108 protein-coding genes, 1 tRNA gene, 4 pseudogenes, 2 riboswitches and 2 other annotated features (2 of these 117 running past the window's edge) are annotated in these 115,343 nt (G+C 34.1%); of the genes and pseudogenes, 20 read left to right on the forward strand and 93 right to left on the reverse strand.

Annotated features, from left to right (window positions below; genetic code table 11):
• Positions 1 to 269: pseudogene (locus MN187_RS08335) on the reverse strand (family 1 glycosylhydrolase); its annotated part reaches 10 nt to the left of the window's first position; the annotation flags it as partial.
• A 142-nt stretch (positions 270 to 411) separates the two neighbouring features.
• Between MN187_RS08335 and MN187_RS08340 the strand changes: the two are divergent.
• A pseudogene (locus tag MN187_RS08340) lies at positions 412 to 1,369 on the forward strand (IS30 family transposase).
• 56 nt (positions 1,370 to 1,425) lie between these two features.
• On the opposite strand, the gene adhE reads toward MN187_RS08340, so the two are convergent.
• Positions 1,426 to 4,011: a bifunctional acetaldehyde-CoA/alcohol dehydrogenase gene (gene adhE / locus MN187_RS08345; protein WP_242093809.1), complete on the reverse strand. Its 2,586-nt coding sequence runs from the start codon at positions 4,009 to 4,011 to the stop codon at positions 1,426 to 1,428.
• 217 nt (positions 4,012 to 4,228) lie between these two features.
• Between adhE and MN187_RS08350 the strand changes: the two genes are divergently transcribed.
• Positions 4,229 to 4,999, forward strand: a complete 771-nt coding sequence (locus MN187_RS08350; RefSeq protein ID WP_242093811.1) for an AraC family transcriptional regulator — start codon at positions 4,229 to 4,231, stop codon at positions 4,997 to 4,999.
• A gap of 34 nt (positions 5,000 to 5,033) precedes the next feature.
• On the opposite strand, the gene MN187_RS08355 is transcribed toward MN187_RS08350, so the two are convergent.
• From MN187_RS08355 to MN187_RS08460, 22 genes and pseudogenes are all read right to left on the reverse strand, one after another.
• Positions 5,034 to 5,696, reverse strand: a complete 663-nt coding sequence (locus tag MN187_RS08355; RefSeq protein WP_242093813.1) for an HAD family hydrolase — start codon at positions 5,694 to 5,696, stop codon at positions 5,034 to 5,036.
• Between the two features lie 17 nt (positions 5,697 to 5,713).
• Complete coding sequence (locus tag MN187_RS08360) at positions 5,714 to 6,385, reverse strand: fructose-6-phosphate aldolase (protein WP_242093815.1); 672 nt, start codon at positions 6,383 to 6,385, stop codon at positions 5,714 to 5,716.
• Positions 6,386 to 6,401: 16 nt separating this feature from the next.
• Complete coding sequence (locus MN187_RS08365) at positions 6,402 to 6,761, reverse strand: PTS glucitol/sorbitol transporter subunit IIA (protein ID WP_242093817.1); 360 nt, start codon at positions 6,759 to 6,761, stop codon at positions 6,402 to 6,404.
• Positions 6,762 to 6,791: 30 nt separating this feature from the next.
• A complete protein-coding gene (gene srlE, locus MN187_RS08370) occupies positions 6,792 to 7,790 on the reverse strand; it encodes a PTS glucitol/sorbitol transporter subunit IIB (protein ID WP_242093819.1) in 999 nt (332 codons plus the stop codon).
• 17 nt (positions 7,791 to 7,807) lie between these two features.
• Positions 7,808 to 8,362: a PTS glucitol/sorbitol transporter subunit IIC gene (srlA, locus tag MN187_RS08375; protein WP_125957396.1), complete on the reverse strand. Its 555-nt coding sequence runs from the start codon at positions 8,360 to 8,362 to the stop codon at positions 7,808 to 7,810.
• A gap of 2 nt (positions 8,363 to 8,364) precedes the next feature.
• The gene (locus MN187_RS08380; RefSeq protein WP_242093821.1) at positions 8,365 to 8,847 is read right to left on the reverse strand and encodes a transcriptional regulator GutM; all 483 of its coding nucleotides are present in this window, start codon (positions 8,845 to 8,847) and stop codon (positions 8,365 to 8,367) included.
• Positions 8,848 to 10,698 carry a BglG family transcription antiterminator gene (locus tag MN187_RS08385; RefSeq protein WP_242093824.1) on the reverse strand — a complete coding sequence of 617 codons (1,851 nt, stop codon included), beginning with the start codon at positions 10,696 to 10,698 and terminating at the stop codon, positions 8,848 to 8,850.
• Positions 10,699 to 10,715: 17 nt separating this feature from the next.
• Positions 10,716 to 11,516 (reverse strand): SDR family oxidoreductase, encoded by an 801-nt coding sequence (locus MN187_RS08390; RefSeq protein ID WP_242093825.1) that lies wholly within the window; start codon positions 11,514 to 11,516, stop codon positions 10,716 to 10,718.
• A gap of 540 nt (positions 11,517 to 12,056) precedes the next feature.
• The gene (locus MN187_RS08395) at positions 12,057 to 12,203 is read right to left on the reverse strand and encodes a hypothetical protein (protein ID WP_158559448.1); all 147 of its coding nucleotides are present in this window, start codon (positions 12,201 to 12,203) and stop codon (positions 12,057 to 12,059) included.
• 56 nt (positions 12,204 to 12,259) lie between these two features.
• Positions 12,260 to 12,654 (reverse strand): annotated as a pseudogene (locus tag MN187_RS08400) (beta/alpha barrel domain-containing protein); the annotation flags it as partial.
• Between the two features lie 18 nt (positions 12,655 to 12,672).
• A pseudogene (locus tag MN187_RS08405) lies at positions 12,673 to 13,641 on the reverse strand (acetylxylan esterase).
• Positions 13,642 to 14,257: 616 nt separating this feature from the next.
• Positions 14,258 to 16,402: a ferrous iron transport protein B gene (feoB, locus tag MN187_RS08410; protein WP_241699482.1), complete on the reverse strand. Its 2,145-nt coding sequence runs from the start codon at positions 16,400 to 16,402 to the stop codon at positions 14,258 to 14,260.
• Between the two features lie 2 nt (positions 16,403 to 16,404).
• The gene (locus MN187_RS08415) at positions 16,405 to 16,875 is read right to left on the reverse strand and encodes a FeoA family protein (protein WP_256463827.1); all 471 of its coding nucleotides are present in this window, start codon (positions 16,873 to 16,875) and stop codon (positions 16,405 to 16,407) included.
• A gap of 198 nt (positions 16,876 to 17,073) precedes the next feature.
• On the reverse strand, positions 17,074 to 18,516 hold the full coding sequence (locus MN187_RS08420) for a glycoside hydrolase family 1 protein (RefSeq protein WP_241699484.1): 1,443 nt from the start codon (positions 18,514 to 18,516) through the stop codon (positions 17,074 to 17,076).
• A gap of 12 nt (positions 18,517 to 18,528) precedes the next feature.
• Positions 18,529 to 20,409, reverse strand: a complete 1,881-nt coding sequence (locus tag MN187_RS08425; RefSeq protein ID WP_241699485.1) for a beta-glucoside-specific PTS transporter subunit IIABC — start codon at positions 20,407 to 20,409, stop codon at positions 18,529 to 18,531.
• A 4-nt stretch (positions 20,410 to 20,413) separates the two neighbouring features.
• The gene (gene licT / locus MN187_RS08430) at positions 20,414 to 21,274 is read right to left on the reverse strand and encodes a BglG family transcription antiterminator LicT (RefSeq protein ID WP_241699486.1); all 861 of its coding nucleotides are present in this window, start codon (positions 21,272 to 21,274) and stop codon (positions 20,414 to 20,416) included.
• A 229-nt stretch (positions 21,275 to 21,503) separates the two neighbouring features.
• A tRNA-Arg gene (locus tag MN187_RS08435) sits at positions 21,504 to 21,577 on the reverse strand.
• A gap of 59 nt (positions 21,578 to 21,636) precedes the next feature.
• Positions 21,637 to 21,963 carry a PTS sugar transporter subunit IIB gene (locus MN187_RS08440; protein WP_241699487.1) on the reverse strand — a complete coding sequence of 109 codons (327 nt, stop codon included), beginning with the start codon at positions 21,961 to 21,963 and terminating at the stop codon, positions 21,637 to 21,639.
• Positions 21,964 to 21,984: 21 nt separating this feature from the next.
• Positions 21,985 to 23,280, reverse strand: a complete 1,296-nt coding sequence (locus tag MN187_RS08445) for a DEAD/DEAH box helicase (RefSeq protein WP_117973371.1) — start codon at positions 23,278 to 23,280, stop codon at positions 21,985 to 21,987.
• A 4-nt stretch (positions 23,281 to 23,284) separates the two neighbouring features.
• Positions 23,285 to 24,313, reverse strand: coding sequence for a Gfo/Idh/MocA family protein (locus tag MN187_RS08450; RefSeq protein ID WP_241699488.1), 1,029 nt, complete (start codon positions 24,311 to 24,313; stop codon positions 23,285 to 23,287).
• A gap of 197 nt (positions 24,314 to 24,510) precedes the next feature.
• On the reverse strand, positions 24,511 to 26,274 hold the full coding sequence (locus MN187_RS08455) for an ABC transporter ATP-binding protein (protein ID WP_241699489.1): 1,764 nt from the start codon (positions 26,272 to 26,274) through the stop codon (positions 24,511 to 24,513).
• Complete coding sequence (locus MN187_RS08460) at positions 26,271 to 28,001, reverse strand: ABC transporter ATP-binding protein (RefSeq protein ID WP_242093827.1); 1,731 nt, start codon at positions 27,999 to 28,001, stop codon at positions 26,271 to 26,273. The genes MN187_RS08455 and MN187_RS08460 overlap by 4 nt, the downstream gene beginning before the upstream one ends.
• Positions 28,002 to 28,385: 384 nt before the next feature.
• On the opposite strand from MN187_RS08460, the gene MN187_RS08465 reads away from it, so the two are divergent.
• On the forward strand, positions 28,386 to 28,601 hold the full coding sequence (locus MN187_RS08465; RefSeq protein WP_117973375.1) for a DNA-directed RNA polymerase subunit epsilon: 216 nt from the start codon (positions 28,386 to 28,388) through the stop codon (positions 28,599 to 28,601).
• 2 nt (positions 28,602 to 28,603) lie between these two features.
• Entirely contained in the window at positions 28,604 to 30,283 is a 1,680-nt protein-coding gene (rnjA, locus tag MN187_RS08470; protein WP_117973376.1) for a ribonuclease J1, read from the forward strand.
• A 52-nt stretch (positions 30,284 to 30,335) separates the two neighbouring features.
• Here rnjA and MN187_RS08475 read toward each other — a convergent pair whose 3' ends face one another.
• The 15 genes from MN187_RS08475 to MN187_RS08545 all read right to left on the reverse strand — a co-directional run bounded on the left by MN187_RS08475 (position 30,336) and on the right by MN187_RS08545 (position 41,986).
• The gene (locus MN187_RS08475) at positions 30,336 to 30,770 is read right to left on the reverse strand and encodes a GNAT family N-acetyltransferase (RefSeq protein ID WP_199500918.1); all 435 of its coding nucleotides are present in this window, start codon (positions 30,768 to 30,770) and stop codon (positions 30,336 to 30,338) included.
• Positions 30,770 to 31,309, reverse strand: coding sequence for a DUF2179 domain-containing protein (locus MN187_RS08480; RefSeq protein ID WP_117973378.1), 540 nt, complete (start codon positions 31,307 to 31,309; stop codon positions 30,770 to 30,772). The genes MN187_RS08475 and MN187_RS08480 overlap by 1 nt, the downstream gene beginning before the upstream one ends.
• Before the next feature lie 131 nt (positions 31,310 to 31,440).
• Positions 31,441 to 31,641, reverse strand: a complete 201-nt coding sequence (locus MN187_RS08485; RefSeq protein ID WP_071457588.1) for a cold-shock protein — start codon at positions 31,639 to 31,641, stop codon at positions 31,441 to 31,443.
• 155 nt (positions 31,642 to 31,796) lie between these two features.
• Positions 31,797 to 32,489 carry a RadC family protein gene (radC, locus tag MN187_RS08490; RefSeq protein ID WP_241699493.1) on the reverse strand — a complete coding sequence of 231 codons (693 nt, stop codon included), beginning with the start codon at positions 32,487 to 32,489 and terminating at the stop codon, positions 31,797 to 31,799.
• 55 nt (positions 32,490 to 32,544) lie between these two features.
• Entirely contained in the window at positions 32,545 to 33,210 is a 666-nt protein-coding gene (locus tag MN187_RS08495; protein WP_117973379.1) for an HAD family hydrolase, read from the reverse strand.
• A gap of 3 nt (positions 33,211 to 33,213) precedes the next feature.
• Positions 33,214 to 34,500 (reverse strand): bifunctional folylpolyglutamate synthase/dihydrofolate synthase, encoded by a 1,287-nt coding sequence (locus MN187_RS08500; protein WP_117973380.1) that lies wholly within the window; start codon positions 34,498 to 34,500, stop codon positions 33,214 to 33,216.
• Between the two features lie 19 nt (positions 34,501 to 34,519).
• Positions 34,520 to 37,162, reverse strand: a complete 2,643-nt coding sequence (locus MN187_RS08505; RefSeq protein ID WP_117973381.1) for a valine--tRNA ligase — start codon at positions 37,160 to 37,162, stop codon at positions 34,520 to 34,522.
• Positions 37,163 to 37,219: 57 nt separating this feature from the next.
• Positions 37,220 to 37,415: a binding site (T-box leader), on the reverse strand.
• A 42-nt stretch (positions 37,416 to 37,457) separates the two neighbouring features.
• Positions 37,458 to 37,949 carry a thiol peroxidase gene (gene tpx, locus MN187_RS08510; protein WP_117973382.1) on the reverse strand — a complete coding sequence of 164 codons (492 nt, stop codon included), beginning with the start codon at positions 37,947 to 37,949 and terminating at the stop codon, positions 37,458 to 37,460.
• A gap of 77 nt (positions 37,950 to 38,026) precedes the next feature.
• Entirely contained in the window at positions 38,027 to 38,671 is a 645-nt protein-coding gene (locus MN187_RS08515) for a redox-sensing transcriptional repressor Rex (RefSeq protein WP_117973439.1), read from the reverse strand.
• A 103-nt stretch (positions 38,672 to 38,774) separates the two neighbouring features.
• Positions 38,775 to 38,942: a hypothetical protein gene (locus MN187_RS08520; RefSeq protein ID WP_158559450.1), complete on the reverse strand. Its 168-nt coding sequence runs from the start codon at positions 38,940 to 38,942 to the stop codon at positions 38,775 to 38,777.
• Between the two features lie 390 nt (positions 38,943 to 39,332).
• On the reverse strand, positions 39,333 to 39,584 hold the full coding sequence (locus tag MN187_RS08525) for a hypothetical protein (protein ID WP_117973383.1): 252 nt from the start codon (positions 39,582 to 39,584) through the stop codon (positions 39,333 to 39,335).
• A gap of 341 nt (positions 39,585 to 39,925) precedes the next feature.
• Positions 39,926 to 40,396: a low molecular weight protein-tyrosine-phosphatase gene (locus MN187_RS08530; protein WP_242093829.1), complete on the reverse strand. Its 471-nt coding sequence runs from the start codon at positions 40,394 to 40,396 to the stop codon at positions 39,926 to 39,928.
• A gap of 59 nt (positions 40,397 to 40,455) precedes the next feature.
• The gene (locus MN187_RS08535; RefSeq protein WP_117973385.1) at positions 40,456 to 40,713 is read right to left on the reverse strand and encodes a Veg family protein; all 258 of its coding nucleotides are present in this window, start codon (positions 40,711 to 40,713) and stop codon (positions 40,456 to 40,458) included.
• Between the two features lie 145 nt (positions 40,714 to 40,858).
• Positions 40,859 to 41,401, reverse strand: a complete 543-nt coding sequence (locus tag MN187_RS08540; protein ID WP_117973386.1) for a sigma-70 family RNA polymerase sigma factor — start codon at positions 41,399 to 41,401, stop codon at positions 40,859 to 40,861.
• Positions 41,402 to 41,548: 147 nt separating this feature from the next.
• A complete protein-coding gene (locus MN187_RS08545; RefSeq protein ID WP_117973387.1) occupies positions 41,549 to 41,986 on the reverse strand; it encodes a MerR family transcriptional regulator in 438 nt (145 codons plus the stop codon).
• A 142-nt stretch (positions 41,987 to 42,128) separates the two neighbouring features.
• On the opposite strand from MN187_RS08545, the gene MN187_RS08550 reads away from it, so the two are divergent.
• The 3 genes from MN187_RS08550 (at position 42,129) to MN187_RS08560 (ending at position 44,693) form a co-directional block, all read left to right on the forward strand.
• Positions 42,129 to 43,604: an MDR family MFS transporter gene (locus tag MN187_RS08550; RefSeq protein WP_242093831.1), complete on the forward strand. Its 1,476-nt coding sequence runs from the start codon at positions 42,129 to 42,131 to the stop codon at positions 43,602 to 43,604.
• Positions 43,601 to 44,317, forward strand: a complete 717-nt coding sequence (locus MN187_RS08555) for a DUF4811 domain-containing protein (RefSeq protein WP_242093834.1) — start codon at positions 43,601 to 43,603, stop codon at positions 44,315 to 44,317. Before MN187_RS08550 ends, MN187_RS08555 begins: the two co-directional genes overlap by 4 nt.
• A 130-nt stretch (positions 44,318 to 44,447) precedes the next feature.
• Positions 44,448 to 44,693 carry a hypothetical protein gene (locus tag MN187_RS08560; protein WP_117973390.1) on the forward strand — a complete coding sequence of 82 codons (246 nt, stop codon included), beginning with the start codon at positions 44,448 to 44,450 and terminating at the stop codon, positions 44,691 to 44,693.
• A 42-nt stretch (positions 44,694 to 44,735) separates the two neighbouring features.
• Here the strand turns inward: MN187_RS08560 and MN187_RS08565 are convergent, their stop codons facing one another.
• From MN187_RS08565 to MN187_RS08605, 9 genes are all read right to left on the reverse strand, one after another.
• On the reverse strand, positions 44,736 to 45,272 hold the full coding sequence (locus MN187_RS08565; RefSeq protein ID WP_117973391.1) for an NYN domain-containing protein: 537 nt from the start codon (positions 45,270 to 45,272) through the stop codon (positions 44,736 to 44,738).
• 17 nt (positions 45,273 to 45,289) lie between these two features.
• Positions 45,290 to 46,105 carry a 23S rRNA (guanosine(2251)-2'-O)-methyltransferase RlmB gene (gene rlmB / locus MN187_RS08570; protein ID WP_241699500.1) on the reverse strand — a complete coding sequence of 272 codons (816 nt, stop codon included), beginning with the start codon at positions 46,103 to 46,105 and terminating at the stop codon, positions 45,290 to 45,292.
• The gene (locus tag MN187_RS08575; RefSeq protein ID WP_117973393.1) at positions 46,086 to 46,505 is read right to left on the reverse strand and encodes a Mini-ribonuclease 3; all 420 of its coding nucleotides are present in this window, start codon (positions 46,503 to 46,505) and stop codon (positions 46,086 to 46,088) included. Before MN187_RS08575 ends, rlmB begins: the two co-directional genes overlap by 20 nt.
• Entirely contained in the window at positions 46,502 to 47,920 is a 1,419-nt protein-coding gene (gene cysS, locus MN187_RS08580; RefSeq protein ID WP_117973394.1) for a cysteine--tRNA ligase, read from the reverse strand. Before cysS ends, MN187_RS08575 begins: the two co-directional genes overlap by 4 nt.
• A 51-nt stretch (positions 47,921 to 47,971) precedes the next feature.
• Positions 47,972 to 48,182 (reverse strand) — a binding site (T-box leader).
• Positions 48,167 to 49,642, reverse strand: coding sequence for a glutamate--tRNA ligase (gene gltX, locus MN187_RS08585; RefSeq protein ID WP_117973395.1), 1,476 nt, complete (start codon positions 49,640 to 49,642; stop codon positions 48,167 to 48,169). Its footprint overlaps the feature before it by 16 nt.
• A gap of 100 nt (positions 49,643 to 49,742) precedes the next feature.
• Positions 49,743 to 50,828 carry a PIN/TRAM domain-containing protein gene (locus MN187_RS08590; RefSeq protein WP_117973396.1) on the reverse strand — a complete coding sequence of 362 codons (1,086 nt, stop codon included), beginning with the start codon at positions 50,826 to 50,828 and terminating at the stop codon, positions 49,743 to 49,745.
• 20 nt (positions 50,829 to 50,848) lie between these two features.
• Positions 50,849 to 52,219, reverse strand: coding sequence for a DNA repair protein RadA (gene radA / locus MN187_RS08595; RefSeq protein WP_117973397.1), 1,371 nt, complete (start codon positions 52,217 to 52,219; stop codon positions 50,849 to 50,851).
• Positions 52,220 to 52,328: 109 nt separating this feature from the next.
• The gene (locus MN187_RS08600; protein ID WP_117973398.1) at positions 52,329 to 52,856 is read right to left on the reverse strand and encodes a dCTP deaminase/dUTPase family protein; all 528 of its coding nucleotides are present in this window, start codon (positions 52,854 to 52,856) and stop codon (positions 52,329 to 52,331) included.
• An 88-nt stretch (positions 52,857 to 52,944) separates the two neighbouring features.
• Entirely contained in the window at positions 52,945 to 54,927 is a 1,983-nt protein-coding gene (locus MN187_RS08605; protein WP_241699521.1) for a KUP/HAK/KT family potassium transporter, read from the reverse strand.
• A gap of 245 nt (positions 54,928 to 55,172) precedes the next feature.
• On the opposite strand from MN187_RS08605, the gene proB reads away from it, so the two are divergent.
• From proB to MN187_RS08620, 3 genes are read left to right on the forward strand one after another with little or no spacing between them, the layout of a single operon-like run.
• Positions 55,173 to 55,976 carry a glutamate 5-kinase gene (gene proB / locus MN187_RS08610; protein ID WP_241699501.1) on the forward strand — a complete coding sequence of 268 codons (804 nt, stop codon included), beginning with the start codon at positions 55,173 to 55,175 and terminating at the stop codon, positions 55,974 to 55,976.
• Positions 55,977 to 56,003: 27 nt separating this feature from the next.
• Positions 56,004 to 57,251, forward strand: coding sequence for a glutamate-5-semialdehyde dehydrogenase (locus MN187_RS08615; protein WP_117973400.1), 1,248 nt, complete (start codon positions 56,004 to 56,006; stop codon positions 57,249 to 57,251).
• 29 nt (positions 57,252 to 57,280) lie between these two features.
• Positions 57,281 to 59,902 carry a YfhO family protein gene (locus tag MN187_RS08620; RefSeq protein WP_241699502.1) on the forward strand — a complete coding sequence of 874 codons (2,622 nt, stop codon included), beginning with the start codon at positions 57,281 to 57,283 and terminating at the stop codon, positions 59,900 to 59,902.
• A 21-nt stretch (positions 59,903 to 59,923) separates the two neighbouring features.
• Here the strand turns inward: MN187_RS08620 and MN187_RS08625 are convergent, their stop codons facing one another.
• Positions 59,924 to 60,667: a hypothetical protein gene (locus MN187_RS08625; protein WP_117973402.1), complete on the reverse strand. Its 744-nt coding sequence runs from the start codon at positions 60,665 to 60,667 to the stop codon at positions 59,924 to 59,926.
• Positions 60,668 to 60,772: 105 nt separating this feature from the next.
• Here MN187_RS08625 and MN187_RS08630 point away from each other — a divergent pair, with 105 nt between their 5' ends.
• A complete protein-coding gene (locus MN187_RS08630) occupies positions 60,773 to 61,339 on the forward strand; it encodes a prepilin peptidase (protein WP_117973403.1) in 567 nt (188 codons plus the stop codon).
• Here the strand turns inward: MN187_RS08630 and MN187_RS08635 are convergent.
• From MN187_RS08635 to lysA, 6 genes are all read right to left on the reverse strand, one after another.
• Entirely contained in the window at positions 61,336 to 62,088 is a 753-nt protein-coding gene (locus MN187_RS08635) for an ABC transporter permease (protein ID WP_241699503.1), read from the reverse strand. The two genes, MN187_RS08630 and MN187_RS08635, sit on opposite strands and share 4 nt — an antisense overlap.
• On the reverse strand, positions 62,085 to 62,825 hold the full coding sequence (locus tag MN187_RS08640; protein WP_241699504.1) for an ABC transporter ATP-binding protein: 741 nt from the start codon (positions 62,823 to 62,825) through the stop codon (positions 62,085 to 62,087). Before MN187_RS08640 ends, MN187_RS08635 begins: the two co-directional genes overlap by 4 nt.
• 17 nt (positions 62,826 to 62,842) lie before the next feature.
• Positions 62,843 to 63,811 carry an ABC transporter substrate-binding protein gene (locus MN187_RS08645; RefSeq protein WP_117973406.1) on the reverse strand — a complete coding sequence of 323 codons (969 nt, stop codon included), beginning with the start codon at positions 63,809 to 63,811 and terminating at the stop codon, positions 62,843 to 62,845.
• A gap of 74 nt (positions 63,812 to 63,885) precedes the next feature.
• Complete coding sequence (locus MN187_RS08650) at positions 63,886 to 64,512, reverse strand: sugar O-acetyltransferase (protein WP_242093836.1); 627 nt, start codon at positions 64,510 to 64,512, stop codon at positions 63,886 to 63,888.
• Between the two features lie 259 nt (positions 64,513 to 64,771).
• Positions 64,772 to 65,947: an aminotransferase class I/II-fold pyridoxal phosphate-dependent enzyme gene (locus MN187_RS08655; protein WP_242093838.1), complete on the reverse strand. Its 1,176-nt coding sequence runs from the start codon at positions 65,945 to 65,947 to the stop codon at positions 64,772 to 64,774.
• Positions 65,948 to 65,965: 18 nt separating this feature from the next.
• The gene (gene lysA, locus MN187_RS08660; protein WP_241699507.1) at positions 65,966 to 66,859 is read right to left on the reverse strand and encodes a diaminopimelate decarboxylase; all 894 of its coding nucleotides are present in this window, start codon (positions 66,857 to 66,859) and stop codon (positions 65,966 to 65,968) included.
• A gap of 180 nt (positions 66,860 to 67,039) precedes the next feature.
• Here lysA and MN187_RS10545 point away from each other — a divergent pair, with 180 nt between their 5' ends.
• Complete coding sequence (locus MN187_RS10545) at positions 67,040 to 67,174, forward strand: hypothetical protein (protein ID WP_255424313.1); 135 nt, start codon at positions 67,040 to 67,042, stop codon at positions 67,172 to 67,174.
• Positions 67,175 to 67,235: 61 nt separating this feature from the next.
• Positions 67,236 to 67,427, forward strand: coding sequence for a hypothetical protein (locus MN187_RS08665; protein ID WP_242093841.1), 192 nt, complete (start codon positions 67,236 to 67,238; stop codon positions 67,425 to 67,427).
• Positions 67,428 to 67,467: 40 nt separating this feature from the next.
• Here MN187_RS08665 and MN187_RS08670 read toward each other — a convergent pair whose 3' ends face one another.
• From MN187_RS08670 to MN187_RS08730, 13 genes are all read right to left on the reverse strand, one after another.
• Positions 67,468 to 68,217, reverse strand: a complete 750-nt coding sequence (locus tag MN187_RS08670) for an LPXTG cell wall anchor domain-containing protein (RefSeq protein WP_242093843.1) — start codon at positions 68,215 to 68,217, stop codon at positions 67,468 to 67,470.
• 108 nt (positions 68,218 to 68,325) lie between these two features.
• Complete coding sequence (thiD, locus tag MN187_RS08675; protein WP_242093845.1) at positions 68,326 to 69,147, reverse strand: bifunctional hydroxymethylpyrimidine kinase/phosphomethylpyrimidine kinase; 822 nt, start codon at positions 69,145 to 69,147, stop codon at positions 68,326 to 68,328.
• Positions 69,137 to 69,787, reverse strand: coding sequence for a thiamine phosphate synthase (gene thiE, locus MN187_RS08680; protein WP_242093847.1), 651 nt, complete (start codon positions 69,785 to 69,787; stop codon positions 69,137 to 69,139). The genes thiD and thiE overlap by 11 nt, the downstream gene beginning before the upstream one ends.
• A complete protein-coding gene (gene thiM, locus MN187_RS08685) occupies positions 69,784 to 70,611 on the reverse strand; it encodes a hydroxyethylthiazole kinase (protein ID WP_242093848.1) in 828 nt (275 codons plus the stop codon). Before thiM ends, thiE begins: the two co-directional genes overlap by 4 nt.
• Positions 70,595 to 71,143, reverse strand: coding sequence for an energy coupling factor transporter S component ThiW (gene thiW / locus MN187_RS08690; protein WP_242093850.1), 549 nt, complete (start codon positions 71,141 to 71,143; stop codon positions 70,595 to 70,597). The genes thiM and thiW overlap by 17 nt, the downstream gene beginning before the upstream one ends.
• Positions 71,124 to 71,810: a thiaminase II gene (gene tenA / locus MN187_RS08695; RefSeq protein WP_117973415.1), complete on the reverse strand. Its 687-nt coding sequence runs from the start codon at positions 71,808 to 71,810 to the stop codon at positions 71,124 to 71,126. Before tenA ends, thiW begins: the two co-directional genes overlap by 20 nt.
• Before the next feature lie 11 nt (positions 71,811 to 71,821).
• On the reverse strand, positions 71,822 to 72,475 hold the full coding sequence (locus MN187_RS08700; protein ID WP_117973416.1) for a CbiQ family ECF transporter T component: 654 nt from the start codon (positions 72,473 to 72,475) through the stop codon (positions 71,822 to 71,824).
• Entirely contained in the window at positions 72,414 to 73,844 is a 1,431-nt protein-coding gene (locus MN187_RS08705) for an ABC transporter ATP-binding protein (RefSeq protein ID WP_117973417.1), read from the reverse strand. The genes MN187_RS08700 and MN187_RS08705 overlap by 62 nt, the downstream gene beginning before the upstream one ends.
• A complete protein-coding gene (locus tag MN187_RS08710) occupies positions 73,841 to 74,407 on the reverse strand; it encodes an ECF transporter S component (RefSeq protein WP_117973418.1) in 567 nt (188 codons plus the stop codon). The genes MN187_RS08705 and MN187_RS08710 overlap by 4 nt, the downstream gene beginning before the upstream one ends.
• 199 nt (positions 74,408 to 74,606) lie before the next feature.
• A riboswitch (TPP riboswitch) is annotated at positions 74,607 to 74,695 on the reverse strand.
• 112 nt (positions 74,696 to 74,807) lie between these two features.
• Positions 74,808 to 75,215, reverse strand: a complete 408-nt coding sequence (locus tag MN187_RS08715) for a DUF4809 family protein (RefSeq protein ID WP_117973419.1) — start codon at positions 75,213 to 75,215, stop codon at positions 74,808 to 74,810.
• 65 nt (positions 75,216 to 75,280) lie between these two features.
• The gene (locus MN187_RS08720) at positions 75,281 to 75,805 is read right to left on the reverse strand and encodes an HdeD family acid-resistance protein (protein ID WP_117973420.1); all 525 of its coding nucleotides are present in this window, start codon (positions 75,803 to 75,805) and stop codon (positions 75,281 to 75,283) included.
• 114 nt (positions 75,806 to 75,919) lie between these two features.
• The gene (locus MN187_RS08725; RefSeq protein ID WP_117973421.1) at positions 75,920 to 76,627 is read right to left on the reverse strand and encodes an MgtC/SapB family protein; all 708 of its coding nucleotides are present in this window, start codon (positions 76,625 to 76,627) and stop codon (positions 75,920 to 75,922) included.
• A gap of 106 nt (positions 76,628 to 76,733) precedes the next feature.
• Positions 76,734 to 77,465, reverse strand: a complete 732-nt coding sequence (locus tag MN187_RS08730; protein ID WP_117973422.1) for a DUF4396 domain-containing protein — start codon at positions 77,463 to 77,465, stop codon at positions 76,734 to 76,736.
• 164 nt (positions 77,466 to 77,629) lie between these two features.
• Between MN187_RS08730 and MN187_RS08735 the strand changes: the two genes are divergently transcribed.
• Positions 77,630 to 78,691 (forward strand): endonuclease/exonuclease/phosphatase family protein, encoded by a 1,062-nt coding sequence (locus MN187_RS08735; RefSeq protein WP_242093852.1) that lies wholly within the window; start codon positions 77,630 to 77,632, stop codon positions 78,689 to 78,691.
• Between the two features lie 28 nt (positions 78,692 to 78,719).
• Here MN187_RS08735 and MN187_RS08740 read toward each other — a convergent pair whose 3' ends face one another.
• The 8 genes from MN187_RS08740 to MN187_RS08775 form a co-directional block, all read right to left on the reverse strand.
• On the reverse strand, positions 78,720 to 79,028 hold the full coding sequence (locus MN187_RS08740) for a PTS sugar transporter subunit IIB (protein ID WP_117973424.1): 309 nt from the start codon (positions 79,026 to 79,028) through the stop codon (positions 78,720 to 78,722).
• A 12-nt stretch (positions 79,029 to 79,040) separates the two neighbouring features.
• On the reverse strand, positions 79,041 to 80,045 hold the full coding sequence (iolG, locus tag MN187_RS08745) for an inositol 2-dehydrogenase (protein ID WP_117973425.1): 1,005 nt from the start codon (positions 80,043 to 80,045) through the stop codon (positions 79,041 to 79,043).
• 21 nt (positions 80,046 to 80,066) lie between these two features.
• A complete protein-coding gene (locus MN187_RS08750; protein WP_117973426.1) occupies positions 80,067 to 81,662 on the reverse strand; it encodes a solute:sodium symporter family transporter in 1,596 nt (531 codons plus the stop codon).
• Between the two features lie 15 nt (positions 81,663 to 81,677).
• Entirely contained in the window at positions 81,678 to 82,565 is an 888-nt protein-coding gene (iolE, locus tag MN187_RS08755) for a myo-inosose-2 dehydratase (RefSeq protein WP_242093855.1), read from the reverse strand.
• A 91-nt stretch (positions 82,566 to 82,656) separates the two neighbouring features.
• The gene (gene iolD / locus MN187_RS08760) at positions 82,657 to 84,570 is read right to left on the reverse strand and encodes a 3D-(3,5/4)-trihydroxycyclohexane-1,2-dione acylhydrolase (decyclizing) (protein WP_241699557.1); all 1,914 of its coding nucleotides are present in this window, start codon (positions 84,568 to 84,570) and stop codon (positions 82,657 to 82,659) included.
• 14 nt (positions 84,571 to 84,584) lie between these two features.
• Positions 84,585 to 85,547, reverse strand: coding sequence for a 5-dehydro-2-deoxygluconokinase (gene iolC, locus MN187_RS08765; protein WP_199500926.1), 963 nt, complete (start codon positions 85,545 to 85,547; stop codon positions 84,585 to 84,587).
• Between the two features lie 14 nt (positions 85,548 to 85,561).
• Positions 85,562 to 86,380 (reverse strand): 5-deoxy-glucuronate isomerase, encoded by an 819-nt coding sequence (iolB, locus tag MN187_RS08770; RefSeq protein ID WP_117973539.1) that lies wholly within the window; start codon positions 86,378 to 86,380, stop codon positions 85,562 to 85,564.
• Positions 86,381 to 86,394: 14 nt separating this feature from the next.
• Entirely contained in the window at positions 86,395 to 87,852 is a 1,458-nt protein-coding gene (locus tag MN187_RS08775) for a CoA-acylating methylmalonate-semialdehyde dehydrogenase (RefSeq protein WP_117973541.1), read from the reverse strand.
• A gap of 223 nt (positions 87,853 to 88,075) precedes the next feature.
• Between MN187_RS08775 and MN187_RS08780 the strand changes: the two genes are divergently transcribed.
• Positions 88,076 to 88,834 (forward strand): DeoR/GlpR family DNA-binding transcription regulator, encoded by a 759-nt coding sequence (locus MN187_RS08780; protein WP_117973543.1) that lies wholly within the window; start codon positions 88,076 to 88,078, stop codon positions 88,832 to 88,834.
• 41 nt (positions 88,835 to 88,875) lie between these two features.
• Here the strand turns inward: MN187_RS08780 and ftsY are convergent, their stop codons facing one another.
• The 11 genes from ftsY to aspS form a co-directional block, all read right to left on the reverse strand.
• Complete coding sequence (gene ftsY, locus MN187_RS08785) at positions 88,876 to 90,075, reverse strand: signal recognition particle-docking protein FtsY (protein ID WP_242093858.1); 1,200 nt, start codon at positions 90,073 to 90,075, stop codon at positions 88,876 to 88,878.
• A gap of 11 nt (positions 90,076 to 90,086) precedes the next feature.
• A complete protein-coding gene (locus MN187_RS08790) occupies positions 90,087 to 90,905 on the reverse strand; it encodes a Cof-type HAD-IIB family hydrolase (protein ID WP_241699554.1) in 819 nt (272 codons plus the stop codon).
• 14 nt (positions 90,906 to 90,919) lie between these two features.
• Entirely contained in the window at positions 90,920 to 94,492 is a 3,573-nt protein-coding gene (smc, locus tag MN187_RS08795; RefSeq protein WP_241699553.1) for a chromosome segregation protein SMC, read from the reverse strand.
• Between the two features lie 18 nt (positions 94,493 to 94,510).
• A complete protein-coding gene (gene rnc / locus MN187_RS08800; protein WP_117973550.1) occupies positions 94,511 to 95,212 on the reverse strand; it encodes a ribonuclease III in 702 nt (233 codons plus the stop codon).
• A 113-nt stretch (positions 95,213 to 95,325) separates the two neighbouring features.
• On the reverse strand, positions 95,326 to 97,113 hold the full coding sequence (locus tag MN187_RS08805; RefSeq protein WP_117973552.1) for an oligopeptide ABC transporter substrate-binding protein: 1,788 nt from the start codon (positions 97,111 to 97,113) through the stop codon (positions 95,326 to 95,328).
• Positions 97,114 to 97,136: 23 nt separating this feature from the next.
• Positions 97,137 to 98,039, reverse strand: a complete 903-nt coding sequence (locus MN187_RS08810) for an ABC transporter permease (protein ID WP_117973554.1) — start codon at positions 98,037 to 98,039, stop codon at positions 97,137 to 97,139.
• Between the two features lie 30 nt (positions 98,040 to 98,069).
• Entirely contained in the window at positions 98,070 to 99,032 is a 963-nt protein-coding gene (gene opp4B / locus MN187_RS08815) for an oligopeptide ABC transporter permease (RefSeq protein ID WP_071456144.1), read from the reverse strand.
• A gap of 1 nt (position 99,033) precedes the next feature.
• Positions 99,034 to 99,984 (reverse strand): ATP-binding cassette domain-containing protein, encoded by a 951-nt coding sequence (locus tag MN187_RS08820; protein ID WP_117973556.1) that lies wholly within the window; start codon positions 99,982 to 99,984, stop codon positions 99,034 to 99,036.
• Positions 99,981 to 100,985 (reverse strand): ABC transporter ATP-binding protein, encoded by a 1,005-nt coding sequence (locus tag MN187_RS08825; RefSeq protein ID WP_241699552.1) that lies wholly within the window; start codon positions 100,983 to 100,985, stop codon positions 99,981 to 99,983. The genes MN187_RS08820 and MN187_RS08825 overlap by 4 nt, the downstream gene beginning before the upstream one ends.
• Positions 100,986 to 101,389: 404 nt before the next feature.
• Positions 101,390 to 102,244, reverse strand: a complete 855-nt coding sequence (locus MN187_RS08830) for a YitT family protein (protein ID WP_241699559.1) — start codon at positions 102,242 to 102,244, stop codon at positions 101,390 to 101,392.
• Positions 102,245 to 102,320: 76 nt separating this feature from the next.
• Positions 102,321 to 104,087 carry an aspartate--tRNA ligase gene (gene aspS, locus MN187_RS08835; RefSeq protein WP_242093860.1) on the reverse strand — a complete coding sequence of 589 codons (1,767 nt, stop codon included), beginning with the start codon at positions 104,085 to 104,087 and terminating at the stop codon, positions 102,321 to 102,323.
• 370 nt (positions 104,088 to 104,457) lie between these two features.
• On the opposite strand from aspS, the gene MN187_RS08840 reads away from it, so the two are divergent.
• Entirely contained in the window at positions 104,458 to 105,774 is a 1,317-nt protein-coding gene (locus tag MN187_RS08840) for an N-acetylmuramoyl-L-alanine amidase (RefSeq protein WP_117973562.1), read from the forward strand.
• Between the two features lie 41 nt (positions 105,775 to 105,815).
• On the opposite strand, the gene MN187_RS08845 is transcribed toward MN187_RS08840, so the two are convergent.
• Positions 105,816 to 106,904 (reverse strand): 3D domain-containing protein, encoded by a 1,089-nt coding sequence (locus MN187_RS08845; protein WP_242093862.1) that lies wholly within the window; start codon positions 106,902 to 106,904, stop codon positions 105,816 to 105,818.
• Positions 106,905 to 107,053: 149 nt separating this feature from the next.
• Here MN187_RS08845 and MN187_RS08850 point away from each other — a divergent pair, with 149 nt between their 5' ends.
• The 3 genes from MN187_RS08850 (at position 107,054) to MN187_RS08860 (ending at position 111,058) form a co-directional block, all read left to right on the forward strand.
• Positions 107,054 to 107,530 carry a nucleoside 2-deoxyribosyltransferase gene (locus MN187_RS08850; RefSeq protein WP_117973566.1) on the forward strand — a complete coding sequence of 159 codons (477 nt, stop codon included), beginning with the start codon at positions 107,054 to 107,056 and terminating at the stop codon, positions 107,528 to 107,530.
• 84 nt (positions 107,531 to 107,614) lie between these two features.
• Positions 107,615 to 109,324 (forward strand): ABC transporter ATP-binding protein, encoded by a 1,710-nt coding sequence (locus MN187_RS08855; protein ID WP_233519202.1) that lies wholly within the window; start codon positions 107,615 to 107,617, stop codon positions 109,322 to 109,324.
• Positions 109,325 to 111,058 carry an ABC transporter ATP-binding protein gene (locus MN187_RS08860; protein WP_242093865.1) on the forward strand — a complete coding sequence of 578 codons (1,734 nt, stop codon included), beginning with the start codon at positions 109,325 to 109,327 and terminating at the stop codon, positions 111,056 to 111,058. It abuts the gene before it with no gap.
• Between the two features lie 64 nt (positions 111,059 to 111,122).
• Here MN187_RS08860 and MN187_RS08865 read toward each other — a convergent pair whose 3' ends face one another.
• From MN187_RS08865 to MN187_RS08880, 4 genes are all read right to left on the reverse strand, one after another.
• On the reverse strand, positions 111,123 to 111,614 hold the full coding sequence (locus MN187_RS08865; RefSeq protein ID WP_117973570.1) for an LURP-one-related family protein: 492 nt from the start codon (positions 111,612 to 111,614) through the stop codon (positions 111,123 to 111,125).
• A gap of 74 nt (positions 111,615 to 111,688) precedes the next feature.
• The gene (locus MN187_RS08870) at positions 111,689 to 112,369 is read right to left on the reverse strand and encodes a YjjG family noncanonical pyrimidine nucleotidase (protein ID WP_117973572.1); all 681 of its coding nucleotides are present in this window, start codon (positions 112,367 to 112,369) and stop codon (positions 111,689 to 111,691) included.
• An 88-nt stretch (positions 112,370 to 112,457) separates the two neighbouring features.
• Positions 112,458 to 112,982: a folate family ECF transporter S component gene (locus MN187_RS08875; RefSeq protein ID WP_117973573.1), complete on the reverse strand. Its 525-nt coding sequence runs from the start codon at positions 112,980 to 112,982 to the stop codon at positions 112,458 to 112,460.
• A gap of 39 nt (positions 112,983 to 113,021) precedes the next feature.
• Positions 113,022 to 113,126: riboswitch (THF riboswitch) on the reverse strand.
• 60 nt (positions 113,127 to 113,186) lie between these two features.
• The gene (locus MN187_RS08880) at positions 113,187 to 113,564 is read right to left on the reverse strand and encodes a methylglyoxal synthase (RefSeq protein ID WP_242093867.1); all 378 of its coding nucleotides are present in this window, start codon (positions 113,562 to 113,564) and stop codon (positions 113,187 to 113,189) included.
• A 116-nt stretch (positions 113,565 to 113,680) separates the two neighbouring features.
• Here MN187_RS08880 and MN187_RS08885 point away from each other — a divergent pair, with 116 nt between their 5' ends.
• Entirely contained in the window at positions 113,681 to 114,787 is a 1,107-nt protein-coding gene (locus MN187_RS08885; RefSeq protein ID WP_117973577.1) for an ABC transporter ATP-binding protein, read from the forward strand.
• A 49-nt stretch (positions 114,788 to 114,836) separates the two neighbouring features.
• Here MN187_RS08885 and MN187_RS08890 read toward each other — a convergent pair whose 3' ends face one another.
• Positions 114,837 to 115,343, reverse strand: partial view of a hypothetical protein gene (locus MN187_RS08890; RefSeq protein WP_241699545.1) — the 3' portion only. It continues 60 nt past the right edge of the window; 507 of the gene's 567 nt are visible here — the last part of the coding sequence; its start codon lies beyond the right edge, outside the window; it ends in the stop codon at positions 114,837 to 114,839.

Raw genomic sequence — 115,343 nt, forward strand, 5'->3', positions numbered from 1 at the left:
TTCTCACCATTTGTCATAATAACTTGTTTGTACCAATCAAATGATTTTTTCTTAGAACGATTTAGTGTCCCATTGCCTTCATCATCTAAGTCAACATAGATAAATCCATAACGTTTACTCATCTCACCTGTTGATACTGATACTAAATCAATACAGCCCCACGGAGTATATCCCATTACATCCACACCATCTTTAAGTGCTCGACCAATTGCTTCAATATGATCTCTTAAGTAAGAGATATGGTAATCATCTGCTACATAGCCATTTTCTGTATTTTTTTGAAAACGATACCAACGCTTATTCTTCGTTTTAAATACGCCAATTGTAAAATTAAGCTAGACAACTAAAAAATCCTTTGTGATACACTCGAGTTGTATTTCTGACCAAAGAAAACAAGGAAAGTGATTACAAATGACCTATACACATATTACTACAGACGAACTCGTTTTAATAGAATCATATTACTATCAAAATAAGAAAGTAATATTCGTTGCTAAACAATTGAAACAATCTAGACAGACTATTTATAATGTCTATAACGCATTAAACGATGGGTTATCTATTCTTGATTATTATCAACGATACAAAACAAATAAAAAAATTGCGATAGACGGTCTACCTATTTACCTGATAACGAAAAAGAATATATCCAAAAGAAAGTGGTTCAAAGTTGGACCCCAGATGTGGTTGTTGGTCGTACTGAGTTTCCTATTTCTTGTTCTGTTCGTACTCTTTATCATTTATTTAAAAGAGGCGATTTTGATGTCTCTTCTTTACCAATGAGAGGTAAAAGAAAAATCAATGGACATAAAGAAAAAAAGGGAAACAAGCCTTTAGAAGAACCATTCATCATCGAAATAAGAAATATGATGACTTTAAAAATGAATTTGGTCACCTTGAAGGTGACACGATTGTTGGAAAAAATTATAAAAGTGCTATTATCACACTAGTTGAGAGACTATCAAAAGTTATTATTACTTTGAAACCAGCAGGTAGACAAGCCATAGATATTGAAAATTGCTTAAATGAATGGTTTCAAAAAATTCCTAAGCACTTGTTTAAATCTATTACATTTGATTGTGGTAAAGAATTTTCTAATTGGAAATCAATTAGTAATTCGAATGATATTGATATCTATTTTGCTGATCCTGACCCTCCTCCCAAAGAGGTTTAAACGAACATTCTAATGGGTTACTACATCAAGATGGATTACCTAAGAAAATGGATTTCAATGAAGTTGATGTTACACTCATTCATTCTATTGCTTCAAGAAGAAATAATATTCCTAGAAAATCATTACACTATAAAATACCGTTAGAAGTCTTTTTGAGTTATATGAATATATGATATTTTGTCTAGCTTAATTTGACAAATGAAAATATAAAAAAATCCTCTGACTTTTTGCCAGAGGATTCAATCATTCATTTAAACACCTTCGTAAGCATCTATAATAATTTGTTTTAATTCACTTACTAGTGGTTCTTTTGGATTCGCTGTAGTACATTGATCTTCAAAGGCTAATTCTGCCATATGATCAACTGTTGAATCTAATACTTCTTGCGTTACACCTTGTGATTTCAGACTCATATCAATACCCACACTCTTACCTAAGTCAATAATCGCTTGAACTAAGCTATCAACTAATTCTTGTGTTGTGTTTCCTTTGAGTCCTAAAATGCGTGCAATGTCTGCATAATCTTCATCTGCTTTAAAGTACTCATATTTAGGGAACGTTGCATGTTTTACGGGTTTTGTCGCATTGTATGTCACAATATGTGGTAATAAAATCGCATTCGTACGTCCATGGGGAATATTGTACTCTCCACCAATTTTGTGAGCAATAGAGTGACAAATTCCTAAGAAAGCATTGGCAAACGCCATTCCCGCTAAAGCCGAAGCATTATGCATTTTTTCTCTTGCATCAAAATCTTGTGTTTTCACAGATGTTTCTAAGTTTTCAAAGACTAATTTAATAGCTTCGATACTTAAGCCACGAGAATAATCTGATGCCATAACTGATACATATGATTCTAACGCATGAGTTAACACGTCCATTCCAGTATCTGCTGCGATTGCTTTTGGAACGGATATTACAAATTGTGGATCAATAATCGCAACGTCTGGTGTTAAGGCATAATCTGCTAATGGATATTTCACATGCGTGTCACTATCTGTAATAACCGCAAACGGTGTTACTTCCGCACCAGTACCTGATGTTGTTGGAATACAGACTAATTGTGATTTAACAGCTTTAGGGAATTTGTAGATACGTTTACGAATATCTAAGAATTTTTGTTTTGCGCCAAAGAATTCTGCATCTGGATGTTCATAGAATAACCACATACCTTTAGCCGCATCAATCGCTGATCCTCCACCAAGTGCGATGATTGTATCTGGTTGGAAATCAACAATTTGTTCTGTACCTTTATAAACAGTATTGGTTGAAGGATTTGGCTCAACTTCAGAGAAGATTCTCACGGATACATCATTGTCACGACTATTCAGCATACGTGTTACTAAGTCTGCATAACCTAATTTAACCATACCAGGGTCACATACTAAGAATACACGTTCAACGTTGTCCATAGAGCGTAGATATTGTAATGAATTTTTCTCAAAGAATATTCTTGAAGGTAATCTGAACCATTGCATATTTTTTCTCCTTCTTGCTAGTGTTTTGACGTTAATTAAATTGACAGCAGAAACGTTTCTAGATGTTGAGTTTTTACCTTGAGATCCACAACCTAATGTTAATGAAGGAATCATTTCGTTATAGATATCTCCAATACCACCTAAAGCTGCTGGTGTATTAACTAAGATACGGTTAGCTCTCATACGCATACCAAATGCTAATTCAACTTCTAAGTCAGTCGTATGAATACTTGCTGTATGTCCTAAACCAAACTCTAACATATTCTCACATAGTACAAAGGCATCTTCTTGCGATTTTGCTTTCACTATTGCTAAAACAGGTGATAATTTTTCAAGAGATAATGGATATTTAGCTCCTGTCCCTTCTAATTCAGCAATTAATACTTGTGTTTTTTCAGGAACTTTAATACCTGCTAATTTGGCAATTTCAGTTGCTGGTTTACCCACAATTGCTGCATTAACAGCCGTTTTTGTTTCATTCATTACCACATCTTCTAATTGTGATAATTCACTTGATTTAACAAAATAAACATGATGACGTTTGAATTCTTCTTTTACTTCATCATAAATTTCTTTATCAACAATCACACCTTGTTCAGTCGCACAAATCATTCCATTATCAAATGATTTTGATAATACTAAGTCTTGTACTGAACGGCGGATGTTGGCTGTTTTTTCTAAGTATGCTGGTGTGTTACCTGGTCCAACTCCTAATGCTGGTTTTCCAGTTGAATAAGCAACCTTCACCATACCACTACCACCTGTTGCTAAAACAATAGCCACATCTGGATGATTCATTAGCGCATTTGTTCCTTCTAAGGAAGGTGTATCAATCCATTGAATACAATTTTCAGGAGCCCCTGCTGCTATTGCCGCATCTCTTACAACTTTTGCCGCTGCTGCAGATGATTTTTGTGCACTTGGATGGAAAGCAAAGACGATTGGATTTCGTGTTTTAATAGCAATTAATGATTTAAAGATAGTTGTAGAAGTTGGATTCGTTGTTGGTGTCACACCACAAATAATACCCACTGGTTCGGCAATTTCAATTAATTCAGATTGTAAATCTTCAGAAATCACACCAACTGTTTTGTCATCTTTGATGTCATTCCAAATACTTTCTGAAGCAAACATATTTTTGATTGCTTTATCTTCAAAAACACCTCTGCCTGTTTCTTCCACAGCTAATTTAGCAAGTGGCATATGTTGATCCATCGCTGCAATTGCCATTTTTTGAACGATAGTATCGACTTTTTCTTGGTCAAAAGCCATCATCTCTTTCAAAGCAACTTTAGCATTCACTACTAACTTATCTACTTGAGTAATAATTGTGTTCTCTGTCTTTTTTTCAGAAACCATGAATCTTCCTCCTATCATTTGTTTGCGTTTTCATTTACATTTATAGTTTATTAAATTTCACAAAGATGTAGGTAGGACTTTTTTAAGATGTTTTTGGATTTTTTAAATCAACACAATAAATATTACATTTTCGTGTGGTATAATAAAGATAATTACAACATTTTATATTGTGTCACTCTGAAAGTTTGTGAAACCATTTATTAAAGGAGTGTTATTTATGTGCTATATGATGATTGTTACGAATGACAAGAAAGTTAACGCTAAAATAAAAGATTTAGTGAATACCTATTTTATTAATGTTTTTTTACTACCTGATTCAACTTCTTATGACGATGCCATCCGTGTGACTAATAACTACTTTCCCGAAATTATTCTCTTAGATATTACTCTAAAAGATGCTAATCCATTCGATTTACAAAAAAAATTACAAACTATCCGTCCAAATTGTCGTTTTATCACTATCGACCATGAAGAAAATTTTTCTCATATCAAACAGTCCGTGCAATTAGGTTCTCTTGACTATTTAACCTTTCCATTTAACGAACAAGAAACCCTAGAATCTATCCATCGGGCAATTATCTCCTTAAACCAGATTTCTTTATTGGGCAAATCAACTAAAGACCGAGTATCGACAAATAATGATATGACCTATTCCATGATTGATTATATCCATACAAATTACCAAAATCAACTGACACTAGATAAATTAGCTGACTATCTTCATTTGAACAAGTACTATGTCTCTAATCTTTTCAAAAAAGAAACTGGAATGACATTCAATAATTACTTAACAGACTATCGTATTGAACAAGCCAAAGTATTATTAAAAGAATCCACTGATTTACTAGCTGACATTAGCCATCAAGTCGGGTATAGTGATCCTGCGTACTTTAGTCGTATTTTTAAAAAGAAAACAAACATGTCACCTATTAGCTATCGGCAATTATATTACGGGGATACTAGACCTATTGTCTCTATGATGAATTAAAAAAAGATGGTTCCCAAAAGCGGGATCCATCTTTTTATACTAAAACCATTTCAACAAATTTAGGTGTCAACACTCTAAAATCATCAATTATTTTGTCAGCTTTTGATTGATCAATTGGATCATATTCAGGATTTGAAAAAGCCAGACAATACATCTCCGCATGTTTAGCTGCTAAAATCCCATTAGTTGAATCTTCTACAACAATGCATTTATCTGGAGTCACTCCAAATTCCTTAGCTGTTTCTAAAAATATTTTAGGATTAGGCTTTGAAGCACCCACTTCTTCGGCTGATTTTATTAAAGAAAAATAGTCTTTTATTCCTAGTTGAGTCAAATGTTCTAAAATCAGGTTTTTACCAGTTGATGAGGCAACTGCCATAGGGACATTCCCCTCTTTTAATCCTTTTAATATCTCTAAAACACCAGATATCAACTCTACTGGTTCTGTTTCAAATAGATATTCTAAAGACTCTTTACCTTGGACTTTTAACTCATCGACACTTTTGGATAAATCAAAATCAGATTTTATCCCACTCCAAATGTTTGTCTGAGTCATCCCACAATATTTTCTAAAATCTCTGATACTGGCTTTTTTCCCAAAAGATTCGACCACACGTTGTTCACTCTTCATGTAAAACTTCTCTGAATCAATCAATACACCATCCATATCAAAAATAACTAATCGATTATCCGTCATCGTCTTCCTCCTAGTGATTACTCAATAGAATACTTATCATACAAACTAAACCAATCATCTCTAAAATCTTCGACTGCTTGATCAACAGATGCCAGGTTCAATCCATTATCTAATACATCTGTTCCAATTGTGACAGCATGAGCGCCTGAATAAATAGCCGAATTCACCTGTAACACATTTTTAAAACTAGCAGCTAAAATTTTTGTTGATGATTGACTTGTTTTAATAACCTCACTTAATTCTAACAAGACTTCACTAGATTGAACACCTAAATTTTCCATGCGATTATAGTAAGGAGCGATATAATCCACCCCCACATTAATCGCCATAATTCCTTGAAAGGTTGAATAAATAGCTGTAGCAGTCACACCTATTTCCATTTTTTTCAACTCTTTCATCACTTTTAATCCATCCAAGGTTGTTGGAACTTTTATATAAATATCTGAATCAATCTCCCTAATCAATGCCTTAGCATCTGTCATCATCTCTTCATATGTTTTTCCTATCACTTGAACATGCAACGTTTTATCAAAACCTATTACTTGTCGAATGGCTTTCATATGTTGATAGAAGTCTACTCGACCTTCCTTTTTAACAATAGATGGATTGGATGTTACCCCATCAATTTCTAAACAATCATTATACAAACGAATGGTTTCAAGATTAATTGTATCTAATAAAAATTCCATTTAATAACCACCTTTTTTATTGAATTGAAATAATTGTGCCAATACTAATCATTGGTAATTCTTTTTCTTCAACATAAAGTGTTCCCGGTAATTCCGCTTCTGTTGATCCATCAAATTTGATGGTGATATGACCTAAATCTGAGAGATTTTTTTTCACAACATCTCCTACAGCTGTAATGGCATAAGTATTGTCATCAAAACTCACTGTCATACCTTTTTCAATATCTTTTTCGATGTTTTTTACTTCAATGTTAAAGCAATAATCTGATAATGTACTTGGGGCATTTTCACCAAATAAGATAATCATGTTTTCTGATTTAAACATTTCTGCTTCGCTACCAATGTTAATTACGTTTGTTTCAAATACTTTTTCCATTTAAAAAATCTCCCTAATCATTTAAAAATTTTATTGATATAATCCAAAACTTGCTAACCATGCTACTACAACACGAGGAACACCATTTAAGAATCGTGAATACAATACTGATGGCACACCAACTTCTACTGTTTCAGCTTCTGCTTCTTCTAATCCTAATCCTACTGGAATAAAGTCACATGCATTTTGTGTGTTAATGGCAAATAATGCAGGTAATGCTAATTGTGGTGGAATATTTCCACGACCAATTTCAACACCAATTAATGTTCCGATAACTTGACTGATAACAGCACCAGGTCCAAGTAATGGAGATAAGAATGGTAATGAACAAATAAATCCAATCACCATCAAACCAATTGCATTCCCTGCAAGTGGTGACATAATTTTAGCAAACCAATCACCCACACCTGATCCTTGGATAATTCCGATTAATAATGACACAAATGCCATAAATGGAATCACCGTATTAATCATTGTTTGAACACCTTCACGAGCTGATTGGTTAAAGGTTGCTACGACTTTACCAGCTCCCATACCGATTTTAGCAATAAAACTTTGTTGTTCAGCACGTTGTTCAGTGATTTTTTTATCTGTGCTGTATTTGTATTCTTTTTTCGGCTCTTCTGCCTTAACAGTAACCGTTGCATTTTCTTTGGCATCTACTAGTTCAATTTGGTTGACACCAACAGCAGAAACATAGATTGATTCCGTAATATATTGTGCTAATGGACCACTTTTTCCAGTTGGAACAATGTTAATCGTTGGAATATCTTTTTTAGGATAAATCCCACATCTTAATGTTCCACCACAATCAATAATAGCTAAAGCGATTTCAGAATCAGGAATAGATGTTTTAAAACCGTTCACTGCTTCCATACCTGTTAATTCAACAATTTTATCGACGATAGCAGGTTTTTCTCCCCCACCAGTGATATAAATAAATTTATGTTTTTCTTCAGTTGGTGTAATAATAAGTGGACCACCAAATCCCCCACTACCTTTTGTTACTTTTATACTTTTATATGACATCGTTAATCCCTCTTTTCCTAGTTTGCTAATGTATCAACTGTTTTGCTTAATGTAATGCCTTGTTGTTTACAAACAAAAGCTGTTGTGTAGTCAGTTACCCAACCGCCGATGAAGTTCATCACAATCCCTACTAACATATAACGAATGGCTAATTCCATTGTGTTTAATCCTAATTGTTCAATTCCTGATGCAATCCCTAACCAAACGAATAATTCACCTGGGTTAATATGAGGAAAAACACCGTTACTTGTGTGGCAAAATTGTGCTTGTGCTGCATAATAACTTGGTTTATAGTATTCAGGTAAAAAACGTGCCATTGTAAATGACATTGGATTACCTAACATAAATGCTGAGATAAACGGTAATAATAAATAACGAGTAAATGGATTTTTAGCAGATACTTTGGCTACCTTGACCACACGTTCTTCCCCTAGAAAAGCAATTAACGTATTCATTAACACCATTAACATTAAAACAACTGGTACAATCCCTGACATCCAACTAATGAAGGTTTGAGCTCCTGTTTGGAACAATCCCATAAATCCTTCAGCAAACTGTGTAACATATTCCATTATTAAACACCTCTTTTTAATTTTATTTGAATTTTTTCTTTAAATAAATTCGCCTGTATCTTAGCTAACACAAATGGTGATACTGGCTTTTCTTCTACATAATTGCCTTCTTCAACACGAATATATATTTCTCTAGCATTGACAATTGCTTGTCTCATCAATTTGTTTTCTTGTTGAACTAACTCATGATCTAATACAAGAGAGGTGATAAATTGTCCATTGAATTGTGGCATTTGTTTAAATTTTGCCATTACCGTAACCCCTTGCATTTTAACTGATTCAATGATTTCCCCTTCTCTTGAAACAGCAAACATAACAATTGTTCCTGCTTTAAACTTTCCAGCTCGGCGACCAATAGCAACTTTACCTTTTTTTCTTAATTGTTGATATGTTTCATTAAAATGTTTGATTTGTTTCATACCAAATGCTATTTGAAGCAAATACGCTCCAATACCAAATGCGCCTAATACTATCATGAAATTCATTTATACAACCTCTTTCCATAACCAGTCATAAAATTCTTCTGAACTATTTAATTCATATAATTCTTTAGACTTTTCTTTATCTGATGTGATTCTTAACATGTTATCGTATAATTGCAATAATTCCGCTTCTACATTTCCGGTCATTTCTTGTGGTATACCGACCATAAAAATAAATCGTATATCATCATTATCTTCACTGCATTTATTCCCTAAAACCCCTAAATGAAACACAATTCGATGATTTCCTTTATTCAAAGCATGAGGAAACGCAATCCCATTACCAAATACTGTGGTTTGTTTGTTTTCTCTCTCGATAATTCGTTCCTCGAACTGATCGTCTACTTGGCCTTTATCGCTTAGTACTTGAATCATTTGCGACAATTGCTTTTTATAAGTAGAGGCTTTTTCCATATGTGTAAAAGAAAAATCAACATGTTCGAAGTGAAGCTGATTCATCTTATTGACGCGTCGCCATTCGGAGTGCAACCATTCATCATTGAATAAGTTGGTAATCCGAATTAACGGTATTTTTTCGTCAATATCTTTTAAGGGAATCGTTGTAAATACAGCAAAATAATGAGTTAAATCTATTTCTTGATACTCTGTTTCTGTATAGGTTTCTAACTTGATGTGACTACCTAAGACTTGATTAATTTGTTGCTTCATTAAATTAGCTGTTCCTTTACCTGTATTGCAAACAATCGCAATCTTTTTATCTTGAGGACGATTTTTTTTCATCATCAATTCAAAATAAACAGCTAAATAACTAATTTCTGCCTCAGAAGATTGTCTACCAATTACTTCTTCAATCTTTTCCATGGCAACTTTTGCTACTTCATAAGCAAACGGGTATTTTTTCTCTAACTCTCCGTAAAAATAATCATAATTATCAATACGAAAAATCAAGCGATTTAATAAATACAACAAATGAAAACGCATCTCTGTATACAGTTCTTCTTCTTCAAACTCGACACTCATCAAGTTAGAAACATGTCGCATCATTTGGTCAAAAATTTCTCTGATAAACGGCTCATTCATATAGACTTTCTCAACAGCACCTGTATTACTGATATTTAAAGGAAAGCTAATAAAATCAATATCATACTGACTCAATGTTATTTCATACAATGATTCTATTTGATAAATTAACTGATCAAATGACTCATCACGCCACTGGTAATTTGTGTAGTGAGGAATCGGCTTATCCAACTGGTGATGATGGTGAATACGCCAAAGAGTAATCTCCAAAACTTTCTTCCAAGTGTTGACACTATTCGTTGGTATGTTATTTTCCAAAGAATAGGTTGTCATATACGATGATATATCAGGAATATAGTAGTGACTTGGGTAATAATCATACACATGGTGCAGATACAATAAACGAAGATCAAACTCATTTCCTTCAATTTTTAACCCTTTATTTGGTGTTCCTGAAATAAAAACACTAAATTTAGCAATCACTTTTTTTATTTCTTTTAAATCTCTTGTGACTGTCCCGCGACTCGTTTCAAGTTCTTCAGCTAAATCATCAATTAATAGATATTCATTACTTTCAATTAATCGTTTTAAGATATAAGCCACTCTTTTTTTCACAGAGTTAAAATCTGTTTCTTTTTTTAACTCACCATTCATAATTTGTTCAAATGCAGTATAGTCTAGTATTTCTAACAAATAGTACTCATTGATTTTATTGATTTTAACAACTGAATCTAGTTGTCCATTCAACAAATTTATTTCTTTTTTTAATGTTGGTAAACTAATCCCTACAATATCTCTTAGTTCCGTTTCTTTTATTTTTTCATATGAAACCAATACATTTAAAATGTCATACCATGTATCAATCTGAGCCAAGTGAACCCCTCACTTCTTTATCCTCTTGTTTTACCTCCAGCAACATTAGTGGTTACCCCTGTAACATAACTTGCTCTGTCAGACATGAAGTAACATACTAAATCTGCTACTTCAGATAATTTTCCACTTCGGCCTAGTGGAATGGTGCTTGTTTTACTATAACCAGCTCTTAACTCATCTACTGTAATATTTCTTGTGTAAGCTAATGCTGTTTCATAAGATAATGTTCTTAATCCTGTTTCTTCCATAATCCCTGGTGCAATACCGACAACACGCACACCTTGTTTTCCAAGTTCTTTTGACCAAGAACGAGTAAAACTATTCACTGCGGCTTTTGTTGCAGCATAACAACTTTGTCCTTCTGATCCTTCTAATCCGCTTTCAGATGACATATTAATAATCACGCCTGATTGTTTTGCAACTAAAATACGACCAACAGCTTGACTCATTAAGTAAACCCCTTTTTGGTTTACTGCAACCATTTTGTCAAAAATCGCGTCTGATAGTTCATAATCACTATGTGATTCTTTTGCATCAACTAACAATCTAGGAATATTAATTCCTGCATTGTTCACCAAACAGTCTACTGTTCCAAATGTTTCCACTACTTTATCTACTGCAGACTCAACTTGTTCTCTGTTTGACACATCTACTGGTAAAAATAACAAGTTTTCATGTTTTTCTTTACCTTCAGATAAATCAAAATTAGCTACTTTAACATCTTCATCTAATAACGCTTTCACAATTGCTGCACCAATACCTGAAGATCCCCCTGTAACAATTGCTACTTTTCCCATTGTGTTTAACCATTGACTCATCTTTACCACTCCTACTTCTTTGATAAATAAAGTATAGAACGATTTTTTAAATAAATTAATACAACATTTTTTTCACAAAAATAAAATAGTCGATATTAATTTATACAAGACAATAAGAAAGATAGCTTTTAAAAAATAGGTAAAGAAAATAAAAACGCCTCTCTTTTTTACTAACAAGAGGCGTTTTTTTGGCTAACTTATTATACTAGACTCTCTATGAAATAAAACTTATACTGACATTTTTTCTAACATCTAATCTTTTAACTTTCTATTCATCCCAACTTAAACCTTGTGAAAAATAATAACCTAAAAATAGGTAAGTATTTTTAGGTTATAGTCAGATGATAACTATATATAATATTATTCGGCTAAATAACGTTAGTTTATCGGTGTTTATTTGATTGATGTTACTTAATAAAAATAACCTCACCAAATATTATAAAAAAATACTGAACCAATTCATTCTACACTATACCTAAAAAAAAATAAATAAGAACTAGAAAAATTGTTACAAAGTCAACTTTTCTAGTTCCATCATGCTTACACTGTTTCTACATATTTAATCGCTTCTCGAATCATATGATATGACTCTTCCACAATGTTTTTATCCTCTAAAGTCATTGTTGGTAAAGGATGTCTTACATTTCCAATATTAATTCCTCTTTTTTTCAAAATAGCTTTCATCATATTTGCTAGAACTTCTTTTCTTTCCTCTACTGTTTGATAGATACACTCGCCTGAGCTTCCGCATATTTAGCATCTTCTAAAGAAGCTGTATCAGCCATCAAAAATGTCATGGGGTATTCTTGTCTGATAGCTGTCACGATATCACTAAGCTTTTCACTATTTGATCGTTCTCGTGTTGTTCCATCTATCGCTACAATTTCTAAACCCGTTGCACAAACAGCTCTCACTTCTTTCAATGTAGGAGTAATAAATACCTCACTATCTTCATAAATTTTTTTAATAATCCCATTTATCGGTAAATCAACCGTGTCTTGTATGGCTTGAATATCTACCACCGAATTAGCCCTAATCCAGACAGCTCCTGATTCTTTCGCTGACGTGACATAATGAACGAACTGTGTAAAGGGTCGTTTTCTAATGCCTGACAAGACACTATCAACCCTTTTTCTATTGCTTACTAGTATCCATACTATTGTTCTCCTATCTTGTCACCGGTAATCAAGTTCATTATTTTATCATGCATAAATACATTTATTGCTTCATGTCCATATTCTGGTAAGATAATATATTCATATGATATCTTCAAATGATTAACAATCGCATATTGAGTCGATGGTAAACAAATATCATCTCTTAATCCTGTCACTAACTTCACGTCATCATTAATTAAACTAGAAAAGCTTTTAACATCTATATAATCCAAACTAGACAGAATATTCTGTTCAGTCATGTAAAAATAATCCTTAAATTTAAAATATCGGAATAACTCATCATAAGGTTCACATGATAGCTCTAGTTCTAACACACGAGAAAAGTTAGACAAAAATGGATAGATCGTAATAACTTTTTTTATTTTATTATTCAAAGCCCCACCTACTAATGCTAATGCACCTCCTTGTAACGCACCTAATGTTGTTAAATTATACGTACCTACCCAATAAAAAGTTGATACTAACTCTATGACACGATACACATCGAGAAAAATGTCTTTAAAAAATAAATCGTTTGGAGTGTCAGACATCCCGCGAACAATGTGACCTTTCACTGTATTTCCTTTAAAGTAATTACCATCAACTGACTTGTCTACTTGTCCCCTAACATCCATCGCTACAACGGCATACCTTGCTAATATATATTTGAAATATTCTGATCAATCACTGCTTTGTCCCTGATAACCATGAAAATGACACACTACTGAAAATGAACCTTTACCAAGTGGTTTTAATACCTTGCAATAAGTACTTGAATTATTCTCCATTTGTATTGTTCAATCATAACAGTCAACATAATCAATCATAAAATGACATTTATATAACGTATAATCATTTTTAGAATTTAAGTGTCTAATCTGTTTTTCCAAAAAATAATCAAAATCATTCGGCTTATCTCTACTACCCTTGTATAGCTTCATTTCATTTAACGACATTATTTCCGACATAAAAACGCTCCTTTGGAATCATTCGCAATTATCAATATATTAAAAGAAAATAATTTTCAGTATTTTATACTTTATTATCTATTTAACTTCTATAACTCTGGTAAAACAACTTTTCTATAGTCATTCAGTATTTTCACATGTATCTCTTTTACACTTTTAAGTTTATTAGCTTACCAAACGATTTGACCTGCCTTGAGAAAGATATTTTCAATATTTTTTGATTTTTCAAAGTTAGAGATAATTTGACTAAGCGATGATTAAGAGATATTTGCTTTTTTGAAGCCAATGTCAAGCTTCCACTTGATTCTACCACTCTCATGAAATAACTAAATTGAAAAATATCCATTTTTACCTATCCAATCTTTTTGCCTCTGCCTTTAATATAAAACCTATTTTTCTATGCGTTTACCTTTTTAAATAACGCATCCCTCACGTGAATAATTAACGTAAGGGACTATAACGATACCTTATTTATCTAAGCTAATTCTTTTTTATCGGACAGTCCGCCGAAGAACAATCGCATGTTTTTTCTTTTTTTACACCATACTTATATACAACCCTAGCTACTCCTAAAAAAATAATCCCAGCTAAAATAATTGTGCCCATACTATCACTCCTATAATATACTGATACCTTCTACACCGACTAATTTTTCTTTTCTAGGTTTTCTTGTTATTAATATAATCAGACCAATAACTAACATACTTGCTACAACTTGTCCTATACCAAATGTGCCATCTTCAAATAGGAAATGACCAAATTGATAAACAACTAAACTAACGACATAAGCTAATAGACATTGATAACTTATCGCCAGCGTTGTCCATCTCCAATCATTCATTTCTCGACGTATGGCCCCAATCGCAGCAAAACATGGTGCACATAATAGATTAAATAATAAAAATGAATATCCAGCTACTGGTGTTAAACTAGCACTTAATAATGGCCAGTATTCCTTTCCAGTTTCTGATACTTCTTTCATGTGACCATATAAAATACCAAACGTTCCTACGACGTTTTCTTTTGCAACAAGTCCTGTTATCGTTGCTACTGTTGTTTCCCAACTTCCCCATCCAAGTGGAGCAAAAACAAATGCTACTGATTGACCTAAAAAGGCTAAAATACTTTGATCTGTTTCTACCATTTGTCCTCTAAAGTTAAATGAAGATAAAAACCAAATAATAACGGAACTCGCAAAAATAATCGTTCCTGCTTTTTTCACAAAAGATTTTGAGCGCTCAATCATTTGTCTAAAACTGTTTTGAAATCTTGGCATGTGATAATCAGGTAATTCCATAATAAATGGCGCTGTGTCTCCACTGAATAATGCCGTTTTCTTTAATATAATACCGGATAAAACAATGGACCCTATCCCTACAAAATAGGCTGATGGTGCAACCCAAGAACTATGTGGGAAAAAAGCACCTGCAATAAGACCAATAATAGGTAATTTAGCTGAACATGGCATAAACGTTGTGGTCATAATCGTCATACGTCGATCTTTTTCATTTTCTATTGTTCGACAAGCCATCACTCCTGGAACACCACAACCGGTTGAAATCAACATTGGAATGAATGATTTGCCAGATAAACCAAAACGTCTGAAAAATCGGTCCATGACAAAAGCGATACGTGACATGTATCCACAATCTTCTAGTAGTGATAAACATAAAAACAGGACCATTAACTGTGGTAAAAATCCTAGTACCGCACCTACTCCGGCAATAATTCCATCACGAACAAGCGATTGTAGCCAGGGGGCAATAGCCAGCATCTCCATTAACTTGGTGACATTATCTGGAACAATTTCTCCAAATAATACATCATTTAACCAGTCAGTCCCAATCGTTCCAATGGTTTGGATGGATAAATAATAAACTAACCACATCACAAACGCAAAGATTGGTAAAGCGAGCCATCTATTCGTTACTATTTTATCAATTCGATCACTCATACTTAATTTGTAATCTATCTCTTTCACACAACACAAACTGACAATTTGACTGATATAATTATATCGTTCATTGATAATAATACTCTCACTATCGTCTCCAATAATTTCTTCTGTCATACTGATAATGTCTTCAATTTCTTTTTTCACGTTATCAGTCATGATGTTTCGTGAACAAACTGTTTGATCTCTTTCAAATAACTTGATACTGTACCATCTTTTTTGATGAATTGGTATACTCTCTGGTAACAATTCACTAATTTCAGACAAAGCTACTTCTAATCGATTGTCATATAGAGGAAAATCGGGAATTCTTCCATGAACAAATAGCTTGTCTATTTCTACAAGGGCATTAACCAATCCTTCTTTTTTAGTCACACTCATTTTTACTACAGGGATCCCTAAAGAATATGACAGTTTTTCTTCGTTTAATCGAATGCCTTTTTTCTCAACCACATCCATCATATTTAATGATAGAATCATGGGAATGCCTAATTCTAACAACTGTGTCGTTAAATAAAGATTTCTTTCTAAGTTACTTGCATCAACGATATTTAGTATACCTGAAGGGTTACCTTCCAACAGATAATCCCGTGCCACCACTTCTTCTGGTGTATAAGGTGATAAAGAATAAATGCCTGGTAAATCTTGTAACACGATATCTGTATTCTTTTTTAGTTTACCTTCTTTTTTTTCTACTGTCACACCTGGCCAGTTCCCTACTGATTGATTAGCCCCTGTTAACTCGTTAAACAAACTCGTTTTTCCACTATTAGGATTTCCGACTAATGCGATTTGTTTTTTTGTCATAGCTACACCTCTTTAACCAAAATTAGTGATGCTTCTTGTTTCCTCAAGCTGAGTTCATATCCTCTGACCGTCATTTCAATCGGATCACCTAAAGGAGCATATTGTTTTACCTGAATAAGTACACCCTTTGTTAATCCCATATCCATTAATCGCCGTTTTAATGCGCCGCTTGCAGTAAAATCAATTACTTGTGCATGTTTTCCAATACCAATTTCATCCAATGTTTTAAGATTGGTAGAATTTTTTTCTATATCTTCACTAACTTGGATAAATTCTGCAATAGTATCATCTATTCCTATTTTTGTCCCTTTAAATAGAACAATAAATGGTTGATTTTTTTTATTCGATAATAATACCATCTCTGTTCCTGGTAGTAATCCCAAATTTTTTAAATGTTTTCCATGAGATTCTTGACCATTAAACGCAACAAATTGATAGACTTTATTCATCTGACAATCCTTCAATTTTTTCATTTTTTCACCTATGTTTATTTTTTCTATTAATCAATAATGAAAACCATTCTCATTTAATAAACTAATCATACACTTGTCAGGAATGAGCGTCAATCTATATTGTGAAAAAAATCATTTATATTTTTTTTAAATAACAAGCCAATAAAAAATCCTACAACATGACTACTTAAAGCAATCATGTCATAGGATAATAATGAATTACTCAAACAAACTGGCACCATTTGTTTTAATCACTTTTTCATACCAGTAGTAACTATCTTTTTTATATCGTTTTAAGCTACCACCCTTTTCGTCACGATCAACATATACAAAACCATAACGTTTTTGATAACCATTTAACCAACTTAGTAAATCTGTAAATGACCATGTACAGTACGCAATCACATCACAGCCTTCATCAATGGCTTTAATCACTTCTTTTACATGTTCTTCTAAGAATGAAATACGATAAGGATCATGAATGCTACCATCACTTTCCAATGTATCAAAGGCACCTAATCCATTTTCCGAAATAACAATTGGCAAATTATAGCGACTTGTAATTTCTTTACATGCATAACGTAACCCTTCAGGATCAATCGTCCAATCCCAGTCTGTTGTAGCTAAATAAGGATTATTAGCTGTTTTATATACCCCTGGAATACCCGTTTGCTCATTCGTTCCTTTGACACCTGTTGTATTCATTTTCGCATATGGTGTTACACCATCTAAATCATTGTATTCACAAACTGTTGTCTGGTAATAGTTAACACCCATAAAATCAATTAAAGAAGCAGCTTTTTTAAATAAGCTTTCATCTTCTTTTGTGACAGCTGGGGCAACACCTTGTTTTTCTAGATAAGTCATAGCATTTTTAGGATAACGACCATACGCATAAACATCCATCCACCAAAAGTTTTTCAAATTATCAAAGTCAACTTTTGACATAGCGTTATCAGGATTACAATCTAGAGCATAACTGGGACTATAAGCAAAACTTGCCCCAATTTGCCCATCAGGAATAATGTCTTTGAACGCAATAACAGTTTTAGCATGTGCTAAAAAAGCATGGTGATTGACTTGGTAAAATGTTTTTTGATCATCAAATTTTCCTGGTGGATGTAATGCAGTTAACCACCCTAAAGATGTAAAAATATTTTGCTCGTTCATCGTAATCCAATAATTAACTTTTCCTTTAAACTGTTCAAATAAAAATGTTGAGTAGTTAACAAAATCATCAATGACTTTTGGATTTTCCCATCCACCATACTCTTCAACTAAGGATTGAGGAATATCCCAATGATACAAAGTAATCATGGGCTCAATGCCGTATTTTAAGCACTCGTCTACGATATTTTGATAAAATTCAAGTCCTTTTTTATTTACTTCGCCACGTCCTGTTGGAAATATTCTTGTCCAAGCAATAGAGAAACGATAGGTTTTTAATCCCATGTCAGCCATTAATTTAATGTCTTCTTTGTAGCGGTGGTAATGATCCACTGCAGTTTCACCAGTAGATCCCTCAAAAGTTTTTCCTGGAATTTTAACAAATTCGTCCCAGTTTGACACACCTTTTCCATCTTCTAAATGTGCCCCTTCGATTTGATAAGCTGCCGATGCGCTACCCCATAAAAAATCTTTTGGTACTTGATACTTTGTCATGTTTTCACCTCATTAAATTATTGTCAATATTTTATCTGATTCATTAACTGAACCAGTTTTATCTACGTTAACTTCTTTAAAATCATTTGAATTAGTAATTACTACAGGGGTTGTTGTATCATAGCCTTTTTCTTTGATTTTTTCTAAATCAAATTTAAGTAACACGTCACCTGTTTTCACTTTATCACCAACATGAACTTGTGGTGAAAAATGTTCGCCATTTAAGTTGACTGTTTCAAGTCCAACATGAATTAATATATCCAATCCTGTTGTTGATTTAAGCCCAATCGCATGCCCTGTTTCAAAAAAGACATCAATCGTCCCATCGCACGGTGCTACGACTTCTCCCTTTTCAGGAATAATGGCTATCCCTTGTCCCAATAGATTATCTGCAAATGTTTTATCATTTACTTTCGCTAATTCAATTGCTTCACCTTGTAAAGGGCTATAAACATCTTTAATTTGGTTTAATGGTTCAACCGTTGCTTCTTCTACTTCTTCTTCATAAGAATCGTCTTTAATGTCTTCAAACCCGAGTAAATAAGTAGCGATAAATGAAACTACGATAGTCACTCCCATCGTAATTAAAGCGTAAAAGATTGACGCACTATTGCCTTTTTCAATATATTGAGGGAACGTAATGATAGCTGGTGTGGCAATACCATAAGCTTTTAATTGGAACAATCCACCAATAATCCCACCAGTTGCTGCTCCAATACAAGCTCCTAGCATTGGACGTTTTAATCGAACGGTTACCCCATACAAAGCTGGCTCAGTAATCCCTGCAAGTAGCGCCGAAAAAGCTGAAGAACCGGCAACTTGTTTCAAATCTTTATTTTTAGATTTAATCGCAACGGCTAATGATGCCCCACCTTGCGCTAAGTTCGAACATAATTCAGCAATACACATAAAGGCTTCATAACCTGTTGTGGCAATCATACTCAACTTAATTGGTGTAAAGACATGGTGCATTCCTACCATAACGATAAATGGGTAAATTCCTGCAACTAACCCTACTGCAATAAACCCTAGTTTATCATGGATAAAGTATATCACGTCTGATAAAACATTACCTATAATAGCCCCAATTGGTCCAACAATAACTAAAGCAATTGGTGCTGCAATCAGTAATACTAACATCGGTTTTAAAAAGTTTTTCGTAATAGTTGGTGTAATTTTATCCACGAATGGTTCAATATAAGATAATAACCACACTGTTAAAATAATTGGAATAACGGAATACGCATAGTTTGCATAAGTGACAGGAATAATATTAAAGAATTTAACAGTTTCACCAGCATCTTTTGCTGTATTCATCAAAGTAATAAAATTTGGATGCAACATAATAGCAGCTAGTGTTGCAGCATAATAAGGATTGGTTTTAAATTTAGATGCCGCTGACATACCAATTAAAATTGGCATGAAGAAAAACGCTCCATCTCCAATAACAGATAATAATTGGTAAGTCTGACTTCCCTCACTTAACCAACCAATCATTGGTAACACAGTTAAAAGCACTTTAATCATCGCCGCACCAATCAGTGCAGGAATAACTGGTGCCATACAGCCAGAGATAACATCTAGTATTTTAGAAAAAATCCCTTCATCATTATCTTTTTTAGGTGTATCGTCACTGTTTTCTGTTTTAAAGTTTCCTAATTTAACCACTTCTTTGTAGACAGCACCCACTTCATTTCCAATAATAATTTGATATTGTCCACCTTTTTTCATAATACCAAGAACGCCTTTTATCCCCTCCACTTTAGCATCATCTACAATCGACTCATCTTTTAACACAAATCTTAAACGTGTCATACAATGTACTACACTAATCACATTTTTCTCCCCACCGACTTCTTTCAAAATATCCGATGCTACTTTTTGATAATCCATTTTCTTAACCTTCCTCGCTTGTTATTTTCGCATTTTTTGTAATTTTTTCTATATGTAACAACAAATACAATTGTTCATCCGAATTAAGATGATAATGATAGTTTTTAGATAAATAATTATCGATTTTAACCACACACTCATAACTTTCCACATACTTTTCTTTAAACAAATCAAACATATCGTCATTTTCACTAGTGTAAACTTGCTTATCAATAACCCGTTGTGCAAAGAATTTTAAATGTGTCACAAATCGATAGTAATAAATCGATTCTTCATTAAACTCAATCCGAAATGTAAACTTGATAATATTAATAATTTCTTGCATGAGTTTTGACATATCATTAATATCGACTAAATTATCTAATTGTCCGTTTATTAAATGTTGTGCGATATAGGCAGCTTCATCTTCTGAAAATGCCACTTCAAATCGTTGATTAACTTCTTTAACACCTAGCATGCCCACTTCAAATTCATCTTTAAATAAGCGTTTGATATCCATCAGCAATGGATTAGCAACCTTAATCCCTTTATTAATACGTTCGACTGCACCATGAAGGTGTTCTGTTAAAGAAACATAAATGATATCGTCTATTTTTTTACCATATTCTTTTTCCATAACAAAAATAAGTCGCTCAGTTATTTCTAAATAATCTTCTGGCATATCTGAAAACACATTTTTAAAGCGATCAATAATCTTGGAATTAATATTTGAAAAGATTTTGTATCGATTACTTGGCTCGACTATTTGACCATTCTTTTTACCAAATGCTATGCCAACACCCATGACAACCACTTCATTCCCTGTATCATCTTGAGAAATGAAGGCATTATTATTTAGTATCTTGATAATTTTAATGACTATCACTTCCTTTCTGAAAAGAAAAAAAACAAAACCTCAAACAAGCCGTCATCTCCATTTGGAGAACACGCCTTAGTCTGAGGTTTTGCCTGCTTGACCAGTTACAATCCTTATTTGATTTCATGATACCATGTGTTTTTATTTGCTTCAACACATTTTTAAATTTTTCATACAATATTCAAACATATATAATATTATATTCATTAATGATTCAATTCATTTATTAAAAATAAAACGTCCCTGATACGATTTGAACGTACGACACCCGTCTTAGGAGGACGGTGCTCTATCCAGCTGAGCTACAGGGACATCAAAGCTATTATGATTTTCTCACTTTTATTGATAAAAGTCTAGTCACAATATCTTTTTCATTCACTTATATCTTCTAACAATCTTTCAGCATATGCAAATACTTTAGATCCATCCATCAAGCCATAATCTGTCATATCGATATTTTTAACTGGAATACCTGAATTATTTAATGCTTGTTTGATGTCATTTTTTAAATACCTAACTTGTGGTCCTAAAAGATAGATATCTGTTTGTTCATTTTGAATATCTTTTTCAACTTCTGATGCTGATATTGCTACGATATCGACATCTTTTTCTTTCATATCTGCTGCTCGCCTCATACGATTTACTAGTAAATTAGTAGTCATACCAGCTAAGCAGACTAAAACGATCCGTTTTTTCATGCCTTCCCCCTCATAAAAAAATTATTTCCACTTCGCTCCTTTATTCTTTTGCTTTTTGGTGCGATTTTTTTTCTTTTTCTTTTTAGGCGTTTCTTGTTTATCACGAACAGTTTCTTCTTTAACAACTGTCGCTTTAACTTTTTCTTCTTTAATCGGCTTAAGCGTTTCTATTTCTTCCTCATCAGAACGTGAATCAGGTTTTTCCGTTACTAATCTCCCATGCGTTGCAAAAAATTCCGTTCCTGTTTTTCCGACTTCTTTATACAAACGATTTAGTTCTCGTTTTTCTCCATCATTAACTAAACTAATCACTGTTCCTTGTTTTCCCATACGTCCTACTCGTCCTGCACGGTGAATGTAATCTGGAACACTTTGAGCTAAGTCATACTGAATGACATAATCCAAATCAGAAAAATCTAATCCTCTAGCTCCTAAATCAGTTGTTAATAACAGTGATACTTGTCCTGTTTCAAAGTCATGAATTGCACGTTTTCGTTCTACTTGGTGTTGATCAGAAGCGAGTGTTTGATGTTTAATACCTAGATAATTTAATCGCTCAGATACTGCCCCTAACTCACTCACTTGATTAAAAAAGACTAACCCTTTAAATCCCTCTACATGAGCCAATCGACGCAATACTTCAGAACGTTTTCTAACTGGAGTCATAATAAAGCCATGTTGAATGCTTCCTTTAGTGTTATCTTCTTCTGTCACATCAATCACACGTAACGCTGTTCTAAATAACGTATCCATTCTTGGTAATATTTGCTCACCTGTAGCAGAGGTTGCCACAATTTGTGTATCTGCTTGTACACTTTTGATAATACCTTTAGTTGAGTTAAAATCGGCATCACTTAATAAATCATCTACCTCGTCCAAGACTAATGTTTGGATTAAATGTGCTTTAATTTTTTTTAGTTTAATTAATTCAAGTACTCGACCTGGCGTCCCAACTAACACTTCGGGACGTTTTTTTAATCGTTCGATTTGTCGCTTAACATTTGCACCACCGATAATGGCTTGAACATTTAATTCCAATCCTTTAGCCCATACTCTTGTGACGTCAGCCACTTGACTTGCTAATTCTTGTGATGGCAAAATAATTAAGAGTTGATTCCCATTTCCTTGAATCACTTTTTGTAGTAACGGCAACAAATAAGCCACCGTTTTTCCTGATCCTGTCGGAGAAATACCTAATACACTTTCACTTTCTAATAACAATGGATATAAGGTACTTTGAATTAATGTTGGTTCCCCGTAGCTCTGTTTATCCCATTCTTTTTGCCAAACTTCTGGCAATAATTCTAACATACTCATACGTTTACCCTCTAATTTCTTTTGCGTCTGCCGCAAATATAATATCTGATTCTTTTCTCATCGTTTCCATCAATCCATGAACATCTTTGGCAAGTTGTACCCAATCTTGGTATATTTTTTGTTGTTTAATGCCCATTGGATTAACCATAATATTTGCAAATGCTCTTGCTTCTTCTAACATCACATCTTCAGATGGCTCTGTTCCAAAATTAATTTCTAACAAGTCATTATTTTCTCGTTTCTTTTGAATGATACTACCAATACTATTGACTGCATCTAAACATAATGTACTATCGCTTAGATACACTTCTGATGGTAAAAAGCTATCCGCGTTTTTTCCAACAGTCATCGTCACATCAAACGTATCATAACGGAAAATCATTGTTCCTAACCCATCAACACCTGTAGGTAATTTTTGGTTAAAATAGTAGACAGAGTTTGGCTTACCAAACCAAGCTACTGCTGTATAAACTAAGTATACGCCTAAATCCATTAAGGCTCCACCCGAGTATTTAGCAGAAAAAATATTGGGTTCTTCTCCTCGTAAAAGAGCATCATAACGTGATGAATACTTCATAAACGTTAAATTAGCCCCCAGTATATCTTCTCTATTTTTCAAAAATGAAGCAACTCGTTGAAAATTATCTTCATGTATGTGTCTTGCCGCTTCAAAAAAGAACACTTCTTTTTCTTCAGCCAAATCAATTAATTCTTCTAATTCTTCTAGCGTCGAGACTGCTGGCTTTTCAACAATGACATGTTTACCATGTGTCATCAATAATCTTGCTTGCTCGTAATGTAAACTATTAGGAGACGCTATATAAACTACATCAATGTCTTCTGACTCACTTAACTCTGATAACTCAGTCATAATATGAATGATCTCTGAATGATCGTATTTACTAGCAAATTTTTCTGCCTTTCCCTTAGTTCGTGAGTATACTGCACGAAGTTCATACTCTTCACTTTTTATGGCTGCATTAACAAATGCATGAGTAATCCAATTCGTTCCAATAACACCTAGTTTCAACATGACATATTCCCCTTTATTTTCTTTTATCGCGCAAATCATTTTAAACCCTGATACTTCGTAGTCAAAAGTATATCATTTTTCCTTCATTTATGTCTGACTAAATTAAAAATAAACAACCACCTGTACTATAATCATACTGACTAATAGCCATTACGTCTACTAGTAACGATTGATTATCTGACAAAGTGGTTTAATTTTTATTCGTCTAACTCTTCTGCAAATTGACTGTTATATAATTTTTCATAAAACCCCTTTTTCGCTAGTAAGCTCTCATGTGTTCCCTGCTCAATAATCTGTCCTTGATCCATCACTAAAATTAAATCAGCTTCACGTATCGTGGATAATCTGTGAGCAATCACAAAACTTGTGCGCCCTTCCATTACTTTTTCCATTGCTGTTTGAATGAGTCCTTCTAATCTTGTATCAACCGAACTAGTCGCTTCATCCAATATTAAAATTTTAGGATTAGAAATCACCGCTCGAGCGATAGTAAGTAGTTGTTTCTGACCTAGCGAAATATTGTCACCTTCTTCGTTAATGACCATTTCATAGCCACCAGGCATGGTTCGAATGAAATGGTCTACGTTAGCTGTCCTAGCTGCATCAACTACTTCAAAATCAGTCGCATCTAATTTACCAAACCGAATGTTTTCAGCAATCGTATCGTTATAAAGCCACGCATCTTGTAATACCATTCCAAAGAGTGACCGAACATCACTACGATTCATTTTTTTCGTATCAATGCCATCAATTTTAATCGCTCCATCTGTCACATCGTAAAAACGCATCAACAAATTAATTAAAGTTGTTTTCCCTGCACCTGTTGGCCCAACAATTGCCACTGTTTGTCCACTTTTAACAGATACACTAAAATTTTGAATCAGTGGTCTATCTGCTTGATAACTAAATGACACATTATCAAACTCAACATCTCCACGAATCACATCAGGTAATGGAATATCTACTTCATTGTCGATTGATTCTGGTTCATCTAATATCGTAAACACGCGTTTTGTGGCAGCAGAAGCACTTTGTAGCATGGAAGACAATTGGGTTATTTGTCCCATTGGCTGACTGATTTGCCACACATATTGAATGAACGCTTGTAAGTTACCCAAAAGCAAGGTGCCAGAAATCACATAAAATGACCCTAATACAGCAACTCCTATATAAGCACTGTAAGCTGTCAAATTAACTAATGGCATCATCAACCCAGAGATTGCTGCTGCTTTAAATCCATTGTTTGTTAAACGTTGATTGACATCTTTAAAATCTATAATGGTTTCTTCTTCTCGGCCATATAACTTCAATACATTAAACCCTGTTAAATTTTCCTGAACAAACCCATTCAACTCACCCAGTGAATCTTGCTGACGTTTAAAGTAGGGTTGAGACCACTGAACAACTAATTTAGAAATAATCATAGATAATGGAATAATCAACATAACCAACAATGCTAACTTTACATTGATAGTTAACATTGCCACCACAGCCATAGTAATTCCAAGAAGGGCATTAACAATAGCGATTAATCCTTGTTGCAACGCGTTACTTACCGCATCAACATCATTAGTCACACGAGATAAAACATCTCCAAATTGATGTGTATCGAAATAAGAAACTGGTAATCGATTAATCTTTTGTGAAATATCTGTTCGTAAATCTCTCATTGCGTGCTGAACAACTTTTGTCATAAACCATTGAGCAAAAAAACTTGCTAAACTATAAATTAGTCCTATTAAAAATAAGACAACGAGTACATTTAAAATATATTTGAAATCAAGCGACTCACCATTTTTTATATTTTCAGCTATTTTAGTTGTTGGTAAACCCGTTACAAAAGGCAATAAAGCATTCATAATTACTGCAATAACTGCTAAAAATAGTGCTCCAATAAAACCAAACTTATAAGGAGAAATATATTGATACAGTCTTTTTAATTGTTTCAATGAGTGTGTCATTTTAATTCCTCCTCTGTCAATTGTGATGAGGCAATATCGTAATAAATTTGACAAGTTTTCAACAACTCTTTATGTGTTCCCATGCCAACAACGTCACCTTCATTTAGCACAATAATCTTATCTGCGTGCATGATTGTACTAACTCGTTGTGCAACAATAAGTACAGTTGACTCGGTTGTTTCTTTTTTCAAGCGTTGACGAAGCATGGCATCTGTTCGATAATCCAGTGCTGAAAAACTATCATCAAACACATAAATAGCAGGCTTTCTAATGATTGCTCGTGCAATAGCTAGACGTTGTTTTTGTCCCCCTGAGAAGTTAGAACCACCTTCTGTTATAGGTTCTAACAACCCTTGTGGTTTTTGAGAAACAAATTCCGTTGCTTGTGCGATGTCTAGTGCCTCTTTCATTTCTTCTTCTGTTGCCTCTTGCTTACCAAATCGTAAATTATCAGCAATTGTCCCAGAAAAAAGCACTGCTTTTTGAGGGATATAACCAATTTTTTCTCGTAAACTTTTTAATTTATAATCCCTCACGTCTACCCCATCAATTTTTATAGAACCTCGACTCACATCATAGAATCTAGGAATTAATTGGATTAAAGTGGATTTACCGCTACCTGTACTTCCAATAAATGCTATTGTTTCTCCTGGATTAGCTGTAAAACTAACGTCTCGTATGACTGGACTTTCACTATGTCCTGGATAAGCAAAAGATACCTTATCAAATTCGATGACACCTTGTGTTTTTGTTTCTGTGATGCCAGATTGATTATCTTGAATAGCAGGTTCAACATCTAAGACTTCTTGTACACGAGCAGCTGAAATGGCTGCACGTGGGTACATCATGAAAACAGAAGCAAACAACATAAATGAGAATAAGGCATGGAATATATATTCTATAAATGCGATTAAATTTCCCACTTCTAAACTACCATCATTAATTTGGATACTCCCAAACCAGATAACCAACACCATAATAATATTAAATAGAAAGAAAAATGCTGGTTGAGCTGAAGCCATTAATTTAAATAACTTCATTGAACTTGTTGCGTAAGCATTGTTGACATTATCAAATCGTTTCTCTTCAAATGTTTCATTAACAAACGCACGAATCACTCTTAATCCAGATAAGTTCTCACGCAATATCAGGTTTATGTTATCAAGATTTTTTTGTTGACGACTTGACAGTGGTTCTGAAAACTTAGCAATCACTAACATACCTAATATTAAAAATGGTAACCCGATAAACACAAATATAGTTAACGAAGGACTCGTCCTAACAATCATATACAAGCTTGCAATAAACATAATGGGGGTAATAAATCCCATTCTTAAAATCATACCCATAAAATTCATCACTTGAAACGCGTCGTTAGTTGTTCTAGTAATCAGTGACGACATACCAAAATCTTCATATTCTTTATGAGAAAATCGTTGAATATTTTCCATCATATCCTCACGAATATGTTTAATGATTCCCGTATTAAGTTTTGCACCTACCACGGCTAAACTAATATTTAGAATAATACCAACTGCTGTTACTAATACCATTTGCCAACCAACTTGTTTCACTACTGACATATCATTATTTGCGACACCCTGATCTAACATCTTAGCTAGTAAAGTTGGCAACCCTAGTTCTATTAAAATAAAGCCAAATACGCACAAAAAATTTAGTAATAATAACTTTTTTTGTTTCATAGCGTAATTCCACATTGTTTTCATTTGTACACCCTCTTTTTCATTTAATAGGTATTTAATGCATTTCATTTATCATAACTGATTTTCGGCTAAAATGTCAGTGATTTATTGCGAATTATCTTATTTTTTCGATGTAATCGTTATCCTTTTTTTGTCATGATGAATGTTTCTATACAATTATTTGCAATTATGATAAAATAAACCTAATTGTTGGAGTAATATGCTCCAAAATACGACGGTGAAAAAGATAGTGAACATCCGTGGAATGAGACAAGATTCCATGTTATTTTAAATCAAGTATTTAGGATAACTATTACTTCAAAAAGGTGTCTACTTGCACCTAATTTTGTCGTGTTTTTACAAATTAATTAGAGATAAAAATTTCATTTATATAAAGGAGAATGTCAAATGATTTATAAAGTATATTACCAAGAGGACAAAAAATTTAGCCCACAAAGAGAAAAAACACAATCTCTTTACATTGAATCTGATTCACCCGTTACAGCTCGTCGCTTAATAACTGAGCATACTAACTACAATATTGAGTTTATCCAACCCCTAGAAGGAAACCATTTAGATTATGAAAAAGAACATACTAACTTTGAATTAGTGGAGTTTAATTAATCATGAAACCCCAAATAAAAAACAATGAGACAGGTGTATTTGGAATAGGTGGACTAGGGGAAATCGGTAAAAATACTTATGGTGTCCAATTTCAAGATGAAATCATCATTGTTGATGCTGGAATTAAATTTCCAGAAGACGATTTACTGGGTATCGATTACGTCATACCAAATTACCAATACATTGTTAAAAATATCAAAAAAGTCAAAGCGTTAGTCATTACTCACGGGCATGAAGATCATATTGGTGGGATACCATTTCTATTGCGACAAGCAAACATCCCAATCTATGCTGGCCCTCTAGCTCTTGCATTAATTCGTAATAAACTAGAAGAACACGGCTTACTTCGTGATGCCGTTTTACATGAAGTAAATGAAGACACTGTGATCAAGTTTAGAAAAACTCAAATCAGCTTCTTTAGAACCACTCATAGTATTCCTGAAGCCAATGGGGTGGTTGTTAAAACGCCATCAGGAAATATCGTGTACTCTGGTGACTTTAAGTTTGACTTTACACCAGTTGGAGAACCGGCCAATTTACATAAAATGGCTCGTCTAGGTGAAGAAGGCGTATTATGTTTACTTTCAGATAGTACCAATGCTGAAGTACCTGAGTTTACCAAATCTGAAAAAGTGATTGGCGAATCCATTACAAAAATTGTGGAAAAAGTTGAAGGTCGTGTCATTTTTGCGACGTTTGCTTCAAATATTTTCCGTTTACAACAAACAGCTCAAGCAGCTGTTAAAACTGGACGAAAAATTGCTGTTTTTGGTCGTAGTATGGAAAATGCGATTGTAAACGGACGCGAGTTAGGACATATTACCGTCCCTGATGATACCTTTATCGATGCTCGTGATATTAATAAATACCCAGCTAACGAGATTATGATTTTATGTACTGGATCTCAAGGTGAACCAATGGCTGCCTTAAGCCGTATTGCTAATGGAACACATCGTCAAATTTCGATTCAACCTGATGATACAGTTATTTTCTCAAGCTCACCTATTCCAGGAAACACAACTAGTGTGAATCGTTTAATCAATTTATTATCCGAAGCTGGAGCTAATGTCATTCATGGTAAAGTAAATAATATTCATACATCTGGACATGGTGGACAGCAAGAACAAATGCTATTTTTACGTTTATTAAAACCAAAATACTTCGTTCCAGTTCATGGAGAATATCGTATGCTAAATATCCACTCTAAATCAGCTCAAGCAACAGGTGTCCCTAAAGAAAACTGTTTTATTTTAGAAAACGGAGATGTCTTAGCCCTAACAAGTGACAGTGCAAGACGTGCTGGACACTTTAATGCTGAAGATGTGTATGTTGATGGTAATGGGATTGGAGATATTGGCAGTATCGTTTTAAAAGATCGCCGAATTCTTTCCGAAGATGGTTTGGTATTAGCCGTTGCCACAGTTGACTATCAATCAAAAATGATTGTTGCTGGTCCAGATATTTTATCTCGTGGCTTTATTTATATGAGAGAGTCTGGTGAATTAATCCAAGAGACACAACGATTATTATTTAACGCTATCAGAAAAGCATTAAAACATCCCGAATGTGATGAAATCATGTTAAATGAAGTCATTGTGAATACCGTTCAACCATTTCTAATTGAAAAAACCGAACGTCATCCAATGATTCTGCCAATGATACTTGAAACATCCAGTAAATAATAATCTAAAAACCTGTAAATGTCTAAAAATAATTAAGCATTTACAGGTTTTTTCATATTTTTTTTATCCATTCCATATCAATATGCGGAATATTATCTTCTAGATAAACATCAGATATTGCTTCAAAACCAAATGATTCATAAAATGATTTTAAATACTCTTGTGCTTGTGCTTTTATTAATTGATTAGTTGGTACACAAGACAGACCGTATGAAACTAACTTCCTTCCATAATGAAGATGTCTATCACTTTTTCGAACAGTTACTCGGCCAATATGCCAAGATTGGTTTTCTTGAAACAACCTCATATAAGCAACTAATTCACCTGCTTCATTTTTTCCCAAAACATGTATAGCTGATAGATCTATCTCATCTACCTCTTGGTAAGGACACTTTTGTTCCACAACAAACACAGCAATTCGTAGTTGATACATGGAAAACAATTCTTGTCGGGTTAAATGATCAAATCTTTTTTGTTCAAATGTAATCATCTTCTCTTGTTCCTTTCACGTACTTTTTTCGTCCAGAACCCTCCAGAAATGTACTTAGGTTCATATGAGATGATAAATGCTTTATCATTAAAATCTTTAATATCTTTATATAAAGAACGCTCCGATTTTCTAGCAGATAAAATTTCTAGTACTAATCGTTCTCCTTCTCGTCCATGAGCAATGGTTTGTGTCACACCATATCCCTCATCTCTTAACAATTCTGGAAGTGCCTTATTTTCTTCATTTAATGGCAAAATAGCCGTCACCATAATATAACCTAATGCTAAATAATCTTCAATTTTTATCCCTAAAACAATTCCACAAGCATAACCTAATGCATATACAAACAGATTAACTGGGTTATTAATTTGATTTAATACTAAAGATAAACCAACAACATAGATGGAAATTTCCACCATACTAAGTAACGGGGCAATAACACGTGACCCTTTCATTGTTAACATGAAACGGATAGTATTTAGTGTAACATAACAAAAATTAATTAAAAAAATTATTAGTAATGTTTTCAATTCCATTTATTAAACTCCTCCTTTTATATAGCTCTGCTTCCTCATATTATCCGATAACTTTATACCATGCAACAAATTAATCAAAAAAAGTGTAAGTGGATTAACCCACTTACACTTAAAATTTTAATTAGATTTAATTACGCTTTTACAACGTTTGCTGCTTGAGGTCCACGATCTGTTTCTTCGATTTCGAATGTTACAGCTTGACCTTCTTCTAAAGTTTTGAATCCGTCGCCTTCGATAGCTGAGAAATGTACGAATACGTCATTTCCTTCTTCTTGTTGAATAAATCCAAATCCTTTTTCTGCGTTAAACCATTTTACTGTTCCTTGAGCCATGTTACTTCCTCCTCGTGCCGTAGCACATGTTAATTTTTGTAATACTTGCTTTCGGTCGATAGAGGGTGTTTCATACAACATCTATTGAAATCCAAAACCATATTACATATTCATGATAACTCATGTCTCTTTTAATTGCAAGTAAAGACCCGTTTTCACAATGATAATCTCTTAGTTTCTCTAAAACTTACGTAACCGGATTCTCCTACAATTATATGATCTAAAATCTCCATCCCCATCATTTTACCACAAGAAACCAAACGTTCTGTGAATATTTCATCTTGATCTGACGGTTCTGGATTTCCAGACGGATGGTTGTGAACTAGGATAAGGCGAGAGGCCGAATACCTCACGGCTAGATGAAAAATTTCACGTGGATGAGCAATTGATTGATTTAACGTGCCAATAAAAATCGTTTCTTTTTTTATGATTTCATTTTTAGCATTTAAATAAAATACCATAAAATGTTCTTGTGTTAAATCCTTCATTTCTTCAATTAATCGCTCGCCAATTTGTTGACTAGAATAAATTTTTCCATATTTTTCTTGTGTTGATAAAGCTAATCGTTTTCCTAATTCCACAATAGCTTTTATTTGTATCGCTTTTACTGTTCCTATTCCATTTAAATTCATCAATTCCTCTATTTTAACGGTTTTTAATCCGTATAACCCATCCACTTCTTTTAATATATTTTCTGCTAACTGCATGACTGGTATTGACTTATTTCCTGATTGTAACACAATAGCTAATAACTCTTCATTGGATAAAACCTCTGAACCATATTGTAGTAATCGCTCGCGAGGTAACAATTGATCTTTATACTCTTGCTCTCGACATTTAATTTTCAATAAAAAAACACTCCCTTCTTCACCCAAAACATACGTGAAAAAAGGAGTTTTTGATTTAAACTGATTTTATGTAGTCTAACACATCATACAAACTATCTTTAATAGTCAGTGTTTTTTCTTTCGCTTCGTCATTTGGTAAAATCAAATCCGGTACCATGATGACTGGTACATTGGCAGTGAAAGACGCTCGAATGCCATTCAATGAATCTTCTAGCATTATCGTTTCTTCTTTTGGTGTACCTAATATTTCGACAGCTTTTTCAACAATTTCTGGATGTGGTTTAGCATGTGTCACATCATTGCCACTGACAATCCCACTAAACTTATCCATAAATCCAGCTTTGTCTAATAACATATCAATCGCTTCACGGTTATTACTTGAAGCAACGACACACTTTACGCCGTGATTGTTTAAATACGTTAACAATTCTTCCACACCTGGTTTAATCGGTGCTCCCACTGTCGAAAATTCTTCCCATGTACTAGCTCGACTTTCTTTAAAAAATTGGTCAATCTCATCTTGTCTCAACATTGGAAAATCGTTGACATATTTTTGGTAAACTGCCTTCTCACCTAAACCAACTTCAGATTTATAATATTCCTCATCGTAGCCAGGCATCTTGAATTTTTGTGCAATTTCAATATTATTTTTCGAATAGACTGCTTCTGTATCAAAGATTAGGCCGTCCATATCAAAAATAACGCCGCTTATTTTTTTCACACGTCACTCTCCTAATAAAATTTGTCTTACTTGGGAAATAAAATACAATGATCCGGTAATTAAAATCAAATCGTCCCCTGACACTTCTTTCAATGTATCTGATAGTGCTTCTTGCCAGTGATCATATGCTGTTAATCCCATCTCTTCATATAATTCTTTCGTACAAGCTTTTGGGTAATCAAAAGTGGTCACTTTCAAGTCTAGATTATTTACTGACTGCAATAACCCAATCATCCCTTGAATGTCTTTAGTGGTCAACGCCCCAAAAATCGTATGAATTTTTTTATCTGAAAATTCTCGTCTTAGATTGTCTACTAATACTTCCATCGCGTGATCGTTATGCGCCCCATCTAATACAATAAATGGTTCATCAGAAATTTTTTCCATACGACCAGGCCAAAATGCTTGTTGTAATCCTTTTTGATAATCACGATTAGACACTGGTAAATGAAGCATATCAGCCACCTCATTAAATGCTTCAATGGCGACACTTGCATTATCTACTTGGTGTTTTCCAACCATATTTATGGATAATTGTTTTAAATCAACTTTATCTGATTTAAAATGGAATGTTTCTCCCCAATTATCAGTCGGTTGTAAGTATTGACTATCAAAGTCAACCCCATAACGTTTGATTGGAGCATGTAATGAATTTGCTTCTTTACTAATCACATCAAATGCTTCATCTGAAACATTCCCGACAATAACTGGCCTTCCTTCTTTAATAATCCCAGCTTTTTGACTAGCAACTTGTTCAATCGTATCTCCTAAAATATCGACATGGTCTAAACCAATTGTCGTAATTACTGACACAAGTGGAGTCATCACGTTCGTACAGTCAAAACGTCCGCCCAAACCAACTTCAACTAGAACAATGTCAACTTTTTTATCAACAAAATAATCAAACATCATAGCTGTTAATACTTCAAATTCAACAGTATGAGCTAACTCAGGTACCTCATCCATCTTATCCACGATAGGTATCACTTTTTCACATAATTCAACCAACTCTTCATTAGGAATTGGTTGACCGTTAATCGCAATGCGTTCGTTAAATGATTCGATATACGGTGAGGTAAAGGTTCCAACTGTTAAGCCTTGTTGCTCCAACAGGCAACGTAAAAACGTTGTCGTTGAGCCTTTCCCATTTGTTCCACCGATATGAACAATTTTTAACTTATCTTGCGGATTGTCTAATTGTTCTAATAAATAATTGATTCGTGTTAACCCCGGACGAATACCAAACTTTGTGCGTTCATGTATCCATGAAATGATTTCTCCATACTCCATCTTGTACAGCCACCTTTATTTATTTTTTCAAAGAAGCCAGTCTTTCTTTTACAGAGGCTTGTTTTTCTAAGTAATCTTTTTGTTTCTCACGTTCTGCTGCAACAACAGCCTCTGGTGCATTTGAAACAAAACGGTCATTGCTTAATTTCTTCTCAACAAGTGCTACTTCTGACGTCCACTTATCCAACTCTTTTTCCAAACGAGCAATTTCTTCGTCAATATTGATTAAATCTTCTAATGGTAAATAGATTTCAGCTCCAGTAATCACTGCACTCATGGCTAAATCTGGTACATCAAATTCTTCTTTAATTTCTAACACTTCTGGATGACAGAAACGTTCGATATAATTAGTATTTGCTTCAAAGAAGTCTTTAACTGAATCTTTTGATGTTTTGATTAACAATGTAATTGGCTTAGACATTGGTGCACTCACTTCTGAGCGAATATTACGAACTGAGCGGATTAATTCTTTTAATACTTCCATACCTTCTGCCGCTTGTTCATCTGTCCAAACTTCATTGACAGTTGGATAAGCTGCCACTACAATTGATTCACCTTGATGTGGAATTTTTTCCCAAATTTCTTCTGTCACAAATGGCATGATTGGGTGTAGTAAACGTAAAATGTTATCTAATACATGTACTAAAATGCTACGAGTCATTTGTTTTTGTTCTTCATTTTCTCCGTAAAGGACTTCCTTACTCATCTCAATATACCAATCACAGAAATCATCCCAAATAAAGTTGTATAAATGACGACCGGCTTCCCCAAACTCAAAACGGTCAAAGAAGTTCGTTACTTTTTCAATCGTTTCATTTAGTCGAGTTAAAATCCATTTATCTGCAACAGTTTTATCACCATCAAGAGAAATATCATCATATGTCATGCCTTCAACGTTCATTAATACAAAACGAGAGGCATTCCAAATTTTATTAATGAAGTTCCAAGCAGCATCCATTTTTTCATAACTAAAACGCATGTCTTGACCTGGTGTAGAGCCATTTGATAAGAACCAACGCAACGCGTCTGCTCCGTATTGATCAATGACATCCATTGGGTCGATACCATTACCAAGAGATTTACTCATTTTACGTCCATCTTCCGCACGAATTAATCCGTGAATCAACACATTTTCAAATGGTCGTTCTTCAGTAAATTCTAAACTTTGGAAAATCATACGACTTACCCAGAAGAAAATAATGTCATAACCAGTCACTAATGTATTCGTTGGGAAATAACGTTTGAAGTCATGTGACTCCGTATCAGGCCAACCCATTGTTGAAAATGGCCAAAGAGCTGAACTAAACCAAGTATCTAATACATCTTCATCTTGATGCCAGTTTTCAACGTCTTTAGGTGCTTCTTCTCCAACATAAACTTCGCCTGTTTCATTATGATACCAAGCTGGAATACGATGTCCCCACCAAAGTTGACGAGAAATTACCCAGTCATGTACATTTTCCATCCATGTTAAGAATGTCTGATTAAAACGTGGTGGATAAAAATCAACGGCGTCATCTGTTGCTTGGTTTTCAACAGCTTTTTTCGCAAGTGGCGCCATTTTAACAAACCATTGCGTTGATAATCTTGGCTCAACCACGACTCCAGTTCGCTCAGAGTGACCAACACTATGAGTCATTTTTTCAACGCCTTTAAGTAGTCCTAACTCATCTAAATCCTTAATGACTGCTTTACGTGTAGTAAAACGATCCATACCGGCATATTTACCAGCTAAATCATTCATTGTCGCGTCATCATTCATCACGTTAATACGAGGTAAATCATGACGATTACCCACCTCAAAGTCGTTAGGGTCATGGGCTGGTGTAATTTTTACGACACCTGTTCCAAATTCCATATCAACATAATCATCAGCGACAATCGGAATTTCTTTATCCACTAATGGTAAAATCACTGTTTTACCAATTAAATGTTGATAACGTTCATCCTTAGGGTGAACGGCAACAGCTGTGTCCCCAAGCATGGTTTCTGGACGTGTTGTCGCAATTTCTAATTTTCCACTGCCATCAGCTAATGGATAATACATATGATAAAACGCGCCTTCGATGTCTTTATGAATGACTTCGATATCAGATAAAGCGGTTTTTGCTTGTGGGTCCCAATTAATAATGTACTCACCACGATAAATAAGGCCTTTATTATAAAGTGTCACAAACACTTTTTTCACCGCATCAGATAGTCCATCGTCTAAAGTAAATCTCTCTCTTGAATAGTCTAAAGATAATCCTAATTTTGCCCACTGCTCACGAATATGTCCGGCATATTCTTCTTTCCATTCTTTCGTTGTTTCGATGAATTTTTCACGACCTAAATCATATCGTGACACACCTTCACCACGTAATTTTTCTTCAACTTTCGCTTGAGTTGCAATCCCAGCATGGTCCATACCAGGTAACCATAATGTATCAAAGCCTTGCATTCTCTTTTGACGAATAATCATATCTTGCAGTGTCGTATCCCATGCATGACCTAAGTGAAGTTTTCCTGTCACGTTTGGTGGTGGTATGACAATAGAATACGCTGGTGCACTTTCATCCCCACTTGGTTTAAATAAATCTTTTTCTAGCCACTTTTTATAACGCCCTTTTTCAACAGCTTTTGGGTCAAACTTTGGCGCTAAGTTTTGTTGTTCATCTGTCATATACATTTCTCCTTATTTTTTATTTTTCAAAACAAAAAGCCCTAAAGTTATTTCTAACTTTAGGACGATTATCTCGCGGTACCACCTATCTTATAAGCATACGAATACGCTTATCTCTCTAGGTCATATAACGTTGACAATACGGTTCCCACTCCTAGGCTACCTTCATACTTTTAAATGGAAAACCTTTCAGCCAATGGATTTTCTTTCTGCAACATATCCAAGTATTACTCTTCCTATTCTTTATGGTTGTTTATGCCATTCATTTTACCTTGATAGCATCATTTCGTCAAACTTAGATTAACGCTTTTGCAGCTTCTAATGCTTTAACATAATTTGGTTCACTTGATACTTCTGGTACGATTTCTTCATATGTAATGACGCCATCTTTGTCTAACACAAAAATTGAGCGTGCTAAACGATTAATTGATGGAATTAAAATACCATATTCTTTTCCAACCACACCTTCTTCATCTCTTAACATGGTCATGTCAACTGATTCAGCTGCACACCAATTAGCTAATTGTTCTTTTGTGTTATTTGAAATCGTTAAAAAATATACGTCTTTAATTGTTGCTGCTTCTTTATTAAAGTGTTTTGTCTGTAGTGCACAAACACTAGTATCAATATCAGGTACCACACTAATAATAACTGGTTTTCCTTTTAATTCCTCTAATGAGATTACATTATCTGACAAATCTTTTAAACTAAATGTTGGAGCTTTTTCTCCCGCTTTTGGTGGTGTTCCTACTAATTCAACTGGGTTACCTTTTAATAATACTTCCATGTTGACACATCCTTTATTTAACTTTCCTTCATTATAGTGAAATAAAGTTAAATACACAAAATAGATGCTTGGAAAAACTAGATTAAATCAAGGTTTGCATGATTGTAATTTTCATCATAATAGATCAACGTTTGTAACTCCGTCGTTAAATCAATGTATTGCACTTGAACATGTGAGGGAACTTTTAACCGCTTAGGAGCAAAATTTAAAATAGCCGTCACTCCAGCTTCAACAACCTCATCAATTACTTGTTGTGCTTTGCTACTAGGCACAGTCATAATAACTGTTGTAATACCTTCTTTTTTTACAATGTTTTTTAACTCACTCATATCTTTTACAACAATTCCATTAATTTTTTCACCAACAATTTCAGGATTTGCATCAAATGCCGCCACAATATTTAAATTTGTATCTCGTCTAAAATTATTTTTTATTAATGCTTTACCTAAATTTCCAGATCCAACTAATGCAATGCGTTTTTCAATATCTGTTTTTAATATCTCACTAAAAACTTCTATTAAGTATGGCACATCATAACCATAGCCACTTCGTCCCAACTCCCCAAAGTGAGAAAAATCTCGCCTAATAGTTGCTGATGGAATTTGAATCATTTTACTAAACTCGTTTGATTTAATACGTTTTACACCTGTTTCATCTAATGTTTTTAAATACCTAAAATAAAGTGGAATACGTTTTGTTGTTGCTTTAGGGACCATTTTCATATTTTTGTGTTCTTCCACAGTCCATCCCTCCTAAAGAATTGTGATTATTTTCACATTTAGTGTATCATTTTTCACAATCTTTTTCAATGACTATCCAGCAATATTATTCCAAACCTTGTTCAGTATTTTCGATATTTTTCATTAATATACTATCTATTGAACGTTTAATAGCTTCTAATCGATTATTTTCAATAACGTCATCTACAATAATTACATTCTCTAAGTCGTGATAAAAGAGGTGGTTCGTTATCACCATATCTACTTTATTCAAAGAATCTCTTGTTTCTTTACTATTAAATAATGTCTTTTCATATTCTAATCCTACAATTTTAATTTTAGCTTGAAATGTTCAATTTTAAAATATAGCTTAAAATCTTGGCATGATTTTTCTCTAAAGTTGTCGAGACCACGATTGAAACAGCTTTAATTTTAGTAAGACTCTCAAATACCTTATAATTACAATACCTAAAGGCTCGACTAATCAATAAAGGGGCATAAAAACGAATCCAAGGAGTATTTATTTCTAATTCTTTTAAACTCTGGGATACAATATCATAAAAAATTGGATACTGTAATTTAATAGATTTATCATTTAATTCACTTCATAAATTAACCAAATTTAGTTGATAAAGATAGACATCATTTATAAAAGAAACGTAGGCTAATTCTTTTTTATTTCCTCCTGATGAGCATTGTGACGATCTAAAGCAACGACTGTTGCTGTTGTACTTAATCTTAAAATAGCAACTAAAATAGCTGCTATACTCAATCGTTTTTTAACGACTATTTTCCCAGTTTTTATGACGTTAGTTGAACAGATGGACTGACTAGATGATTGTCTATGTTTTCTTTTTTTACGTTTCTTTTTTAATTTTATATTATTTAAATTTTCTGGTTGTATTTTATTAGTCATCCTTATATGCCCCTTTTTTGAATTTATTGTTACTTACAAAATGAGTATATGATGCTTTTAATTTGTTTAATGTTCAAAAATAACTAAAAAGGTAACCAAAAATTGACTAAAAATAAAAGTCCAGCTCATTTATCACCAATGAATCTTATTGTACACAAGTTTCTAATTTATCCCATATTAGTATCGTCATCTTTTATTTTATTGAAACAAAATTTTGACCTATTTATAATCATGTTGTCTATACTTATGAATTTTTCACAAACTATCTCATTAAGATCAAAATAAAAAGAGTTAGTAACGTTTAGCTCCTAACTCTTTTTATTTTATACTATTTGACAAAATTAACTCATTTCCTGTTCAATTTTTTCTAACCATTTTGTTGTTCCCTTATTTATCAACTCATAAGTTAAATCAAAATCTCCGGTGTAATAAGGATCTGGTATCATTTTTTTATCCAATCCAACTTCTTCTGATAATAATAAATGAATTTTATATAATGATTCAATATCAGGTGATAATCCTTCTAAATCTCGAATATTATTTTCATCCATTCCTATAATGTAATCAAACTGATGAAAATCATCAGAAGAAATTTTTTGAGCATGTAATCCCTCACATGATAAACCGACTTCTTTCAATTTCTCTTGTGTGCCTTTATGTGGAGCGTCTCCATCATTCCAGCTCCCAGTTGCTCTGGAAGAAACCTCAATAACATCAGACAACCCTTTATTTTTTACCTTATCTTTAAATATTACCTCTGCCATAGGTGAACGACAAATATTACCTAAACAAACAAATAATACTTTTTTCATCCTTTGTCCCCCTTATTCAAAAATAAAAAGCCTTAGGTCTACTAGGCTCTATATCTTTCTTATCCTATTAATTCTTCTTCATTTTCATGAAATAATACTTCTACTGAATGTGTTAAAATATCTGTATAACTATACGACACACGTTCAAAAGCATTTTCATCTTGATCTAGTTGTACAATAAAAACTGATGGATATAACTCAGCTAATACTCCATGACGCTCAGTCTGCTTTTTACGACCCGTTTGAGCGACTAACTTTATTCTACTACCGACTTTATGTTCTAATTCTTCTTTTATGGTGGAGATACTTAAAGACATTTTATTCACCTCTTACGTCAAGTATATCATAGACGAACAAAAAAGACAAATTTTACCATAATCGTTTTTATTTATCAATAGTATTTTCATTTTTTCAAAGAATAATTAAACATTTTTAATAAGAGAGATAAGCACTTTTATATTTTTATGAGTTAATATAGTGATGAACAAACTTTTTCTTAATTCGAGTTAAGGCCCTTTTTTCTTTTAACATCTTACATTCCTGTTCTAATGTATATTTTACGAACACTTGACGTTCATAATCAGATAATGATTCTGCAAAAAGAAACACATTTTCTTTATAAAATATATATTTGATGGTTTCTAGTGGGCGATTTTCAATCACATGAGATACCATGTCAATATCCCCTCCACAAGTGATGCACTCTTTATCTACTCTTCTTTTATGAGCTTCTTGTCTCCTTATCAATGAAAATATATGATTTTTAAAATTCATTCGAAAGTAACTACCAAACGTTGCTCCTCGTTTAACATCATATGTTTGTAAGGACTTGAAACATACGATTCTTCCTTCTTGCAACCAATCATCTGTCTCATAATGGTATAAATGATATACTTTCTTCGAACGATAAACAATAGGTTTGTATGTTTCAAAAATATAGTCAAACGAATAGGAACATCCCTTTACGGCACGTTCCTTTAATAAGTCAAAAATATCTTCTCTCATAATCATAAATCTCCTTATTCTTTTGAAAGCGTTATCTCTCCTCCTTGTTATTATAACACCCCTTTTTTTATAATAATTTGTTATTTTTATTAAAAAAATATGAATTTTTTGTTATCATTTAGATATTTTTAGAGCTATTCATCCATATTATTCCTCTATTTTTTTTATTTCATAACTTAATGTATTATTAACTGAATCATGCTTAATAGTTATTTTTTCATTTGTCTCACTAAATGGACCAATTGTAAATATTTCATACTGATCATCTAAAATCTCAGCATCTTTAAAGTAATTTGAAAAAACGTCACGAAATCGTTGCATTTTAGATAATTTCGCCATTGCTTTTTCATGTGCCATGGACAATTTATATCCACTATCCAGATATTCTTTAATCAGTTCTACTTTAATAATCTCACTTAGCTTATATGACCTTGGGCTATTAGGATCCGGCTGAATGGATTGGATGTATCCTTTTTTTTCCCAATATCTTAACTGTCTAGTCGTTGTCTCAGTTTTTTTTGTTAATTCACTGATTCCCATACGAATATCTTCTTGTTCTATCCAGTCTTTAAATTTAGATACCATAATAATTACCCTACTTTCCATAAAAAGGTTAACTACATCAATATACACGCACTTAACAGATGTGTCAACATTGTTGACAATGGCGTCAGAGACGTGTATATTGTTTTACTGTTATAAAAATAATTTTTAGGAGGATTATTATATGGAAAACTTACAACCCGTTGATATTCATGGGAACACATATAAACGCAGCTTACTCGTTTCGGTACTTTTAATTGGAACTTTCTGTACTGTTTTAAATCAAACTTTACTAACAACAGCCTTTCCAACTTTAATGAAAGAATTCGATGTATCTGCTGCTACCATTCAATGGCTCACAACTGGATTTTTATTAGTTAATGGGATTATGATTCCTATATCAGCTTGGTTAATGAATAAATTTAATTCAAAAAATTTATATATTGGGGCTATGAGTATTTTCTTAGTCGGGACCATTCTTTGTGCGATTGCACCAACTTTTTCCATGATATTGACTGGTAGACTCGTTCAGGCTGCTGGTGTTGGCGTATCTATGCCTTTAATGCAAAACATTATGCTAAATATTTTCCCACCTGAAAAACGTGGAGCGGCCATGGGTGGCGCTGGTATTGTTATTGGGCTAGCTCCTGCTTTAGGGCCAACTCTTTCAGGCTATATCATTGATCATTATGTCTGGCGTGATTTATTTTATATGGTTATTCCTATTGTTTTATTAGTTATTATTTTGTCGTTTTTTGCAATGAAAAGCGTATTGGAGTTATCAAATCCTGCTATTGATGTGTTATCTATTTGTTTATCTACTTTAGGGTTTGGTTCACTACTTTATGGATTTTCTAGTGTTGGAAATGATGGATGGGGTAGTACTAAAGTATTAAGCTTTTTAGCAGTCGGCGTCATTACTTTAATTATTTTCACTTGGAGACAATTAACTATCGAGACTCCTTTCTTAGAGCTAAGAGTATTTAAATCAAAAACTTATACGATTGCTACCATACTTGCAAGTTTAGCTAATATGGCAATGATTGGAGCCGAAATGGTTTTACCTTTATATATTCAAAATATTCGAGGTGAATCAGCTTTTCACTCTGGTTTAATGTTACTCCCTGGCGCATTAGTTATGGGAATTATGATGCCCGTAACTGGTCGTATTTTTGATAAACATGGAGCAAAACGTTTAGGTATCATGGGAATGTTTTTACTGACAAGTGCGACAATTCCTTTTATGTTCCTAACTGAAACAACTCCTGTAATTTATATTATGACGTTATACGCGGTACGTATGTTTGGTATTTCTATGGTAATGATGCCTCTCACTACACTAGGTATGAACTCTTTACCAAAACATCTCATTACACATGGAACAGCTGTTAATAGTACACTACGTCAAGTTGCTAGTTCTGTTGGAACGGCTATTTTAATCAGTGTTCTTACAAACAAAACTAAGAATTCTTTACCTGATAAATCACTTTTAAAATCAGCGCCTCTTGAGTACAAAGAATTAGCAACTAATGCCACTTTAACAGGTTATCATGCTGCATTTTTAGTAGCAGTTCTATTTGGAATAATAGGTTTATTGATTACTTTCTTCATTCATGAAAACATCAAAAAAACTGCTCAAAGTCAGGAGGTTATCTCATGATAGTTATCTTAGTTATTCTTAGCGCCTTATTATTTGCCTTTACATTTATTTTTGCCAAATCAACATGGCACTATACCTTGGCTGTCGTATTTGGGATCTTATTTATTGGAAGTATCACTCTAATGGGAATGAACTATTCACATCATTTTGGGATGAAAGAAGAAAAAACACTAAAAGAAATTTCTATTGTAAGTTCAACTGACAATGACCAAATGAATATATTACTTTATCAACCATTAGGAACTAGTGATGAAAAAATTTATTTATATAAAACAAACCCCTCTCAAAAAAAACTTACCCAAACTGGGACTAACCATGTAACCAATATTATTAAAACAAGCGACGATAATAAAGCCTTACTGAAAACTGAGACTACTCGTTGGGTATATAAAAGCTCTATGTATCAAATGCTTTTTGGTATGTCTGGTAATAACAGGGAATATATTTCAAAAGAAAATATTTTCTACATTCCAAAAGACTGGTTAGAGTTAAGCACAGATCAAGCAAAAAAACTTGGAGAAGAGATGGCTAGTAAAAAAGACTCATTAGAAATCGAAATGACAAACTATGTTTCTTCTAGATTAAAAGAATCTATCGCTAAAGATCCTACTTTAGCAACAAATAAAGACAAACAATCTAAGTTATCACAAGCCTATGCAGCAGAATATCAACGAAAAATAATGTCTGATATGATTAAAGACATAACCAAATAAAAAAAAGAACGATTATCTTTAAACAGATAATCGTCCTTTTTTGGTCTATTACGATTTAATTTTTCCTCTTTACTTCAAATTGAAATCTATATTATGATAATAAAAATCATATTGTTAAAGGAGATATATTATGAAAAAATTTTTTAATAATCAAGAAAACAAACAATTAACTGTTAATGCTATTATTTTTTTATTTGCTGTTATTTTACTTAGTTTAAGCATTATTTTTTATTTGATTGGCTTATTTGCTCACCCACAATTAGAAAACTTTTTTGCAGACGTATCTAGTATTCTTTTTACTGGCTCAGTCGCAACTGGTATATTATATTTGGTTAAAATAACGTTTGATTCACTTATGCGTTCTGCCAAAAAATAAAAAATGACTCGTTACCATAATAAAGGTAACGGGTCATTTTGTTTAATGATACATTAACTCATCAAATAATTCTTTTAATGTTTGAACTTGTTCTTGATTCCATGGACTATTTCGTCTTAAATTTTGGTACTTATAATCTTGTGTATCAGTTTTAATTTCTTTTTCCATTTCTTTAATTGAATTAAACAGTTCCCTTGCTGAAACACGTAACGCACCTTGAGAAAAAACCACCCACTGCTCTGCCAAATCACTTGTTGCTACACGAACAGTTGATAAAGCATTCATTTTATTAGGAACTTCCCGTTCAATATATGTGTCTGCTGTTTCTTCTTCTTTTGTAAAAATAACTGTTAAACCATACTTATCATACGTCTGTTGAATACCTGGAACAAGTTGGGCATCAAATACAACGATGATTTCGATTCCTTTATATTTAGCATAATTCGATAGAATAAATAATAACTGATCTCTCGCATCTCCTAATTTATCTAGCTTTTTTAAGCGATTTAATTCAGGCCAAGCACCAATCATATTATAACCATCGACAAAAAGGACTTGATGTTTTAATTTTCGTGTCATATGATGCCCTCCATTGTTTATCTTCTCTTTCTATATACTTCATACATTAACAAGCCAGCTGCAACACTCGCATTTAAACTTTGTACGTGACCTTCTATTGGAATAGTAATCATTTCATCGACCTCTTTTTTGAGCGCTTGCCCCATCCCTTTTCCTTCATTACCAATAATTAAAGCAATGTCGCCTGAAACATTCCAATGGGTGTAGTCTGTCCCTTCCATATCTGTTCCAAATACCCAAATATTTTCTTTTTTTAGTTCCTTAACTGTTTGCGAAAGGTTTGTCACTCGTGAAATAGGAATGTGTTCTACCGCCCCAGTAGAAGTTTTCACTACCACTGGTGTCACTCCGACTGCACGATGTTTTGGAATGATAACGCCATCAACATTTACCGCGTCAGCTGTCCGTAAAATTGAACCTAAGTTATGTGGATCCATAATACTATCTAAAATTAAGAAAAAACGATTTTCTTTTTCTTTTGTTTTTTCCAATAATTCTGATAACGATAGATATTCATATGGGGTGATTTTTAAGACAATCCCTTGATGATTTAATCCATCTACCATTTCATCCAATTTAGATTTTGGTACCCATTTGATAGAAACTATTTTTTCTTGAGCCAACTGTTTAATTTCTTCAATTTTATTTCCTTTAATGTCTTCTTGTAAAAATAGTTTATTCCCTCGATTAGCTTGCAGCGCTTCTATTGTCGCATGTTTTCCTAACACCACATCATCCATTTCTGGTGTTGGTACATCTGCTTCTTGTTGATGTTTTTTATCAAATTTTGGGCGTTGTCTGTCTGGTTTGCGTTTATTTTGTGGTTTTCTCATTATTTTTTTCTCCTATTGTTTGAATACACCATGCAATGACTTCTTCTAAACGTTTCTTTTGTTCTGTTAAGTGTAAATATCCCATCAATGCTTCAAAACCTGTAGATGATCGATACACAGCAACCGACGTATTTTTGGCACTTGTGTGGCTTTTGGCATTGCGGCCACGTCGATACATATCTTGTTCTTCATCATTTAAAAGTCCTTGTTCCATCATTTGTTCAATCAAATAATGTTGCGCTTTAGCTGATACATAGTGTGTTGCTAAACGGTGTAATTGATTCGGGCGAGTTTGCCCACTTTTCACTAAATAATCACGGATGTATGTTTCATATATAGCATCCCCCACATAAGCAAGAGTTAATCCACTTAGTAAGGTATAATCTTTTTCATTTGTCATTCACTTCTACTCCATCTTGTTCCTTGAGGGGTATCTTCTAAAATAATCCCTTGTTCTTTTAATAAATCACGTATCTCATCACTTCTAGCAAAGTTTTTTTCTTTACGTGCCGTATTTCTCTCAGAAATTAACGCATCAATATCTTCATCTAATAAATCCTCGCTACTAGCTAGTTCAATACCAAAAATAAGCACTAATTTTTCTAGCGTTTCTTGATAGGCAGATATAACTTCTTTAGAAACCGTCTCTTCTTCTAAGTAACGATTTAAGTGTTTCACTAACTGATAAACTACTGTAATACCATTTGCGGCATTAAAATCATCATCCATCTCTGTAACAAATTCCATCATCAAAGTAGATAATTCTTTTAACCAATCATGATCGTTTTCTAAAGAATCAACTGACGTTTCTAATCGGAAACTCGCATTATTGTAACTACTTTTAATACGTCCTAAATTAGTCGTTGCTTCTTTAATTGTTGTTTCATTGAAAGGCATTGGTCGACGATAATGTGTCGTTGACAAAGCGAAACGTACCACTTCTGGTGACACGTCTTTCATCAAATCATGTGCGGTAATAAAGTTACCAAGTGATTTACTCATTTTCTCACCTGATTCACCGACTGTTAAATAAGCGTTATGCATCCAATAATGAGCAAATGTCTGATCAGTTTTTGCTTCACTTTGAGCAATTTCATTTTCGTGATGAGGAAATTCTAAGTCTTGACCACCTGCGTGGATGTCTATTGTATCACCTAAATGTTTTGTTGCCATCACAGAGCACTCAATGTGCCATCCTGGACGGCCTTTTCCCCATGGAGAATCCCATGAAACCTCATGCTCTTTTGCTTCTTTCCATAAAGCAAAATCTAATGGATCTTCTTTTTTAGCTGATTCATCACCAGTTCTTTGACTAGCCCCAATTTCCAATTCGTCAATGCTTTTATTACTTAACTTTCCATAAGGTTTAAATAGTCGTGTGCGGTAATACACATCTCCTTGTGACTCGTAAGCATAACCTTTATCAATTAAAACAGAAACAAAGTCAATGATATCATCAATATGGTCAACGACACGTGGGTGCAAGCAAGCTGGTTGCACGTTTAATTTACCCGTGTCTTCTTTAAAAGCCTCTATATATTTATCTGCTAATTCTTTCGTTGAAATTCCTTCTTGGTTAGCCGTCTTAATGATTTTATCATCCACATCTGTAAAGTTTGAGACATAATTAACCTTATATCCTCTAAACTCAAAATAACGTCTAACTGTATCAAAAGCGACTGTACTTCTAGCATTTCCTATATGAATGTAATTATAAACAGTCGGACCGCACAAATACATGCTCACTTCATTTGGTTTAATTGGTACAAAATTTTCTTTTTTTCGACTTAATGTATTATATATCTGTATTCCCATATACTTGCTCCTCTCATAGATAAAAAAGAACGTCTTTTAACAAATTGTTTGTTAAAAGACGTTCTCACGTGGTTCCACTTTTCTTCATTCACTTGATACAGTGAATCTTTTTGATAACATAACGTCTATCACACGAGACAAGCTACTTACTTCACTTATCCTACTCAAAGAGGCACTTCACTGATAAATTAACACTTGTTCGCACCCACCACAAGCTCTCTAAAGACAATTTATCACTTACTTTTCTTATCCTTGTATTTCTTTTAATGCTAAATTAATATGTTCTGTTGCTTGCTCTTTACCTAATAAAAGAATCGTTTCTGCTAATTCTGGACCATGCATTTGTCCACTGACTGCTACACGAATTGGCATAAATAATTTTTTACCTTTAGCTCCTGTTTCTTTTTGTACAGCTTTAATCGCTTTTTTAATAGTCGGAACATCAAATTCTTCTAATTCTTTCAATTGAGTTTTAAATGCTTCTAATACTTCTGGCACTTGTTCATCTGATAGGACTTCTTTAGCAGATTCATCAAATGACAATGTATCATTAAAGAATAAACTTGATAATTCAACGATTTCTTTTGCATAACTCATTTGTGGTTGGTAAAGACTCACTAATTCTTCAACCCAAGCTTGTTTTTCAGCGGTTGGATTTTCTTCTACTAATCCTGCTTCAATTAAATAAGGTAAGGCCATTTCTGCCATTGTTTTTCTATCAAGTTGTTTCATGTATTGGTTACTAATCCATTCAAGTTTTTTGTTATCAAAGGCTGCAGGTGATTTACCTAAACGATCTGCATCAAAGATTTTAATCAATTCTTCTTGGCTAAAGATTTCTTCTTCACCAACTGGAGACCAACCTAACAAACTGATAAAGTTAAACATTGCTTCTGGTAAGTAACCTAATTCACGGTATTGTTCGATAAATTGTAGAATCGTTTCATCACGTTTACTTAGTTTTTTACCTGTTTCTGTATTAATGATTAATGTCATATGACCAAATCTTGGTGGTGTCCAACCGAAAGCTTCATAGATCATTAATTGTTTGGGTGTGTTTGCAATATGATCATCCCCACGTAAAACATGCGTAATTTTCATCAAATGATCATCCACGGCTACGGCAAAGTTATACGTCGGCATCCCGTCACGTTTTAAAATGACAAAATCGCCACCTACACTATCAGATTCAAATGTAATGTTTCCTTTTACAATGTCATCAAATGTGTATTCTTCGCCTTTTGGTACTCTAAAACGAACCACTGGTGTGATACCTTCAGCCTCTTTTGCTGCTTGTTGTTCTGGTGTTAAATGAGCACACTTTCCATTATAACGTGGAATTTGACCACGGCTACGTTGGCTTTCACGTTCTGCTTCTAATTCTTCTTCTGTACAGTAGCATTTGTAAGCCAAGTTACTTGCTAATAATTGATCAACTAATGGTTGGTAAATATCTTTTCTTTCGGATTGACGATAAGGACCATATTCACCTGGTTTATCAGGTGACTCATCCCAGTCAATATTTAGCCATGCTAAGTTATCTAACTGACTTTTTTCTCCGTCTTCAATATTACGTTTTTGATCTGTATCCTCAATACGAATAATAAAATCGCCATCATGATGACGAGCAAATAAATAATTAAATAATGCTGTTCTGGCATTTCCTATATGCAAATGACCTGTTGGACTTGGTGCATATCTGACACGTACTTTATTTCCCATGGTATTACCTTCCTTGTTCACGTATTATCGCTTCCTATGCTTTTAGTTTACCTTCATTTACTTAAATAGTAAAGGCACTTTCTTAAGACTTTTTTAACAATTAGTCAGCATTTATCGTTGTTTGAGAATGACTTGGTTTTGCAAAAATCATTCGACCAGCAGCCGTTTGTAATGCACTCGTTACAATAACATTTATTTTCTTGTTCATAAAGTGTTTACCATCTTCAACCACAACCATTGTGCCATCATCTAAATATGCTACACCTTGTTGGCGTTCTGTTCCATCTTTCATTACAACAACATCCATTGTTTCACCAGGTATGACAACTGGTTTAACAGCATTTGCCAAGGCATTAATGTTAAATACTGGGACATTTTGAAATTCACAGACTTTATTAAGATTGTAGTCATTTGTCACGACAATACCATCTAACAATTTAGCTAACTTAATCAATTTACTATCAACTTCTTGAATATCTTCAAAATCGCCTTCATACATTTCAACCGAGATATTTTCTTCTTTTTGTAAGGCGTTTAAGATATCTAACCCTCGACGTCCGCGAACGCGTTTCATACTATCCCCTGAATCCGCAATGTATTGTAATTCATATAAAACAAAATTTGGAATTAATAATGTTCCTTCAATGAACCCAGTTTTAGCTATATCATAAATACGCCCGTCAATAATAACACTGGTATCTAATACTTTGTATTTATGAAAATAATCATCAACTCGACGATCTAAGATGTCCTCTGATACCTTTTTTGATTTTGGCATAAAGAGCTTTTTAAAATCTTCCGTTTTCATTGTTCCAACTCTAAAACCTAAATATCCTGTAATTAACATAATAATTGCCGGAACAATTAAAGGGAGTGAATAAAATGGAACAGAAATAAGTGCCCCTAAGAGTAATCCAATAATTGTACTAATACTTCCGAATAACAAATCTGATAGACTTTGTTCTGTAATAAATTTTTCTATTTTTTTTAAACCTGATACTAAGTATCGCTCAGTTAAAGTCGCAATAATTGCAAAAATAATCGCACCAATAATTCCGTTAGTAATATCGTTATTTAACCAACTAAGTGTTTCTTGATTTGTGGCTTTCCATAGTAATGGGAATAATGCCACACCTAAACTAAATCCAACAATAGCCATCACAATCGCATATATTTTTTTCTGCATACTTATCTTTCCTCCTTTACTTAGGAAAATACTTTAAATAATGTTTCAGATAGTGTTTCAACACCAATTACTTCAATTCCAGTTGGCGGTGTCCACCCTTGCAGATTATTAATAGGAATAAAGACTCGTCTAAATCCTAATTTCTGTGCTTCTCCTACCCGTTGCTCGATACGATTTACTCGTCTAATTTCACCAGTTAACCCAATTTCACCAATAAAACAATCTTGAGGAGAAGTCCCTTTATCTTTGTAACTTGATGCAATACTCACTGCGATGGATAAATCAATCGCTGGTTCATCAAGTTTCACTCCCCCAACTGCTTTTAAATAAGCATCTTGGTTTTGTAATAATAATCCAGCACGTTTTTCTAACACAGCCATAATCAGTGATACACGGTTATAATCAAGACCTGTTGCTGTTCGTTTCGCATTTCCAAAAACAGATGGCGTTACAAGTGATTGAATTTCAGCTAAGATAGGTCGCGTTCCTTCCATTGAACAGACAATCGCTGATCCAGTTGCCCCATCAATTCTCTCTTCCAAGAAAGCTTCAGATGGATTTAACACTTCCACTAAACCAGCTTGTCTCATTTCAAAAATACCTATTTCATTGGTTGAACCAAAACGATTTTTTACAGCACGCAATATTCTAAATGTATGATGTCTGTCTCCTTCAAAATAAAGTACTGTATCTACCATATGTTCAAGCATCCGTGGCCCTGCAAGTGAGCCTTCTTTGGTCACGTGTCCTACAATGAAGATGGCAATATTGTTTGTTTTAGCAATTTGCATCAACTCAGCCGTATTCGCTCGAACTTGACTCACACTTCCAGCAGCACTTTCCGTTTCCGGATGAACCATTGTCTGAATCGAATCAATAATCACATAGTCTGGTGTCAATTGCTCGATAACTTGTTTAATGCGACCCATATCCGTTTCTGGATAAACATAAAAATCATTTGTTCCATCAGCCAACCGTTCTGCACGCATTTTAATCTGTTGCGAACTCTCTTCACCAGAGACGTATAATACATTTCCTTTTAACAGACTAAGTTGTTGAGATACTTGTAGTAATAGTGTTGATTTTCCAATACCAGGATCCCCACCAATTAAGACCATTGAGCCTGGAACAACCCCCCCGCCTAATACTCTATTTAATTCACCTAATTGTGTTTTTATACGCCGTTCTTTTTGTGTAGCGACTTCTTTTAACTTTTGCGGTTTACTCATTTCACCCGTCAAACTTACTCGACTATGCCTAGTGGGGGTATCTGAGGAAATTTCTTCCACTAATGTATTCCATTCACCACAATTAGGACAACGACCCAGATACTTTGGAGAGATATAACCACACGTTTGACAAACAAACTCATTTCTCTTTTTTTTTGCCACAAAATCATCCTTATCCTACAATTTTTAGTTCCTTATAAAATAAAATACTTATAAACGTATTTTAACATAAATTGTCCGATTCTAATAAAAACTGCGACTCTTTAGAAAATTATTTACCAGACGACCCAAATCCACCTGTCCTCTGCGTTTGTACTAAATCATTGTCTGCTTTTAAGAATGGTAAAAAAATGCCTTGAGCGATACGATCTCCTTTTTTAATCTGCTTGTCAGTTAAGCCAAAGTTTAGTAGCTGAATCATGATATGCCCTTCATTATCTGGATTATCATAATAGTCACTGTCTATAACTCCCACACCATTTGTCAAAACTAAAAAATTTTTTAACGGGTTGCTTGAGCGATTGGCAATCTGTAAAAACTCATCATCCCCCATATAAGATTTCACACCTGTTGGAACAAGTGTTGATTTTAACTCTTTTTGCATATCAGCATCAACCAATATATCTTCTTTTGATAATATAGCCTTTAATACTTTCGCAATTCCTTGTTTCCAAATACTTGGAATCACAATATCAACAGCTGATTCAAAATCATATCCTGCTGCATTTTTTGTTGCTCTTTTTGGTAGATTGATATTCTCAAATGTTGATACTTTTTCAAATCCTCTTACTTTATTCATGTGTTACCTTCCTTTATCTTTTGATTTCTTTAATCCTAACCGAAAAATAGACAAATAAAAAGAGTAAAAATAAATCTTACTCTTTCTTTTATAAATTATGTAATTCATCATCATCTTCATCAAATTCTTCAACTGGCACTTGTTTTAATGTTACTTTGTTTCGCTTAGGTTGAATAACAAGTGGAACATATTCTGTAATCACATCACTATATTCCAACCCATACCATTTAGCAGGGTCAACTGCTCGTCGTTTGATTCCTAATTTTGCTTGCATCACTAAAGTATCTAACCAATTCAACTCTGTTACACGGGATAATTCTTCACGTATTAAAACAAATGAAAAATCTCCTGTATCTCTTCCTGGTGTAATAGAATATTTTTGTGGTTGTTTCGGTAGTTTTCCTTCGTTCATTAAATCATGTACAATTTGTCTTAGATAGACGTTAACTTCCTGTGGCATTTTAAATCCTAAACGAAGTTGGACATTGACAATATAATCAGTATCCATCATATCCACATAATATTCTTTGGTATACGGTTCATCTGTCACAAAGACATTAACGAACCAATAAACTTTCGCACGTTTTGGGCTTTTGTCTAATATTGAATACATAATTTCTCTACTAATCAGGTGCCCCTTTATTTTAGAAGTTAAAAAGACTAAATTTGTTTGTAACTGTGGCCAATCCGTGTCATCTCTTAACTCACCTAATTGTCCTTTATAATCATATAAAGAGATACGTTTTGATGTTGCCTCTGTAATCATATTACCTCGATGCCAAATTAACATGATCAAGAAAATAACTAACGCCATACCTAAAGCAACGTAACCTCCGTGCATAAACTTAGATGCACTAGAAACAAAAAAGATACTCTCAATCGTTCCAAAAAAGATAAAAATCAGGTACGCTAAAGATTTTGGTGTTCCCTCTTGTAATAAATATACAAGCAACAAAATAGTTGTCATTAACATCGTAATCGTAATAGCTAAGCCATAAGCTGCTTCCATTCGAGCAGATGTTCGGAAACCAAAAACAATGGCTAAACAACCCACCATTAACATATTATTAATAGCTGGAATATATAATTGTCCTTTTTGATCAGTCGGATAAATAATTTTCATTCTTGGTAATAGACGTAACTTAATTGCCTCAGAAGCTAATGTATAAGAGCCAGAAATCAATGATTGTGACGCAATAATAGCAGCTACTGTTGCAAAGATAACACCAATAATAGTTAATGATTGTGGCATCATTCTAAAAAACGGATTCAACATACCGATATCTTGATATTCCGGTAAATCTTTCACACGAATAATCCAAGCAGCTTGACCAAAGTAATTTAATACCAAACATACTTTAATATACGGCCAACTAACACGAATATTGTTTCTACCGGCATGACCTAAATCAGAATATAAAGCTTCGGCCCCTGTTGTCGCTAGAAATACACTACCTAAAATTAAAATACCTAATTTATTTTCTTCAGAGAATAGTAGATGAACAGCATAATAAGGATTTAATGCACGAATCACAGATAAATTCCCCATAAAATTAGATAAACCAATCAAACCAATGAATGTAAACCAGCCAAACATAATTGGACCAAAAGCTGTCCCCACTTTTTTAGTACCTAAACGTTGAACCATAAAAAGGGAAAAGATAATAATAACTGTTATAATCACAATGATTTGCTGGCTATCACCAAACACATTATGGAAAGAGGGAATTCCTCGAAGGCCTTCAACAGCTGTTGTAACCGTTACAGCAGGAGTTAATATACCATCTGCCAGTAAAGTGGCTCCTCCTAGCATAGCCGGATATAATAAATATCGACTATTTTTTCTAACTAATGTGAAAAGTGAAAAAATACCACCTTCACCGTGGTTATCTGCATTCAATGCAATCATGACATATTTTATTGTGGTTAATAAAGTTAACGTCCAAAAAACTAGTGATACCGCACCTAAAATAAAGGTTTCTGAAACATGCTCTAACCCACCATTACCATCAACAATGGCTTTCATGACATATAATGGACTAGTACCAATATCGCCATAAACAACTCCCATTGCAACAAGCGTTCCACCTAGCGTAAATCGATCAATTGCTTGTGGATTACATTTTTGACTCACCTTTTTCACTCCTTTTCTCTTTAAAAAGTTAGTATTCATGACAATCATATACTCATTTTTTTTAAAGTCAACACTAATTTTCAAAAATCATTTTCTATTAGTGGAAACACAATTAAAAATGCGTTATTATAGCAAGCATAGGCACTTAAAAAATAGCCATTAAACAAAAAAGAGGGATTATTTTGAGCAGAAAAACATTATTAAAAAAAAGTAAGCGACTTGTTATAAAAGTTGGAACAAGCTCTCTTGTTCTACCCAATTCCGAAATAAATTTACGTGCTATTGATCAATTAGCTTTTACCTTATCTTCTTTAAGACAACTTGGATATGAGGTTATCTTGGTTTCTTCAGGTGCAATTGGTGTTGGAATGAACTTATTAGGATTAGAAAAACGACCTGAGACTATCGCTAAACAACAGGCTGTTGCAGCGATTGGTCAATCTGAATTAATCAAGATATACACTCAACGATTTACTTCTTATCACCAACAATCAGCCCAAGTCTTACTCACTCGTGATGTCATCGATTTTCCAACAAGTAGACAAAATGTTATTAATACATTTGAGGAGTTATTAACTATGGGGGTTATCCCAATCGTAAACGAAAATGACAGTGTCTCCGTAGATGAACTTGATCACTTAACAAAATTCGGTGATAATGATCAACTATCTGCTATTGTTTGTAAATTAGCTCAAGCAGACTTACTCCTAATGCTTTCAGACATTGATGGTTTTTATAGTGATAATCCTCATACTAATCCAGATGCTATACTGTACTCTCATATCACAGAAATTACAGAAATGATGGAAGACGCGGCTAGAGGTAAAGGGAGCGTTTTTGGAACTGGTGGTATGACAAGCAAATTAAAAGCAGCAAAGCGTGTGTTAGATAATCAATCACAAATGATTTTAGCTAGCGGTAAAGATCCTGCTATTTTATTCGACATTTTAGAGGGAAAAGAAGTAGGTACACTATTTTCAAATTAACTAGAACTTATAAAGGAGGGGTTTTAAATGACACTATTAGAAACATTGGGTAAACAAGCAACTAAATCGGCCTTTTTCTTGAATAATGCCACAACAAAAGAAAAAAATAATGCACTAAAATCTATCATCGAAATGCTAGATAGAGATATGGAAATTATCTTGGCAGCAAATGAAAAAGATATTGAATTAGCTAATAAAAATGGGATTCCTGAAACCATGATTGACAGGCTACTTCTCACAAAAGAACGAATTAATACGATGCAACACGACATTCAGACAACTATTGATTTAGACGACCCAATAGGAAAAGTTGATCATATGTGGCGAAACGAAGATAATTTATTAATTGGAAAACAACGAGTTCCATTGGGCGTTATCGGTATGATTTATGAATCAAGACCGAACGTTACAACAGATGCATCAGCTCTTGCTTTAAAATCAGGTAATGCCATCATCTTACGCGGAGGAAAAGAGGCTTTTTACTCTAATCAAGCACTTGTTCAATCGATTCAACAGGCTTTAGAGTTAGTTGATTTTCCAAAAGATTGTGTTCAATTCATTGATGATACTTCAAGAGAAACAGCAACAAAATTCATGCAATTATCAGATTATCTAGATGTTCTAATCCCTCGTGGTGGTGCGAACTTAATTCAATCTGTGGTTAAAAATGCCACTGTCCCTGTTATTGAAACTGGAACTGGAAACTGTCATGTATATGTTGATAAACACGCCAATTTAACTATGGCAAAAGATATTGTAATTAACGGTAAGTGTCAACGTCCTTCAGTATGCAATGCGACAGAATCACTTTTAGTGAACGCGACTATTGCTAAGAAATTTTTTGAACTGGTGTCCCCTGAATTTGAAGCCAATCATGTTAAATTAAGAGTAGACCAAGCATCTTTGGTTTACCTACCTTCTGCTACACTTGCAACAGAGGAAGATTTTGCCACAGAATTTAATGACCTAATCTTATCAGTAAAAATCGTCAATAATCTAGATGACGCTATCCAGCATATTAACCATTACGGAACGAAACATTCCGAAGTGATTGTAACAGACAGCTATCAGCACTCTCAAAAATTTATTCAACAAATTGACGCAGCCGCTGTTTACGTCAACGCATCTTCTCGCTTTACTGATGGTAGCGTATTTGGATTTGGTGGAGAAATTGGCATTAGCACACAAAAATTACACGCTAGAGGTCCAATGGGCTTAAATGAATTAACTACCACAAAATATATCATCTTTGGGGAAGGTCAAACTAGACGTTAAAATCTTATCTAGGAGGATAAAAAACGACTATGTTATCAAACATGAAAAAAACATTTAAAACAAGTGGTAAATTCGGACTTCTTGCTTTTATCGTCCCAGTTTTGGTTATGATAGGCGTTTATTTAAGTTTAGGTATTTATCCTGGCAGTACTAGAAGTGTCTTGGCTAGCGATGCTTTTTCACAATTTTCTAATTTTCATGCTAGTTTTAACAACGTTTTACATGGTAAACAAAGTATCTTTTATACTTGGAATGCTTCTTTAGGACTCAATTACTGGTCTCTTATTTCTTACTATTTGGGCGGTATCTTTACACCGATTGTTTTCTTTTTTAATAATCAAAATATTCCAGATGCTCTTTATTTATTAACTTTATTAAAAATAGGAACAGCTGGATTATCCTTTTGGTACTACTCAAAAGAAACTTATAAATTACCAAATCTATCACATGTTACATTAGCTATTTGTTATTCGCTCATGTCTTTTGCAACCGCACACTCTGAGTTGATTATGTGGTTAGATATTTTTATGTACATCCCTCTAATTTTTTTAGGTATCAACCGAATACTAGATAAGGGAAAATCTGCTTTACTGTTTGTTTCTTACTTTCTTTTATTTGTATCTAATTTTTACTTTGGTTTTATGGTAGGATTATTTTCGTTCCTTTATTTCGTTGCTCGTGTTGCCATAAACGCATCTTTTTATAAAAAGCGAATCATCCCTTATCTGACAACCTCTATCTTAGCTGGGATAGCTTCGATGGTGATGATTTTGCCAGCCGTATTTGATTTAAGATCTAATGGTGAGACACTATCTGCTATAGGTCATCTTAAAACAGAAGCAACGGCTTTTTGGGATATTGTGATTAAAAATATGATTGGGGTTTTTGATACCACAAAATATGGCTCAATTCCTTTTATTTATGTCGGGCTATTGCCATTAATTTTTTGTCTCTTTTATTTTTGTAGCGAAAAAAATAAAACAAAAAATAAAATAGCTTATGCAGGTTTATTTATTATTCTAATTTTAAGTTTTTATATTGAACCTCTTAATTTATTTTGGCATGGTATGCATGCTCCTAACATGTTTTTATTTAGATACAGTTTTTTATTTTCATCCCTTGTCGTCATACTTGCTGGCTATGGTTGGGAAAAATTTTCTAAATCAGATATGCCCTTAATGATTGTCATCGTCCTTTCTTTAGCAGTGTTATTTTCTATCGCTTTCTTTGCATCAAGTAAAGATAGTTACACTTATGTAACTCTAGGACAATATATCCTAACTATTCTATTTTTAGGATTATATTTAGCAAGCATGTATTTTTATTATGGAAATCAGTTACCTAAACACACATTCGTCTTTTTGCTTCTTTTAATAGTAGCTGGTGAAGCTTATATTAATACATCTTTTATGTTAAATGGCATTTTAAACGATTGGAATTACGCTTCTCGTAGCTTGTATTCAGAACCTTACCCAGATTATAAAGCACTAGTTGACAAAGCTAATAACTCTAATAAAAAATCATTTAGTCGTTTAGAATCTCTTTCACCCATCTCAAGCAATGATGGCTTTAATTATGGATATAGTGGTATTAGCATGTTTTCTTCTATTAGAAATAGACATTCTTCTGCCTTACTAAATGAACTAGGATTTCGTTCTCGAGGAACTAGTTTAAACATACGATATCAAAATAATACACTGTTAATGGATAGTCTAATGGGAATTAAATATAATATCAGCAATCAGGATGTCTTAAAATATGGATTCAATCCAACAAATAGCCAAGGAAAATATACCCTGTATACAAATGATAATGCTCTACCTTTAGGGATACTAACAAATGATGATTTGTATAAATTAAAACTGCCAGCAAGAGATAATTTAGGTGCTCAAACAACATTGATTAACCAGTTAGCAGATTTAAATGATGTCTACTACACTTTTACTAATCCAACAGTTGTCAGTACACAAAATGCTCAAATAACCAATTTACCAAATAATCGTGTGGCGATTAAAGAACAAAAATCAAATGAAGCAAAAGTAGTCACATATCAAGTCAGTGTACCAGCTGGTAAACAAGCTTACTTTAGCCTTTTTCCAAATAATTTTGGCGATTTAAAAAGTTCTAATGCTAAAATTACTACGCAAAACGTTAGCTATGAAACACAAATTGGTATCACAGGTCAATATTACAATTTAGGGTATTTCAAAGAAGATGCCATTGTCGAATTCTCAGTTTCTTTTTATGGTACAGATACCATTGAATTAATCAATCCACCTGTTGTCTTACTAGATATTCCTAAATTTGATGCTGCTATTAAATCTATGGAAACAAAAGGAGTGGATTTCAAAGTCAACGGTAGAAAAGCCACAGCTCATGTAGAAACGCCTGAAGAACAAGTTGTATTTACAACTATCCCTTATGATAAAGGTTGGACAGTAAAAATAGACAACAAGAAAGTAGCCATAAAAGATTTTCAAGACGGTTTTCTGACATTTACTGTACCAAAAGGTAACCATGAAATTGAGCTAAGTTTCCTACCTCCAGGCTTTATAATTGGTGTCATATGTTTTATTAGTGCTACAGGAGCATTTATTTTATACTATCGTTTAATGAAAACAAAAAAAAGAAAAAAGACTTTAATTAAATAGGGTAACAAAACATCCTGTCCATTAGTTTGGAGAGGATGTTTTGTTATCTTTTTCTTTTTCTCTAGCAACGATTTGATTAATCTCTTCTAACATACTTTTCTCGTAATCTTCATCGTGAACTTTTCCTGTCATAAAGACAAATAACAAATTTTGAATATCCGTTCCATCCGTTTTCTTATTGTTAATTAACCACTTTTTATCGTCATCTTTTTTAAAGTAAATGTTAATGCTTATAGGTTCTATAATACTCATTGATTGCTCTAATGATTCGTAATAAGCAGTCGTCACTAGATGTTTCGCATTAACTGAACCTATATCAATGTTATCTTGATTATCTAATAATTTAGCCATCATCATTGCAACAAGTCGAGCATAATCAAATCCTTTAATATGATACGTCACTTTAAGCTCACCTTTTGATTGTTCATCAAGAGTATATGTGTAACTTGTTGTTTCCCTCACCTTATCAATTAATGATCTCGATATATCTTCTCTTTCACTTTGAGACAATTTTCCTGATATTGGTTCAAAAACTGTTGCAAAATTTTTTTCTAAATCTTCTTCAACTTCTTTTGATCGTTCATTAAATCGTTTGCTATCAGAAAATTTTTCTTTATATTCGTCCAAATCGGTATTGTATAAAAGTCGATTAGCAAATAAAGTAGCTATTTCGTCTATATTATCCTTATTAGAAGAACAACTGGAAAGAAAGAATAGCAATAGTGTACTTAATAATAAAAACCAGCATCTTTTGTCTTTCAACATGATTTTTCACTCCTATTACTTACATTCTTTTATGGTTAGTTTACCATATATCTTCCAAAAAAGAATTTTTTATTTAATTCGTATCTTTTTAAAGGAGGTGCTTATATGATATTTTTTTTAATTTTTTTATTCAATATAATGTCGTATATCTTTTTAACATACGTATCATTTTTACCAACTGACAAAAAGATAAACCTTTTTAATAAACATCATCGCTACTTATTTTTTATTGGAAGTTCGATTATTTATCTACTATTGTTAACAACAAAATTATCTATGGTAATGATTCTACTTATCATTATGGGAGTTTATTTATCTATTATTGATTTTTACTACTATGTTGTTGATCCATATCTATCTGTCTTGTTTATAATAGGTCTACTCACTCTTTATCCATCAATAAATAAGTTATTACCTTTATATGTCTTATTGTTCTTTTTATTACTTAGTTATTTGATGCCAAAAAAGTTAGGATTTGGTGATATCAAATTACTTGTCTACTGGTCAGTCTTTCTATCTCCAATACAACTTCTATGGTTAATATTTATTGCTTCATTTATAGGAATACTCTATATTATGTTATATCAATTATTAACAAGCCATCCCCTTACAAAAATAGCCTTTGTCCCATTTTTAACCATCGCTTTAACTATTGTACTATTAATAATTTAATACGTTTTACGCCATTTGTTTGTTCTATTTTCAGCAAAATCAATCATTTGAAATAAGATAAATGCCACCAAACTTAGCGCTAAAATTCCACTATACATGTCTAAATAATCTAACCTTCCCCATGCATCCATAATGAAAAAACCTAATCCGTAACTTGTCCCATATACTTCTGTAAAAAATAAAATAGCAATCGCTGTTCCTAACGCTATCCTTACGGCATTTAAAATGGCAGAATATGCTGCAGGTAACGTAATTTTACAAAACTGTTGAAATTGACTCGCACCTAGTACATACAAATGATGATAGTAACTTTTTGGAATCGACTTAACACCATCTCTCACAGATAAAATAACTTGAAACACAATAATCAACACTAATAAGATAATTTTAGAGGCATTTCCTAATCCAAATAACAACATAATAATTGGCAACAAGGCAATCTTAGGAATGGGATAAGTCAAATAAACAATTGGATCCAACAATTGATTTATTTTGGGAAAACGTCCCATCAAAAGCCCTATAATTAATCCTATCAAAACAGCAATCAGCATAGCCCAAAACAGACGAACCAAACTATTATATGTATGTAGCCATAATACTTGTGGCTCGATAACCATTAAGTGTCGATACACCGCAAACGGTGTGGGTAACATGTTTTTATTTAATATCACACTTGCTAACCACCATAAAATAGTTAAAAAAATAAATGCTAGAATCGCATGTGTCACTTTTGATACACTTTTTCTCATGCTTTTTCCATTGCTCCTCTCACTTGTTTAATGGTGTCATAAAATAGTGGTGATAACCTTTTTTCTTTCAACGGGATCGAAAAGCTACTATTCTCTATAACAGCTGATACTCTTCCTGGTTTACCAGATAATAAGACTATCTTACTTGCCATAAATACAGCCTCTTCTACATCGTGAGTAATTAAAATAGCCGGGGCTTTTTCTTTATCCCACTGGGTTAAAAATAAACTTTGCATGTGTTCTCGTGTTAGTGCATCTAAAGCAGAAAAAGGCTCATCTAATAAAAAAATGTCTGGTGTCACAAGCATCGCTCTAGCAATAGCAACGCGTTGTTGTTGTCCACCACTCAGTTGGTTAGGGTAACGTAATAGTAATTCCCCCAGTCCTAATTCGCTTACCAAATGATCTAACTGATTAGATATTGTTTTTCCAGATAATTTTCGAACAGATACTCCAAGTAATATATTCTCTTTTACTGTTTCCCAAGGTAATAATCCATAATTTTGTGGTATCCAGGCTATTTTATGATGTTTTGGATTAATATCTGCCCTATCCAATGTAATCGTTCCTTGATACTGTTGGTGCAACGTTGTAATGGCATTAAGTAACGTCGATTTTCCCGTCCCACTTGGACCAATTAACGCGACAACTTCTCCCTTAGAAACAGTAAAAGAGATGTCATCTAAAATCAACGGTGCTCCTCCATAAGACGCACTGACGTTTTCAATGGTTAACATCTCTTTCACCTCTATACTTATTTAACGAGTAAATCACTCATAACATCTGTTTGATTGTATTCTTTTTTATAAATACCTTCTTTTTTTGACCAGTTAAATGCCTTTTCTACTTGTTTACCATCTATTTGTTCGGCATGAACATATTTAGGTAATGTCACATCTTTTTTAATGTCATCCGTAAAACCAATTTTTTCTTTTAACACATCATAATAATCATCCAAATCATGATTATTAACATAATCAACACCTTTATTATAGGCACGGTAAAAAGCTTCAATGGCTTCTTCATTATTGGTTAGTGATTCATTTGTAAAACCAAAAACAGTTGACTGAATACCTAACTCATTACTATTCGTTAATTCTTTTAATCCTTGCGACAACCCAATCGTTCTAAAAGGTTCAGGTACCACTGTAGCATCTATTTTATGATTTAGTGTTAACTCAACTCTGACTGGAATTTGCGGTACTTCTTCAAACCCGACTTCATTAACAGATAAGTCATGCGTTTTTAATGCTTCATCTAAAAAATAATAAGGTGCTTGATTTTTAGCGTAACCCACTTTTTTTCCTTTTAAATCATTTATTGTGTTAATACTATCATTTCCAGTTAAAACAGAAAAAGTCCCGATTGATTGACTAACCACTTTGACATCCATATCACCTTGTCTATATGTGCTCAGCGCAATCAAATCTGTATTAGCTCCATCTAGATGACCACTTGTTAAAGCCGCATCACGGTCTTTTGGTGACTTAAAACTACTTAATGCTAAATTAAGACCTTCATCTTTGAAGTATCCTTCTTTTTCAGCAATGTAAACTGGTAAACTATCAACTGCGGGCATAGCGCCAAAACTCAAAGTCAATAATTCTTTTTTAGCTGATTCATCTGTTTGTTTTTGATTTGTGTTCTCTTTTGTGCCACAACTTGCCAATAGACCAATTGCCATAACTGATATTAAACTAATCCAACCTAACTTCTTCTTCAATGAAAAAAACTCCCTTATACTATTTATCTACTAGTATAAAATATCACAAAACATCATAATACACCATAGTATGACTAGTTTCCTTCAACATCTGCCCAATACACGCTCGCTTGTTTTTCCCAATAAGTTTTATCTTCGTCTGTAATGGGACGGAGCACTCTACAAGGATTTCCTGCTGCTACAGTGTTAGGTGGAATATTCTTTGTCACTACTGCACCCGATCCTATGACACAATTATCTCCAATCGTCACACCAGGATTAACAATAACCCCGCCACCTAACCAGACATTATTTCCAATCGTGATAGGTGATCCTAATTCTAAGCCAGATACTCTTACTTGTGCATCAATTGGGTGTGATGCTGTCAATAAACTAACTCGCGGTCCAAACATCGTATTATCCCCAATAGTAATAGGGCAAACATCTAACATAATGCAATCAAAATTAGCGTAAAACCTTTCTCCAACTGAAATATGTTTTCCATAATCACATTTAAAATTAGGTTCTATATAGACTTTTTCTCCTGTTTTTCCTAACCATTCTTTCAGTAAAGCGGCTCTTTTTTCTGCTTCGAATTCACTTGTTTGGTTGTATTCACGCATTAAACGACGACTTCTCATAAATAACTCTCTTAACTCTGTCTCGCCACCACCAGGATAGTACAGTTCTCCATTAATCATACGCTCTCGTTGTGTTTTCATATAAACCTCCGTAATTTTATTTAATAAATTTATTTAAACAAATTATAAAAGATAATTCAATTAACGAATAATTAATAGCGGTTTTTCAGATTATTTTCAAAACTATTCTTCATAATTTCATCACATTTTCATTATATAATGTTAGTGTACTAACGAAGTAACCCTAGCAAACTTTTATTTACTTATTTAATAATAAGTAAACAACTCCTTTTAACCACTATGTATATGTTAAAAAAGAAGCTAAACAGTATGATTCTGTTTAGCTTCTTTTTCTATATGTTGATAGAAATCTTTCAAGTCGTTTACAACCATCTACTAATTCTTCCATTGTGCATGCAAAAGACAAACGAATATGCCCTTCTCCATAAATAGAAAATGTTTTCCCAGGTACTACAGCTAAATGTTCTACTTCTAATAATTCTGTTGCAAATTCAAAAGAATCATTATTGTACTCAGAAATATCAGGGAAAATGTAGAATGCTCCCTTAGGTGATTCAACTGATAATCCCATCTCTTTTAAACGTTTATAAACAAAATCACGACGCTCTTTATAAGCTTCATTCATTTTCGATAAGATTACTGGCCCTGTTGCATCTGTAAAAGCTGCAGTTGCTCCATACTGTGATGGAGTAGCTACACACACAGAGTTGTATAAATGGACTTTTGTCACATGTTCTGTTGCAAGAGGTGGGGCTAGAATATATCCAATTCTTCCTCCAGTAATAGCGTGGGATTTTGATAATCCATTGATAACAAATAATTGATTTCTAACTTCTGAAAACTCCATAAAAGAATGAAACTCTCCATCATACACATTATCAGAATAAATTTCATCAGTTAAAATGAATATATCTGTCTCCTTCAATACATCAACTAATTCCTTCATTTGTTCCAATGATGGAATCATCCCTGTTGGATTTGTTGGGTAATTAAAGATAATGGCTTTTGTTTTCGGTGTGATAGCATCAACTAATGCTTCTTTTGTCAAAACAAAATTTGTTTTTGTTGTATCAACCAAAACTGTTTTTGCACCTTGAAGTTTAGTAATTGGCTCATATGCTAAATACGTTGGGCAAGGAATAATTACTTCATCCCCGTCTTCAAGAATTGTTCGTAACACACTATCGATCGCTTCAGATCCACCGTTAGTCACAATAATCTCTGTCTCAGCGTCATATGTCACATTAAATCGTTTCCTATTATATTGCGAGATAGCTTCCCTTAATTCAATTAAACCTCTATTGTGTGTGTAACGTAATTTATTTTGATTAATGGCTTCAATCATAGCTTCTCTAATGTATTCAGGTGTTTCAAAACCTGATTGTCCCAATGTTAAATCAACACCATCATCGTATTGTTTAACTTGATTAGAAAACTTTCTCGTCCCTGGTACCTCTAAATTGGTTGCTCGTGTATTAAATCTTGTTTCTTCCATTATTTTCTCTTCTTTCATTTATCTTACATCTTGTGCGATAAGGTGTTCTAGTGTCTGACGTCGCACCACTAAACGAACTTTTTCTGGTGTCACAAATACCACGGCGGGTTTTAACATCTGATTATAATTCGAACTCATGCTGTAATGATAGGCACCAGTTGATAATACCACAAGTAAGTCCCCACGGTGAACACTTGACGGTAATTTTATGTCACGTCTTATGATATCACCTGACTCACACAGTTTTCCAGTCACTGTCATCAATTTATCATATTCTTCCGCTCGGTTTGCTAGCAGTAGATCGTAGGTTGCTCCATAAAGTGCCGTTCTGATATGATCACTCATCCCACCATCTATCGATACATAATAATTCGTTTCAGGGATATCTTTCACCGTTCCTACTTCATAAAGTGTAACACCTGCTTCACCAACAATAGATCGCCCAGGTTCCAATGAAATAGCTGGAATGGGATAATCATATTCGTTACAAGTTGATTTTAACGTATTCGTAATTGTTTTGATACCATCTTCTATCGGATAGCTGATATCATCATCCGTATACTTAATACTGAACCCTCCGCCTATATTTAATACACTAATTTTTATTTGATTTTTTGAGAGCCATTTTATAACTTGTTTAATTGTTTCAACTGTCCCAGTGGATTCAAAAATTTGAGAACCTATATGAAAATGAACACCCATAAGTTCAATATTTTCAGCATCCTCAATTTTTCTTACACCGTCAAGTGCTAAACCTTTTTTAATACTTAACCCAAATTTACTATCTTCTTGTCCTGTTTGAATAAATTCATGCGTATGAGCTTCAACACCTGGATTGATTCTAAGCAATGCTTTAACTTTTTTAGTTGTTAGCTCGTTTAGTCGTTCAATTTCTGATAAACTATCTATCACAAAATACTCTACTCACTAAATAACTGGCTATATTTTTAATTTTTGAAAAATCTCCGACCGATGTTCCACCACGTTTAATGACACTTCGTTTTGTCATTTTGTTTTCCTCCTAATCGGCATCGAAAAATAAAAAAGACAAGTTCACCGACATGAAGTGGTCAGGTTAAAACATTTGTTGGAATGGAATTTCCATTTAGCGAAAAAACAGCTTATATTAAAGGAACTTTTGAAGCTAAACTTGGTTTTGATGGCAGTCATGTAACCATTAATAAGGCAAGTAATTCTTCAAATACTTATAATATTTCTATTCCATAATTTATTGTTGTTGGTATTAGCAATCCAAAGTTTGAGGTGGTTAAATAGCAAAGGCGAGTTTTTGAGTTTTATTACTGAAGACATCGACACTAATGAGTTAGCAAACAACGCGATGAGTGATAAAACATTAATTAAATATATTGATACAAATCGCGATTGGTTACAAGAACAAGCAACTGATTATTATCAAAAAATACTAACTAGTATCGACCCCGAAGCATCCCTGTCTATGACCTTTTCTAATAAAAAATAAAAGAGCGCCACCTTTATTTGGGTGACACTCTTTTATATTGCTATAATTTTCTTTTAATCAATACACTTACTAAGAACAATGAAGCAACTAAACTTAATTGTAGCCCAACACTAGATTTTTTTTCACCTGTTTTAGGTAAACTAGCTAATTGTTTATCACTAGAATTAGGTATTTTAGCTACTGTTTCTGTTTTTTTATCATTTTCTGTTGTACTCGTTTCTGTTATATTCGTTTCTGTTGTACTTGTGGCTTTTGTTGATATTTTATCTACTGCTTTTTCAATCTCAGCCCATATATCATCTAATGCATCAATCGTTTTACAACTATCAACTTTTGCAACAAATTCATCCGCTTGTTTCTGTGTTAATCGACCAGCTTGAACTAATAGCTCTATTTGATGTTTTGTATTATATACTTTTTCATCAAATGATGATTGATACAAATCTTTATTTTGTTTTACTAAATCATTTGCATCTGAATAAACAAGTGTAGCCTCTTCTACTGTGTTAACTTTCTCTAAACGTGAAATCAATCCTTCATATTGAAATTGAGAGAGCTTCCCCTCATTTACCATGTCATTCATTAATAAAAAAATATCCGATTTCGTAATCGCTAATGCATCCGGAATGGATTCATCTGTTGTTGTTTCTGTCGTATCATTTACTTCGGAACTTATTACTTTACTCGATGAATTATCTGTACTTGATGTAGAGGTTGATTCAGATGCATAACCCATTTGTCCTACCAACAAACTAGCCATAATCACTGTACCTAATACTAACTTTTTCATATGATCCCCTCCTATAAAACAAGATGTTACAACACCATTACTCTTTGTAATATAATTGTAACATTTATTCATTATACAGACAATAATAAACATTCTTTTGAAAAATAGTTAATCAATTAAAATATCTTGTGCAGGTATTGCCCAATGATTTGTTGGCCCATGACCATGACCAACAAAAATTTCTTGTTCAATCGCTCCTTGAATGAAACTTTTGGCAATATGTATAGCTTCTTTAACCGACTTGCCCTTTGCTATTTCTGCTGCAATACACGATGAGAACGTATCACCTGTCCCATGTGTTTTGATTGTTTCAACGCGTTTTGAACTCATCCAAAATGTCTCGCCATTTTCAAGTAAGACAAAATCTTTCGCCAAAATATCGGATGAATGACCTCCTTTTATCACCACATTTTTGACACCCATTTCTTGTAAAACGTGTGCTGCTTGAATCATATCTTCGCTTGTTTTTATCTCTTGCTGAATTAATTTTTCTGCTTCTGGAATATTTGGGGTTAACACCGTTGCTAGTGGAAGTAATTCTTCTTTAATGCAATCTACCGCTTCTTTTTGTAATAGCGAATGCCCTCCTTTAGCAATCATCACAGGATCTACAATCAGTGGGCCAAAATCCACTTCTTTTAGTTTTTGAACAACGATTTGAACATGTTCTTTATCGGCAAGCATCCCTGTTTTACATGCTCGAATATGAAAATCAGCTGATAGAGAATCAAATTGTTCTGCAACAAAGTCACATGGTATCGGTAAGCTACTTTGTACACCTAATGTGTTTTGTGCAGTCAAGGCAACAACAATACTCATACCAAAAACATCTCTTGCTTGAAACGTTTTTAAGTCGGCTTGAATGCCTGCGCCACCACCTGAATCACTTCCGGCAATGGTTACTACTTGTGGGGTTTGGTTAACGGGCATAATGATTTTTCTCCTTTATATCGACAATTTGTTGCTTTAATGCTTGCGTTTTTTTCGCTATATCATCAGCTTGCATAATCTCACTCACAATCGCAACACCTGAAATATCTGTGTCACGTAATGCCGCCATATTTTCTTCTTTAATCCCGCCAATCGCGACAACTGGTAATTGTGCTGCGTGAATGATATCTTGCAAAACTGATATACCCGTTGTTGGAGCATTTTCTTTCGTCGTTGTTGGAAACATGGCCCCGACACCTAAATGGTCTGCTCCTTGTTCTTTGGCCTCAAGTGCTCGCTCAACGGTTTTAGCTGAGACACCTAACCATTTATCAGGTCCAATCAAACGACGTGTCATGTCCACCGGCAACTCATCATCCCCAATGTGCACGCCTGCTGCATCAACTGCCAAACACACATCGACTTGGTCATTGATAATAAGAGGTATGCCATATTTATCCGTGATACCTTTAATTGCTAATGCTTTTTGATAAAATTCTCGTGTGCTAGCTTTTTTTTCTCTTAATTGGACAAGTGTCACACCATTTTTACATGCTTCCTCTACTCTTGTAAAAAAGACGTCATCAGATAACCCATCTGAATTTGTCACTAAATACAACGTTAATGCCTCATCAATCATAACCAATCTCCTTTTATCCCGTTTTGCCATGACTCATTTTGTTTTAATAATGATAATTGATTCAGTGTTTCTTCACGGATACTCGCAATTTTCGCGTCATTTTGAACTATTTCTAATGCTTCTTCACCACACAAATTAAAATAGCTTACTGCCTGTAAAACACTTGGCAATACATCCACCCCACTACCTAAAAGTGTTGCAATTAATGCCCCAACGACGTCTCCCGTCCCTGTGAATTTATCTAATGCCTCAATGCCATTTTGTAGCAAGACAACTTGTGATTGATACACCACTAAATCACTTGGTCCTGTCGCTAGAAAACACGTATTTGGATGGCTTTTAGCTAGTGCTAATAATCCTTCTTCTAATTCTTTCATCGCTAACAAATCTTGGTCTTCTTCTGCTGCATCGACACCTTTTCCATGACTGGCTAAATTGCACAACATTCGCATTTCTGACACATTGCCTTTGACAACAGTTGGTTCAAGAGACAATAACCTGTTGGCGACTTCTTTTCGTACTCTTGAACTAGAGACGCCGACATTGTCTACAACGATAGGGACGTTGCGCTTATGAGCCTCGTCCATAGCTAATACCATAGCGGTTTCTTTTTCTTCTGATAAATGGCCAATATTGATTAACACACCACCTACCTGTTCATATAAATCTGAAAAATCTCGCGTATCTTCTGTCATAATTGGCTTTCCTCCAATGTATAACACACTATTTGCGACCGTTTCACATGTCACTGAGTTCGTAATACAATGCACTAGGGGAGAAGGTATTAGAGGAAAGGGTGTTTGAAATTTATGAGTGAGTAACATGTTGCTCGTCACCTACTTTCACATAAAAAAACATCGCTTGAATTCGTTGAAACGTTGGAACATTCGCTAATTTTTTCATCACGATAAAAGCCAAAAACGAACCAATTACCGCGCCACCAATAAATCTTGGTGTATAGAAAAACCAGTACATACCATTACGACTTCCGGTAAACCAAGCCATCACAGGATAGGATAGTAAGGATCCGATAATTCCTGTTCCTAAAAACTCACCAAACATCGCACTGTAAATTGTTGGATAAATTTTGTAAAAAATACCCGCAAGTAACGCACCAAAAACAGCACCTGTTAAGGCTAGTGGTGGAATCCCTAGAAGCATCATTCGTAATATGCCACAGACAAGTGCCATAATCGTGCCGTAAAAAGGTCCCATTAGCATCACACCAATCACATTCATTACACTAGACATTGGTGCCATCCCCTCGATGCGAAAGAGTGGTGATAACGCCACATCCATCGCAACCATTAGAGATAAAATCAATAGTTTTTTTAAATTAGTACTTTGAGACAGCATCTTTTTCTCCTTCCGGCCATTTTTGATGTGTGTATGTCATTTCCCAAAAAAGGTATTCCATTTGAGCACTCACATAAAAGGCCTCAATCATTTTTTCTTGTTCTTCCTTGTCGCTTTCTTCATACAGTCGATTCAGTAAAGCACATTGATGAGCGACTTCTTCTTTTGATTCTTCACCAGAGTATGTTTCAATCCATCGTTGATACAACTGATGAGGAGAACCTGTCTTAATTAATTCAGTCCCGATTTCTTGATATAACCACGCACATGGTAGTAAACCCGCAACAGCACTATTTGGCGTCCCATCAATTAATTGACGATACATGTGTGACACATAATGATAAGCTGTTGGAGCAATATCAGTATTAGCGATTTCTTCATCTGTAATACCTAGCTCAGTAAAGAAATTCTCTCTAATACTCATCTCACCTTCTTTAAGGTGGTTAGACCCTGTTAGCAACATCTCTTTTACTTCTTCGTCTTCTACTTGTTCTGCTATCAAACGGTGAAGTTTGCTAAAATGCTCTAAGTAGTACCCATCTTGAATCAAGTAATAGCGAAACGCTTCATCAGATAACGTTCCTTCTTGAAGTCCTGCGACAAATGGATGAGTAAAACTTCCTTCCCAATAAGGTGCTGATTTCTCTCGTGCAATTTTTGTAAACATCTTTCTTCCTCCTAAGTAATGATTAATATAAATTGTGATATAACCGTTAATACGCCTAATGTAGCTAAACTTTTAGGACACACTTTATATTGTATGTAATGCGTCCTTTCGCCTTCTTCATCAAATCCTCTTGAAAACATGGCTTCTGTGTAACTATCCCGCCAATGGTTGGCGACAAAAATAACTTTTAAATACATCAATGGCGAATAAAAATGTAATTTTTTCCCACGAAATAAACTGGCTTCTCTTAGTGCCATAATCTCTCGTTGAATCACAGGCATCGCATGTAAAACAACTAAAATGCCATAAACAAATGACGTTGGTAATTTTTTTTGCTCTAAAATTAAGAGTAATTCTTCTAAGTCGACCCCAAATGCAAACACCATGCCAATCGCAGCAAAAGCAAAGGTTCGACTCACTAAAACAAGACCATAATCAGGATTATTTCCATATAGATAAACTGACCAATACGTTCCTAAAGCTGGAATTAATGGAAAAAAAACTAAGCCAAACAACCCAAACCATTTTTTCTTACTAAGAAGATACAAAGCACTGACTAACACAACAAACCAGTTTAATGTCACAGATGAGGTAAATGATAATTCAATAGTCAAAAGTAGTAGTAGCCCGCTTAGCATTAAAGCAGAACTTTTCGTCACTGACATCCTTTATCTCCTCCTCTACCGAATAATCTTGTTGCCATAATTGTTTCTTATCTAAATGCACATGATGCTGACTAACCCCATCAAGCGGTGCCAATCGATGCGAAATAATCATCATATCTTGTCTGTTTGCTTGCCTTTTAAACCAATTAGCAAAATAGCTTGCAGCACGTTCATCTAAACCTGAAAACGGCTCGTCTAATAATAAAAACGGCACATCTAAACTCAACATCGTTAATAATTGAATACTTTTCTTCTGTCCTTCACTTAGATGAAACACGCTTCGATTAAGTAGTGGTTCCAATCCTAAAAACTCAATCGCTTCTTGTCTTTGACGTTTAGCGTCCTCCCACTGATACACACTATAAGTAAATTCTTCAGCTGGTGTGAGTGTCACAAATTGTTTTTCCGCTTCTTGAGTAACTAAGGATAATATCTGATATAGCGTACGGCTTTTTTTAAGCTTTTTATCGTATAAAAACATCTTGCCTTTATAACGATGACATTGTGCTATCGAACGAAACAACGTTGATTTTCCCGTTCCGTTATCTCCTGTAAGTGTCGTGATTCCTTTAGAAAAATGAAAAGAATCTTGACTTAGTAGCTCGCGCTTATTCTGTTTGTATCTGACATCCTCTAATCTTAAAATGCCATCCATAGATGCTCTATGATCCGTCAAGAGCACATTTGTCTGCTCTTGCTTTAAAAGAGCTACTGGAATTTTTTGTAATACTTGATTATCTAGTGTCACCCATGTATCAACCACATCAACATAATCATTAAAATCATGGTCGCAAATAATAATTGTTTTACCTTGATTTTTTAATTGCTGTAACTGTTGAATTAATAATTTTCTTGTTTTAGGATCAATACTGGCAAACGGCTCATCTAGTAATAAAAATGGGCTTTTCATCGCTAGTAAAACAGTCAATGCTGCTCGTTGCTTTTCCCCACCTGATAAAGTTGATAACTGTCTATCTAATAATTCTGTCGTATCTGCTAATAAAACAGCCTCGTGCATTTGTTCCGTGATATCACTAGGTTTTGTTTGCAGATTTTCTAACACAAAAATAATTTCACGACGTAGTGTTTTCATTGTAAATTGTTGCCCTGGATTTTGAAACATCATGCCAATCTGTCTAGCCTTATCAGACATACTCGCTTGTGTTAGACTCTTGCCATCAACGGTGATTGTACCTGAATATGGCACATCAGCAAATCCAGCAATGGCTTTTAATAATGTTGATTTACCACTACCACTGGCACCAGATAGCAAAATAAATTCATGAGGAGAAAAAACAAAGTCAACCTGACGTAACACCTCTTTATCGCCACGTTTAATCGTCAACTCACTTAATTCTATTCCTCTCATTCGTTTACTACCGAAAGCTCTTGTGAACGGTTATAAAGCTTCATGACCATTGACACCACAACAACGCCAAAGAACGTCACCGATAAAAACCGCACAGCAAGAAGTGATAAAATCATTCCAATTGAATACGTTCCATAACCAAATTTAAAAAATTCATACACAAAACTTAATAAGGTTGTTCCAATCGCCCCGTAAAATAATGGCACGATATCATACCGTTTGTATCCTGTAACCATAAATCCTAGTTCTGTCCCTAGCCCTTGGAAAAAACCTGAAATAAGAACACCTGGGCCAAAATACGTGCCATATAACATCTCTGCTAGTGCAGCCAACATTTCTCCTAAAATTGAACTTCCCTTTCTAGGAATTAATATCCCTGCCATTGGTGCAGCCATTGTCCATAAACCAAATAATAGTTCATTAGCAAAAGGGCTTAACCCAAGGGGCGTTAATACAGCTGATAAGCCAGCATATAAAAACCCAGCTCCCATAAATACACCACCAAATAAAAAAGCTAATAATGCTAATAATACAACCTGACGCAACGTCCATTTTTCCTTCATTTTACTCATCCTCCTATATCTTACCTACACCTTATTATTGTGTTAAATTAAACGACAAAAAACCTCCTTTTTCTCATTAAAAGAAACAAAGGAGGTAGGGTTAATCTGATTCATTACAACATTTATCGACACTCATCCAAATAAAAAAGCCCGTCCAAATAAATTGGATGGGCGTAAATAGACCTAGGTTCAATGTTTTGTCATAAATGACACATTTCTCTTCGCCAGTACTAACTGGAGCAGATTCCATGGGTATAATCTCAGCTTTACGCACCCCAAATGTTTCTCGTATTCAATTCCACTCAAATATAACACGCTTTCATGCAATAGCCAACCATTCTCACAAATCTTTATAAATATGGTTGGATAAAAAAAGACTGGGTCAAGTAGACTCAATCTTCTAATTCTCTGGTATATCTGTGACAAACTCAATTGCATCAAGTTTAAATAAATCTGTTAACAACTCATTTACTACTTTAAATACTTCATCATCTGATTCATAAGTAGGTTTGACTTCTTTTTCGATTTCTTGATTTTTAAAACGTAGTCCTTGATATGTCTCAAATACATCGACACTGTTGTTTGATGTTTCAAACACATCATAATCACCTGTTACATCATATTCTTGACGTTCTTTATAACCATGCTCTCTCACAATTGGGCGAAGAAGTGACACAACATCTAAATTCGGAATCCCAATCATTTTACCTGAGAATTCTACCTCATAAGTAGCGGTAGCAGTTGTTGGGCAGACATTACATCCACCATGCACGATTTCAGTTGTACAATGTATTATTGCTTTTTCCATATTTATCACACCTTTGAGTTTACTGTTATTTAACTAACTCAATTATAACATATCCTTCCATTATTTTAACGGAAGGCATAAATAATTTCAGTCATACCAAACATCATGAAATAAAAACCGACTAAAAAGCTTAATGTTAAAGCAGATGATACTGGATTTGCTAAAAGTATGAATCCTACAATCACACCTAAAATATTAATAACGATTGAGAACCAATAGTAACCTGTATTCAAATTTTTTAAAGCATTTGAACTAAATAAACCGACTAATGAATCAATTAAAAACCAAATAGCAAACACAAATGGTAGAGCCACAACACCTGCAGAGATATTAAATAATAAAAAGATACCAACAATGATATCAAAAATACCAACTACTATTGGCATTGTTGCAGAAAAACCTATAAGTTCTCTCACTTTCTTTCTTAAAAATAATTCAAAAATACCTTTAATAATAGCAAACATTCCAAAAACTACAACGATTGCCACTAAATTTCCAGCAGGATCTTGAAACGACGCCAACGATGCAAAGATAAACAAAATTCCTAATAAAAATGAGGACCAATCAAATCCATTTTTTTCATTTGACATAATAACTCTCTTCCCTTCTTAAAATATTATTCTCAATACAATATTATTCTTTAATCATATAAATCGCAAGAAATAGTACCTTATTTATTAATAAATAATATTTTTCTTCTTAATTTAATCACTAATAGCCACTAACCTTATTTCCCGTACATTTGAGTACATAGAAAGCTCTTCTATCACATCAGCATATGTAAGAGTTTTAGGTAAATCAATCGTATAAACATTTTTATAATATTTTTCACCTTCGATAATTTGAACTTCAAATGTAACATCTTCTATTTCAATTTGACGTACTTCAAAATATTGATGAATAAAATCTTTTGTTTCTTTTCTATGCACGTATTGAATTTCTAAATTATTTACTTTAGAAACTGTAATAATTTGCTTCACTAATGATAACGAAAACATGATTGATATAAATCCTAATATTGTGACCAAATAAAAACCCATCCCCAAACCAATACCAATTGCAGCACATGACCATAATGATGCTGCTGTTGTCAAGCCTGTAATACGTTGCCTTGTTACAATAATCGTTCCTGCTCCTAGAAATCCTATACCACTTACCACTTGTGCAATTAATCTCGACTGATCAAATTTTACAATATGCGCAATATCTGGATTCTCTTGCACAAGTCTTATGGCTTCATGAGCTATCTCTTGTTGAATCAACGCAATAATGGTTGCCCCTAAACAAACTAATATATGTGTCTTCATCCCTGCTGGACGGTTTTTTTGTTCTCTTTCATACCCAATAGTACCTCCCATTACAATGGATAGCCCCAGCCTTAAAACTGTTTGAGCAAGTGACAACAATGTCATAATGACCCCTCCTTTTTCATCTTACTTTCTATTATACCATTTCAGTATCCCCTTTCATTTTTAATAAAATAACAAAAAATATTATTTAAAATGACAACAATATTTTCTACATTTTTTCTTTTATACCTGTCTTAATTAACCACCAATTCATTGGATATGCTGTACAAAATCCAACCAACATAGCCACTTGCATCATTAACCAAAAAACAGGAGTGGTTGGTAATACTTCTCCTCCAAAGAAATGAGGAAAAAGACTTAATTGGCACAACGCAACAGTAGCATACATCCCTATTTGCCAACAAGATAACGATAAGGTATCTGCTTTTATCGCAGCTATAATCCCTTCTTTTCTACTTAAGTGCTTCATCGGAACAATCGCAAAGTACTGGAAACTTACTCCAATAATCAGAGCCAAAATAAAAGCTAGAACAAATCCTGAAAATAATTTATGAGAGAAAATAGTTGGGTACCCCCCCACAACATACAATGCTGGAAAAAAATATAGCAGCCACTCAATAATTAAATCTGCTAAACTACATCCAGCTCCACAATGACATGTCCCAATAAAAACAGATACTGCCATTGACTTACTTGATGAATCCATATTCATAGAATCACCCATTTTCATTTTTTCTAACGAGTGGTTTTCACCCCACTTTTTATAAGCCAAGACCCAGATAAACGACCCAAATAAAGCAGTTAATGGCCAAACAATCGTCATTATTTTCATTTTTTGTGGGTGTTTTTTCACGTCTAATGCAATATAAATAAAAGAAATACCTGCTAAAAATAAACTAATCCAAGCCAAAATAGTTAACCAATATGGTATAGCTACCATGATACTACCTCCTTAACGTGATTTAATTTTAGTATAGAAAGATTCCTCGAAAAAAATGTGATGTTCTAATGATTTTAATTATAGAAATGTCAAAATATTATTTCATAATAAACTAAACTGTTTTATAATAAACCCTAGTCATTTACTGACTTGGAGGAGAAAATATGAAAAAATTATTAATGATTATATTAGGGATTGTCATAAGTTTACTAAGTACCGTATTATTACTTATTGGCTATCTTTCAATCAAAGAATATAAACCTAGAGAAGTTGAAACAGTGACAACTACTAAAGGGAAAAACATGTTGCAACAACAGACTGACATCTCACTGCTCACACTAAATATTGGTTATGGTGGCTTATCCAGCTCTGAAGATTTTTTTATGGATGGCGGGAAAAATATCCAACCTAAATCTAAACAACTCGTCGAAGAAAATTTAGCTGGAATTACAACAATGTTAAAAGAGCATCCTTCTGATATGTATTTATTACAAGAAGTGGATTTAGATTCAAAACGCTCATACCATATAAACCAAAAAGAATCGCTGTCTAATGCGCTTCATATGCCAAGTACATTTGCGTATAATTTCAATGTACCATACGTCCCATTCCCTATCCCACCGATTGGTAAAGTAGAAAGCGGAATCGTCACGATGACTAACGCAACTATGAGTGAAGCCAAACGCATTGCGCTACCTAATCCTTTTTCTTGGCCTATTCGTATGGCTAATTTAAAACGTGCACTACTTGAAACAAGATTTCCTATAGGTGGCAGTGATAAAGAGTTAGTTGTCTTTAATTTACATCTGGATGCTTATGATAATGGTCAAGGAAAAATTGAACAAAGTAAACTTCTAAAAAAAGTACTTGAAGAAGAGTATGATAAAGGAAATTATGTCATTGCTGGAGGAGATTTTAATCAAGTCTTTGAAGGTACTCAATCATTCCCTCAAACAGGGCAAAAAGGATGGAAGCCTGGAAGTATTAGTTCAACTGATATTCCTGATCATTTCTCTTTTTCATATGATGATACCCATCCTTCAGTCAGAGTATTAAACCATGCGTTTACTGGTGATTATGAATCCTCTCAAGTCTATGTAATTGATGGATTTATCATATCAGACAATATCAATACTAAGCAAACCAATACCTACGATTATCAATTTAGATACACAGATCATCACCCTGTTCAGATGACCTTTCAATTAAAAGAAAAAACCAACTAGTTCCGGCTAGTTGGTTTTCTTTGTCGTTTTATCTAACTCTCTCTAAAATGCGTTCAATATTCATTGTAACGAATTCGTCATCTTGAATCCCACTCACATATGACTCATGCGATTTTTCTTCAAGTAAGCTTCTTAGCTCTTTTTCATAACGTTTAATTTGTGGTGCAAGTAAAATCACATCATAATGTTGTTGTGACAATTTTGCTTCCACACGTTGAACTGGTGCATAATCAACATCATAGTTTAAACCATGCTCTTTTAAACTCTCTAACATTTTTGAAACAAATAACGAGGCACTAATACCTGACTCACAGATAAATAAAATACTTTTTTCCATGTCATTCACCTTTTATAATTTTTTAACTTTAACAGGCTGACCAGTTTTCAGAGATTCGTTTGCAGCAAAAGCTAAACGTTGTGCCATGATACCATCTTCGTACGTCACAACAGTATCTGTGTCATCTTTAATCGCTGTTAAGAATTCTTCAACTTCTTTAATATATGCATCATTATAACGCTCTAAGAAAAAGTGAAGTGGTTTTTGGCTATGAACACCGGACTCATCTGATAACACAACATTATTCACTAGCTCATTTTCTGCTTGAGACGCACCTTTTGAACCAAATGCTTCTAAACGTTGGTCATAGCCATACACTGCTTGACGACTGTTACTAATCACACCTAGACACCCATTTTCAAAGGTTAATGTCACAATTGCTGTGTCAACATCAATACCTTCTAATTCTGGATTAACTAATGCATCCCCTGTAGCATAAACTTCTTTTACTTCACTACCTGTGATAAAACGGGCCATATCAAAGTCATGTATCATCATATCAAAAAATAGACCGCCTGACGACTTAACATAAGACAAAGGTGGTGCTTCTGGATCACGTGAGTCAATACGTAATAACTGAATATCTCCAATAGATCCATCTTGAACGTGTTTTTTAACTTGTGCAAAATTACGATCAAAGCGACGATTCACTCCTAATTGAAATTTAACACCAGCTTCTTTCACAATATGATAGGTTTCAACTGTTTCTTCATCAGAAAAACTAATTGGTTTTTCACAGAAAATATGTTTTTTCGCTGCCGCAGCTTTTTTAATTAACTCAACGTGTGTATCTGTTGGCGTACAAATAAATACTGCATCTATTTCATCATCATTAAAAATTGTATCAAAATCCGACACTAATGGTACACCATATTCTGCTTCAAATGTTGGCATGTTATCTGCAAAAATATCTGCGACTGCTTTTACTTTCACACCTGGCATTTGTACCAAGTTTTTCGTGTGAAGTTTTCCAATACGTCCGCCACCAATTACACCTACAACTAATTCTTTTGTCATATCATTCATCCCCTAATTCTTTTATCTAGCAATCCCCAATGGAGAAAACATTAAATATGTTAAAACAACTACTAAAACGGTAATCACACTCACTAATTTTGTATGTTTCCAAGGTGTGATATCTACTTTTGTATTAAAGACTTTCAATTCAAAATCACCATCTGGTTTCAGTTTTGAAACCACAAACATAACAAGCATATCTAAGAAAAATAGCACACTTAACACATATAGAAAATGCACATCTTTTAATACAACTTTTGATAACGCATACAAGATAATATGTAAGTAAATCGTTACTTTTGCTGCAAAGGCTGTTGCTTTTTTAGAGTAAAATGCTAATAGAATAATTACCAACAAAGGCATATTATACAATCCATTAAACTCTTGTACAAATTGATACAATCCTGCTGGTGCAAATGAAATCAATGGTGAGATAAAGATAGATAATAACCCAATTGCAATCGTAATTTTTTTCCCAAAACGCGTGATATCATGATCTGTTGCTTGTTTATTGAAAACAGGCTTATAAAAATCAAGCGATAATAATGTTGAGGTCGCATTTAACGCTCCTGAGAATGACGATAAAATCGCCCCAAAAATAACCGCTGCAAACACGCCATAAATCATCTCTGGTAAGACATGTGTCACAAGTGTTGGGTACGCCTCATCAGGCATCCCCATTAATGCATCACCAAAAATATTTCTCGCCACAATTCCTGGAAATACTAAGAATAATGCACCAAATACTTTAAAGAATCCTACAAGGAATACGCCTTTTTGTGCTTCAGCTAAGTTTTTTCCAGCTAACGCTTTTTGGACAATCATCTGATTGGTACACCAGAAATATAAATTATTAAACATCATGCCTGTTAATAGCGTTGGCCAAGGAACAATCGCTGAATCAATTGAACCAACAGAATTTAGTAACCAAGGTGTGTTATCCACAATGTGATCAATTCCTGCAATGAAACTACCATTACCAAGCATTGTAACGCCAATTGTCGGAATCAGTAGACCACAAGCTAGTAAACCAAAGCCATATACTGTATCACTGTAAGCACTTAGGCGTAACCCCCCAATAAGTAGGTACAAAATCCCAATAACACCAATAGCTAGTGAAACGACAATGATTGACGTAATAGGACGAATACCCAACAGTTCATCAATCCGAAAAATTTTATTAAATACTAATGATCCTGAATACAACACTACTGGTAAAAAAGATGTGATATATGTAATAATAAATAATGCTGAAATAATTCGCTTAATTTGTGTATCATAACGTATTTCAATAAAATCAGATACGGTATTAATCCCATATTTCAAATACTTCGGTAAGAAAACGGACGCTAACATAACGATTGCGATGGCTGAAGTGACTTCCCATGCCATAACTTCCATTCCCGCGACATAACTTTGTCCATTCTGACCGACAATTTGCTCTGTTGATAAATTTGTCATAATAATCGAACCAGCAATCGGTAGGGCAGTCAAACTTCGACCACCCATAAAGAATCCTTCTGCCCCATCAACATTGACGCCACGTGAGCGTTTATAAGCAAATAACCACACACAACTAATAATGACAACAAAACTTAAAATAGAAAATAGATTCATGACCGTCTCCCTTTATTACAGTTTCGTAACTGATTTGATGTATTCACGAGCATTTTTGGCATAAATAAACGGATTCGCTTTGGCTGGATCTTGTTCTGCCTCTACGACAATCCATCCTTCATAACCATCTTTTTCAATTTCTTGCCAAATTGGTGTAAAATCAATCATGCCATCTCCAGGAACAGTGAACACACCTTCTTTAACACCTTTTAAGAAACTAAATGAGTTTGTTTTAACTTCTTCCATTTTTTCCTTACGAATATCTTTAAAGTGAATATGTTTAATACGGTCTTTGTGTGTTTGATACACTTCAATCGGATCTTCGCCTGAGAAAACTAAGTGACCAGTATCATATAATAGTGACACTTTTTTAGGATCTGTCTCAGCCATCAAACGATTGATTTCATCAGTTGTTTGGACACCTGTCCCCATATGGTGGTGGTAAACAATAGACATGTCTTTTTCATTTGCCAACTCGCCTAATTTATCTAACCCACTTGTTAACTTTTGCCATTCTTCTTCACTGAATTCAGGTTTTTTATCAAAAACAGGTGTCTCCATTTGACCTTGTACACTATGTCCTTGTTCTGACACAACGATGACTTTTGCTCCCATTGCATGCAAAAAGTCACGATGTAACATAAAAGCCTCTTCTGTTTCTTCAAATGGTTTGGTTGTTAAAAAAGCACTAAACCAGGCACTAGCTACTGATAATCCACGTGGTTCTAAGTAACTTTTTAATTCTTCTGGATTTTTCGGATATTTGTTTCCAATTTCTGTTCCTGTGTACCCTGCTAATGCCATTTCACTGATACATTGTTCAAACGTATTTTCCTTACCTAATTCCGGCATATCATCATTTGTCCAAGCGATTGGTGCAATCCCTAACTTAATAATTGTCATAGTATCCTCCTAGCTCAAAAAAAGAGCGCTTTCTTTGTTTTTAAAAGAAATATAGCTAACACCTTTATTTAGCTAGCTATATTCCCAAACCTTAATACTTCCACGCTTTTTCTAACTTTTGTTCTCGTTGTTTCCATGCTTGTGTCACATTAGGATTATCTGATACTTCTGATACTCCAACATTCCACCAACCACCATATCCATCAGTCATGGTTTTTGGTAATACTTTAATGTCAATCAATGTTGACACTGTTTGTTTTTTTGCATCTTCTAATGCGGCAACAAGTTCCTCTCGTGTGTTAACACGATACACTTTTGCTCCATATCCTTTTGCAACCATCGCATAATCAATTGCCATAATTTGATTATCAGCATCGCGTAATTCACAGTTGAAACTTCCACCACCATTAGACATTTGTAAATTATTAATACAACCATATCCAGCGTTATCAAACAAACAAATATTAATTTTTTGTTTGTACTGTAGGGCTGTTACTAACTCTGTATGTAACATCAAGAAACTACCATCGCCTAATACAGCATAGACTTCTTGATCTGGGTTAGCTAATTTTGCTCCTAAAGCGCCTGCCACTTCATACCCCATACATGAGTAACCATACTCTAAATGATATGTATTGACTGTATCTGTTTCCCACAATCGTTGCACATCTCCTGGTAAAGAACCCGCTGAAGCAACGACAACACTGTCATCTGCTACTGTATCATTTAGTGTGATTAACGCATTGGTTTGGGTAAATTCTGTTCGCAACACATCGGCATAATCATTCATGATTTCTTGTGAAAAATGATCCGCAATTTCTGCTTTAAATGTTTCTCTATTAAAGACAATATTATGTAAACGTTGGCGTTCTTCTTGCCATTCTTTGTGCCATTCTTCTAACTCATAACCATAACTGGCTTTATAATCATCCAAATGTTGACTAAACCATTCTAAACTAGCTTTTGCGTCACCTACTACTTGTAGTGCATCAAATTTATAGGCTTGTACTCGACTCACATTGATATTAATAAAACGTGTTTTATCATAATTAAATGCTGTCTTTGATGACGTGGTAAAATCGGTATAACGAGTTCCAATACCAATAACTAAATCAGCTGAGTCAATTGCTTTATTGGCTGCTGATGTGCCTAAGATACCTGTTCCTCCTAGGTTATAAGTAAAACTATTTGGAACAGTTGATTTTCCAGCATGCGTTTCAACTAATGGGATATTATGTTGCGTTGCAATCTGTTGGATTACCTCACCAGCACCAGAATATCTCGCACCGCCACCCACAATCATCACTGGACGTTTGCTTTCTTTGATTCTATCTAGTGCATCATTCAAGGCTCTTTCAACAGGACTTGTACGATCTAAATAGTGAACACGTTTTTTAAAAAATGACGCATCGAAATCAAATGCTTCCCCTTCAGTATCTTGCGGTAAACAAATTGTGGCTGGCCCTGCCGTTGCAGGATTCGTCATCACTTCAAATGCTCGAATTAACGCAGACATCAACTGCTCAGGACGTGTTACACGGTCCCAATATCGTGATACTGCTTTGAACGCATCATTTGTTGTTAGTGAAATACTAGATTCATGCTCTAGTTGTTGCAACACTGGATCTGGTTGACGTGTCGCAAAAGTATCTGCTGGTAAAAATAAAACAGGAATATTATTTGCATGCGCTGTTGCGGCTGCTGTAATCATGTTTGCTGAACCAGGTCCAGCTGAAGCTGTCACAGCATAAATTTTTTGTCGTTTCATTTGTTTGGCATAAGCAATCGCAGCATGCGCCATCCCTTGTTCGTTTTTACCTTGCATTATCTTTAAATGCCCTGGATTTTCTTCTAGAGCATGACCTAGGCCTAAGACATTACCATGTCCAAAAATATTAAATACTCCCTCAACAAAAGGTGTTTCTACACCATCAACATAGATATATTGTTGATTTAAAAACTTAACTAATGCTTGTGCTGTTGTTAATCGAATTGTTTCTCTCATTAGCTTACTTCCTTTTAGTTTGATTGTTCTTCCATTAACGCTTCAATTTGTTCTACTGTTGGCATGGCTTCAGATGAGCTATGTTTACTTACCACGATGGCTGCTGAGGCACTACCATATTGCAATGCTTCTTGAATTGTTTTCCCTTTAGTTAAGGCATATAAAAAGGCTGCAGCGTAAGAGTCTCCTGCTCCAAATGTTTTTAATACATTTGATTTATACGCTTTACCACGGAATGTTTCGCCCTCTTTTGTATAAGCATATGACCCTTCAACACCATGTTTAATCACGATTAATTCAGGCTCATGTTGGAATAAATACGCGACTGTTTTATCGTTATTTCCTTCTACTACATTCTCCAACATATTAAATTCATCACGTGTTCCAATCACGACATCTGATTGTTCAGCTACGATTGAGTAGTAAACAGATACTTCTTCAGCATTTTTCCATGTATAAGGACGATAGTCTAATTCAAACACCACTTTGACATTATTTTTTCGTGCTAATGCAACTGACTTTAATACGGCTTCACGGCTAGGACTTTGTGCTAAACCTGTTCCTGATACAACTAACATTTTCGCTTGTTTGATGTAGTCTTCACTGACTTCATTTGGCTCTAAATATAAATCAGCCACATCATCACGGTACATTAAAATACTACATTCTGACGGACTAAGAATTTCAGTAAAAGCCAACCCTGCTTTATGTCCATCTTTATCTATTGCCATTTGGCTTGTATCAATTCCAACTTCTGACATGTAATTTGAGATAAATCTTCCGTGTTGATCATCAGGAATTTTCCCAATAAATCCACAAGATAATCCTAATTTTGATGCACCAATTGCAATATTGGCTGGAGATCCTCCAACGTATTTACTAAATGTTTCTGTTTCTTCCATTGGACGATTGTACTCCACTGCATTTAAATCAATACACGCTCGGCCAACAGCAATTAAATCATAAGTTGTCATAATTAAACTCCTTTTTATTAGTCTCTATTTAAAATCCATTCGTGATCTTTGTCATTATGAAACTGCCATTTTTTGATTGGCCCTGCCATAATATTTAAATAATAACCATCGTATCCATCAGGGACTGATACTGGATGATAACCTTTTGGTACTAACACCACATTTTCATGTTCTACAGTCATGGTTTCATCTAATGAACGATCATCTGTGTATACACGTTGGAATACAAAGCCTTTTTTAGGGTTCATTTCATGATAATAAGTTTCTTCCAAGAAGGATTCATGTGGTAAATTATTTTGATCGTGTTTATGAGGGGGATAGCTAGACCAGTTACCACTATCTGTATACACTTCAACCACAATTAATTTATCTGAAATGGGACTTTGATCATCCATAATATTGTGAACAGTACGTTTGTTTTGATATTTTCCACGATGTTCTACTGAATTATCAGATGCTTTAATTAAAGTCGTTGGTAATATTTTATTACTTGGAGCATAGGCAATTAATACTCTAGCATCCTCATTGGTCGTAATATCGAACGTTTTACCACTTGAAACATAAACACTATCCGTTGGAACTCTATCAAAGACATCTTGACGATTCCCAATTTGTTTAAATGAGTCTTCCCCAACTATTACATCAATTTTCCCTGCCATCACGACAATGCACGCTTCTAAATTCGTTAATTCTTCTGTGTAAATACCACCTTTAGATAGGTTTAACACGCGCATTTCAATATAGCGTAATCCGTCCGCCTCACGCGTCACGTGATGGCATTCCACCACGTGTTCAGAAAGTTCTTTTTTATATGGACGTCGTTTTAGCTCAACCATTTTGTTTCCTCCCTTTACACATCACTACGTGCGTAACGTGCTGTTACGACTTTATTACGTGTATAGAAATCTACTCCAGCTTTCCCATTTGCTGGTAATGTCCCGTAGAATGATGATTTCCATCCTGAGAACGGGAACATTGCCATTGGAGCAGGAACGCCTAAGTTAATACCTAACATTCCAGCATCAATGTTTTCTCTAAAGAAGCGAATAGCCGAAGCATTATTCGTAAAGAGGCAAGCACCGTTAGCAAACTCTGATGCATTTGCAATAGAAATCCCTTCTTGTAAATCCTTAATTTTCATAATAGATAACACTGGAGCAAATAATTCATCTTTCCAAATAGTCATGTCTGTTGTCACACCTTCAAAAATAGTTGGTCCAACAAAGAATCCCGCCTCATCTAGTTGCTCACGACCGTCACAGATTAAATTAGCACCTGCTTCAACGCCTTGCTCGATATAGTTTAGTGTACGATCTAAGTTTTCTTGACGAATAACTGGGCCCAAAAATACGCCATCATCTAATCCATTGCCCATCTTGATATCTTTTGTGGCTTTTGTTAATTCAGCCATGAATTCATCATAGATACCTTCTTCTACTGTTACCACTGCAGCTGCCATACAACGCTCACCAGCTGAACCAAACGCGGCACTTACAATAGCAGGAATACTGTCTTTAAGATTGGCATCATTTAAAACAATCGTGTGGTTTTTAGCTCCTGTTAGTGATTGAACACGTTTTAAGTTTTTAGAACCTTCTGTATAAACATATTGTCCAACTGGTTGTGACCCAACAAATGAAATCGCTTTGATATCTGGGTGTTGTAATAAACCGTTTACAACATCATGTGCTCCAAAAACTACATTAAATACTCCTTTAGGTAAACCAGCTTCTTCTAATAAGCTCACCACTTTTTCCATTAACATTGGCGCTTTTTCAGATGGCTTCAATACTACTGTGTTTCCTGTAGCAATGGCCATGGGGAACATCCAAAATGGTACCATCATCGGAAAGTTGAATGGCGTTATTCCACCAACTACTCCGATTGGGTATTTATAAACACTTGCTTCAACATCTGTTGCGATAGAAGATAAATTATCCCCCATCATTAAAGTTGGTGCTCCAGCAGCAAATTCTACATTTTCAATACCACGTTGAACTTCACCATATGATTCAGATAAAGCCTTTCCATTTTCTAACGTAACTAATTTTGCTAACTCATCTTTGTTTTCAATTAATAATTGATGAAACTTATATAAAATTCGTGCACGTCTTGGTACAGCAACCTCTTTCCATGTTTGAAATGCTTCTTGTGCGACAGAGGCTGCATGGTCTAAATCCTCACGGGTTGATAACGGAACCTCACACATTACTTCTTTTGTTGCAGGATTCACTACTGTTTCGTATGTGGTTGTTTGGCTTTCTACCCACTCACCATTTATATAATTTTTTAATTTTCTAATTGACATTCATACCCCTCCATAGATTTACTTAAAACATACCATTTAAATTGTTACATCTTGGTTGTTTTGGTTAACTTTGATTTAATATTACCTTTAATTTAATCAACAGTCAATATTTTTTGTTAATTTTATAATAATAACTGGTAATTAAAACATAATTTGATTAACTATTGATAAACTTATGTATAGGTGATATGATAAAAAAAATGACAGAAAGTGGAGAATACTTATGAAAGAGAAACGATTTGAATTAATGAAACAATATATTTTAGATCACAGCCATGTGAGCTTAAAAGAATTGGAAGAGGAATTCAACGTATCCATGAATACTATTAGACGAGATGTCAATAAGATACTCAAAGACTCACGTTTTGAAAAAGTTTACGGCGGTGTTAGTGTAAAAGAGGGGACTCTTGTTGATTTTGAGTATCGAAACGTTGAAAATAAGGAAGATAAAAAAGCCATCGCACAAAAAGCGGCTTCTTTTATTGAGTCAGATGACTTAATCTATATTGATTCTGGTACTACAACGAAATATATCCTAGATTATGTAGATGAAAACATTCCTCTTACGATTATTACCAATAGTTTAGATGTTGTATTAAAAGCTGAAAAATTAAGAAAAGCAAATATTTTTCTGATTGGTCATATTTTTAAGAAGCCTACCCGTTCATTTGTTGGAGTAGAAAATGACGAATTATCTGTTAAATACAATATTACAAAAGCATTTATGGCAGCAACAGCTGTTTCTATCAATAGTGGCTTAATGAATTCTGACATTATGGAATACGAGATCAAGCGACAAGTCATTGATAAAGCGGATAAAATCTTTTTACTAGCTGATGAAACAAAATTTGATCATTCGACTTTATTAACTTATGCAGATTTGAGTGCTGTCGATCTATTAATTACAAATAAGAAATTTACTGATCCATACTCTTCTTATTTTGTTGAGCATAATATTGACGTTTTACATTCATATAAATAATAAAAAACGATAAAACCTATCAAGGCTTTATCGTTTTTTATTTACCCATCATAATCTTCCATTAAATCTTTAAACAATCCGTAAACAAATTGATTTGGATTAAAGGCTTCTAAATCAGTGATTTTCTCTCCTAATCCAACTAATTTTACTGGTAAATGTAATTCATTTCTAATAGCTAAGACAATCCCACCTTTAGCTGTTCCATCTAGCTTAGTTAAAACTATCCCTGTCACATCTGTGGTATTTTTAAATTCTTTTGCTTGAATCAGTGCATTTTGCCCAGTTGTTGCATCTACTACTAATAACACTTCATGAGGAGCTGAAGGGTATTCACGCTCAATGATACGCTTCATTTTTTCTAATTCTTTCATTAAATTGACTTTATTTTGTAAACGCCCTGCCGTATCCACTAACAAAATATCATAATGCTCATTTTTCATTTTTTCTACTGCATCATACACAACAGCAGCTGGATCACTACCTGCATTATGCCGAACCACATCAACATCAGCACGTTCTCCCCAGACAACTAATTGATCAATGGCTCCAGCTCTAAAGGTATCAGCTGCTGCTAACAACACTTTTTTTCCTTCGTCTTTGTATCGTTTAGCCAGTTTTCCAATACTTGTGGTTTTACCCACGCCATTTACACCAACAAATAACATAATGGTTGGACTATCTTTTTGAATATTTAAATCATTGTTTTCTTCAACGCCCTCAGCTTCATAAATCTCAACTAATTTTTCGATAATTGTCGCTTGAACATCTTTTTTCTTTTTAACATTTTTTAATTTCACTTCTTCTTGCAACTCATCAGAAATACGCATTGCCGTTTCAAACCCGACATCAGCAGAAATCAATGCTTCTTCTAAATCTTCAAAAAATTCATCATCAACCATTCTAAAGTTAGCAAATAATTCATTCATGTATTGACCAAAAGATCGTCTTGATTTTTCTAATCCTTTGTCATATTTTTGAACGGTATCTTGTGGTTTTTCTTCAATCACCACTTCTTTGACTACTTCTTTTTTTGGTTCTTCTTGTTTTGAATCAATGATCTCTTCAACCGTTACATCTTCCTTTGGTTCTTCTACAACCACAGTTTCTTTGGCATCAAGACTATCTTCTTTATCTATTTTTTCAATGCTTTGTTCTAATTCCTCGACGATCTCTTTTTTTGGTGTTTCTTCAACTTTTTTCTCACCAAGAACTGCCTTTTTAATCTTATCAAAAAATCCCATGTCACTGCCTCCTACTCATTAATTAACACAAATTTTTCAACGGCATGCGCCACGCCATCTTCTTGGTTACTTTTCGTAACAAATTTAGCAATGTCTTTCACACCTTGACTGCCGTTTTCCATCACAACACCTAACCCAGCATACTCAATCATTGAAAAATCATTTTCTTCATCACCAATTGCCATCACTTCTGATTGTTTAATCCCTAAATAATTTGCCAATTCATCAATGCCAGCAGCTTTACTCGCTTCTTTATGGATAATTTCTAATAAATTGTCACGTGATTTCATGATATTAAACTCTTCTAATAACTCTTTTGGTAATTGGGCTAATTTTTCATCCAAATAACTTGTTTCAACGGCTACAACCATTTTGTTAAACAAACGATTTTTATCCAATGTATCAAGTGTCGCATGCTCCACCTTAAGTAGTGGATTCATACTTTCATAAATAGAAGTGTAAGGTTCTTTAGCAGTTTCTAAATGAATAACCGTATCCACTGAAATAATATCTAACGGTAAATTTAATGACATCATCACGTTAGCCACTCGACTCACTTCGTCAAAAGATAAAGAATGAGCTAATAGCGTCTCGCCAGTATCATTTTTTTGCACAGAACTACCATTAAAGGTGATACTATAGTCCCCTTCATCTCTTAACTCAAGCCTATCCAAGTAAGGCTCAATTGCAAATAATGGGCGTCCCGTACAAATGACAACCTTTACTCCTTGTTCTTTCGCTTGAGTTAACACTGTTTTATTTTTATCAGAGATTTTTTTATCATCAGTTAATAATGTGCCATCTAAATCAATCGCAATCAACTTAATCATGTTATGTCTCCTATCTATTTTAATGTGGTTTCTAATTTTTCCATCTCTTCTAAGTGTACGGAAACAATCTTCGATACACCAGATTCTTGCATTGTGACCCCATATAATACTTTAGCAGATTCCATCGTTCCCTTACGATGAGTAATCACAATAAATTGTGTCGCATCACCAAAATGACGTAAATAATTACCAAAACGTGTCACGTTTGCTTCATCTAATGCTGCCTCTACCTCGTCTAAAATGCAAAATGGGATAGGTCTTGCTTGAATGATAGAAAATAGCAGAGCAATAGCTGTTAAGGCTCTTTCTCCTCCTGAAAGTAAACTCAATTGCTGTAATTTTTTACCTGGTGGTTGAGCCACAATGTCTATCCCTGTATGCAGTAAATCTGTTTCATCACTCAAAATTAAATCAGCATGTCCTCCACCAAACATCTTAGGAAATACTTGACGGAATTCTTCACGAATGTCACAAAATACTTCATGAAATTGCTTCATGACTAACATATCCATCTCATCCATTGTTTCTTTCAATTCATCTTTCGCTAAATTCAAATCATCACGTTGGCTCGTTAAAAAGTCATAACGCTCCAATATATCATCATGTTGAGCAATAGCCGAAATATTAACAGGTCCTAAGTCAGCTACTTTTCTTTTTAACTCTCTAATGTTTTGACTCACGCTTGCTACGTTTTCAATGATGAAAGAACGCTCTTTTGCTGCCTCAAACGTTAAACTATATTCTTCTTGTAAGTAAGTTAATAAACTATCTAACTGATTATCACATGTTCCTTGAATAATGTCTAATTCTGTTCGTTGACTAATCAAGACTTGAATATCTTGTCGGTTTTTCTCAACAATTTTTTCTTGTTCTTTGATACTGGTTGTATAGTGTTCTCGCTGTGTTTTGGCTTCCGTAATTTGAGTTAAAATCTCCTCGCGCTTATTAGAAACACTACCCATCTCTTTTATAATTCTGGCTTCTTCTTCATGAAAATGACTGCTATCTTGCTCATTAGACTGCGTTTCTTGTAGCATGTCACTCATTTTCTTATCCGCAACATCTAAGCGTTCTATACGCTCTTTTTGTTTTTCGTTCAACTGACTGAGTTTTTCTTTCACCACTGCTAACTCAGCTTCTTTTTTAGCAAGTGATTGCGTCAACTCTTCTTTTTTCTCTAAATTAGTAGCCTCTAATTGATCCACATCAGCCATTTTTTTATCAAGCTCGGCTATTTTTTTTTCTAACTCTTTTTGTTCAAGCTCGTAATTTTCTTTATCTTGTTGATATAACGTTAGAAATTGGTTCAATTCACTTTGCTCATACTCTATCACTTTTTTCTCTTTTTCTAATTGACTCACATCTTGTGTTAAAAGAGACACTTGAGTGCTTAACTGTTGCTCTGTTAATCTTGCTTCTTCGCCTAATTGACGCAACTGTTCAAGAGACTCATCTACTACAACTAGTTCCTCTTTTATATGAGACACTTCTGCTTCTTTTTGCTGATACAAAGTCGTCATTTGAGACAATTGTTTCTCTATTTCCTGTAATTCTTTTGATTGTGAAAACCAGTGCATCGACTGACCATTTTTACTCATCCCACCAGTCATCGAGCCACCAGGATTCATCACATCACCATCTAACGATACCACACGATATTGAAACTTAATTTGTTTCGCAATGTGTGTCGCAGAATCCAATGAATCAGCCACAATCGTTAATCCAAGTAAGTTTTTCATAATCGCTGCAACTGTCTCATCATAAGATACCAACTCACTTGCTACACCAATAAATCCAGACATATGAGACACTTTATCTAATACATCTTGACGAATAAAACGAGCTTTGACGGTTGTTAATGGTAAAAATGTCGCACGTCCCAATCGTTGTTTTTTTAGATAAGAAATGGCCTCTCTAGCACTTTGGTCATCAGTTGTTACAATATGCTGAACACTTGTCCCAAGTGCTGTTTCCAATGCTAATTGGTATGCTTCTGGAATCTCAATTAATTCAGCAACAGCACCCACTACTCCAGGAAATTGCTGTTTATCTTTTAGTACTGCTCTAACACCTTGATAAAATCCAGCATAGTTATCTTGTAGCTCTTTCAAGCTTTTTTGTTTTGCTTGAGCTTGCTGTAAAATACGTAACGCATCCATTAATTGTGTATTTAATTTTTGAAGTTGCGTATTTAACTGTTCTTTGACTTGTCTTTTTTGCTGATAATCTTCCAAGTAAGTCACGACATTCGCTTTTTTTATGTCATACTCTTTCTCTAAATTTTCTAGGGTTTCTTGTTTTTCTTTAATCAATGAGATAAGCTGTTCATAATGATTGATTTCACGCGAATTTTTATTGGTTTCTTGACTATACTGTTTTTCTAAATGTTTTAACTCATTATTCACATGACTTTGTTGTTGCATATATTCTAAATAATCGCTACGCATATCATCTAATTGTTCTTTTGCTGATTTGCTATATTGAACCAGTTCTTCTCTCATACGATAAGTATCTTTTTGTATCGCTTGCTTTTCTTGTATTAATTCTTGTTCATCTTGCTTTAATGTATCAATCTCACGTCGTAATAATTCTTTTTGTGTATCTAAATCTCTCAATGTTTTTTGCTGTGATTCTTTCGTTTGGACAGAAAATTTTTGCTTTTCCTCCAACACTCTTTTTTGTGTTTCTAACTGTTCATATTGCGTACTGTAATCAAGTAGTCTCTGTTGATGATTGTCTAACATTTGTTCTAGTGTTTCTTGTTCTAATTTTAGTTGTTCTAATGTTTCTTCCAATGTGATTTTTTCTAATTCTCTAGCCTCTAGAGCTTGTTTTTTTTGACGTAATTGTTCTTTATTTTTTTCCCATTTTTCTTTCGTTTCTTCAATAAGATGGGTTGTCATACTGATATCTTGCTCAGATAAAGTCTCCTTTAAAGCCAGATATTGTGTCGCATTATCACTTTGTTTCTTTAATGGAGCTAATTGTATCTCTAGCTCATAAATAATATCTTGTACTCGACTTAAATTATCATCTGTTTCACCAAGATGTTTTTCAGCTTGTTTTTTTCGGTTTTTATATTTTAATACCCCTGCTGCTTCTTCAAATATAGCTCGACGTTCTTCCGGCTTACTATTAAATATTTCTTCTACTTTCCCTTGAGAAATAATCGAAAAAGAATCTCTACCTAGACCTGAATCCATAAACAAACTAATCACATCTTTTAATCTACAACGTTGCTTATTAATAAAGAAATCACTCTCACCATCTCGTGTTAACCTTCTTGTGACACTCACTTCAGAGTATTCAATGGGTAAGAAATGGTCTTCATTATCTAACACAAGCGTTACCTCTGCAATATTTAATGGGGAACGTGAAGAAGAGCCAGCAAAAATAACGTCCGGCATTTTCCCCCCACGTAAATTTTTTGCTGACTGCTCCCCTAAAACCCATCGAACGGCTTCTGTGATATTACTTTTTCCACTTCCATTAGGACCAACTACGGCCGTCAAGCCTTCATTAAATTCTATTATCGTTCGTTCTGCAAAGGATTTAAATCCCGCAATTTCTATTCGTTTCAAATACACAAAAAATAAGTCCCCTTCCTAGGATTCTTCTGCCAAAATATTAGCTAATGCTGCTTCTGCTGCATTTTGTTCTGCCGCTTTTTTAGATTTTCCAGACCCCTTACCTAAAGGTGTTCCTCCACCACACACTTCAACATGAAAAACTCTTGCATGTGCTGGTCCTTCTTCATCAATTAAATGATATTCAATCAAGATATCACCATTTTTTTGTAATACTTCTTGTAGAGCTGTTTTATGATCCATCTCATGTGAAAAAGCACCAGTTTCAATTTTTGCTACGACTACTTGGTAGATAAATTCTTTCGATTTTTTAGCTCCTTGATCCAAATATAGAGCTCCTAAAAAAGCTTCGAATAAATCACACAACAATGATGAACGACTTCTACCATTTGAATTTTCCTCACCCTTACCAAGTTTAACAAATTGATCAAACCCACATTCTTTAGCAAACATTGCTAGACTGTCTTCTCTAACAATGGTTGAACGTAGTTTTGTTAATTTCCCTTCTGGTAAATCTTGAAAATGACGGTATAAATAATCAGATACTTCTAACTCTAAGACAGCATCTCCTAGAAATTCTAATCGTTCATTATCTTGTAATTCAAAATGTCGATGCTCATTCACATAGGATGAATGGGTAAACGCTTGTTCCAACAACGAGATGTCTTTAAAAATGATGTTATAGTCTGTCTTTAATAACTGTGTTAACGTTTGTTCCATTGAATGTGCCTCTCCCTTTTAACGATAGATACTCTTATTATACGTTTTTTTTGTTTGAAAGAAAACAAAAACTATCAATTTGACCAAATAGCCAAATTGATAGTCATTAAACGTTATTTTTTATCTGTTACACCAACGTGAGACCATGGGTTACTTGTTACATCATAAGCCCAGTCAAATCCAGTTACTTTGTCACTTACTGGTAATACAGCATCTCTGAACAATGTTGGAATGACAAATGCTTCGTCAGCAACATATTCTTGCCATTCTTTAAATTTATCTGTACGGTATTTACCATCAAATGATTTCTCAGAATCAATTTCGTTCAATAGCTTAGTATTTTCATCACTGACAAAACGAGTGTAGTTAAACGCTGCTTTAGGTCCGTATAATCCTGATTGAGATGGATCTGAACTTAATCCCCAAGCCGCTTGATAAACATCAACGTCTGGTGAATCATTTTTCAATTTATCATAGAATGATTGGAATTCAATTAAACGACCAGTTGATAATTTAACATCTAAACCAATTTCTTTCCAGCAGTCCATGTAGTATTCAGCTAATGGTTGGGCAGTTTCGCCACCTGACATAGAAGCAAAATTAATTTCTAGTTTTTCACCTTTTGGATCGCGACGGAATTCTTCGCCATCTTTTTTCTTGTATCCAGCTTCATCTAATAATTTGTTTGCTTTATCAATATCTTGTTTAGAGTAACCAACTAAGCTCTTATCACTAAATTCATCAAAGATTGGTGGTACAATCGCATTAGCAGGTTGACGTAAACCATTGTAGAATTTGTTCGCTACAGCTTCGTTATCAATGGCATATCCCATTGCTTGACGTAATGATTTATTTGCCATTTTTGAATCTGGATTGTAAACAGATTCACCTTTAGCATCATCCCATTTACCTAATTTGAATCCAATATAAGTATAAGCTAAATCTTGACGACCTAAGATTTCATATCCTTCTATATCTTTATAGTTTGGATAGTTATCAGTTGGCATACTGAATACCATGTCATATTTTTTAGCTTTCAATGATTCTACAATTGAACTCGATGGTGCGACACGCATTGTGATTTTACTTAATTTGGGTTTTTCACCGTAGTAGTACTCATTTGGTGTGTACTCTACAGATTCACCTGTATTAATTTTTTCCATTTTGTATGGTCCAAACGTTACGATATTCTTACGTACCGCATCACTAGATTCCATTCCTTTTACTGGAATATCTTTAAAGATATGAGAAGGCATTGCTGAAGTCCAAACAGTTTCACTTGTTTGTTTCATCCCTGGATTCATTTCTTTGTAAGAAATTTCGACCGTTTTGTCATCTACTTTTTTAATTCCTGAGATAGTGTCAGCTTTTCCATCATGGTACTCATCCATCCCAACGATATTTTGGAAATCTTCACCATAACGGATACCTGAATAATCTTTGTTACCAATGATTAAGTATGGTTGGATAATATCATCTGCTACTAATGGTTTACCATCTGACCATTTGGCATCTTTAGTAATTGTAATTGTAATTTTCTTACCATCAACATCGATGTCTTTTTTTGCTACTCCGTCATCTGTTGTCTCAAAGTTACCATTACTTGTAAATAATGATTCATGAGATGGTTGCATAAATTGAGCATCATAGTTGTCTTCAGAAAAAGTTTCAGAGAACATTCCTTTAAACTGTGTATCCATAACAACTGCTGCTTCTAACGTTCCGCCTTCTTTGGCTTTTTCTTTATTAGACGTTTTTACTGGGAATTTTGATACATCTTCCGTTTTTTCTGTTTTCCCACTACTTGATTTTTTGTCAGATTTTCCTCCGCCACAAGCTGATAACCCAACTGTTACTGCAGCACCAAGTGCTACGACGCTAAATAATTTTTTGTACTTCATTCCTTCATCCCCCTTAGATTTTTTTATCCTAAACGTTGACGTGCATCCGCTGAACGCTTCAATGCTTGACCAACGTAGTTGATACATAACATCATGACAAGAATTAATACAGACGCTGGCGCCCATACCCAAGTCATATCTGATAAAACGACACCATTTGACGCATACCCAATCAATGTTCCTAAACTAGGTGTTGATTGTGGTAATCCAAATCCTAAGTATGACAACGTTGTTTCAATCCCGATGTTGCCTGCAAAGTTCATCGTCAAATTTGTAATAATTAATGAGCTTAAGTTTGGCATCAATTCACCAAACATTATCTTGAAATCACTTGTCCCAAGTGTTTTTGATGCACTGATGTAATCACGACGTACTTCAGATAGTGTCTTTCCTCTAAAGAGACGCGCTTTTGCGACCCAATAGAATGAACTCATAATCATAATAAAAGAAAATACATTATAGCTTGGAACAATTGTAACAAACACAATGATAATCATCATAATGGGTAAAATCATGATAAAATCAACAATTCGCATAATGATACTATCTACCATACCACCATAGTACCCTGCAACAATCCCTAATCCCACACCAATGATTGATGTCAAAATAGTAATTGAAAACCCAATAACAACAGAGTTACGAGCACCAATGATCAATTGTCCAAAAACATCACGCCCACCTTCGTCAGCACCTAATAGGTAGCCATTACCTGGGGCAGCATATTTATCTAAGATACTTACTTTCATTACAGCATCTTTATCTAAAACAAGTGCTCCGATAAAAATAACTGCAAAGATAATAACTAATAACGCTAATGAAAATAATGCTAATTTATCTTTTTTAAATTCTCGAGCAATCATTTTAAAACCTGTTGGTGGAACACTAACAGCTTCTACAGTTGCTTCTTTTTTTTCTTTACTCATAGCGAGTCTCCTTTCTTAACTATTGGTTTGTTACTGGATACGAATACGAGGATCGACGATACTCATGACAATATCTGAAATTAGATTTCCGATAATTGTGACAATACCTAGTATTAATACTATGGCTGTAATCACTGAGTAGTCACGTCCATTGATTGCATCAATAAACAATTTACCAATACCTGGATAAGCAAAGGTTTGTTCAATAACAACTGACCCACTAATTAAGGCAGTAATTTCATAACTTAATTGGGCTGCTATTGGTAAAGAGGCATTTCTAAAAATATGATGTGTAAAGACTTTATTAGTCGGTACACCTTTTGCTCTTGCTGTACGAACAAAATCTAATTGTTTTGCATCAATGACTTCATTACGTAAGTATTGAATCGTTACGGCTGTTGCAAGTAACGCTTGTGTAATGGCTGGTAAAATCATGTGATACAAGCGACTCATCACATATTGTAATGACCCCGGTTCTAATCCTGTTGCCACTGATCCCGTTGTTGGGAACCATTCTAAACGGTAACCAAAGACAAATAGCATCAGTAACGCGAAGATAAAGATTGGAACAGCAAAGCTGACAAAGTTATAAACGACAACTGCTTTATCAAACCAAGAGTTTTGATAACGACCTGAGACTAATCCTAAAGGTAAGGCAATTGCATATGTAATAATAACTGTTAATAATGACAAGTAAATGGTATTCCCAACACGAGAACCAATAATATCACTTACAGGTAGTTTATATAAGAAACTTTGTCCAAAATCACCTTTAAACGCATTGGTTATCCAATCAAAATACTGAATATACCAAGGATTATTTAATCCTGCTGCTTCACGCATTCGATCGATTGTCGCAGGGTCCATATTAGGATTAATTAATCCAGTAAACGGATCTCCCGGCATAGCTTTTGCTAATAAAAAGATAAACAGACTCAACACAAAAATTTGTGGAATCATTAATAGTACACGTCTTAATATTGTTTTCCACATATCATTGTCCTCCCCCTTCAGTTGTCTTAATTGCTGCCTGATGAGTTGGACTAATAGTTTTCAAGTCATATACACGACCATTTTCATCATAGTACTGGCTGTATAAGTCTCGGAAATCTTGTTCCACTTTTCGACGCTCTTGTTTATGCTTATCACGGTTTTCTACATCAATCTTAGGAATGGCAGACAGTAAGCGTTTTGTATAAATATGTTGTGGATTATTATAAATATCTTCACGCGTTCCGATTTCAACAAAACGACCATGATTCATAATCGCAATATTGTCACACATGTGTTTTACCACACCTAAATCGTGAGAGATAAATAAATAACTCAAATTATATTCTTCCTGAATACGTTTCATGAAGTTAAGTACCTGTGCTTGAACTGATAAGTCAAGAGCTGATACTGGCTCATCGGCAATGATTAATTTAGGATTCGTTGCAACAGCTCGTGCCACACCTAAACGTTGTCTTTGACCACCAGAAAACTCATGTGGGTACTTATATAGTGCATCTGTTGGCATACCAACAATATCTAACAAGTTTTGAACACGTTTCTTTTCTTCTTGAACAGATAAGTTTTCGAAGTTTCGAATGGGTTCAGCAATAATATCCAATACACGTTTCTTAGGATTTAAACTTGACATTGAATCTTGGAAAATCATTTGCACATCTTTATTATAGCCAATTGATTTTCTTGCTCTTTTTGAAACAACATTTGTGTTTTCAAATAAAATTTCTCCGGCTGTTGCTTTTTCAAGACCCACAATTGTTTTACCAATGGTTGATTTGCCTGAACCAGACTCTCCAACTAAACCGTATGTTTTTCCTGCTTCAATTTCAAAGTCAACACCATCAACAGCATAAACATAATCAACAACTTTATTTAAAAATCCTCCACGAATTGGGTAATGCACTTTTAAATCTTTTATTTCTATTAGTCCCATTATGCGTCACCTTCTTCTCTAAAGTGGAAATGTTTGTAACATGTGCATCGAACAAAGTGTCCTGGTTCAACTTCATGCAACGTTGGTTGTTCCTCGTGCTCATCTTCTGGTATCCAAGGAATACGAGCGGCAAATCGGCAACCTGTACGTGGCATATTTTTTAATGAAGGAACCACTCCCTCGATAACATGTAATTCAGAGTCATGTGCGTCTTCTTGTGGAATTGAGTTCAGTAACGAGCGTGTATAAGGATGTTGTGGATTAGAGAATAAAACATCAACAGGTGCTTCTTCTACAATTTGACCACCATACATAACAGCGACTCTATCTGCTGTCTCAGCTACCACACCTAAATCGTGAGTAATCAAAATAATGCCGGCTTCTGTTTCCTCTTGTAAATCTCCTAATAAGTCTAAAATTTGTGCTTGAATGGTTACATCAAGCGCAGTAGTAGGTTCATCGGCAATAATAATTGGTGGTTTACAAGAAATAGCGATAGCGATGATAACACGTTGTCTCATCCCACCGGACAATTCATGTGGATATTGTTTTGCCACACGTTCAGGATTGACAATACCTACTTGATTTAATAACTCAATCGCACGTTCAGTCCGTTGTTTTTCATCTAAATCTGTATGATAAAACAACGCTTCTGAAATTTGATCTCCTATACGCATTAATGGATTTAACGCTGACAATGGATCTTGGAAAATCATCCCGATATCATTTCCTCTAATCTTGTTATAAAGCGTTTCGGATAGACCTACAAGATTTAAATCGTTGTAGACGATATCCCCAGTAATTCTAGTATTTTTTGGATCTTGTAACCCCATTATGGTCATTGCTAATGTGCTTTTCCCACAACCAGATTCTCCAACAATTGCTAAAATTTCATTTTTGTCTAATGTAATTGACACGTCATCTACTGCATCATAAAAATTGTCTTTGATTCGAAATCCCGTATGTAAATTTCTCACGTCTAATAATTTGTTGTCAACAAACAATAGAATTCTCCTTTCTTATATTATTCCCGTACTGATTTTATTTGTACATATAACTCTTCATTTTTAATAATATCTATATACTTAATAGATGAAAACTATTAAGATATCTTATAATTATATTAGAAAACGAATGATTAAGCAATAGTTTTAATAGCAATTAAATTAATTTAAAATTAAAATTAAATGATATTAAACTCATTATATACTACTAATCTCATAATTTAAAGGTATCTTTTTGAATTTCACAAACATTCTAATACAAAAACGTTTTCAGTACCAACCTTTTAATCTTTTCTTGTAAAAATAAGTTATTTTCTTTTAAAAAATTAGGGATTTAAGTATTAATATAACTGCTTTCTCATTTTCTAATGACCTAAAGGGAAAAAATTTATTTTAGTTCTCAGCTAATCAATCGTTTCATAGAAATTCCCCATAATAGTTACATTCTCGGATATACTAACAAAGGCTTTTGGATCTGCTTTCTCCATTGCATGTTGTAGCATAGGGATTTGATCGCGCGTCAATACAGTTAATAATACTTTTTGTTCATGATGAGAAAATGCTCCTTCTGCATCATTTAAAATAGTAATACCTCGACGTATCCTAGATTGTAACTCATCTACGACAGTTTGTGGCTTACTTGTAATAATCATAACTTGCATTTTTTTTTGCTTAGTAAATACCATATCGACTACTTTGCCATTCACAAAAATAGAAAAAGCACTGTAAAATGAATATGGCCAACCAAACAAATAACCTGATGTTAAAATAATACAGGCATTAAAAATGATATTTAATGATCCAACATTTCGACCAGTTAGTTTTCTAATTGTCATACTAACAATATCTAATCCACCCGAAGATAAGCCACTACGAAGCGCTAATCCTACTCCCAAACCACATATTCCTCCACCAAAAATGGCACAAATAATAGGATCGGTCGATAACACTGTAATAGGAATAACCTGTACAAAAAAAGCTGTCATAAATACAGAAATCATCGTAAAAATAGTAAATTTTCTACTCAACATTATCCACGCTAATATAAACAGCGGAATATTTAAGCAATACAATACAACACCCATAGGCAATTCAATACCTGATACCTTTTCGGCTAACGTGACAATAATCTGCCCTAAACCTGTAATACCACTGGCATAAATATGTCCAGGTCTCCAAAATAAATTTAGTGCAATTGCTTGTAAAATACCATTAACAACAGCCATAGAAACTTTTTCCATATACCCATTGTCGCTCATATATTCTTTACACGTTTTTAATCTTTCCACTGATTGCGCCTCTCCTCGATTTATTGACTAATTAAGTGGCATAATTCTACTCATCTATTTCAACGTTTAATGATAGCTCAGCTAGTTGTTCTGTTGATGCCATACTTGGTGCAGATGTCATCAAATCAGCTGCTTTACTATTTTTAGGAAAAGCTATTACCTCACGAATATTATCTTTTTTAGCAAGTAACATAACTAAACGATCTAGCCCTAAAGCAATTCCCCCATGTGGTGGGAATCCATAATCTAATGCATCTAAAAGAAAACCAAATTGAGATTCAGCTGATTCTTTCGTAAAACCTAACGCTTTAAACATTTTCTCTTGTAAATCTCGTTGGTAAATTCTCAAAGAACCCCCTCCAAGCTCATAACCATTTAGTACCACATCATAGGCTTTGGCGTAAACTTTTTCAGGTGATGTTTCTAATAATTCAATGTCACTTTCCTTTGGCATTGTAAATGGATGATGTGCTGCTACAAAACGGTCTTCTTCTTCAGAATATTCAAATAATGGCCAGTCTACTACCCATAAGAAATTAAATTTATCTGGATCTATTAAGTCTAACTCTTTTCCTAAACGATTTCTTAATGCACCTAGTGATGCTGCGACAATTGATTCAGTGTCGGCGCAGAATAATAATAAATCGCCAACCTCTGCCTCTGTCACATCAATAATTTTTTCGCTTGAGTCTACTAAAAACTTCGCGATTGGTCCTTTTAGCCCATCTTCTTCTACTTTGACCCATGCTAAACCTTTAGCACCAAACTGAGATAACCATTCACCTAGTTTATCCAAGTCTTTACGTGAATACTTACTTGCAGCTTGTTTAGCATTTAATGCTTTGACAGCACCATTTGCGTTCAATGCATTTTGGAACACTTTAAATTCAATGTCTTTGACAGTATCCTTCATGTCAATTAATTCCATATCAAATCGTGTATCAGGTTTATCGCTACCAAATCGAGCCATTGAATCATCATACGTCATACGTGGAAATGGCAGTGGAATATCAATTCCCATAACATCTTTCATTACTTTTGATAACATATTTTCAGTATAATTTTGGATGTCTTCTTCGGTTAAGAAACTTGTTTCAATATCAACTTGCGTAAATTCTGGTTGGCGATCACCACGTAAATCTTCATCCCTAAAACAACGAACAATTTGGTAGTAACGATCGATACCTGCTCCCATTAATAATTGTTTTGTAGTTTGTGGAGACTGTGGTAGAGCATAAAAGTGTCCTGGATGAACACGTGAAGGAACTAAATAATCTCTTGCCCCTTCTGGTGTCGATTTATTTAAATAAGGTGTTTCCACATCTAAAAAGCCATTGTCATTTAAAAATTCACGAATAACTCGTGTAACATGATGTCTTAATTTTAAATTATTTAACATAGATGGGCGTCTAATATCCATATAACGATATTTCATACGCACATCATCACTAATCGTTTGATCGTCTTCAATGACAAATGGTGGTGTCTTTGCTTCATTATATACCATGATGTCCTCAGCAATAATTTCTACTTTACCTGTCTTCATTCGAGGATTAATAGACGAGCCTGTTCTCTCTACTACCTTACCTCTAACACCAATCACATATTCACTTCGACATGAATCAGCAATGTCTAATGCTTCTTGTGATACTTCTGGATTAAAGACCACTTGGACGATTCCTTCTCTGTCTCTTAAATCAATAAAAATCAATCCACCTAAGTCACGGCGTTTTTGCACCCAACCTTTTACTACAACTTCTTTATCTAGATCTTTTTCCGATACTAACCCACAATACGTTGTTCTTTCTTGCATATTATCTCTCTCCTTAAAATTAATCATTCATAAAAAAAAGCCCCTGTTATATCATAACAAGGACGAATAATTACTTACACGTGGTACCACCTATTTTTTAAAAAGTTCAAGAACTTTTTTCTCTAAACGATATAACGCTCGTTAGCGGGGTATCTTACTACCCATCTCCAGAGTGTCAGTCCTTTTTATGAATGATTTCACCAGATTCATTCTCTCTGTCGGGAAAAAAGGCACGTCTCTTTCATCGATACTCTACTTTAAAATACTAAAATTTGTACAAAAAGTCAAGATACAATAGGAGAACTCACTACTCATCTTTCCTTTTTTTTGCTATAATATTCTTTATTAATAAACCAATGAGGTAAACCATGTGAAAAACACAAAATCAATAAATCGCACGATAAAAATGTTCATCATTAATACTTTAGTCATTACCCTTGTTTTTATCGGCTTCTATTACATGCGGGGGAATAGCCAAATTGCAACTGTGGGAACAACCGCTTTAAACGTTAGAGAGAAGCCTGATGCTTTTTCCACTGTCATTACACAAGTACATAAAGAAGACAAAGTGACCATTTCTGATCAAAAAAACAACTGGTATAAAATACAGACATCTGATAAAACGGTTGGCTGGGTACCAGATTGGTTACTATTTGATGGAACGAGTGGACCATACACTAACCTTAGTGCTTTAATATCTAAACGAAACATCGAACTAAAAAAAGAAAACTCAGAAAATAGTCAAACAATTAAAACGCTAAAAAAGAATGAGTACGTCAATGCAACCCTTGAGCTAAATGGATGGGTAAGGATTTATAGTGGTGGTGATTATGGCTGGGTACCAAATGATTGCTTAACCATTCAAAAAAATCGTCCCAATAAATATAAAGACAATCAATCTCTCCATATTGCAACTACCTCTGCCTTTTTAATGAATGATCATTCAACTTCCAGTAAAAAAGGTAACTTATTAAAATATGGCGATTCTCTTACCTATGTATCTGAAACCGAAAATGGTTGGATGAAAGTAAAAACAAAAGATGGAAAAACTGGTTTTCTCAACTCCTGGCAAGTTACTTCTAGGAAAATATCTAGCAAAGAGGAAAAGCCAGGTATCCCAATGCCAGAATTTACCATTATGTTAGATCCCGGTCATGGTGGGGATGACCCAGGTGCTCAAACAACAGATGGTATAACATTTGAAAAAGATGTTACATTAAAGACAGCACTAGCTGTGAGAAAAGAATTACAGTCTCATGGATTTAATGTTTTAATGACTCATGATACAGATAAATTTGTTTCACTAACAGATATTGGAAAAATTAGTTCTTCTAGTCAAGCAAATGCGTTTATTAGTTTCCACTATGATTCTAGCGCACAACCAAATACTGCTTCTGGAACCACAACTTTTTACAGAAAAGATGGCAGTAAAATGTTAGCTCAATCAATAAATGATAGTATTGCCAATATTTTACCATTAGATAACAGAGGTTTTGGAAAACAAGACTACCAAGTTCTAAGAGAAAATTCGAAACCCGCTGTTTTACTTGAATTAGGATATATCAATAATGATTTTGATGCTTCTTATATTACGAATAAAAAATACCATCAAAAAATCGGTGAAGCAGTGTATGATGGCCTAATGCATTACATAGAAGAAAAAAGCAGTAAAGGTGCTGAAAACTAAAAAGTATCAACCAACACATGACTCGTTGGTTGATACTTTTTTTATTGAACAGTTACTGTGACTGTTCGTCTTCCCCACTGTAAACATTCTGCTACTGTACTAAAATGAACATCAATAATATTGCCTTTAATGGCTCCACCTGTATCTCCAGCAACAGCAAATCCATATCCAGACACTTCTACTAGTGAGTTTAACGGAATTACACTTGGATCAACTGCAATAACACGAGAGTTTTGTCTTAAATCAATTCCGGTTGCTGTGTAAGGTGTTAATCCAGCTTCACTATATGAATAAGCTGTCGATTGCATAGTTAAAACCCGTCCATTACCACTTGACGCTGGTTTATCTGTGGATACAGGTGTTGCGTTGGTAGAATTAGTTACTTCTGTCTTATTATTATTTTCTGATTTAGCTATTTCGTTCATTGAAGAAGAATTATTAGTATTTACTTTGGTTGTTTCTTTAGCCTCTTGTGCTTTTTTAGCCAATTCTTTTTCTTTAGCTGCTTGAGCTTCTTTTATGACACGTTCTTCCGATAACTTTTTCAATGTTGCTTCATTATCAGCCAGTTCTTTTTTTAAATCGTTTACTTGTGATTCTAATGCTGCTTTATCTGTTTCTACTTTGGATTGCTTTTCAGATAACATTTGTTGGTCCATCACTAATTCTTCTCTTAATTTTTCCAACTTTTCCGTATCTGTTTCTAATGTATCAATTTTAGATTTTTCAGCTGTTTGTAAAACTGACATTGCATAAGCACGATTAATAAAATCTGACACACTATTAGCGTTTAATAACGTATCAACCATTTTAGTACTTTGTTGATTTGTTTGGATTGTCTTCATACGAGAAGCGATCAATTCTTTGCGTTTATCCATACTACGTTTTGTTTTTTCAATTTGCTGTTGTGTAGATAATATTTTAGTTTCAGTATTAACTACCTCTGATTTTAAATTTTCTAAATCTCTATAATTTTTATTTACATTATCAAGTGCACTATCGATTTTTTCACTAATCTCAACACTTTGTTTTTTCACGTCTTCTTCTTTCGTTGCTGCAAATAACGAAACTGGCATGCTTGTTAGCATGACAAAGCACAATAGACCAGTTATAGTTTTCCTATAATTCAACAATCGCCAACACCTTTCAATTAATAACGTTCACTTTTTATCTTTCCCAATTATACAAGAATGGCTCTTGCTTAATATGACATTCTCTTTACAAATTATTACAAATTAGGGTATTGTATTATATAAATGTAATAGTAAGGAGTGGTTTGATGACAAATATATACTTTGCTAGTCCCTTATTCTCAACAATGGAAAAAAATTACAACGAGTGGCTTGTAAAACAAATCAGAGAATCTTACAAAGAGGTTTCTGTGTATTTACCTCAAGAGCAAATGGAGATAAATGATAAAAATAGTTATGCTGACTCAAAAATGATTGCAACTTATGATACAAATGCTCTATTAAATAGCGATTTAATGATTGCTGTTCTTGATGGTCAAAGCATAGATGTTGGTGTAGCAACAGAAATCGGCGTGGCTTATCAAGCTGGCGTCCCAATAATCGGTTTGTTCACAGACAGTAGACAACAAGGTGCTGATAATCAGCAAAAAATAACAGCATTGCAAGATGTAGCAGAGTCTCAATTCCCTTATGTTAACCTTTACACGATTGGGTTAATTAAACTAAATGGCGTCGTGGTTAATTCTGAAGAATTGTTATTAAAAACGATCGCCACATACATCTAATTTAGCGAGCATCTTTTACCGTATTTGGTTATAGGATGTTCGCTAAAATCATGTTAACCTAATTAAAGAAAGGAAGTGCTCAACTTGTCTGTATTTTCTTATGCTAAAAAATATAAAAAACAATTAATACTTGGCCCTGCTTTTAAATTGATGGAAGCAATCTTCGAATTAACACTCCCACTATTTATGGCTTATTTAATTGATTCAGGGATTCGAGAACAAAACATATCGGTTGTCTACGCTGCTACTTTATACATGTTAGGTTTGTCTATACTTGGGCTTTTATGCGTCCTAGTTTGCCAATATTATGCAGCTGTTGCGTCTCAAGGTTTTGGAACAGAATTACGTTTAGCTGTTGTAAAAAAAATCACACAATTTTCTCATACTGAAATTGATGAATTTGGACCTGACACATTTTTAACTAGAACCATTAACGACGTCAATCAATTACAACTAGCGTTAGCCATGCTCATCCGTCTAGTTATTCGTGCACCATTCCTTAGTATTGGCTCTATCGTCATGGCCTTTACCATCAATACATCAATGGGATTTATTTTCTTGTTAACTGTTCCTATTTTTTCATTTATTCTATACATTTTAATGAGCAAAACAGTACCAAAATACCAACAAGTGTTATCATCTATTGATGAATTAAATACTGTTACTAGCGAACAACTTACCGGTGTCAAAGTTATTCGTGCCTTTGCCAATGAAAAAAAAATGGAAGATAAATCAGCTGAGGTCAGCGAAAAGTTAGCCAATCGCTACATTGATATGACAAAACTATCTGCTCTTATGTCTCCCCTAACCTTGTTTATGACAAATATGATTATTGCTCTAATCTTATGGGTTGGTGATATTAATGTATCTGTCGGACAACTTCAAACAGGAGATATTGTAGCTTTAATCAACTACATGCTACAACTGCTAGCTGCCTTAATTGTTGTAGCAAATTTAGTGACCATTTTCGTACGAGCTTTTTCAGCTAAAAAACGGGTCGAGGAAATACTTAATACAACACCGAAAGTTCAAACACAACCTCTAGATAAAGTATTACCATTTGAATCAGAAAACACGTTATCTTTTCAAGGTGTATCCTTTCATTACCCTAGTTCATCTCAAGACGTGTTAAGAAAGATTCAATTCGATTTAAAAAAAGGGACACAACTTGGGATTGTTGGACCTACCGGATGTGGTAAGACAACGTTAATTGAATTAATTCAAAAATTTTATCTTCCAACTGACGGGACTATTCTCTTAGATAATATGAACCTACTTGATTTAACCTCAGGAGAAGTCATACATTCTATCGGTTATGTATCACAAAAAAGTGTCATTTTTTCAGGAACGATTGAGAGTAACTTAAAAATGGGATTCCCAAATGCAACGGAAAAAGATTGTTGGAGAGCACTAGAGTGGGCTGACTGTTTAGAGTTCGTTGATGACTTAAGTATGCCAACTGCTGAAAACGGGACAAATTTTTCAGGAGGCCAAAGACAACGTTTGGCAATTGCCAGAGCGTTGATTTCTCAACCAAGTATTCTAATTTTAGATGATGCTTTAAGTGCTTTAGATTATAAAACGGATTTAGCTATTCGACAAACGTTAGCAAGACTTGATTTTATCAAAAATAGCATTATCGTGTCGCAACGCATCTCTTCTGTTAAAGAAGCAGACCATTTACTAGTCTTAAATCAAGGTGAAATAGTCGCTCAAGGAACGCATCAAAACTTGATGAAGCAATCACAATTTTACCAACAAATTGTGACATCTCAAGAAAAGGGGGATAACTAAATGTTTAAACAAACACTTTCAACTTTCTCTCCTTATCTAAAACCTTTCAAAAAAGCGATTATCTTAAATGCTTGTTTGAGTTTTCTGTACGGCCTGAGTAGTGTATTGGTCACCATGTATATTGGTAAAGCAATTGATAGTATGACGCTATCATCTAAGACGGGGTTAGTAACACAGATTTTTCTCATTATCGTTTTGACTTGTCTAGCGGCGAGTAGTTTTTATTTCTTACAGCGAATCAGTCAGCATATCGCCTATACTTCTATGAAGGAAGTAAGAAAAAAAGGATACCATAAGCTAAATAAATTACCGATAAATTATTTTGATACACATTCACATGGTGACACGATGAACCGATTTAGTACGGATTTAGATTATATTTCAGAAGCTCTACTGGCTTTATTTAATCAACTATTTCCAAGCATAACGATTATCATCGTGGCACTGGGTATTATGCTATCTTTAAACGTTATATTAACTGGTGTAATTCTCTTGATAACAGCAGGTATGTTTTTAGTTAATGTGATGATAGCAAAAAAAGGACAGCGATATTTCAACGCACAACAGCAATTACTGGGAAAAATGTCTGGCTATATCAATGAACAATTTAGCCATTTAAAAACGATTAAGTCTTATGAATATGAAGAAACCGTTATTCAACAATTTCAAGACATGAATCTTGAATTGCAACAAACTGGGCAACAAGCACAATTCATTTCTTCTCTGACAAATCCTTTATCTCGTTTTATCGATCACATGGGCTATTTATTAATTGGTTTAGTGAGTGGGCTACTTATTATTAATATTTCATTACCATTATCTTTAGGAATGCTATCTAGTTTTATTATTTATTCAGGACAGTTTTCAAAACCGTTAATTGAACTATCAAGTATCACAACACAACTTCAAACAGCTTTTTCGAGTATTAAACGTATCAACGACTTACTAGATGAACCAGAAGAAGAAACATACGTCAAAAAACTAACCCATCCTTTCACACCTATTGGTAATGTGTCCTTTTCGCATGTGTACTTCTCATATGATCCAGCATCACCATTAATTGAAGATTTCAATTTAACTGTTAAACAGGGACAAACAGTGGCAATTGTAGGGAAAACAGGAGCAGGTAAATCTACCTTAGTTAATCTTTTAATGAATTTTTATCCGTTAGATAAAGGCGTTATTACGATTGATTCCGTGCCAATCACTGATATACCAAAAGATGAATTGCGACGCTCATTTGGAATGGTGTTACAAGAAACTTGGTTATTCCAAGGTACTATTTGGGACAATCTAACGTTTGGTAACACACAAGCAACAAAACAAGATGTGATAAAAGCCTGTGAAGAAGCAAATATCTATCACTTTATTCAACAATTGCCTCATGGATTTGATACGATGATTGGGCAATCAGGTGTGTTGTTATCTGAAGGACAAAAACAATTATTTACGATTGCGAGAACGATGATTAGTAAACCTCCTATGCTTATACTAGATGAGGCCACAAGTTCTATTGATACCTTGACAGAACAACATATCCAAACAGCTTTTGATAACATGATGTCAGGAAAAACTAGTTTTATCATCGCTCATCGTCTATCAACAATTAAAAAAGCCGATATTATTCTTGTGATGGATAAAGGAAAAATCATCGAGACAGGAACTCACGACTCCTTATTAAAAAACAAAGATGGTGCTTATTCTAGTCTCTACCACTCACAATTTAGTCATTAACAAACTAAAAAACTCACTCTAGCTAATTGCTTACTACTTAACAATTAAACTAGAATGAGTTTTTTTATTTTACTATATTAACTTTTGCTTCAATTTTTTTTACTGAATCAAGTGCCAACATTAAGCCTATTGTTTCTGGTTCGCTTGATTTTTCAAAAACAGTGATTTCATAAGCATCGCCTAATCCTGTCCAACGATTACGAACTTTTGATACTTTACGATAACCTGACATGATGTCAAAGTCCATTGACCACCAATCATCGTATACTTCTAAATCATCACTTGTTATTTGAAATGACATTTTTGAGATTGACTCGGATTGTTCTACAGTAAATGCAATACGCTCATCAACTACAACATCTAAACATGGAAAAGTTGATCCAATATGTTTTTCAACACGAACAACTTCTTCTTGTTTGTTATTATATACACTATAACAAGCTAATCCATTATCATCAAAACACTCGATTGTATAAACTTTATCTCCTTCTCTTGTGATGATTTCTCTTTTGTTTTCATTAGTATAATCTTCTTTTAACATAAATAGTTGACGCATAAACGCACACCTCTTTAATCTTTTATTATACCAATCAAACAATTCCCCATACCTAACTGTTACCCTTTTTTGAGTCAAACACATTCCAAAATTTCTGATAAGTTATCTACTTTTTTTGTGTAGGTTTTATCTGACGTCTCAGCTCCATTACTAAACCATATAGAATCAATTCCGACACGATTTGCCCCTTCAATATCTGATGATAAACTATCACCAATCATCACAACTTTTGATAAATCTGTTATTCTAGCATCATTAAAAATATAATCAAAAAAACGAACATCAGGTTTTTCAAATCCAACTTCCTCGGAAATATATAATCCATCAAATAAATCTGTCATATTTGCACTAGCTAGACGTTTGCGTTGTGTCTGACCAACACCATTTGTTCCAGCAAAAATGGTATACCCTTTCGATTTTAATTGGGTTAATAAACTCATTGCCCCATTCATGACATCATTTCTCTCTTCAAGAAAACCTCGATACTGTTTATCAACTAATACACCATCAACAACAATATTATTTGCTAAAAAGAATCGTTTAAAACGCTCCTTTAAAACAACTGCTTTACTGATTTTACCATCTTCTAACTGCTCCCACAAGTCATGATTGATTTCTTTGTATTGATTAAATGTGTTTTCATTAAAAACAACACCATAAGTAGCAAATACTTTTTGTAATGCGTCATACTCTGAACGGCTAAAATCGAGCAACGTATTATCTATATCAAATATAATATATTGGTATTTTTTCATGTATACCCTCCTTTTTTCTATATATGATACTTTATAACATAAAAAAAAGCAGTGTGTCCATATACACTCTGCTTTTTGTATGATTTTTTTATGAAGCAAATTTAACTAATTGCTTTTGTATAACTTTGACATTAGCTAACCAATAAGTCCCGATAACATGAATCACTAATAAAATCAGTGAACTCACAACACGACTTGGAATATTGGCAACAATTCCTGGACCATACATTAAATATAGCCAAAATGTGTTCATCCCTAAATTTACCACAATTGTCACAATCACATTGACTGTGATAATTCGTTTTAGCGTCATCTCTTTTTTATAATAGAATAATCCATATAAAAAGGCTGATAAAAAAGCTGACAACGTAAAACCTGGAAAAAATCCTGCTGTTACTGGAAATAGAGTGATTCCAATAAAATCAGCTAAGGCATTTCCTATTCCTGCCACAAGTGGCGAGAACATCATACACATCAACACAACCGCAATAAACGTAAAACTAATACGAACAAACGGTGTTTGAATTGAAATAAATCGTGTTAACACGATTTGCAACCCCATTAATACTCCCATCAATGCAATTGACTTTGGCGTAAAATCATTTTTGCTCATCCTAGCATCTCCTTTTATTTAGAGTTGCTACATCCATTATGCAGCGAATGCAGAAATAAGGCCGCAAGTACACCACTTGTACTTTTCGTCCACTAAGCAACATCCCATCCTAGTAGCACTTGACGCTATATTTCCTACTCTGTTATTTGTTTTACATTCGTACTATATCATAATGGAAAAAAATTACAATAAAGACTATCCCAGTCAAATTTTCGCCAAATTCTCTAATTCTTTAAAAAGTAGCACGGCTGTACTTTTATTTGTTGCTAGAGGGATTTCATAGACATCACTTAGACGAATCAACGCAGTCACGTCTGGTTCATGTGGTTGGGCTGTTAACGGATCTCTTAGAAAAATGATCATATCCATCTCTCCTTCTGAAACACGTGCGCCTATCTGTTGGTCTCCCCCTAGAGGTCCTGATTTAAATCGATGAACATTTAATTTCGTTGCTTCTTGAATACGAAGTCCTGTTGTCCCTGTGGCAAATAATTCATGTATACTTAATACTTCCTCGAATTTTTTTGTTAATTCGACCATCTCTTTTTTCTTTTTATCGTGTGCTATCAGTGCTATTTTCATCTTTTTCTCTCCCTTTCGTCATATTGCCCAAAAATATAGGCATGTTTACATTGTAAGCGTATCACTAAATTCATTATACTGTATTTAATAAAACAAATGAAAGAAGGAAGTACACTATGGTAGAAATTGCTTTAAAACACATTTATAAAAAATATGATGGAAACCCTAATTATTCTGTTACAGATTTTAATTTACATATTGAAGACCGTGAATTTATCGTGTTTGTTGGCCCTTCTGGTTGTGGTAAATCAACAACATTACGTATGGTAGCTGGTCTTGAAGATATTTCAGAAGGTGAACTTTGGATTGGTGATAAATTAGTCAATGACGTTGCGCCAAAAGATCGTGATATCGCGATGGTTTTCCAAAACTATGCGTTATATCCTCATATGACCGTCTACGATAATATGGCATTTGGTTTAAAACTTCGTAAATATGACAAAGAAGAAATCAGAAAACGTGTCGAAAATGCTGGTGAAATTCTTGGTTTAACAGATTACTTACAACGAAAACCCGCAGCTTTATCTGGTGGACAACGACAACGTGTGGCATTAGGTCGTGCGATTGTGCGTGATGCTAAAGTATTTTTAATGGATGAACCTTTATCAAACTTAGACGCAAAACTTCGTGTGGCAATGCGTGCAGAAATCGCGAAACTTCATCGTCGTTTGGAAACAACCACTATTTACGTTACCCATGACCAAACTGAAGCGATGACTATGGCCGATCGCATTGTTATTATGAAAGATGGTTTTATCCAACAAATTGGGACACCAAAAGAAGTATATGACACACCAAACAATGTATTTGTCGCTGGATTCATCGGCTCTCCTGCTATGAACATATTTAACGTTGAATTAACAGAAGATGGGCATATCACTGATGGTCATGATTTAAACGTTCAGTTGCCTGAAGGAAAATTCAAAATTTTACGTGAACAAGGATACGTTAACAAACCATTAATTTTTGGTATTCGCCCTGAAGATATCCATAGTGAAATTCTTGCAAAAGAAGCTTCTCCAAATAGTATTGTTAAATCTGAAGTAGTTGTATCAGAATTACTTGGAGCTGAAACAATGCTTTATACAAAAACGGGTGAAACAGAGTTCATATCAAAAGTGGATGCCCGATCAACGTATCGTCCAGGAGAAGTGATTGAATTAGCTTTCAACTTAAACAAGGCTCACTTCTTTGATCCTCAAACAGAACAAGTTATTAGATAAGAAATAACAAAGGCCAAATTTTCATTTGAGAGAAAATTTGGTCTTTTATTTATTTATTTTTTGCTGCTAAATAAACTGGAAATGAAAATCTTGTCCCTATTTTTTGAGCAATCATATACGCAATAGAAAAATCAATCAAACTATGGACAAAACCACCCAATCCTACTAACACAATGACTGACTGGAAGAATCCCATTGTATAACTTGCCTCACCTAATCCATCTGTCATAAAAAATACTGTCACAATCAGTGTTTCAAATAAAGCATGTGCTAGTCCTAAAACAATATTAAATACCATCATTTTTTTAGGTGAATGTATGATAGTAGGTCTTTTTTGTAAATACAATGCACCAAAAAAAGCAAAAATCACATGAGATAAGGCTCTCATCCCAATAATAAAAGGTGTCGTCATAAAGAAACCAAACGCTGTCCCTAATGCCACAAGCACTGCAACTAATGGAGAAACGAACATTGCTAGCATGACTGGTACATGGCTGGCTAAAGTATAAGACGCAGGTCCTATCACGATTTTTACTGGCATAACCATTGGAATAAC

It is taken from the genome of Vagococcus sp. CY52-2 (assembly GCF_022655055.1).
Lineage (GTDB): Bacteria > Bacillota > Bacilli > Lactobacillales > Vagococcaceae > Vagococcus.

Excerpts from the sequence above, each read along its gene's own strand:
- adhE (WP_242093809.1), bottom strand. The coding sequence starts at position 4,011 with ATGGTTTCTGAAAAAAAGACAGAGAACACAATTATTACTCAAGTAGAT.
- MN187_RS08350 (WP_242093811.1), top strand. The coding sequence starts at position 4,229 with ATGTGCTATATGATGATTGTTACGAATGACAAGAAAGTTAACGCTAAA.
- MN187_RS08355 (WP_242093813.1), bottom strand. The coding sequence starts at position 5,696 with ATGACGGATAATCGATTAGTTATTTTTGATATGGATGGTGTATTGATT.
- MN187_RS08360 (WP_242093815.1), bottom strand. The coding sequence starts at position 6,385 with ATGGAATTTTTATTAGATACAATTAATCTTGAAACCATTCGTTTGTAT.
- MN187_RS08365 (WP_242093817.1), bottom strand. The coding sequence starts at position 6,761 with ATGGAAAAAGTATTTGAAACAAACGTAATTAACATTGGTAGCGAAGCA.
- srlE (WP_242093819.1), bottom strand. The coding sequence starts at position 7,790 with ATGTCATATAAAAGTATAAAAGTAACAAAAGGTAGTGGGGGATTTGGT.
- srlA (WP_125957396.1), bottom strand. The coding sequence starts at position 8,362 with ATGGAATATGTTACACAGTTTGCTGAAGGATTTATGGGATTGTTCCAA.
- MN187_RS08380 (WP_242093821.1), bottom strand. The coding sequence starts at position 8,847 with ATGAATTTCATGATAGTATTAGGCGCATTTGGTATTGGAGCGTATTTG.
- MN187_RS08390 (WP_242093825.1), bottom strand. The coding sequence starts at position 11,516 with ATGAGTCAATGGTTAAACACAATGGGAAAAGTAGCAATTGTTACAGGG.
- MN187_RS08395 (WP_158559448.1), bottom strand. The coding sequence starts at position 12,203 with ATGATGAAAGCTATTTTGAAAAAAAGAGGAATTAATATTGGAAATGTA.
- feoB (WP_241699482.1), bottom strand. The coding sequence starts at position 16,402 with ATGACAAAAAAACAAATCGCATTAGTCGGAAATCCTAATAGTGGAAAA.
- MN187_RS08415 (WP_256463827.1), bottom strand. The coding sequence starts at position 16,875 with ATGAAAAAATTGAAGGATTGTCAGATGAATAAAGTCTATCAATTTGTT.
- MN187_RS08420 (WP_241699484.1), bottom strand. The coding sequence starts at position 18,516 with ATGACAAAGTATCAAGTACCAAAAGATTTTTTATGGGGTAGCGCATCG.
- MN187_RS08425 (WP_241699485.1), bottom strand. The coding sequence starts at position 20,409 with ATGGATTATCAAAAAGTAGCATCGGATATTTTGAAAGAAGTCGGTGGG.
- MN187_RS08440 (WP_241699487.1), bottom strand. The coding sequence starts at position 21,963 with ATGAAAAAACGGATCGTTTTAGTCTGCTTAGCTGGTATGACTACTAAT.
- MN187_RS08445 (WP_117973371.1), bottom strand. The coding sequence starts at position 23,280 with ATGAGTATGTTAGAATTATTGCCAGAAGTTTGGCAAAAAGAATGGGAT.
- MN187_RS08450 (WP_241699488.1), bottom strand. The coding sequence starts at position 24,313 with ATGTTGAAACTAGGTGTTATTGGAACGAATTGGATTACTCATGCATTT.
- MN187_RS08455 (WP_241699489.1), bottom strand. The coding sequence starts at position 26,274 with ATGACACACTCATTGAAACAATTAAAAAGACTGTATCAATATATTTCT.
- MN187_RS08460 (WP_242093827.1), bottom strand. The coding sequence starts at position 28,001 with ATGAAAACAATGTGGAATTACGCTATGAAACAAAAAAAGTTATTATTA.
- MN187_RS08465 (WP_117973375.1), top strand. The coding sequence starts at position 28,386 with ATGATTTATAAAGTATATTACCAAGAGGACAAAAAATTTAGCCCACAA.
- rnjA (WP_117973376.1), top strand. The coding sequence starts at position 28,604 with ATGAAACCCCAAATAAAAAACAATGAGACAGGTGTATTTGGAATAGGT.
- MN187_RS08480 (WP_117973378.1), bottom strand. The coding sequence starts at position 31,309 with ATGGAATTGAAAACATTACTAATAATTTTTTTAATTAATTTTTGTTAT.
- MN187_RS08485 (WP_071457588.1), bottom strand. The coding sequence starts at position 31,641 with ATGGCTCAAGGAACAGTAAAATGGTTTAACGCAGAAAAAGGATTTGGA.
- MN187_RS08500 (WP_117973380.1), bottom strand. The coding sequence starts at position 34,500 with ATGGAGTATGGAGAAATCATTTCATGGATACATGAACGCACAAAGTTT.
- MN187_RS08505 (WP_117973381.1), bottom strand. The coding sequence starts at position 37,162 with ATGACAGATGAACAACAAAACTTAGCGCCAAAGTTTGACCCAAAAGCT.
- tpx (WP_117973382.1), bottom strand. The coding sequence starts at position 37,949 with ATGGAAGTATTATTAAAAGGTAACCCAGTTGAATTAGTAGGAACACCA.
- MN187_RS08515 (WP_117973439.1), bottom strand. The coding sequence starts at position 38,671 with ATGAAAATGGTCCCTAAAGCAACAACAAAACGTATTCCACTTTATTTT.
- MN187_RS08525 (WP_117973383.1), bottom strand. The coding sequence starts at position 39,584 with ATGACTAATAAAATACAACCAGAAAATTTAAATAATATAAAATTAAAA.
- MN187_RS08530 (WP_242093829.1), bottom strand. The coding sequence starts at position 40,396 with ATGAAAAAAGTATTATTTGTTTGTTTAGGTAATATTTGTCGTTCACCT.
- MN187_RS08535 (WP_117973385.1), bottom strand. The coding sequence starts at position 40,713 with ATGTCTTTAAGTATCTCCACCATAAAAGAAGAATTAGAACATAAAGTC.
- MN187_RS08540 (WP_117973386.1), bottom strand. The coding sequence starts at position 41,401 with ATGAGAGAAGATATTTTTGACTTATTAAAGGAACGTGCCGTAAAGGGA.
- MN187_RS08545 (WP_117973387.1), bottom strand. The coding sequence starts at position 41,986 with ATGGTATCTAAATTTAAAGACTGGATAGAACAAGAAGATATTCGTATG.
- MN187_RS08550 (WP_242093831.1), top strand. The coding sequence starts at position 42,129 with ATGGAAAACTTACAACCCGTTGATATTCATGGGAACACATATAAACGC.
- MN187_RS08555 (WP_242093834.1), top strand. The coding sequence starts at position 43,601 with ATGATAGTTATCTTAGTTATTCTTAGCGCCTTATTATTTGCCTTTACA.
- MN187_RS08560 (WP_117973390.1), top strand. The coding sequence starts at position 44,448 with ATGAAAAAATTTTTTAATAATCAAGAAAACAAACAATTAACTGTTAAT.
- MN187_RS08565 (WP_117973391.1), bottom strand. The coding sequence starts at position 45,272 with ATGACACGAAAATTAAAACATCAAGTCCTTTTTGTCGATGGTTATAAT.
- rlmB (WP_241699500.1), bottom strand. The coding sequence starts at position 46,105 with ATGAGAAAACCACAAAATAAACGCAAACCAGACAGACAACGCCCAAAA.
- MN187_RS08575 (WP_117973393.1), bottom strand. The coding sequence starts at position 46,505 with ATGACAAATGAAAAAGATTATACCTTACTAAGTGGATTAACTCTTGCT.
- cysS (WP_117973394.1), bottom strand. The coding sequence starts at position 47,920 with ATGGGAATACAGATATATAATACATTAAGTCGAAAAAAAGAAAATTTT.
- gltX (WP_117973395.1), bottom strand. The coding sequence starts at position 49,642 with ATGGGAAATAAAGTACGTGTCAGATATGCACCAAGTCCAACAGGTCAT.
- MN187_RS08590 (WP_117973396.1), bottom strand. The coding sequence starts at position 50,828 with ATGCAGAAAAAAATATATGCGATTGTGATGGCTATTGTTGGATTTAGT.
- MN187_RS08600 (WP_117973398.1), bottom strand. The coding sequence starts at position 52,856 with ATGAATAAAGTAAGAGGATTTGAAAAAGTATCAACATTTGAGAATATC.
- MN187_RS08605 (WP_241699521.1), bottom strand. The coding sequence starts at position 54,927 with ATGGGAGTTGTTTATGGCGATATTGGTACTAGTCCATTATATGTCATG.
- MN187_RS08615 (WP_117973400.1), top strand. The coding sequence starts at position 56,004 with ATGACACTATTAGAAACATTGGGTAAACAAGCAACTAAATCGGCCTTT.
- MN187_RS08620 (WP_241699502.1), top strand. The coding sequence starts at position 57,281 with ATGTTATCAAACATGAAAAAAACATTTAAAACAAGTGGTAAATTCGGA.
- MN187_RS08625 (WP_117973402.1), bottom strand. The coding sequence starts at position 60,667 with ATGTTGAAAGACAAAAGATGCTGGTTTTTATTATTAAGTACACTATTG.
- MN187_RS08630 (WP_117973403.1), top strand. The coding sequence starts at position 60,773 with ATGATATTTTTTTTAATTTTTTTATTCAATATAATGTCGTATATCTTT.
- MN187_RS08635 (WP_241699503.1), bottom strand. The coding sequence starts at position 62,088 with ATGAGAAAAAGTGTATCAAAAGTGACACATGCGATTCTAGCATTTATT.
- MN187_RS08640 (WP_241699504.1), bottom strand. The coding sequence starts at position 62,825 with ATGTTAACCATTGAAAACGTCAGTGCGTCTTATGGAGGAGCACCGTTG.
- MN187_RS08650 (WP_242093836.1), bottom strand. The coding sequence starts at position 64,512 with ATGAAAACACAACGAGAGCGTATGATTAATGGAGAACTGTACTATCCT.
- MN187_RS08655 (WP_242093838.1), bottom strand. The coding sequence starts at position 65,947 with ATGGAAGAAACAAGATTTAATACACGAGCAACCAATTTAGAGGTACCA.
- MN187_RS10545 (WP_255424313.1), top strand. The coding sequence starts at position 67,040 with ATGGAATTTCCATTTAGCGAAAAAACAGCTTATATTAAAGGAACTTTT.
- MN187_RS08670 (WP_242093843.1), bottom strand. The coding sequence starts at position 68,217 with ATGAAAAAGTTAGTATTAGGTACAGTGATTATGGCTAGTTTGTTGGTA.
- thiD (WP_242093845.1), bottom strand. The coding sequence starts at position 69,147 with ATGCCCGTTAACCAAACCCCACAAGTAGTAACCATTGCCGGAAGTGAT.
- thiE (WP_242093847.1), bottom strand. The coding sequence starts at position 69,787 with ATGATTGATGAGGCATTAACGTTGTATTTAGTGACAAATTCAGATGGG.
- thiM (WP_242093848.1), bottom strand. The coding sequence starts at position 70,611 with ATGTTACTCACTCATAAATTTCAAACACCCTTTCCTCTAATACCTTCT.
- thiW (WP_242093850.1), bottom strand. The coding sequence starts at position 71,143 with ATGCTGTCTCAAAGTACTAATTTAAAAAAACTATTGATTTTATCTCTA.
- tenA (WP_117973415.1), bottom strand. The coding sequence starts at position 71,810 with ATGTTTACAAAAATTGCACGAGAGAAATCAGCACCTTATTGGGAAGGA.
- MN187_RS08700 (WP_117973416.1), bottom strand. The coding sequence starts at position 72,475 with ATGTCAGTGACGAAAAGTTCTGCTTTAATGCTAAGCGGGCTACTACTA.
- MN187_RS08705 (WP_117973417.1), bottom strand. The coding sequence starts at position 73,844 with ATGAGAGGAATAGAATTAAGTGAGTTGACGATTAAACGTGGCGATAAA.
- MN187_RS08710 (WP_117973418.1), bottom strand. The coding sequence starts at position 74,407 with ATGAAGGAAAAATGGACGTTGCGTCAGGTTGTATTATTAGCATTATTA.
- MN187_RS08715 (WP_117973419.1), bottom strand. The coding sequence starts at position 75,215 with ATGGAAAAAGCAATAATACATTGTACAACTGAAATCGTGCATGGTGGA.
- MN187_RS08720 (WP_117973420.1), bottom strand. The coding sequence starts at position 75,805 with ATGTCAAATGAAAAAAATGGATTTGATTGGTCCTCATTTTTATTAGGA.
- MN187_RS08725 (WP_117973421.1), bottom strand. The coding sequence starts at position 76,627 with ATGACATTGTTGTCACTTGCTCAAACAGTTTTAAGGCTGGGGCTATCC.
- MN187_RS08730 (WP_117973422.1), bottom strand. The coding sequence starts at position 77,465 with ATGGTAGCTATACCATATTGGTTAACTATTTTGGCTTGGATTAGTTTA.
- MN187_RS08735 (WP_242093852.1), top strand. The coding sequence starts at position 77,630 with ATGAAAAAATTATTAATGATTATATTAGGGATTGTCATAAGTTTACTA.
- MN187_RS08740 (WP_117973424.1), bottom strand. The coding sequence starts at position 79,028 with ATGGAAAAAAGTATTTTATTTATCTGTGAGTCAGGTATTAGTGCCTCG.
- iolG (WP_117973425.1), bottom strand. The coding sequence starts at position 80,045 with ATGACAAAAGAATTAGTTGTAGGTGTAATTGGTGGCGGACGTATTGGA.
- MN187_RS08750 (WP_117973426.1), bottom strand. The coding sequence starts at position 81,662 with ATGAATCTATTTTCTATTTTAAGTTTTGTTGTCATTATTAGTTGTGTG.
- iolE (WP_242093855.1), bottom strand. The coding sequence starts at position 82,565 with ATGACAATTATTAAGTTAGGGATTGCACCAATCGCTTGGACAAATGAT.
- iolD (WP_241699557.1), bottom strand. The coding sequence starts at position 84,570 with ATGAGAGAAACAATTCGATTAACAACAGCACAAGCATTAGTTAAGTTT.
- iolB (WP_117973539.1), bottom strand. The coding sequence starts at position 86,380 with ATGGTTGAGCTAAAACGACGTCCATATAAAAAAGAACTTTCTGAACAC.
- MN187_RS08775 (WP_117973541.1), bottom strand. The coding sequence starts at position 87,852 with ATGTCAATTAGAAAATTAAAAAATTATATAAATGGTGAGTGGGTAGAA.
- MN187_RS08780 (WP_117973543.1), top strand. The coding sequence starts at position 88,076 with ATGAAAGAGAAACGATTTGAATTAATGAAACAATATATTTTAGATCAC.
- ftsY (WP_242093858.1), bottom strand. The coding sequence starts at position 90,075 with ATGGGATTTTTTGATAAGATTAAAAAGGCAGTTCTTGGTGAGAAAAAA.
- MN187_RS08790 (WP_241699554.1), bottom strand. The coding sequence starts at position 90,905 with ATGATTAAGTTGATTGCGATTGATTTAGATGGCACATTATTAACTGAT.
- rnc (WP_117973550.1), bottom strand. The coding sequence starts at position 95,212 with ATGGAACAAACGTTAACACAGTTATTAAAGACAGACTATAACATCATT.
- MN187_RS08805 (WP_117973552.1), bottom strand. The coding sequence starts at position 97,113 with ATGAAGTACAAAAAATTATTTAGCGTCGTAGCACTTGGTGCTGCAGTA.
- MN187_RS08810 (WP_117973554.1), bottom strand. The coding sequence starts at position 98,039 with ATGAGTAAAGAAAAAAAAGAAGCAACTGTAGAAGCTGTTAGTGTTCCA.
- opp4B (WP_071456144.1), bottom strand. The coding sequence starts at position 99,032 with ATGTGGAAAACAATATTAAGACGTGTACTATTAATGATTCCACAAATT.
- MN187_RS08830 (WP_241699559.1), bottom strand. The coding sequence starts at position 102,244 with ATGAGCGACAATGGGTATATGGAAAAAGTTTCTATGGCTGTTGTTAAT.
- aspS (WP_242093860.1), bottom strand. The coding sequence starts at position 104,087 with ATGCAAGAAAGAACAACGTATTGTGGGTTAGTATCGGAAAAAGATCTA.
- MN187_RS08850 (WP_117973566.1), top strand. The coding sequence starts at position 107,054 with ATGACAAATATATACTTTGCTAGTCCCTTATTCTCAACAATGGAAAAA.
- MN187_RS08860 (WP_242093865.1), top strand. The coding sequence starts at position 109,325 with ATGTTTAAACAAACACTTTCAACTTTCTCTCCTTATCTAAAACCTTTC.
- MN187_RS08865 (WP_117973570.1), bottom strand. The coding sequence starts at position 111,614 with ATGCGTCAACTATTTATGTTAAAAGAAGATTATACTAATGAAAACAAA.
- MN187_RS08870 (WP_117973572.1), bottom strand. The coding sequence starts at position 112,369 with ATGAAAAAATACCAATATATTATATTTGATATAGATAATACGTTGCTC.
- MN187_RS08875 (WP_117973573.1), bottom strand. The coding sequence starts at position 112,982 with ATGAGCAAAAATGATTTTACGCCAAAGTCAATTGCATTGATGGGAGTA.
- MN187_RS08880 (WP_242093867.1), bottom strand. The coding sequence starts at position 113,564 with ATGAAAATAGCACTGATAGCACACGATAAAAAGAAAAAAGAGATGGTC.
- MN187_RS08885 (WP_117973577.1), top strand. The coding sequence starts at position 113,681 with ATGGTAGAAATTGCTTTAAAACACATTTATAAAAAATATGATGGAAAC.